Genomic DNA, 114,978 nt, shown 5'->3' on the forward strand with positions numbered 1-114,978 from the left:
GTCTGGAAACCCAGCAAATCATAATCACAAAGCTGTTCAAGCAAGGTGTCATATGTCGGCAGCGCGTTGAAGATTTCCGGTGTCGGGAAAGGAATATGCAGAAAGAAACCAATGCGATTATTCACTCCCCGTTTGCGTAATTCATGCGCAAATGGCAACAGGTGATAATCGTGGATCCAGATAATGTCATCGTCTTGCAACAGCGGCAGTAATTTATCTGCCAGCAACGCATTTACGCGTAGATAGCCGTCCCAGGCAGGACGCTGAAATTGCACCAGATCGAGCCGATAATGAAAAGCGGGCCAGAGAACGGCATTGGAGAATTGGTTGTAGTATTCGTCAAGGTCCTGTTCGCTGAGGTTAAAAGAGGCCCACGTAATGTTACCTTTTTTCACCTTTTTTAGCGGCTGATCCTCATTCCCTGTTTCACCACTCCAGCCAAACCACAGTCCGCCTGCGGCTTTCAGTGCCCCCAGTATGCCAACGGCAAGGCCACCGGCACTGGCGGCGTGCTCGTCTGGTGGTGCAATCCGGTTAGATACTACGACTAAACGACTCATAGTCATCACTCCTGTTATTTTCTCTTTTTTGTTGTAATGCGGTGGTTATCATTTCAAGCCAGCTCCAGACATCCGGCACACCCGCCAGTCGCCATGATGCCTGAGTTGCACCTGTGCCAATTTTTACTGACATTCCGCCCAGTCGGTTAACGACTGCGAAGCCAGATTCATCGGTTAAATCATCGCCCAGAAATACGGGCGTTCGCCCGATAAAGGGAGCTTCCTGCATAAAAGCTGCAATTGCCTCACCTTTACTGGTACCTCTCGGTTTGATCTCGACAACACACTTTCCCTGCTGTAACGCCATTTGTGGCCAGATCTGAGTAATACGTTGCGCTAATGTCATTAATGCGTCTTCATGCTGCGGAGCCTGACGATAATGCAGCGCAAAAGCCATCCCTTTCGCCTCCAGCTCCGCGCCGGGATACTGAGCGATGACTGTATGCAGTTGCACGCTAATATCACGCGCAATCGCATCCGGCAGATGAACGATATGTGTTTTACCATTGATGTCACGGCGCTCCGCCCCATGCACGCCCGCTAACGGGAAGCGATAAGGTTTTGCCAGTGCGTCAAGCTCCACCATTGAGCGCCCTGATATCAATGCCAATGCACCATCACTTGCGGTTGCCAGTAGCTGTAGTCCTTGCAGAATATTGTCAGGCACGACGACCTGATCGGGATGCGGTTTGATTTCCGCCAGCGTTCCATCAAGATCAAAAAACCAGGCATATTTCGCGGATAGTTCAGGGGTTTCGGTTAACGGTTCTGTCACCCGGCTCTCCTCCTTCTCTTTTCTTATTGTTTTGCGCAGAACGCGCTTTACAGACATGTAAGTATAGACAGTGTGACGGGGGTCGCCATTTGCAATGAAGAACAGCCAACCGTTGTGGCGGCTGGCTGTGGTGGGAAAAAACGTTAAATTGTTGTGGAAAAAAGCATCAGACAGTGCGTTTCGCTTTTTGCTTGTAACGGTCGAAGATCACCGCTGCCAGCAGGATTAAGCCGCGAACCACGTACTGCGCGAAAGGAGAAATATTAAGCAGGTTCATGGCGTTTTCCACGGTGCCTAAAATTAAGATACCCGCCACCACATATGAGATTTTTCCGATGCCACCTTTCAGAGAAACGCCACCTAAAACGCAGGCGGAGATAACAATAAGCTCATAACCAATCGACGTCATTGGCTGCCCACTAGTCATACGTGAAGCCAGAATAATTCCGGCTATCGCAGATACCAGGCCAGAGAGAACAAAGATAATAATTTTGGTGCGAACAACCGGTACACCCGCCAGACGCGCAGCCTCTTCGTTCCCGCCAATCGCCAGGGTGTTACGACCAAAGGTGGTTTTATTCAGCAACAAACCAAAGATAATCAGACACGCGACGGTGAGCCAGATTGGCGCAGGCAGACCGAACCAGTTAGCGTAACCAAGGGCAAAGAAGCTTTCATCTTCGATACCGACCGCTTTACCGTCTGAAATGATGTACGCCAGACCTCGAACAATCTGCATCGTTGCCAGTGTTGTGATCAGAGCATTTATTTTCAGTTTGGCGATAACAAAGCCATTGACCAGGCCACAGAGAATGCCAAGCAGCAACCCCGCTGCCACGCCAATCCACAGGCTTTCAGTCAGGTTGATAACCACCGCCGTGGTGACACCCGCACAGGCAATTACGGAGGCGACAGAAAGGTCAAAGTCACCGGAAGCAAGGCAGAACAACATGCCACACGCCACCATCCCCGACATGGAAATTGCCAGGCCCAACCCTTTCATATTAATGAAGGTGGCAAAATTTGGGACAAAAATGGCACAGGCGATAAAGAGCACCGCAAACACCACCAGCATGCCGTACTGATCCCAAATACGCCCGAAGCTGAATGACGACTTAGGTGCGCCAGAACCCGATGTAGAAACAGAAGACATCATACTCTCCTTACTCAGGCAACTGCCTGGCTGACTTTAGGCATCGCAAGGCTCAGTGCCTGACGCTCATCTGCCTGCTCGTGTAACAATTCACCGGCGATTTCACCTTCCCGCATCACCACAATCCGGTCGGCAACGCCGAGGACTTCAGGTAAGTCGCTGGAGGCAAACAGCACCGCCACACCCTGCGCCGCCAGCGCATAAATTACGTTATATATTTCGTGCTTAGCACCAACATCAATGCTGCGCGTAGGTTCATCCAGCAAAATGACCTTCATCTCTTCCGATAACCAGCGGCCCAGAATGGCTTTTTGCTGATTTCCGCCTGAGAGATTCATGATCAGTTGCTCAGCGCCCGGCGTTTTGATGTTGAGCGAACGAATGTGCTGATCGGCATTGTTTTCTTCCCAACCGTTGTTGATTACACAACCGCCGAGCACATGTTTGCGTCTGGCACTGATGTTGATATTGTCGCGAACGGAGTGCACGGGAATAATGCCTTCCGCTTTGCGATCTTCCGGGCAGAGCATCATGCCTGCGGCAATGGCGTGGCTCGGTTTACGAATATCGATCGGCTGTTGGTCGATATAAACCTGACCGGCGGTGATTTGCGTCCCGCCAAACAAGCCTTTCATTAATTCGCTACGCCCCGCCCCTACCAGACCAAACAGCCCAACAATTTCACCACTGCGAACCGCCAGACTTATTGGCGTACGCACGCCTGGTGCTTTCACAGCATCAAGACGCAGGCGCTCCTCGCCATAACTACGAGGTTGCCAGCCGTAGATATCGCCAATGTCGCGCCCGACCATCGCCTGCACCAGCGCGTCGTGGTCAACCTGCTGCATATCGGTAAAGGTTTTGACATAACGTCCATCTTTAAAGACAGTGATGGCATCGCTGAGGGCAAATATTTCTTCCATACGGTGAGAAACGTATAAGATCACCCGCCCCTCTTTTCGCAGTTCACGAATAACGCGGAAAAGATTGTCGATTTCGCGGGCAGAAAGGGAGCTGGTTGGCTCATCAAAGGCGATAATTTTAGCGTTACGCGCCAGCGCCTTGGCGATTTCAACCATCTGCCACTGACCAATGGAGAGATATTTCAGCGGCGTGTCCGGGTCAATATCCATACCAAGATGTTTAAGTTGTAAACCCGCCTCATAATTCAGCAATGAGCGATTCACAATGCCGCCTTTATGCGGCAGCTGGCCGAGATAGATGTTTTCCGCGACGGTCATTTCCGGCACGAGATGCAGTTCCTGGTAAATAATCGCCACACCCGCGTTAAGTGCTGCGGTCGTGTCGGAAAAGGACATTTCCTGCCCATTAATCACTACAGAACCCGTGGTTGGCGCATAGTTGCCGCTGAGGATTTTTAAGAGAGTTGATTTTCCTGCGCCATTTTCACCCATCAACGCATGAACCTGACCGGCATAGCAGTCAAAACTAATATCCGTCAGCGCCTTAACGCCGGGAAACGTTTTACCGATGCCGCGAAATGAGAGATACGGGGTAGACTGTTGCATAACGTCTCCGTGAATCACTGGTCGTTCACACCCCCTCTGCATCATGCAGAGGGGAATTTTTCCGGCAAATTACTTACCGCCTAAACCTTTTTTCTCCAGTTCTTCTTTAAAGTTGTCACGCGTGATCAGCACCACGTCGGTAACTTCGGTAAATTTTGGCGGTTCAACGTCTTTTGCTACCCAGTTGTAAAGCATTTCGCTGGATTTATAGCCATGTACGTCCGGGCTTGGCAGCAGGGAACCGTAGAAGCCGGTTGCCTGTGCTTTAGACAGTTCGCTCAACGCATCCACACCGTTAATGCCAATGCCGATGATATCGGCAGCTTTAAAGCCCTGACCTTCCGTCGCGCGTACGCCGCCCAGCACGGTGCTGTCGTTCATACCGACGATCAGCCAATGTTTAACTTCCGGATGTTGAACCAGCATTGAGTTGGCAGCGTCAAATGCCCCCGGGATGTCGTTAGATTTGGTAGGTACCTGATAAATTTGTTTTTCCGGGAATCCGGCCGCTTTCAGCGCATCCATAGAACCCGTTGTACGGCGACGTGCCGTATCCAGTTCGTTGGCGGTAATCGCCATCACCGCGCTTTCTTTGACATCCCAGCCACGTTTCTGCATCTCTTTATACAGTTCCTGACCCTGACGTTCGCCAATTTTAGTCGCCGCCATCATCACCAGCGGAACGGTATCCATTGGCTTACCTTTGGCGTTAACAAACTGGTCATCCACGGCAATGACTTTCATATCGTAGCCACGCGCTTTCGCGACGATGGCAGAGCCGAGTTTGGGGTCCGGAGTACAAATAACGAAACCTTTTGCGCCACTGGCAGCCAGGCTGTCGATCGCGTTCAATGTTTTTTCGCCATCCGGCACGGCAATCTTAATAACCTCAAACCCTAAATCCTTCCCGGCTTTATCGGCAAACTTCCATTCGGTCTGGAACCACGGCTCTTCCGGTTGCTTCACCAGAAAACCGAGCTTCAGGTTCTCCGCCATAGCGGATTGTGACATAACGGCTGCCAGACCAATGGCTGCCAGGGCTTTAGTAAATTTGTGCATGGTTCTCTCCAGCTTTAGTGTCGTTTTGTGTAGGGCAAAAACGAATGACTTTCGTTAAATTAATCGGAAAACAAAGCATTACCTTTTATCTAAAAGATAAGTGACCGTGTTGACATAGTTTTAGCGAGAAATTAATTCTCCATAGGAGAGCAATATCACATCGCAGAATTACAGTGAGAACGTGCATAAATTTAGCGGGAAAAGACATAAGGGAAAGCCAATTTGTCAGACAAATTGTCGAATGCACAGCAGATTAATCCATAAGATTAGCCTGGAAATCCTTGTTGTCTTTGGTACCCATGCGGGATGTCTTCTTTTTAACCAGTCAATAGGCCGCATTACCTGGCGTTGAGTTTTTGAAATGGTGTAATAACCGCAACTCAAAGATGTGGAAAATGCACGTCATTCATTTCGCCATTAATTATCACTGTGCTCATTAATTAACAGAACACGTATAATGAGAGCCATCTCGCAAAAATGAAAAAACGTTTTATAAAATCATCACTTCATCATGAATTCAAATTCATTGATTAATATCAACAAGATACAAAAAGCACTATCATTAAAATTCATTGCAGTTACATTGATTTCATCAATGAAATGTAAAAATATATAAACTTGATGATTTAAGCATTTTCTTATACCCGTTCAGACGTTATTCTTATTTCAGATCATCGTCAGAATTGACTCCACGATCACATTTCGGACCGGCAGAAAGGAATTATTCTGCAAACAGTAATTATGGTGTTTTGATTTATCTTGCACCTCTCCACTTCTGGATATAAGGATATTAGGTATGGCAACCGCTGGAATGCTTCTCAAACTCAACTCTCAAATGAACCGCGAGTTTTACGCATCCAATCTCTACCTTCACCTGAGTAACTGGTGTTCTGAACAGAGTCTGAACGGCACCGCCACTTTCCTTCGCGCCCAGGCACAGAGTAATGTGACCCAAATGATGCGCATGTTTAACTTTATGAAGAGTGTCGGCGCTACCCCCATCGTTAAAGCCATTGATGTTCCCGGTGAAAAACTGAACTCTCTGGAAGAACTGTTCCAAAAAACGATGGAAGAATACGAGCAACGTTCTAGTACGTTGGCACAGTTAGCCGATGAAGCGAAAGAACTGAATGATGATTCAACCGTCAATTTCCTGCGCGATCTGGAAAAAGAACAGCAGCATGATGGTCTGTTGCTGCAAACCATTCTTGATGAAGTGCGCAGTGCGAAACTTGCGGGTATGTGCCCTGTGCAGACCGACCAACATGTTCTGAATGTCGTGTCACACCAGCTGCATTGATCATCATCGGCGCTAATGCATTGCGCCGATGAAGGTTTTGAGAAACCGCTGCCTCATCTGTTTGAAGCAGCGGTTTTTTTAATGGGATTCACCCTGTGGGGTAAACTTGAGTTCAATAAGCGCGATGGCTTTTTGGATTGCCCGCATGGTGACCGGGTCTGCGGCGGCGGGATGGTTAGTAAAGTCGATATTCTTCAGCTGACTGGACATTTTTTCACGAACTTCAACGGGCGCGATTACATCGAGAACATCCAGAATTTGTTTGATAACCAACTGGCAAGCAACCACATCAGAAACCAGTTCCTGATCGGCATTCAGCGGCTGGGACATCGTAAACTCCTGATAGCATTTTGAAAGCCGTTATAGTAGCGGCTTCACATCTTCAGCGATAGTCACATCCACCGTCATCAGGACACAAAAAAACCTGCCGGAGCAGGTTTTTTGTTATCGGAACATATTGCCTGGCGGTACGTCTTTGAACGTCTTGCAATAGTTATTGAACATACTTTTCAGGATTTTGCGCAGTTTCATCGCGGCACTCCGACCATTTGTTATACAGGTGTTATTGTCTTTGCGCTTATAATATGACAACCATCACAAAAATCAATCTTTATGTGATACAAATCACATAAATACCCCTTTAATGTTATAAAAATGATAATCAAAAAACAGCCCCCCTATTTCTGACACCTACAGATGGCAAGAAATAGCGCCTGCCAGGCGTCTTTTCCGGCCATTGTCGCAGCGCTGTAACGCGTAAAATAGTGCTTTCTCTTACTCTTCTGGCTGGACCATGAGACTTCTGATTCTGACTCTTTCATTAATAACGCTGGCGGGGTGTACGGTTACTCGCCAAGCCCATGTGAGCGAAGTTGACGCGGCAACAGGTATTGTACGGTTGGTTTATGACCAGGCTTTTTTGCAGCATGCCCATACCGATCGTTATGTCAGTCGCGGGATCGCCGATCGCGCATGCCAGCAGGAAGGCTATACCCACGCGGTCCCCTTTGGTCAGCCAGTAGGCAACTGTAGCCTTTTTGCGGGTTCCTTATGTTTGAATACGGAATTCACTTTGTCATATCAGTGCCATCATTCCGCCTTCCCTGTCTTTCTCTAAATATTTTAATCAGCGAGGGGATCTTCGCTGATTAAAGAAATAGCGGTAATGCGTTTTATTCCCATTTGCGTATTCCGCTCTATTCGATCACGGATTGGCATCGAAGTTCGATCAGCGATTCGCATCCATTCGATCAACCGGGAACTTAACTTTTTCTACCGCTTTTTAACTCGTTTTTTCGCTGCTTTCCACTGTAGGGGGATTTTTCCTCAGGGACTCTCCCTGAAGGACCACTCTGTGTGAGTTATGTACCAGTCTGTCCAGGATGGCATCTGCTGTTGTTGGGTTCTCCATCAGACCATGCCATTTATCTACCGGGAACTGGCTTACCACTATCGTGCTGCTTTGTCCGTAACGATCCTCTGTGATCTCCAGAAGGTCATTACACTGGGCGTTACTTAACTGTTCCAGCCCCAGATCGTCCAGGATTAGAACCTGTATTTTTTGCAACTGTTTCAGATATTTCAGCCAACTGCCATCAACACGTCCCTGAGCCAACTGTTCCAGTAATCGCCCGGTTCTACAGTACCGGACGCTGTATTTCTGTCGACATGCCTGTTCGCCCAGCGCATTGGCTATCCAGCTCTTACCGCATCCTGTCGGACCGGTTATCAGTAGGTTTTTCCTGTGGATTATGTAGTGGCCGTTCAGCAGTTCCCTCATCTGTTCAGCCCGCAGACCTCTTGAGGCCGGATAACGCAGCCCTTCCGGTGTTGCCTGATATTTCAGGCAGGCATTTTTTCTCAACCGTGCCACACGACTGTTTTCTCTGCTCAGAAGCTCGTCATCAACCAGCAGTGTCAGCCTTTCCTCGAACGACAGTTCGTCGTAAGTCTGAGGCGTTTCCCGTTGCCGTATCAGGCTCCCGGCCATCGCCGGGAGTTTCAGTTGGGTCAGTTTGTTTAACAGATTATCACTCATACGGTTGTTCCTTCTGTCAGTGGTAGTAGCCAGGACCACGCAGGTTTTCATGCTCTGAAGCATATGCCGGATGTTGTTCGCCCTGGCGGGATAACGGAAGCTCAACGTTATCCCGATGATGACGCAGCAGATTGTCGATAAAGCGTCTGTCCGGGGCGTTATAGTGCAGGGCAACGTAACAGGCCTTTTCCAGCCGTTCCGGGCCGTATTTTTTCTGAAGTGCCAGCAGACCCAGGACTGCACGGTAAGCCAGCTCCGGATGGGGTTTGGCTTTCAGCATGGATTCAACCACCCGGCCTGTGGACGGACCTGTACGGTTTCCCTGCTCGATAAGGCGTTCCGGTGTCCATGTCCCATGCCGCCGGTGGCGTTCTGGCATGTGAAGCGGATTGGTTGTGTGTTTATATTCATGTGTGCTGCGCGGATGTTGCGCCACACACTGCCCCTTGTGCCAGAGCTGTACCACCGACTGCCCCACCTTCAGTGACAGACGCTGACCGACCAGTTCGTGTGGAACGGAGTACCAGTGACGGGCATATTCAACGTGGTAGTCAGGGCCAACCTTCACGGCTTTGTATTCCGTGTATTCATAAGGCTCCAGAGGCAGCGGAGAGAGTGCTGGTGCATCCAGCATGCGGAAGCGTTCTGCGCGGGTTTGATTACCGTATCCCTTCATTGGTCGGTTATTCATGTCCGTCAGCAACTCCCGAAGGCGTGCATTCAGCGCCCTGAGCGTGTGGAAGGTTTCATTACGGATGCGGGCAAGAAGCCATCGCTCGACGATGAGGACGCCGTTTTCTGCTTTTGGTTTATCTTTAGGTTTGCGCGGGCGGGCCGGGATAATAACCGTGCCATAGTGCTCAGCCAGCGCCTGATAACTGTCGTTGATGACAGGCTCATAGCGATCGGCTTTTTTCACTGCGCTTCTGAGGTTATCGGGGATGAGCAGCTTCGGTACGCCGCCCAGGAAGGTCAGGCAACGGCTGTGGGCATTTAACCATGACATCATGTCCTGACCTTCGCACGCTTCAACATAGGTATAGTTGGACGCCCCCATTACAGCCACGAAGATTGCCACGCGGCGTATCTCTCCGGTGTCCGGATTAATAACAGGGACCGTAGGACCACAGAAGTCGATAAAGAGCTTTTCGCCAGCACGATGCTCCTGTCGCATGGAGAGGCGTCGCGTTTTTTTCCACTTCCGGTAGCAACGGCAGAAGTGTGAGTATCCCATCGCTTTGTCACCCGCCTGTGCCTTGTATTCCATCCACAACAGTTGGCGCGTCACGCCAGGTTTTCTCATTTCCGTATCGAAGTACAGCATGTCAGGCATAACAAGCTCTGACGCAGAGGTGTCTTTGGGCGGGAAAATGAGTTTCTCCAGCGTGTCATGGGATATATCCGCAGGTAATGGCCATGACAGAGAAGAGGCTTTGAAGCGGGCAAGAACCTCAAAAACGGTTGAGGCGCTGATGTGTAACGTCAGTCCGATACAACGGTTAGTCAGCTTCTTATCGAACTTGAGCTGAAGGATCTTAAAACAAGTTTCCATAGTGCTCCTGGATTTTCTCTTTTTGGACATTGACGTCTCCACTGGTTTAAACACGGCAATGGAGACTGTGGTGAAAAGAGTTAATTCCCGGAGTGACTGGCGAATTCCAATCAATGATCGGAAGTATGCCAAATCGTGATCGATTGTGATGCCAAACTGTGATCGGAGATGGATGCCAAATCATGATCGATTCGAATGCCAAACTGCGATCGATTCAGATGCCATTTTGCACCCATTCGTATTTTTAATAATTGAAGTTTATATTTTACCTTTTGCAAATAATAAAATAACAAATTATAGTGACGCCACAGCAACAAATATAACCTTTGTGGAGCACTATCATGCTGAAACCAGAAATGATTGAAAAACTTAATGAGCAGATGAACCTGGAACTGTACTCTTCACTGCTTTATCAGCAAATGAGCGCCTGGTGCAGCTATCATACCTTCGAAGGTGCTGCCGCGTTCCTGCGCCGTCACGCCCAGGAAGAGATGACGCATATGCAGCGTCTGTTTGATTACCTGACTGATACCGGCAATTTACCGCGTATTAATACCGTTGAATCTCCGTTTGCTGAATATTCCTCACTTGATGAATTATTCCAGGAAACCTATAAACACGAACAATTAATCACCCAGAAAATTAACGAACTGGCTCATGCTGCAATGACCAATCAGGACTACCCAACATTTAATTTCCTGCAGTGGTATGTTTCTGAGCAGCATGAAGAAGAGAAACTGTTCAAATCGATTATTGATAAATTAAGCCTGGCAGGCAAAAGCGGCGAAGGTCTGTATTTTATCGACAAAGAACTCTCTACCCTCGACACACAAAACTAATGCTCTCCGGCGGCAGGTTTACTGCCGCCGTTTCAAATCAGTGACGGCAAATCTTACTCTGATCGGTCGAAAAACCGTCTTTCGAAGGTATAAATTTGCCTTTTGCTGCCAGAAACGCTACCAGCTCTCCCGCTGTCATCCCTTCTGCCGAGCAGGTGTGAAAACGTGCCTGTTCACCAAAACGCGCTTTAATCGCAGCTTCCAGACTGGCATGCGTATATTGCTCGCCTGATTCAATCATCATATTTAACACTTCATGACCGTGAATAGAGTCCATCGTTCCTCCTCAAAAAAAGCCTAGCGTAGCGATTGCCGCTTATGAAGACTTTGCGCCAGCGCAGGACTGAATGCTTTTTATTGTACATTTATATTTACACTATATGTAACGTCGGTTTGACGAAGCAGCCGTTATGCCTTAACCTGCGCCGCAGATATCACTCATAAAGATCGTCAGGACAGAAGAAAGCGTGAAAAACAGAACCCTGGGAAGTGTTTTTATCGTGGCGGGAACCACAATTGGCGCAGGCATGCTGGCAATGCCGCTGGCTGCGGCCGGTGTTGGTTTTAGCGTTACGTTAATCTTGTTGATTGGGCTTTGGGCGTTGATGTGCTACACGGCGCTATTACTGCTGGAGGTGTACCAGCATGTTCCGGCAGATACCGGTCTGGGCACGCTGGCAAAACGCTATCTGGGACGCTACGGTCAATGGCTGACGGGCTTCAGTATGATGTTCTTAATGTATGCTCTGACTGCGGCATACATCAGCGGTGTCGGTGAATTGTTGGCCTCCAGCATCAGCGACTGGACAGGTATTTCAATGTCGGCAACCGCTGGCGTGCTGTTGTTCACTTTTGTTGCCGGTGGCGTGGTTTGTGTTGGAACATCGCTGGTCGATTTATTTAACCGTTTTCTGTTCAGCGCCAAAATTATTTTTCTGGTGGTGATGCTGGTATTGCTGCTACCGCATATTCACAAAGTGAATCTTTTAACCCTGCCGTTGCAACAGGGGCTGGCTCTGTCAGCAATCCCGGTGATTTTTACCTCATTTGGTTTTCACGGTAGCGTGCCGAGTATTGTCAGCTATATGGATGGCAACGTTCGTAAGCTACGCTGGGTGTTTATAACCGGTAGTGCGATCCCCCTGGTGGCATATATTTTCTGGCAGGTGGCAACGCTTGGCAGCATTGATTCAACAACCTTTATGGGATTGCTGGCTAATCATGCTGGATTAAACGGGCTGTTACAGGCGTTACGCGAAATGGTGGCCTCTCCGCATGTTGAGCTGGCAGTGCATTTATTTGCTGATTTAGCCCTCGCCACGTCATTTCTCGGCGTTGCGTTAGGCTTATTTGATTATCTGGCTGATTTATTTCAGCGTTCAAATACCGTTGGTGGACGGTTGCAAACTGGTGCAATTACCTTTCTGCCGCCGTTGGCGTTTGCACTGTTTTATCCACGAGGATTTGTGATGGCGCTGGGTTACGCCGGTGTGGCGCTGGCGGTACTGGCATTGATTATCCCTTCGCTGTTGACCTGGCAAAGCAGAAAGCACAATCCTCAGGCGGGTTACCGGGTCAAAGGTGGTCGTCCGGCGCTGGTGGTGGTGTTTCTCTGTGGTATTGCTGTGATTGGCGTGCAATTTTTGATTGCGGCAGGGTTGTTACCAGAAGTGGGGTGATCAGATAGCCTCAAATTCCTTATTGGGTGCCAGAATTAACGCTGACACCCAATTTGGCCTCTTAATGCAGGCAGCACTGCTTAAATTTCTTACCACTACCGCACGGGCAAGGATCGTTACGCCCCGGTTTCTCTTCTGCTTTGATCGGTTGCTGAACAGCTTTTTCCTGCGGATGCGCCATCCAGTACGCATGTAGATCAAGCGCCGCCAGTCGAATGGCATCTACGCTCTCTTCAAACGCTTCTGGCGACATCTTTTCTACCCGCTCGAAGTTTTCCTCAGTACCGTGCAGCGCAATCGCCTCCAGCGCTGGTTTTAACGAATCGGGCAACGTTGACCAGTCAGAAAGTGCCACGCCCCGCATATAGCCAAAGCACCACTCCTCAACAATCGTCAGCTCGCTGCCATCAACTTCTCGCAAGCCGAATAACGGCTCAAACTGCTCCGGGAATTCGTTCAGACGCTCTGCGGTATCGGCCATATGTTGAAAAGCCAGGTTCATAAAGCGCGTCATCTCTTTCTCTGACGCCCAGCGCGGCACATAGTCAGCCCCACCCCACACGGCAACCAGCCACTGTTCCGGTTCAATCTCTTGCGGAGAACTCAACACCGCCGTCAATAAACCGTCCAGCTCCGCCACATCAAGGATGGCGTGGTTAGTGTTGTATTTGGTCAGAATATCGTCCAGCCATTCCAACTCACTTTCGTTTAACGGTCCCGTTTTCATACGCTTTTCCTTGTGGATCTCAACTCGCCAGCACCTATCTTACATGCCGGTCCGTATCAGAGATACTTTTTGAGTGGCTTTGCCGGTGATTAAAAATTAAGGAGGGTGTAACGACAAGTTGCAGGCACAAAAAAACCACCCGAAGGTGGTTTCACGACACTGCTTATTGCTTTGATTTTATTCTTATCTTTCCCATGGTACCCGGAGCGGGACTTGAACCCGCACAGCGCGAACGCCGAGGGATTTTAAATCCCTTGTGTCTACCGATTCCACCATCCGGGCTCGGGAAGAAAGTGGAGGCGCGTTCCGGAGTCGAACCGGACTAGACGGATTTGCAATCCGCTACATAACCGCTTTGTTAACGCGCCAAATTCTTCAGGCCTTTCAGCCAGACATCCGCTTGACGCCGATGTCTTTTAAACTGGAGCGGGAAACGAGACTCGAACTCGCGACCCCGACCTTGGCAAGGTCGTGCTCTACCAACTGAGCTATTCCCGCATTCATCAAGCAATCAGTTAATCACTTGATTTTATTATCGTCTGGCAATCAGTGCCGCCGTTCGATGCGTTGCATTCTACTTACCTGGCGCGATGAGTCAACGATATTTTTCACCACTTTTGATCGTTTGCTGAAAATTACGCCGAAACGATCACTGATCAAGCAAATCTGCACGCGCAGCGCTCAAATATTGCAACATTGACCACAGAGTCAGTACCGCAGCCACAAAGAAAAGTGCAATACCGGCGTACTCAACCCAAATGTTCGGACGCCACAGCAGCCATGCCAACGCCACCATCTGGGCAGTGGTTTTCACTTTCCCAATCCAGGAGACAGCCACGCTACTGCGTTTACCCAACTCCGCCATCCATTCGCGTAGCGCAGAAATAATAATTTCACGGGCGATCATCGTTGCTGCCGGTAAGGTCACCCACCAGCTGTGGTAATGCTCGGTTACCAGCACCATGGCGATAGCCACGAGAACTTTATCTGCTACAGGGTCAAGGAAAGCACCAAACCGGGTACTCTGGTTCCAGCGGCGTGCCAGAAAACCATCGAACCAGTCAGTCACCGCCGCGACGCAGAAAATGAGCGCGGCGGCAAACGGCGACCAGGTGACAGGCAGATAAAAGACCAATACAAAGAATGGGATAAGGATGACACGGAACAGTGTAAGCAACGTAGGGATATTAAATTGCATAATGACGGGTAACTATCTGTTGTCAGTAAGATTACCCCTATGTTGCTACAGAGACATCAATGTTTCAACGACCAGAAGATCTTTTCTGCCAGACCTTGCGAAATACCCGGCACTTTTGCAATTTCCTCGACGCTGGCGTTACGTAAACCTTGCAAACCGCCCATATATTTCAACAACATTTGCCGACGTTTTGGCCCGACGCCTTCAATGGTTTCCAGGGAACTGGTATTTTTGACCTTCGCCCGTTTTTTACGGTGCCCGCCAATCGCGTGATCATGTGATTCATCGCGAATATGCTGGATAACATGCAGCGCGGGAGAATCTGGCGGCAAACTGAATCCCTCACCTTCCGGCTCAAAGAACAGCGTTTCCAGCCCAGCCTTACGATCTGCTCCTTTGGCAACGCCAAGTAGCAGCGGATGATTTTTATCCCATGAGACATCCAGTTCGGCGAAGACATTTTTCGCCTGCGCAAGCTGGCCTTTGCCGCCGTCGATAAGGATCACATCCGGGATCTTACTGTCGTCAATGGCTTTACCATAACGCCGACGCAGCACCTGATTCATCGCCGCATAATCATCGCCCGGCGTGATGCCTGTAATGTTATAGCGCCGATACTCCGCACGCAGCGGGCCGTTAGCATCAAACACCACACAGGAAGCGACGGTTTGTTCGCCCATGGTATGGCTGATGTCAAAGCACTCCATCCGCTTCACTTCCGGCAATTTCAACACGCTGGCAAGCGCGGTCAGTCGCTGGTGAACGGTAGATTGCTGCGAAAGTTTGCTGGTTAAGGCCGTCGCCGCATTGGTGCGCGCGAGTTTCAGATAACGCGCCCTATCGCCGCGAGGTTTGGTTTGAACATTAATCTTGCGTCCCGCCAGTTCTGAAAGGGAATCGGCGAGCAGCGTTTTATCGCTAAGATTAAAATCGAGCAGGATCTCACCCGGTAAGGTGCGCATCTGGCTGCCTTGTAAATAGAACTGGCCTACGAAGGTTTCTACCACCTCGCTCAGTTCCGTACCGCCAGGCACTTTCGGGAAATAGCTGCGGCTGCCGAGCACTTTGCCCTGACGAATGAACAATACGTGGACACAAGCCATGCCCGCATCGAACGCCACACCAATAACGTCGAGGTCGTCGCCGGTATTGGAAACGAATTGTTTTTCGGTGACGCGTCGCACCGCCTGAATTTGGTCGCGAATACGTGCAGCTTCTTCAAACTCCAGATTCTGGCTGGCAGTTTCCATACGACTAATGAGTTGCGTAAGCACCTGATCATCTTTGCCAGACAAAAACAGGCGCACATACTCAACCTGCTGAGCGTATTCTTCTTCACTCACCAGTCCTTCAACGCACGGTCCCAGACAGCGCCCTATCTGATATTGCAGACACGGACGCGAGCGATTGCGATAAACACTATTTTCGCACTGGCGAATGGGGAAAATCTTTTGCAGTAGCGCCAGTGTTTCACGTACGGCATAGCCATTCGGGAACGGGCCGAAATATTCACCTTTGGCATGCTTCGCACCACGATGCATCGCCAGACGCGGGTGGGTATCGCCACTCAGGAAGATAAAAGGATAAGATTTATCATCGCGTAGCAAAACGTTGTAACGCGGCTGATAGAGTTTGATGTAGTTGTGTTCCAGCAACAGCGCTTCGGTTTCTGTATGCGTAACCGTTACATCAATTTGCTGGATCTGGGCGACCAGCGCTTCGGTTTTGCGCGAAGCGAGGTTGCTGCGGAAATAGCTGGAAAGCCGTTTTTTCAGGTCTTTCGCTTTGCCGACATAGATAACCGTACCACCAGCATCGTACATGCGATAAACGCCTGGCTGGCTGGTTACGGTTTTTAAAAACGCTTTTGCGTCAAACTGATCACTCACTGACTTGATAATGTCTCCGCATTACACAGACCATGGCGAATTGCCAGGTGAGTCAGCTCAACATCGCCATGAATGTTTAGTTTACTGAACATACGATAGCGGTAGCTGTTCACCGTTTTCGGACTGAGATTGAGCTGTTCTGAGATCTCATTGACCTTCTGGCCCTTGGTGATCATCAGCATAATCTGCAATTCACGTTCAGACAAACTGGCAAATGGGCTTTCTGTTTTTTCTGGTTCGATCTGGCTTAACGCCATTTGTTGAGCGATATCAGAAGCAATGTAACGCTGCCCTGAATAGACAGAACGAATCGCACTCACGACTTCCTGCGGAGCCGCGCCTTTGCTGAGGTAGCCCGCAGCACCGGCCTGCATGACTTTCGCTGGTAAAGGGTTTTCTGTATGGACGGTAAGCATGATGATTTTGACATCAGCTGTGGAACGCGCGATTTTACGCGTCGCCTCAAGACCGCCAATGCCCGGCATACTCATGTCCATTAGCACCACGTCAACGGCATTTGTCCGGCACCACTTAACGGCGTCTTCACCGCACGATGCCTCACCGACGACTTTTATACCCTTTATATCTTCCAGAATGCGTCGTATCCCTGCGCGCACCAGTTCGTGGTCATCAACAAGTAGAACGTTGATCAAAGGAATATCTCCAGAAATAGGGATAACGCTACTGATAGTTAGTCATTCGTATATTAGCGGTTTTTATTGCAACTTTGAAACGTTAAAAATGGTGGGTATTCGATTTTTCTCTCGTTTTTGTAAATTCGATTGTCCACAGTTATGGTCACGCCCGTCACCAACGGCTTCCGGGATCGTTTCACAGTAAGCCCGGCGATGAAATGTGACAAAAATTGACTTTATTCAGCAAAAATGAAAATCAGCCCGCTGAATATGTAACATTAATTAACCCGAACAATACGGGCAAAAAACATTCATGATAAAAATATTTATTGGTCATTATATTAACGCATTTAATAGCATTGTTGACGTCACGCTCAAAAAACAACCACTGCTATTTTTAGCAAAGCTTATGGTATACTCCGCCGCCTTAACATTTTTCACCGCAAATTTTCATTGCAACATGACGAGGAAAATAAATGAGTACGCCTGATTTTTCTACTGCCGAGAATAATCAAGAACTGGCAAATGAAGTCTCCTGCCTGAAAGCGATGCTGACGCTGATGCTACAGGCGATGGGACAAGCTGACGCGGGCCGCGTGATGTTAAAGATGGAAAAACAGCTTGCGCTGATCGAAGACGAAACCCAGGCTGCAGTATTTTCCAAAACGGTTAAGCAAATTAAACAAGCCTACCGTCAGTAATATAAAACCGGCTGAGAGCGTGCCTTTCAGCCGATTTTTGCATCTGGCACGCAGAAAGAAAAGCGATCAAATTAAGCCAGTAGCGGCCGCGTAACAGGCCACCTGGGTCTTATTTGGTGCATTGATTTTTTTCTGCATGTTTTTCTGATGGAAATTGACCGTATTCTCAGAGATTGACAAAATCATCGCTATCTCTGCTGATGTCTTCCCTTCCGCCGTCCATTTCAGAATTTCTTTTTCGCGCTTGCTGAAATTCATCTCTGGCGTCATCACTATTTCATCATTTAAACGCATCAGAGCCATCAGACTTTCGCGCACCAGTAACTGCATTTTTAATTGCAGTTCATCACTAAGAATGGGTATTTCGCGCGTGCTGCAACGGGAAAAGGACAAAAAGCCCAGCGCCCGATTTGGCAGCATTAAATACTGAGTGACACCGCGGCGTAAACCATGTGCGTGCGCGGCTTCCCATAATGGCTGTGCTTCGCTGAATAAGTCATCATTCCACATTAAATGGCCCTGACTAAAGTTTTCAGGGTTCAGCACAGGATCAATTGCGAGAAAATTTTTTGCCTGATAATAACTAACCCACGACTCAGGGTAATTGGTGTAGAAAGCCACTTTAGGTCGCGTGAATGGTACCGGGTGGCGAACACATAACGAATAGTAATCGTACTCCAGCTGCTGAGCCTGAAGCTCTATTTCATGGTAGACCTCTTCTGCGGCCTCCATCCTCTGAAAACGCAACAGCATCGTGCGACGCCAGCTGAAAAAATCCGTATCCTGCATAGTAAACCGCAACGCCCCTGAGAGTGAGTATCATTTATAATGATAATTCAAACTATCACATAAATAAGATTTATATATAATTTATATTATTCAGGCAATGAATTACTTTTGCAAGCCATCGCATTCTCTTATGTTATTAATGAGTTATGCTGATTTGTTAAGCAGTTTTATCACGCTTGAAATGGCGTCCCGCCCCGACAGGTGAATCGTCGGGGCTGATTTTTTCTTATTATTGCAGCAGAAACTTCTCGAGGAACTGGCGGGTGCGAGGCTGCTGGGGATCAGCAAATAACGCTTTTGCTGCCCCCTGCTCGACTATCCGCCCCTGGTCCATAAAAATCGCCCGGTCCGCAACATCCCGGGCAAAGCTCATTTCGTGCGTCACAATCACCATCGTGCGCTTTTCCTGCGCCAGCTGGCGGATTGTGTTCAGGACTTCGCCCACCAGCTCTGGATCCAGCGCTGACGTTGGCTCGTCAAACAAAATCACCTCAGGACGCATTGCCAGCGCACGCGCAATCGCTACACGCTGCTGTTGACCGCCAGACAAACGACGTGGATAGCTGGTTTCTTTACCGGCCAGCCCAACTTTCGCCAGCAGCTCGCGAGCGCGCGCCGTGGCCTCTTCTTTCGGTTCGCCTTTGACGATCACCGGCCCTTCAATAATGTTTTCCAGCACCGTACGATGCGGAAACAAATTAAAGTTCTGGAAGACAAACCCGACGTGCTGACGCAACTGGCGGATCAGCGATTTTTGCTGACTTAATGAACGTGCAGTATCAATAGTGATATCGCCAACGGTGATCGTTCCCGCTTCCGGTTGTTCCAGCAGATTTATGCTGCGTAGCAACGTGGTTTTGCCGGAACCACTCGGACCGATAATTGCCACCACTTCGCCAGGCTTTACCTCGAGGTCGATACCGTGCAGCACCGTCTGACCGTGAAATTTTTTCACCAGGTTCTTAACTTCAATGGCACTCATTTTGGTTCTCTCTCCTGGCGATTAAGTTGATTCTCAAAATGGTTCTGCAACGTCGATAATACTGTCGCCATGATCCAGTAGATGAGCGAAGCCGCCAGGTACATGGTGAACACCTCCAGCGTGCGCGAGGTAATCAACTGCGCCTGACGGAACAGCTCCGGCACCTGGATTGTCGCGGCCAGCGACGTATCCTTTACCAGGCTGATAAAGCTGTTCGACAGCGGCGGCAACGCCACCCGCGCCGCCTGTGGCAAAATCGCGCGACGCATAGTCTGCCATGGCGTCATACCAATACTGGCAGCTGCTTCCCACTGACCTTTATCAATAGAAGAAATGGCGGCGCGCAGTGTTTCGGCGGCATAGGCGGCAGTGTTCAGCGACAGACCAATCATTGCTGACGGAATGGGATCTAATTCGATACCAAACTGCGGCAGGCCGTAATAGATCATAAACAGTTGTGCGATGAGCGGTGTACCACGAAAAATAGAGATATAAAAACGCGCCAGCCAGCGCACGGGCCAGATTGGCGACAGGCGCATCAGCGCGAGAATAAACCCGAGCAGTAAGCCAAAAAACATGCCGCCGATACTGAGTTGCAGCGTATACCCAGCCCCTTTCAGCAGGAACGGCAAGGAATCAATAACCAGTTGTATACTTTCTTGCATGAGCGTTCCCGGAGCTAAACGTGGGGATGATAGGCGAACAGCGCAGGCGCACCGCCGGTATGAATAAACAGAATCGGCCCTTCATCTTTGAAGCGTTTCTGACTGATACAGCCAATCAGCCCCGCCATCGCTTTTCCGGTATACACAGGATCAAGCAGAATGCCTTCCAGCCGCGCCAGCAATTTCACTGCTTCCATGCCTTCGTCGTTCGGCACGCCGTAGCCAGGTGCAAAATAGTCATCCCAGAGTATAATTTCCGCTGATGCGGTCAGCTCCAGTTCTTTCGCAATCGCCTGTTGTAGGTTAACCACTTTCGGCAACTGATCGGCAACGGAACGCGACACGGTCACGCCAATCAGTTCGCTTTCAGGCATCAGGTGTTCCAGCCCAACAGCCAGTCCGGCGTGAGTTCCGGCACTGCCCGATGCGACTACCACCGACGAAATATTAACCGCCCCTTCACACTGTTGCGCGATTTCCAGCGCACTCTCCACATAACCTAGCGCGCCAAGAGCATTAGAACCGCCAACCGGAATGACATACGGGCGAAAGCCTTGTGCTTCGACTCGCGTCGCCAGCTCTTCCAGTTGGGCATTGGGATCGGTCAGTGCTTCGCACATTTCAATCTGGGTATTGAACAGATCCAGCAACAAGCGATTGCCGTTGGTTAAATAGTTTTCTGCGGTTGTGCCAATAGGATTTTCCAGCAGCGCCACACAGTGCAGACCGAGTTTCGCCGCAACTGCGGCAGTCTGCCGCACATGGTTAGACTGGATCACCCCGGCAGTAATCAGCGTATCGGCACCTTCGCGCAGAGCATCTGCCGCGAGAAATTCTAGCTTACGTAATTTATTGCCGCCCATTGCCATGGGGGTGACGTCATCCCGTTTGATGAAAATTTCCCGTCCTAGATAATCAGAAAAGCGCGGCAGATATTCGAGCGGCGTTGGCGCGCCGATAAACTCCAACCGTGGAAAACGGGTTAAATTATGCAGTGGCATAACAGCCTCCGATGTATGTTGTTGTGATTTTCTTATTATGCACGCTGAAAACGCGTAAATAAAAAAGGCGCTAAATAGCTGCGCGGAATAGTAGATCACTTTGAGGGAACTTAGCCCGGATTGTGCGATCTGATCAATCGCCAAATCAAAACAAATCACCAACCGGACTGAGCAATGCCGATCATAGCACCAATTTCCCGTGACGAACGACGCCTGATGCAGAAAGCCATCCATAAAACACACGATAAAAATTATGCCCGCAGACTGACTGCCATGCTGATGCTGCACCGGGGCGACCGTGTCAGCGACGTTGCCAGAACGCTCTGCTGCGCCCGTTCCTCTGTTGGACGCTGGATTAACTGGTTCACGCAGTCGGGTGTTGAGGGACTGAAATCATTACCTGCCGGGCGTGCCCGTCGCTGGCCGTTTGAGCATATCTGCACACTGTTACGTGAGCTGGTAAAACATTCTCCCGGCGACTTTGGCTACCAGCGTTCACGCTGGAGTACAGAACTGCTGGCAATAAAAATCAATGAGATAACCGGTTGCCAGTTAAATGCCGGAACCGTTCGCCGCTGGTTGCCGTCTGCGGGGATTGTGTGGCGAAGGGCTGCGCCAACTCTGCGTATCCGTGACCCGCATAAAGATGAAAAGATGGCAGCAATCCATAAAGCACTGGACGAATGCAGCGCAGAGCATCCGGTCTTTTATGAAGATGAAGTGGATATCCATCTTAATCCCAAAATCGGTGCGGACTGGCAACTGCGCGGACAGCAAAAACGGGTGGTCACGCCGGGACAGAATGAAAAATATTATCTGGCCGGAGCGCTGCACAGCGGGACAGGTAAAGTCAGCTGTGTGGGCGGCAACAGCAAAAGTTCGGCGCTGTTCATCAGCCTGCTGAAGCGGCTTAAAGCGACATACCGTCGGGCGAAAACCATCACGCTGATCGTGGACAACTACATTATCCACAAAAGCCGGGAAACACAGAGCTGGCTGAAGGAGAACCCGAAGTTCAGGGTCATTTATCAGCCGGTTTACTCGCCATGGGTGAATCATGTTGAACGGCTATGGCAGGCACTTCACGACACAATAACGCGTAATCATCAGTGCAGCTCAATGTGGCAACTGTTGAAAAAAGTTCGCCATTTTATGGAAACCGTCAGCCCATTCCCCGGAGGCAAACATGGGCTGGCAAAAGTGTAGCGGTATTAAGCGCAGCTATTTAGTGAAAGCGCCCTTTTTTGTCATTATGCTGATTATTTGGTCACATCAGCACCAAACCATTTTTCGGAAAGGGCTTGCAGAGTGCCATCTTTTTGCATTTCCGCAATTGCATCATTCACTGCTTTCAGCAGATCTTCATTTCCTTTACGCAGCGCCACGCCAGACTCCTGACGGGAAAATGCTTCACCGGTTACTGCCAGCGTATCGTTGGTTTTCTTCACCAGATCCAGCGCCGCCAGACGGTCAACGAGGATCGCATCGATACGGCCTACGCGCAGATCCTGATATTTGGTCGGGTCATCATCATAGGTACGCACATCGACACCCTGAACATTCTGCCGCAGCCACTCTTCATAGTTGGTGCCCAGACCGACACCCACTTTTTTGCCTTTCAGATCATCGGCTGTTTTAATGGTGCCTTCGTTACCTTTTTTCACCAGCGCCTGAATACCGGAAATGGTGTAAGGGGTAGAAAAATCGTATTTTTTCTTGCGCTCGTCAGAAATGGTGACCTGGTTAATCACCACATCAATGCGTTTAGAGTCCAGCGACGCCAGCATACCGTCCCATTTGGTCGGTTTTAGTGACGCCTCAACGCCAAGATGTTTTGCCAGCTGTTGGGCAAATTCCACTTCAAAACCGGTTAATTTGCCGTCATCCCCCTGAAAACTGAACGGCGGATAAGTTCCTTCCAGCCCTACCAGCAGCGTGCCGCGCTCTTTGACTTTATTAAGCAGACCTTCATCTGCAAAACTTTTAACGCTCATACCCGCAACCAGCGCCACGGCCATCACACCCATCAATGCCTGACGTCCCAGATGTGCTAATTTCATATTCACCCCGAATGTTGTTATGTCTGTTTGCAGTGTAGAGCCATTGTTTGTAAACACAAAAACAACTCCGCTACATCTTATTCTTATTTAATATATATCAGAAGCAGGCAGACTGGAGGATTTCTGCACAAGTCAGGTACACGTTTGACGCTGATAGTGTTGATACTTCCGTAACGCAATGCGGTAATTGTTGGTGCTGGTGGTGGGCAGCCACGGGGCGAGGATTTCATCAAGGAAACCGTCCTGCAGCTGATCGAGGGAAATATTTTGCTCGTGTAGATGATTACCCAAACGGCGCAGACGAACGACATATTCACGCACCGGGTAATGACTCCAACTTATTGATAGTGTTTTATGTTCAGATAATGCCCGATGACTTTGTCATGCAGCTCCACCGATTTTGAGAACGACAGCGACTTCCGTCCCAGCCGTGCCAGGTGCTGCCTCAGATTCAGGTTATGCCGCTCAATTCGCTGCGTATATCGCTTGCTGATTACGTGCAGCTTTCCCTTCAGGCGGGATTCATACAGCGGCCAGCCATCCGTCATCCATATCACCACGTCAAAGGGTGACAGCAGGCTCATAAGACGCCCCAGCGTCGCCATAGTGCGTTCACCGAATACGTGCGCAACAACCGTCTTCCGGAGACTGTCATACGCGTAAAACAGCCAGCGCTGGCGCGATTTAGCCCCGACATAGCCCCACTGTTCGTCCATTTCCGCGCAGACGATGACGTCACTGCCCGGCTGTATGCGCGAGGTTACCGACTGCGGCCTGAGTTTTTTAAGTGACGTAAAATCGTGTTGAGGCCAACGCCCATAATGCGTGCAGTTGCCCGGCATCCAACGCCATTCATGGCCATATCAATGATTTTCTGGTGCGTACCGGGTTGAGAAGCGGTGTAAGTGAACTGCAGTTGCCATGTTTTACGGCAGTGAGAGCAGAGATAGCGCTGATGTCCGGCAGTGCTTTTGCCGTTACGCACCACCCCGTCAGTAGCTGAACAGGAGGGACAGCTGATAGAAACAGAAGCCACTGGAGCACCTCAAAAACACCATCATACACTAAATCAGTAAGTTGGCAGCATCACCCACGCACCGTACCTGGGCTCATTTCAGTTTGCTCAAAAAGAAATTGCTTAAAGCCGATAATATCGAAAAAATCACTCTGCGTTTTGCAGTGTAAATCACCACAAAATCGGCACAATGCCGCCCATGATTTTTGTTCCACTTGCCAGCCATTTTCATCAAGCAGCATGTCCAGGCGGGAAATCTCGATTTTATTCACTATTTTGCCGTCGCGAACGAGGGTAATGCGGTCGAGTAATTTACGGCAATGCGCGCAATGAGTCTGGCTGTGTTTAAAGTCTTTAAGATAGCGGCTTAATGGCCGTCTTTTCAGGTGCTGCACCATCATTAAGAACTCCTGGTAGTCAAAATTAAAGTGCGGCATTTACTGACGTTATAACTTACCCAGTTTAGTGCGTAACCGTTTAATGGCCTGGCTGTGTAACTGACTGACCCGCGATTCCCCGACCTCCAGCACCGCGCCAATCTCTTTGAGATTCAGCTCTTCCTGGTAATAGAGGGTTAATACCAGTTTTTCGCGCTCCGGCAACGTTTCGATGGCTTCCATCACCCGCTGGCGCAGATTACTGTCCAGCAGTTGTTGTAGCGGGTTTTCTCGCTGATGATCATCAGTAACCAGTTCGATGCTATCGCCGTGCTCTTCGCGCCACTCATCGTAGGAGAAGAGCTGGCTGTTATTGGTGTCGAGCAACATTTGGCGATAATCGGCAATATCGATCCCTAAACGTTCCGCTACCTCAGTTTCCGTGGCGTTGCGGCCAAGTTCCTGCTCCAGTTGCCCTATTGCCTGTGCCACTTCACGCGCGTTGCGTCGCACGCTGCGCGGCACCCAGTCACGGCTGCGAAGTTCATCCAGCATAGCGCCACGGATACGCTGCACTGCGTAAGTTGTAAATGCCGTTCCTTGTAGGGCGTCATAGCGTTCGACGGCATTAAGTAACCCAATGCCGCCCGCCTGTAGCAGATCGTCAAGTTCCACGCTCGCGGGCAGTCGAACCTGCAGGCGCAATGCTTCGTGACGCACCAGCGGGACATAACGCTGCCACAGCGAGTGTTTATCCATTACACCTTCAGCGGTATAGAGTGAATTCACGATAAACAGCCCTGCGTTATATGAGTTATCGGCATGATTATCCGTTTCTGCAGGTTTTTTAATCGGACGATTAGTGGGTGAAATGAGGGGTTATTTAGGGGTTACCGGTAAATTGCGGACAGAAAAAACCCCGCCGGTGGCGGGGTTTGAGCGATAAGTGTAAATTAACGCAGCAGAGACAGTACGTTCTGCGTGGTCTGGTTAGCCTGTGCCAGAACAGAGGTACCCGCTTGTTGCAGGATCTGCGCACGAGACATGTTAGACACTTCGGTTGCGTAGTCAGCATCTTCTATACGGCTACGGGCAGAAGACAGGTCGTTTACGGTGTTGCCAAGGTTGGTGATGGCAGAGTCGAAACGGTTTTGTACTGCACCCAAAGAACTGCGCAACTTATCAACTTTTGCCAAAGCTTCGTCTAATTTGGATAATGGATTTGTGGTTGCTAAGGCTTTCAAATCTGAGGCACTGAGTTCAGCACCTTTGGTTGCCGTCTTATTCGTGATATTGGCTGTATAAACCTTATCATCTTCACGCATAATTGCCTGTGCAGAACCATCATTTTTTACTGCCCATTCAACTGCCTTACCATTAGGATCAGTAATAACAGACGTGTTACCTGTAGCGGCATCTACATTTACTGCAATGTAGGTGCCGTCTGATGTTTTAGCAGCAAATGAATTAGGTACAGGATTCCCTTGGGTATCTTGTACTTGGTGGACATCTAGGTTTTTTCCCCCAAAATAAACAGACATTGGTGCATCATTATAAGCTAATGCTTTACCCATTTTACCCGCAGCTAAATCAACTGATGTGGCAGAACCATTATCTTCAACAAATGCAGTTACACGACCACCAAAGTTTGCTAACTGAACATCCTTACCACCCACCTGAACTTTTTCATAACCTGTAGAGTTTTGTTTCAATAATGTAAAACCGTTCGTGTTGGTATTATTATCTTGACCAACAAAATAAGTCTGCCCTTCCACCTGTACTTGATAAACTTTTGTTCCTGCAGTACCGGTCGCATCAGTTGTATCCTTTGTATCTTGTACATTACCGGTACCAAAATAAGTTTCAACATCAGCATTTTTATAATTGCTACCGAATGCTTTAGCACCTCCCACACTACCATCAGTTGCATTTACCTTAGTTAAGTCAGGAGCGGCTTCGCTCTTAAGTGCAACCGCAGAGGACATTGGAACTTTTCCTAGTGCTACGCTAAAGTTATCAAGCCCCAAGGTTTTAGCATCAATTTTATCAAGGGCAATCTCAATGGTTTCACCATCGTTCGCACCTACTTGAATTTTCATAGTCTGATCAGAAGCCAGAACTTTTACACCATTAAATTGTGTCTGGTTAGAAACACGATCAATTTCACTAAGGCGTTGTGTAATTTCATCCTGAATTGAATTCAGGTCGGAGTCAGAGTTTGTACCATTAGTGGCCTGTACTGACAATTCACGAATACGCTGTAAGTTATTGTTGATTTCAGAAAGCGCACCTTCAGTGGTCTGCGCAACAGAAATACCATCATTCGCGTTACGGGAAGCCTGAGTCAGACCTTTAATATTTGCTGTAAAACGGTTAGCAATCGCCTGACCTGCTGCGTCATCTTTAGCACTGTTAATACGCAGGCCAGAAGAGAGACGTTCAATGGCGGAGCTCAGAGAAGACTGAGATTTGTTCAGGTTATTCTGGGTCAACAGCGACAGGCTGTTTGTATTAATGACTTGTGCCATGATCTTTTCCTTATCAATTACAACTTGATGTTATTGGGCTGTTGCCCACGGTTTCTCACCGTACCCCTTGTATCGGCACCTGAATTTCGAACTTTAGAAAATTTTAGTTTCTCTCCTGTTTTTTCTTAACGGCTGAAATATCCGTAATATACAACTCTACTCTGCGCATCATCTTCGTGAATCAACTATTAAACTTTGCGCACAAATTGCCGATAACCCGCTTATCTACTGTTTTCAATCAAAAGGAATTAGGTATGGCTTCATTTACATCTCTTGGCGTTGGTTCGAATCTGCCGCTGGATACATTGCTAAACAACCTGACCATCGCTGAAAAAAAACGCTTAAACCCAATTACTCAGCAACAGAGTGACAATACCGCACGTCTGACAGCCTATGGCACATTAAAAATGTGCATTAGAAAAATTCCAGACTGCAAATACTGCGTTAAATAAAGCCGATCTGTTCAAAAGCACTACCGTTACCAGTAGCAATGAAGACCTTTGAGGTAGCCTGAGTTTAACGGACACTCCTTCCTGAAATAGAATGGCATCAGAAGGAGCTAATAATGAGCAGAAAAACCCAACGTTACTCTAAAGAGTTCAAAGCCGAAGCTGTCAGAACGGTTCTTGAAAATCAACTTTCGATCAGTGAAGGCGCTTCCCGATTATCTCTTCCTGAAGGCACTTTAGGACAATGGGTTACCGCCGCCAGAAAAGGGCTCGGTACTCCTGGTTCCCGCACGGTGGCTGAACTGGAATCTGAAATTCTGCAACTGCGTAAGGCGTTAAATGAAGCTCGCCTTGAGCGAGATATATTAAAAAAAGCAACAGCGTATTTTGCACAGGAGTCGCTGAAAAATACGCGTTAATCGAACAATGGCGACAACAATTTCCCATTGAAGCGATGTGTCAGGTATTTGGTGTATCCAGGAGCGGTTATTACAACTGGGTACAGCATGAACCCTCAGACAGAAAACAAAGTGATGAGCGGCTAAAACTGGAGATTAAGGTGGCACATATCCGCACTCGCGAAACATATGGAACCCGGCGGCTCCAGACGGAGCTGGCAGAGAATGGCATCATCGTTGGTCGTGACCGACTGGCACGTCTTCGTAAGGAGCTAAGGCTACGCTGTAAGCAGAAACGCAAGTTCAGAGCGACTACGAACTCGAACCACAATCTGCCAGTTGCGCCAAATCTGCTGAACCAGACGTTCGCTCCTACAGCACCAAATCAGGTCTGGGTGGCGGACCTGACGTATGTTGCCACACAGGAGGGATGGTTGTACCTCGCTGGCATCAAAGATGTTTATACGTGCGAAATTGTCGGCTACGCCATGGGAGAGCGCATGACAAAAGAGCTGACAGGTAAAGCCCTGTTTATGGCGCTCAGGAGCCAGCGCCCACCTGCCGGGCTAATCCACCACTCTGATCGAGGTTCACAGTACTGCGCATACGATTACCGGGTCATACAGGAGCAGTCTGGTCTGAAAACATCAATGTCGCGTAAAGGTAACTGTTACGACAACGCTCCGATGGAAAGCTTCTGGGGAACGCTGAAAAATGAGAGCCTGAGCCACTATCGTTTTAATAACCGGGATGAAGCCATCTCAGTAATACGGGAATACATTGAGATTTTCTACAATCGTCAGCGTCGTCACTCTCGTCTGGGGAATATCTCCCCGGCAGCCTTCAGGGAAAAATATCATCAGATGGCTGCTTAAAAAAAGAACAAATGGTAGTGTCCGCTATTGCCAGTACACCTCATTTTGTCAGGGTGTTAAAGGTGTCAATGAGGGAGTTATATGAATCCACCCAGCCTTTAATTGCTTCGGTTGCTTTATCGTTGCTTTTTGTCACCGTGACCCGGACGTCAGTGACTTTTTTGGTCAAATCGAGAGTCACTCCCTGAGGAGCATCGGTAATTTTGTTACTTGAACGTTCAATATCGATACCGTTAACGTTTAGCTGTGCATTTTGCGCGTTAACCAGTTCCTTCATATTCCCGGTGTTGGTCTTGCTGTCATAAGCCAGCAGATCATTTAATTTACTGTCACCCTCAACAGATATGGTCATTTTATTGGCCAGACCTTCACTGGCGGTCAATACCAATTGATAGTTACCATCTTTGACTTTAACGATACTAGCGGAAATTCCACTATCGGCATCGTTAATGGCTTTGCTGATCTCATCCAATGACGTCTGATCTTTATTGAGCTTGATTTCCAGCGGCTCTTTACGACCGTCTTGGGTAATTTTTATTGTGCGTGTATCTGATGACTCATCACCCAGTGCATCTTTTGTTGATGCAATGATTGTCGGGGAATCAGTTCGTAAAGATTGCGCCTGCGCCAGTTGGGTTACGCTGATGGTATAGATACCGGGGGCAGCACCTGCTTCGGTGGAAACTTTAAGTGAGGTGTACTGGCAATAGCGGACACTACCATTTGTTCTTTTTTTAAGCAGCCATCTGATGATATTTTTCCCTGAAGGCTGCCGGGGAGATATTCCCCAGACGAGAGTGACGACGCTGACGATTGTAGAAAATCTCAATGTATTCCCGTATTACTGAGATGGCTTCATCCCGGTTATTAAAACGATAGTGGCTCAGGCTCTCATTTTTCAGCGTTCCCCAGAAGCTTTCCATCGGAGCGTTGTCGTAACAGTTACCTTTACGCGACATTGATGTTTTCAGACCAGACTGCTCCTGTATGACCCGGTAATCGTATGCGCAGTACTGTGAACCTCGATCAGAGTGGTGGATTAGCCCGGCAGGTGGGCGCTGGCTCCTGAGCGCCATAAACAGGGCTTTACCTGTCAGCTCTTTTGTCATGCGCTCTCCCATGGCGTAGCCGACAATTTCGCACGTATAAACATCTTTGATGCCAGCGAGGTACAACCATCCCTCCTGTGTGGCAACATACGTCAGGTCCGCCACCCAGACCTGATTTGGTGCTGTAGGAGCGAACGTCTGGTTCAGCAGATTTGGCGCAACTGGCAGATTGTGGTTCGAGTTCGTAGTCGCTCTGAACTTGCGTTTCTGCTTACAGCGTAGCCTTAGCTCCTTACGAAGACGTGCCAGTCGGTCACGACCAACGATGATGCCATTCTCTGCCAGCTCCGTCTGGAGCCGCCGGGTTCCATATGTTTCGCGAGTGCGGATATGTGCCACCTTAATCTCCAGTTTTAGCCGCTCATCACTTTGTTTTCTGTCTGAGGGTTCATGCTGTACCCAGTTGTAATAACCGCTCCTGGATACACCAAATACCTGACACATCGCTTCAATGGGAAATTGTTGTCGCCATTGTTCGATTAACGCGTATTTTTCAGCGACTCCTGTGCAAAATACGCTGTTGCTTTTTTTAATATATCTCGCTCAAGGCGAGCTTCATTTAACGCCTTACGCAGTTGCAGAATTTCAGATTCCAGTTCAGCCACCGTGCGGGAACCAGGAGTACCGAGCCCTTTTCTGGCGGCGGTAACCCATTGTCCTAAAGTGCCTTCAGGAAGAGATAATCGGGAAGCGCCTTCACTGATCGAAAGTTGATTTTCAAGAACCGTTCTGACAGCTTCGGCTTTGAACTCTTTAGAGTAACGTTGGGTTTTTCTGCTCATTATTAGCTCCTTCTGATGCCATTCTATTTCAGGAAGGAGTGTCCGTTAAACTCAGGCTACCTCACCCACCACCGCCACCAGGAAGCTGTGCAAATTAAAACCGCTGATGGAGCCGCCAATGCCAAACATGGTCGCCAGCCAGCCGCCGACCACCGCACCGACTATCCCGAGAATACAGGTCAGGAAAAATCCACCACCATCACGCCCCGGCATGATTAGCTTGGCGATAATGCCGGCTATCAGGCCAAAAATAATCCAAGCAATAATTCCCATGTTCAGGCCCTCGTTTCGATGAATCGGACGCAAGAAATGCTTACGTCAACGCTCTAAGTATAGGCAAGGGCGGGATCGATGCTGGGCGTATGTCGGCTGATTTAAGAACAACATGTAAAAAATATTCACGCATTTGTATTAAGTTTTGTTAACTGTGACCGATAAACCAAAGACAGTTTGTCAGTCAGGAGTTTTTCCGCGTGAGTCATTACCATGAGCAGTTCCTGAAACAAAATCCGTTAGCCGTCCTGGGCGTGTTACGCGATTTGCACAAAGCCGCAATTCCTTTGCGTCTCAGTTGGAATGGCGGGCAGCTGATCAGCAAAATACTGGCAATAACCCCGGATAAACTGGTGCTGGATTTCGGCAGTCAAGCCGAAGACAACATCGCTGTGCTAAAGGCACAGCACATTACCATTACCGCCGAAACTCAGGGTGCGAAAGTCGAGTTTACTGTTGAACAACTACAGCAGAGTGAATACTTGCAGCTTCCGGCATTTATCACCGTACCGCCTCCCACCTTATGGTTTGTACAACGACGCCGATATTTCCGCATCTCCGCCCCACTCCATCCGCCTTATTTTTGCCAGACCAAACTGGCGGATAACAGTACGTTACGTTTCCGCCTGTATGATTTGTCGTTAGGCGGCATGGGCGCATTACTGGAAACAGCAAAGCCTGCCGAATTACAAGAAGGCATGCGCTTCGCTCAGATTGAAGTCAACATGGGGCAATGGGGTGTTTTTCACTTTGACGCCCAGTTAATCTCTATCAGCGAGCGCAAAGTGATTGATGGCAAGAATGAAACCATCACCACTCCCCGTCTGAGCTTCCGTTTTCTTAACGTCAGCCCGACGGTGGAGCGGCAATTACAGCGGATTATTTTCTCTCTCGAGCGAGAAGCCCGGGAAAAAGCGGACAAAGTGCGCGACTGATTTACATCGCGTCCAGTGCCTGCTCAAGTTTGTAGATATAGCGCGGAGCCTGCGGCGCAGGGTGATTTCGCGCTACGTGTTCGAGGAACTCGTCAGCATCCAAATCGTTGATTTTGCTGATCGCCTTTTTCCGATCTGACGAGAAAGTCCGTAGCAGCGCACCTGCCCCGTTAGCGTATGACACCACCAGCGCATATTGCAGTACCTTCGGATCTTCAATGCCTGCCAGCGGGCCGGTTTCCAGAATATTCAGGTAAGCCGCCCCCATTGAAATATTACGCTCCGGATTTTTCAGCTCGCTGGTCGTCGGCTCACCACTCCAGCCCATACGGCGATAAACATCACGTCCGGAGGTTGAAGCTTTTAACTGCATCAAACCAATGGCATTCGATTTACTCACCGCATTCGGATTACCACCCGATTCGATAGCGATAATCGCCGTGATCAATTGTGGATCGACGCCCCAGGCTGCACCGGCTTTCTGGCTTATTGGCATCCACTGCATCGCACGTTGCACCGGAACTTTCGCGTTCCACGGCGGGTTCGTATAGTCATGCTTTGATGAACAACCCGCTAATAACACAATCAAAAAGGCAAACCATCTCAATTTCACTTCTTCTATCCTTATAGCCTGGAATCGCCGTTGAGGTGACAACGGCACACCTAAGCGGCATGATATACATTTCGTTTCTGTTGTCAGCAAGGAATTGCCATGTCTCTGTTTCACTTAATTGCCCCATCGGGTTACTGCATTAAACAGCACGCCGCGCTGCGTGGTATCCAGCGCCTTACCGACGAGGGGCATCAGGTCAATAACGTCGAGGTTATTGCCCGTCGTTGTGAGCGTTTTGCGGGTACGGAAACGGAGCGCCTGGAAGATCTCAATTCCCTTGCCAGACTGACCACCCCCAACACCATCGTGCTGGCTGTACGCGGCGGTTACGGTGCCAGTCGTTTACTGGCAGATATTGACTGGCAGGCACTGGTGGCTCGCCAACAACATGACCCGTTGCTCATTTGCGGGCATAGCGATTTTACCGCCATTCAGTGCGGTCTTCTGGCGCATGGCAATGTCATCACCTTTAGCGGCCCCATGCTGGTAGCAAACTTTGGCGCGGATGAACTGAACGCCTTTACCGAGCACCATTTCTGGCTGGCGTTACGCAATGAAACCTTCACCATTGAATGGCAAGGGGAAGGCCCGACATGTCGGGCCGAAGGCACGTTGTGGGGAGGCAATCTTGCGATGCTGATTTCACTGATCGGTACACCGTGGATGCCAAAAATTGAGAACGGTATTCTGGTGCTGGAAGATATTAACGAGCACCCTTTCCGGGACGAACGTATGCTGTTGCAGCTCTATCATGCGGGAATTTTGCCACGTCAGAAGGCGATCATTCTCGGTAGCTTTAGCGGCAGCACGCCCAATGATTATGACGCAGGTTACAACCTGGAGTCAGTGTACGCGTTTTTGCGTTCCCGCCTGTCGATTCCACTCATTACCGGCCTCGATTTTGGTCATGAACAACGCACGGTTACGCTGCCGTTGGGCGCACATGCCATTCTGAATAACACCCGGGAAGGCACTCAGTTGACGATTAGCGGTCATCCTGTTCTTAAAATGTAAAAAAATCACGCTTCAGGGCTAAGTAAAACGCTGTCTCTGCCGCTAATATGGTAGGGTTTATATAAGAGACAGCGTAATCAGGAGTAACCGACCGTTGGATGCCACAACAATAATTAGCCTTTTCATCTTAGGATCCATCCTTGTCACCAGCAGTATATTACTTAGTTCATTTTCTTCCCGTCTTGGCATTCCTATTCTGGTTATTTTTCTGGCGATCGGCATGCTGGCAGGAGTCGATGGCGTCGGCGGTATCCCGTTTGATAATTACCCCTTCGCCTACATGGTAAGTAACCTGGCACTGGCGATTATTTTGCTCGACGGCGGGATGCGCACTCAGGCCAGTTCCTTTCGTGTGGCGTTAGGACCGGCACTGTCGCTGGCGACGCTGGGCGTGCTTATCACCTCTGGTTTAACCGGCATGATGGCGGCGTGGCTGTTTAATCTTGATTTGATTGAAGGCTTATTAATCGGCGCTATCGTCGGCTCTACCGATGCTGCAGCGGTCTTTTCTCTGCTGGGTGGTAAGGGGCTTAACGAACGTGTTGGCTCGACGCTGGAAATTGAATCCGGCAGTAATGATCCAATGGCGGTCTTTCTGACGATTACCCTGATTGCGATGATCCAGCAACATGAAAGCAGTGTCAGTTGGATGTTCGTGGTCGATATTCTGCAGCAATTTGGCCTCGGGATTGTCATCGGACTTGGCGGTGGTTATTTACTGCTGCAAATGATTAATCGCATCGCCCTGCCTGCCGGATTATATCCATTGCTGGCATTAAGCGGCGGTATTTTAATTTTTGCTTTAACCACGGCGCTGGAAGGCAGCGGTATTCTGGCTGTTTATCTGTGCGGTTTTCTGCTGGGTAATCGGCCGATTCGCAACCGCTACGGCATCCTGCAAAATTTCGACGGCCTCGCCTGGCTGGCGCAAATCGCCATGTTCCTGGTGCTGGGGCTATTGGTTAACCCAAGCGATCTGCTGCCTATTGCCATTCCGGCGCTCATTTTGTCGGCATGGATGATATTCTTCGCCCGTCCCCTTTCGGTATTTGCTGGATTGCTCCCCTTCCGCGGTTTCAATCTGCGTGAGCGCGTGTTTATCAGCTGGGTAGGATTACGCGGCGCGGTGCCAATCATCCTGGCCGTGTTCCCGATGATGGCGGGGCTGGAGAATGCACGTCTGTTCTTTAATGTCGCCTTCTTTGTGGTTCTGGTTTCACTGCTCTTGCAGGGAACATCACTCTCGTGGGCGGCGAAAAAAGCCAAAGTGGTGGTTCCGCCCGTCGGACGTCCAGTGTCACGCGTTGGTCTGGATATTCATCCGGAAAATCCGTGGGAGCAGTTTGTTTATCAATTGAGTGCCGATAAATGGTGTGTAGGTGCGGCACTGCGCGATCTGCATATGCCAAAAGAGACGCGTATTGCGGCACTATTTCGTGATAACCAGTTGCTTCATCCTACCGGCAGCACCCGACTGCGCGAAGGCGATGTGTTGTGTGTAATTGGTCGGGAACGCGATCTCCCGGCGCTCGGTAAACTGTTCAGCCAGTCGCCACCGGTCGCGCTGGATCAACGCTTCTTTGGTGACTTCATTCTCGAAGCCAGCGCCAAATATGCTGATGTTGCGCTGATATATGGCCTGGAAGACGGGCGAGAATATCGTGATAAGCAGCAAACGCTGGGTGAAATTGTCCAGCAGTTGTTAGGCGCGGCACCGGTTGTCGGTGACCAGGTAGAGTTTGCCGGGATGATCTGGACGGTGGCCGAGAAAGAAGATAATGAAGTGTTGAAGATTGGCGTACGGGTGGCTGAAGAGGAAGCTGAATCTTAAATTTAATGAAGCATCTATCGCCGGTTGCGATGCTTTGCTGAACGCAGCCTGAGCCTGCAATTGTTTGTCGTCCATAATTTAACCTTCATTTGATGTTGAATTGAACATATCAAAATCAGGCAATTACACAAATCTATGTACAGGCTCCATCAAGGGTAAAGCGTGATTTATCTGAAGTCGAGTTCGAGTCAACAATGAAGCGTAAGCGTTTTATGTAGAACGCCTGTGCGGTGAGTTCAGGTTCCGGGGAAATAGTGTCCATCCTTTTAATGGACACTATCATGGGCAATGGCTCTGTCACATTAACAACTACAGTTGCTGACCAGCCGGATGGATGATTTTTTTTGCACCCAGAAGACGTTGCCTCCGATCCGGCTTACAACAAGTTACACCGTCACAACCGGGACGCGTAGCACCAGCGCGCACATCAACTCATAGCCCACCGTTCCGGCAGCGGCGGCGACATCATCAATTTTGATCTCCTTGCCCCACAGCTCAACCGGCGTACCAATACCCGCCTGCGGGCAAGGCGTTAAATCGACCGCTAGCATATCCATCGAGACGGTCCCCACCGTCATGGTGCGCACGCCGTCCACTAAAACAGGGGTACCGGTAGGCGCGTGGCGCGGATAACCGTCGGCGTACCCTGCGGCGACAATGCCGATTCGCTGTTCATCGCGCGCAGTATAGCGACCGCCGTAGCCCACACGCTCACCCGCTTTTAGCGTCTGGACACCAATAATCTCACTGCTTAGCGTCATCACCGGACGTAATCCGGTATTGGCGATATCACGCCACTGACCGGACGGCGAAGCGCCATACAAAATAATGCCAGGCCGAACCCAGTCAAAATGCGCTTCCGGGTGCCACAGAGTCGCCGCCGAATTGGACAACGAACGCCGACACTCCAGCCCTTCCGCCGCCTGCTCAATACGCGCCATCGCGCTGGAAATTCCATCAGGATGTTCCGCTTCGGCAAAATGCGACATCAGGGTCATCTCGCCAACATTCGCCATTGCCCGCAACTGCTGCCAGACGGTAAGCACGCGATCGGGCTGGAAGCCCAACCGATTCATCCCACTGTTCACTTTAAGATAAATATCCAACGGTGCTTTTAGCCGCGCATTTTGCAGTGCTTTGAGCTGCCAGTTGCTGTGTACGCAGGTGGTCAGGCGGTGCTGGTCATAAATCTCCAGATCCTGAGCATGGAAAAATCCTTCCAGCATCAGGATCGGCCCCTTCCAGCCGCGCTCACGTAACGTTATTGCCTCTTCCAGGTTAAGTAATGCAAAGCCATCGGTGGCCCGAGCGCGCTCCAGATACGCTCAATACCATGCCCGTAAGCGTTCGCTTTTACCACCGACCAGACGCGCGCGTGCGGCGCGGCCTGGCGGACAATGGACAGATTCTGTTTTAATGCCTGCAGATCGAGGCTGGCCTGTATCGGACGGGTCATCTCGTTTCCTTAGCTGTGTGCGCCATGTAAATGGCCCGGACGTGATGGCGTAAATCCACGGCTGTAGCGCGCTACGCTTAGATCCTCATATGGGATCGCTGGCGTGCGACCAGAGAGCAGATCGCTTAACAACTGACCGGAACCGCAAGCCATCGTCCAGCCGAGCGTGCCGTGACCGGTATTCAGCCACAGATTTTTAAAGCGTGTACGCCCGACAACCGGCGTACCGTCTGGCGTCATCGGGCGCAACCCCGTCCAGAAAGTCGCCTGCTCGACATGACCGCCGCGTGGATAGAGATCGCGAACCACCATTTCCAGCGTTTCACGACGCGGTTGCAACAGCTCGGTGTTAAAACCAACAATTTCCGCCATTCCGCCAACACGAATGCGGTTATCGAAACGGGTAATGGCGATTTTGTAGGTTTCATCAAGAATGGTGGATACTGGCGCACCATCTTCCTGCGCAATTGGAATAGTCAGCGAGTAGCCTTTCAGCGGATACACCGGAATATCAACAATGCCTTTGAGCATCGCCGTCGAGTAAGAACCAAACGCCATCACATACGCATCGGCCTTAATCACTTCATCGCCACACTTCACGCCGTAGATTTGCTCGCCGTCGCAAAGCAGTTGGTCAACGGGCGTATTAAAGCGGAATTTAACCCCCGCCTGCTCTGCCATCCGCGCCAGATTCTGGGTAAACAGCTGGCAGTCTCCGGTTTCATCATTGGGCAGTTGCAGACCACCCGTCAGTTTGTGCGCTACTTCTGCCAGCGCGGGCTCCACTTCCGCCAGGCGGCTGGATTCCAGCAGCTGATACGGTACGCCGGCATCTTCCAGCACGGCGATATCGCGGGTCGCATTTTCATACTGTTGTTCGGTACGGAACAGTTGCAGCGTCCCACCCTGACGCCCTTCATACTGAATATTGGTTTCGGCGCGCAATGCTTTCAGGCAATCACGGCTGTATTCCGCCAGACGCACCATCCGCCCTTTGTTTTCCATGTAGTGGCTGGTGTCGCAGTTACGTAACATTTGCCACATCCATTTCAACTGAAACTGCGTACCGTCGAGACGAACCGCCAGCGGCGCATGGCGCTGGAACATCCATTTGATCGCTTTTAAAGGCACACCTGGTGCCGCCCACGGTGCAGCATATCCGGGGGAGATTTGCCCGGCATTCGCGGCGCTGGTTTCCAGGGCGGCCCCCGGCTCCCGATCAATGACGGTGACCTCATGTCCTGCCTGATTTAAGTACCAGGCGCTGGCAACGCCTACCACACCACTTCCCAGTATGACAACTCGCATAGCCACTCCGATAACGGTAGATACAGTAAAAGAATAATAATCTAATTACATCTTGATAACTCAGTTGAAAACATTATTCAACATACGGCTTTTTTATGGTGAGCTGGCTCACATCTCCCTGACTCTGCGGCAATATGGCGTCTTTAGTATCTCCTGCTGAACGCCCTTTTTATCCAGCATAAAATTCCGTTCAGAAGCGGATTAGTGGCACTCTGATAATAAGAAATCGCAAAGAAAAAAATTCTCCGGCGACGCGGTTTTTAACAGGTGTTCTATGCTTGAAATGAGGTGCTCCACACAGAGAGCGCCGACAACAATGAGGTGCGCGTATGGCGACGATCGATTCTATGAATAAGGACACCACACGTTTGAGCGATGGACCCGACTGGACGTTCGACCTGCTGGATGTTTATCTGGCAGAGATAGACCGGGTGGCGAAACTCTACCGGCTGGATACCTACCCGCACCAGATTGAAGTGATAACCTCAGAACAGATGATGGATGCCTACTCCAGCGTCGGCATGCCAATTAACTATCCGCACTGGTCATTCGGTAAAAAATTTATCGAGACTGAACGGCTGTATAAGCACGGTCAGCAAGGGCTGGCCTATGAAATCGTCATTAACTCTAACCCGTGTATCGCTTACCTGATGGAAGAGAACACCATTACCATGCAAGCGCTGGTGATGGCACACGCCTGCTATGGGCATAACTCTTTCTTTAAAAACAATTACTTATTCCGCAGTTGGACCGACGCCAGTTCGATTGTCGATTATCTGATTTTTGCCCGTAAATATATTACCGAGTGCGAAGAACGTTATGGCGTGGATGAAGTAGAACGGCTTCTGGACTCGTGCCACGCGCTGATGAACTACGGCGTGGACCGGTACAAACGCCCGCAAAAAATCTCGCTGCAAGAAGAGAAAGCCCGGCAGAAAAGTCGCGAAGAGTATCTGCAAAGTCAGGTCAATATGCTCTGGCGTACTCTGCCGAAGCGCGAGGAAGAGAAAACGGTTGCTGAAGCGCGCCGCTATCCGTCCGAACCACAAGAAAACCTGCTCTATTTTATGGAGAAAAATGCGCCACTGCTGGAATCATGGCAGCGTGAAATCCTGCGTATTGTGCGTAAGGTGAGCCAGTATTTTTATCCGCAAAAACAGACTCAGGTGATGAACGAAGGCTGGGCGACCTTCTGGCACTACACCATCCTTAACCATCTGTATGATGAAGGGAAAGTAACGGAACGTTTTATGCTGGAGTTTTTGCACAGCCACACCAATGTGGTCTTCCAGCCCCCCTATAACAGCCCGTGGTACAGCGGCATCAACCCGTATGCCCTCGGGTTCGCCATGTTCCAGGATATTAAACGGATTTGTCAGTCGCCAACGGAAGAAGACAAATACTGGTTCCCGGATATCGCCGGTTCCGACTGGCTGGAAACGCTGCATTTCGCGATGCGTGATTTCAAAGATGAAAGTTTTATCAGCCAGTTTCTGTCACCGAAAGTGATGCGTGATTTCCGCTTCTTCACCGTGCTGGATGATGATCGGCATAATTATCTGGAGATTTCCGCTATTCATAATGAAGAAGGTTATCGGGAGATGCGTAACCGGTTATCGTCGCAATATAACTTAAGTAATCTGGAGCCGAATATTCAGATCTGGAACGTGGATTTGCGCGGCGACCGTTCGCTGACGCTGCGTTATATTCCACATAATCGCGCACCGCTGGATCGGGGGCGCAAAGAAGTCCTGAAGCATGTGCATCGCCTGTGGGGATTTGATGTGATGCTCGAACAGCAAAACGAAGACGGCAGCATCGAGTTGCTGGAACGTTGCCCGCCAAGAATGGGAAATCTGTAAAAACAACAAAAAACCCCTCGTTTGAGGGGTTTGCTCTTTAAACGGAAGGGATTATCGCCCCTGAATGGCTAAATCACCCGGCAGATTTTTCTGCATCCGGTGCCAAATCTCGCCACTCTCATGCCCATAGCGACGCACTGTTTCGTACACCTGATCGTGCGCGCCTTCACTGCACAACGCCGACAGTTTGTGGTAGAAGCCCAGCGCCAGACTGCGCGCTTCCGGATTGGCGAAATAGTGACGACCAATGCGCGTATACAGCCCTTTCATCCCGTTAAGGATCAGACCGTAAATCGGGTTGCCGGAAGCAAACGCCAGGCCGCGGAATATGTTGTAATCCAGCTCGGCAAAGGCATCGGCGTGATCGGCCACTTCATTAGCGGTAGCCAGCACTTCCTGCGCTTTATCGGGATGCTGACGAAACGCGGTGCGAATAAAAATAGTGGAAATATTGGTACGCACCGACAGCAAATTATCAATAAGCTGCGGCACACTTTCGTGATCCAGTCGCGCCAGTGTTTCAAGGATATTTAAACCGGAAGTTTCCCAGAAATTATTCACCTTCGTCGGCTTGCCATGTTGAATGGTCAACCAGCCATCTCGTGCCAGACGCTGTAACACTTCACGTAACGTAGTACGCGTTACGCCAATTAATTCTGAAAGTTCACGTTCTGCGGGCAAAATAGTCCCGGGAGGGAAGCGGTTATTCCAGATACTTTCAATAATGTACTCTTCCGCGAAACCCGCCGGGCTTTGCGCCTTAATGACCATAGTGAGATTTCCATAACACAGCAAAACAAAGTTGGACTCATCATACCAGAGGGCTAACTACGCTGATAGCAGACAAAAAGAAGAAAAAGGGATCAAGGCTTCATTTTCCGCATCTCTTTCCCCTTGACTATCAAGACTTGCCTCACTCCTGCCTGACCGTTAAGCTTTGCGTTTAAACATAAAAACATCATTGATTATTTGTAAGGTAAGGGAAACCATCATGGAGATCTCCTGGGGCCGCGCGCTATGGCGCAATTTTTTGGGCCAGTCCCCCGACTGGTACAAACTCGCCCTCATCATTTTCTTAATCGTAAACCCGTTAATTTTCCTCATCAGCCCTTTCGTCGCGGGCTGGTTGCTGGTAGCGGAATTTATTTTCACTCTGGCGATGGCCCTGAAATGCTACCCGCTGCTCCCCGGTGGTCTGTTGGCTATCGAAGCGGTATTCATCGGCATGACCAGCGCGGAACACGTCCGTGAAGAGGTGGCGGCAAATCTTGAAGTCTTGCTGTTACTGATGTTTATGGTGGCGGGTATCTATTTTATGAAACAGCTATTGCTGTTCATATTTACCCGTTTGCTGTTAAGCATTCGCTCCAAAATGCTGCTGTCGCTCTCTTTTTGCGTGGCGGCGGCGTTCCTCTCCGCGTTCCTCGATGCCTTAACCGTCGTGGCGGTGGTGATCAGCGTTGCAGTCGGTTTTTATGGTATTTATCACCGCGTAGCCTCTTCCCGTACTGAAGATACCGACCTGCAAGACGATAGTCATATCGACAAGCATTACAAAGTGGTTCTGGAACAGTTCCGTGGCTTTCTGCGTAGCCTGATGATGCATGCCGGTGTCGGCACCGCATTAGGCGGCGTGATGACCATGGTGGGCGAACCACAGAACCTGATCATCGCTAAAGCGGCTGGCTGGCATTTTGGCGATTTCTTCCTGCGCATGTCGCCGGTGACCGTTCCGGTTCTGATTTGTGGCCTGTTAACCTGCCTGCTGGTGGAGAAGCTGCGTTGGTTTGGCTACGGTGAAACGCTGCCGGAGAAAGTCCGCGAAGTGCTGCAGCAGTTTGACGATCAAAGCCGCCACCAGCGTACCCGTCAGGATAAAATCCGTCTGATTGTCCAGGCGATTATTGGCGTCTGGTTGGTGACTGCGCTGGCGTTGCATCTGGCGGAAGTTGGTTTGATTGGTTTGTCAGTCATTATTCTGGCGACATCATTGATCGGTGTCACCGATGAGCATGCTATCGGTAAAGCCTTCACCGAATCTCTGCCATTCACCGCACTGTTGACGGTGTTTTTCTCGGTAGTCGCGGTGATTATCGACCAACAACTGTTTTCGCCGATTATTCAGTTTGTGTTGCAGGCATCGGAACATGCTCAGCTGTCGCTGTTCTATATATTCAACGGTCTGCTGTCATCCATTTCGGATAACGTCTTCGTGGGGACGATTTATATCAACGAAGCGAAAGCGGCAATGGAAAGTGGCGCTATCACGTTGAAGCAATACGAGCTGCTGGCGGTCGCCATTAATACCGGTACCAATCTGCCCTCTGTCGCTACGCCGAACGGTCAGGCTGCGTTCCTATTCCTGCTGACCTCTGCACTCGCGCCATTGATTCGCCTCTCTTATGGCCGCATGGTGTGGATGGCCCTGCCTTACACCCTCGTCCTGACACTCGTCGGACTGCTCTGCGTCGAGTTTACGCTTGCCCCTGTAACCGAATGGTTTATGCAAATGGGCTGGATAGCAACGCTTTGATAACAACTTACCGGGCATATAAATGCCCGGTTTGCCTTTTCGCCCGATAATTGTCCAATTGCGTCCTATTTTTGCTGCCTCCTGGTGGCGCAGCGAATGAATTGGTTTAAACTGCGCACTCTATGCATATTGCAGGGAAATGATTATGTTGCGATTTTTGAACCAATGTTCACAAGGCCGGGGCGCGTGGCTGTTGATGGCGTTTACTGCTCTGGCACTGGAACTGACGGCGCTGTGGTTCCAGCATGTGATGTTACTGAAACCTTGCGTGCTCTGTATTTATGAACGCTGCGCGTTATTCGGCGTTCTGGGTGCTGCGCTGATTGGCGCGATCGCCCCGAAAACTCCGCTGCGTTATGTAGCGATGGTTATCTGGTTGTATAGTGCGTTCCGCGGTGTGCAGTTAACTTACGAGCACACCATGCTTCAGCTCTATCCTTCGCCGTTTGCCACCTGTGATTTTATGGTTCGTTTCCCGGAATGGCTGCCGCTGGATAAATGGGTGCCGCAAGTGTTTGTCGCCTCTGGCGATTGCGCCGAGCGTCAGTGGGATTTTTTAGGTCTGGAAATGCCGCAGTGGCTGCTCGGTATTTTTATCGCTTACCTGATTGTCGCGGTGCTGGTGATGATTTCCCAGCCGTTTAAAGCGAAAAAACGTGATCTGTTCGGTCGCTAATCCATTCGGCGCTCCTGCGGGAGCGCTTTTTTCCTGCCGCTATATTTATTTGACCCGCAGTAAATCAGAACTTCGCGTTGTATAACGTGGTGAAAGCATGGCTCGCTTCATCTGCCATTGTTGTTGGATCCCCTGCCCGGCAAAATAGAGTGTTCCTCTGCCCTCTTTAGCATTCAGTGTATCCATTACCGTCATCAATTGCTCACTCCCGGGGCGCGGTGCGTTGTCATCGAATAAATTGAGCTGCGCGACTCCCTGACTGAAGAAATCCCCCTGCATCACGCCCGCTTTTTGGTAGCGATGGCCCGCTTGCCAGATGGCATCCAGAGATCGCGTAGCGGCGTTAATGATATCCCTGCTGTCCTGAGTGGGCGTCAGCAGTTTTACCGACGCGCTATTGCCGTAATAAGGTTCATTGAGCGCAAATGGTGACGTCTTAATAAATGTGGAGATAAACCGACAATATTGATGCTCACTGCGAAGTTTTTCCGCCGCCCGGGCAGCGTAACTACAAATGGCCTGCCGCATCGACGTATAATCCGTGATACGTTCACCAAACGAGCGGGAACAGATAATTTCCTGCTTTGTCGGTGCAAATTCTTCCAGTTGCAAACAGGGTTCACCGCGCAGTTCACGCACCGTTCTTTCGAGCACGACATTAAAATGTTTACGGATAAACCGGATATCTGTATCCGCCAAATCAAGAACGGTTTTGATCCCCATCGCGTCCAGTTTTTTGCTGATCCGCCGTCCAATCCCCCAGACGTCATCCACGGGGAGAGCAGACATTAATTTACGCTGGCGTTCCAGATTTGATAAATCCACCACCCGTTACTTTATTCGTACCCCTTATAATGGGGTGTTAGCCAGCCAGACCCGGCATGATTACTGCCCCCAGTCGTCCATGATCCGGGGGGTGATGTCACCGGGTCTGGTGGGGCGCTGGTAACCGCTAATAGGGGTCAGGTCAGGCACTTTTGCCGGGACCGTCTGTAACGTGGATGCCGGTACCTGCTCCCCGTGGTTATCTGGTTAACCCATATACAAGGGAGACAGAATGACCGAATCCAGCGATTACGAATCCGTCCAGGTCTTTATCGGCGTTGATGTCGGTAAAGATACGCATCACGCTGTTGCCATTAATCGTTCAGGTAAACGCCTGTTCGATAAAGCATTACCCAACGACGAAAACAAACTCAGGTCGCTAATATCTGACCTGAAACAACATGGTCAGATACTGCTGGTTGTTGATCAGCCAGCTACCATCGGTGCGTTACCTGTCGCCGTTGCCCGCTCAGAAGGAGTCCTTGTCGGATACCTCCCTGGACTGGCCATGCGCCGCATAGCCGACTTACACGCCGGTGAAGCTAAAACTGATGCTCGTGACGCTGCCATCATTGCCGAAGCTGCCCGTACCCTGCCTCACGCGCTACGCACGCTGAAACTGGCTGACGAGCAAATCGCCGAACTCTCCATGCTCTGCGGCTTCGATGATGATCTTGCCGCACAGACAACGCAGGCCAGCAACCGTATCCGCGGCCTTCTGACCCAGATACATCCGGCACTGGAGCGCGTTCTCGGTCCGAGACTTGAGCACCCGGCGGTACTCGATCTTCTCCAGCGATATCCCTCACCAGAAAAACTCGCTTCGCTGGGCTTCGCTGGGTGAGAAGAAGCTGGCAGCCCAGCTCTGCAAACTTGCGCCTCGTCTGGGTAAACGCCTTGCAGCAGACATAGCTCAGGCACTGGCCGAACAAACCGTCGTCGTTCCCGGCACGAATGCCGCTGCCGTAGTACTGCCACGTCTGGCACTCCAGCTCATCACGCTGCGTAAGCAAAGAGACGAGGTGGCGCTTGAGGTAGAACAGCGAGTTCTTGCTCACCCTCTTTACCCGGTCCTGACCAGTATGCCCGGAGTCGGTGTCAGGACCGCAGCCAGACTCCTCACCGAGGTCGCCTGCCGCGCCTTCGCCTCTGCCGCACATCTCGCTGCTTATGCTGGCCTTGCGCCGGTAACTCGGCGATCCGGCTCGTCAATACGCGGTGAGCATCCCTCGCGACGGGGTAATAAAGCTCTCAAACGGGCGTTGTTCCTGTCGGCCTTCGCCGCGCTCAGGGATCCGCTCTCCAGGGCTTACTACACCCGCAAAATGAGTCAGGGAAAACGACACAATCAGGCGCTTATCGCCCTGGCGAGACGACGCTGCGACGTTCTGTTCGCCATGATGCGCGACGGGACTTTTTATACCCCGCAGGGGTCATAACATGCTTGACAACTTAATAGGGGCACCCCCCGTCTGCCGCTGCCATTTTTTTGCCGCATGATTGGCAAGCTTAGCCAGCGTTTTGGTCTGGGCGATCCCCATACCAACAGTAAGATGGGTACGTTGTAGCACCGTTGCGCGAATTTCTCTGCCAAAATCAGTCAGATCGCGACAATTACGCACACCTGTCAGATCGCAGAATGCCTCATCAATACTGTAAATCTCGACGCGGGGCGATAGTTCTTCCAGCGTCGACATCACCCGATTGCTCATGTCTGCGTAAAGCTCATAATTGCTGCTAAAGCAAACCACACCACAGCGACGAAACAGATCTTTTTGTTTGAACCAGGGATCGCCCATTTTAACACCCAGCGCCTTTGCCTCAGCGTTTCGGGCGATAACGCAACCGTCATTATTCGATAGCACAACCACCGGTTTACCCCATAAATCAGGGCGAAACACCGTCTCACAGCTGGCATAAAACGCGTTTACATCACAGAGAGCAAACATCAGCGCATCGCCTTAACGACGTGGATCACCACACCAAAGACATCCAGCGTATCTTCGCTACTGATGGTAATGGGCGAGTACGCACTGTTCATGGGAATAAGCTGTACCGTCGGGCGTAGTTGCAATTTTTTCACCGTAAACTCGCCGTCAACAGCAGCGATGACAATATCACCATGGCTGGCGGTAATAGCGCTATCGACAATCAGTAAATCACCGTCACTAATTCCACCATCAATCATAGAATCACCACTTGCTTTGACGAAGTAAGTCGCGCTGGGATGCTGGATCAACAGTTGATTCAGATCGATGCGCTGTTCGACGTAATCTGCTGCCGGTGAAGGAAAGCCACACTGAACAAGATCGCTAAATAGCGGAAAAGTCACAATTTCGCGGAGATCCGCAGGCTTGATAAACAACATAATAATCTGCCTGAAGTTATACTGTTTTTATATACAGTAATCTGTTCTTGCCAGCAGATCAATACTGATTCAGGCTATCAATATTTGTCGCTGCATAGACTGCTGATTTTTCGTTCTCTTATCCTGTGCTCACGTGGCCTTCTGGCGACGACGCTCATCCAGCAGAAATGAAAAATATCACCCGGCAAAAAAATAGAATAGAAGCATTCGCCATAATGACATTAAACATTGTTTGATATTTATCATATTAATAGAAATAAAGACATTGACGCATCCCGCCCGGCTAACTATGAATTAGATGAAGTAAAATTTATTAATAGTTGTAAAACAGGAGTTTCATTACAATTTATATATTTAAAGAGGCGAATGATTATGACTGAAATCGTTGCAGATAAAACGGTAGAAGTAGTTAAAAACGCAATCGAAACCGCAGATGGAGCATTAGATCTTTATAATAAATATCTCGATCAGGTCATCCCCTGGCAGACCTTTGATGAAACCATAAAAGAGTTAAGTCGCTTTAAACAGGAGTATTCACAGGCAGCCTCCGTTTTAGTCGGCGATATTAAAACCTTACTTATGGATAGCCAGGATAAGTATTTTGAAGCAACCCAAACAGTGTATGAATGGTGTGGTGTTGCGACGCAATTGCTCGCTGCGTATATTTTGCTATTTGATGAGTACAATGAGAAGAAAGCATCCGCCCAGAAAGACATTCTCATTAAGGTACTGGATGACGGCATCACGAAGCTGAATGAAGCGCAAAAATCCCTGCTGGTAAGCTCACAAAGTTTCAACAACGCTTCCGGGAAACTGCTGGCGTTAGATAGCCAGTTAACCAATGATTTTTCAGAAAAAAGCAGCTATTTCCAGTCACAGGTAGATAAAATCAGGAAGGAAGCGTATGCCGGTGCCGCAGCCGGTGTCGTCGCCGGTCCATTTGGTTTAATCATTTCCTATTCTATTGCTGCGGGCGTAGTTGAAGGGAAACTGATCCCAGAATTGAAGAACAAGTTAAAATCTGTGCAGAGTTTCTTTACCACCCTGTCTAACACGGTTAAACAAGCGAATAAAGATATCGATGCCGCCAAATTGAAATTAACCACCGAAATAGCCGCCATCGGAGAGATAAAAACGGAAACTGAAACCACCAGATTCTACGTTGATTATGATGATTTAATGCTTTCTTTGCTAAAAGAAGCGGCCAAAAAAATGATTAACACCTGTAATGAGTATCAGAAAAAACACGGTAAAAAGACACTCTTTGAGGTACCTGAAGTCTGATCAGCGATTATTCTCTCCATGTACTCAAGGTATAAGGTTTATCACATTTAAAAACACAGACGTTTTTTAAAGATTGAGAGTTACCTGTTGATAATAAGGTATCGGGTAACTCTCATTATGACAGAGCGCTTTCAAAAACAGGGCTACGAAATGGCGAGCATCCAGACGTATATTAAGAAAGCCCCCATCAACATCTATTAAATTTATCACTGCGCCCAGTCAGGTTTATTTAAGATATGATCCTGCCAGTCAATCACTTCTGATTCTTTCACTGCGATATGACGCACAGAGATACGTTCACCATGCATTGCCGCTTTCGAACCAGTAAGTAGCGGATGCCACGCAGGTAAATCTTTACCTTCCGCCAGCAAACGATAAGCGCAGATCATTGGCAGCCATTCGAATGTTGGCAGATTTTCACGGGTTAATTTAATGCAGTCGGGTTCAAACTCGAAACGACGTTCGTAGTTCCGACATTGACAAGTTTTAATATTGAGCTGGCGACAGGCGACGTTAGTGAAGTAGATTTCGTCGGTGTCTTCATCCATCAGTTTATGCAGGCAACACTGACCGCAACCATCACACAACGACTCCCATTCCGCATCGCTCATTTCGTCCAGGGTTTTACTTTGCCAGAAAGGTACATCGCTCATCAGGTGTTCCGCCATTACGTTAAAACGCACCTTATAACCAGTCTGGCACAGCGATGCAAGTTTTGCCGCCGCTTTCAGGCGGCAAAAAGTATTACAAAACGCGAGTTGTCAAAGAATGCCCATCGAAAGTGACTGTCAGCTCATCACCGCTTTGCAACGGGCCGACGCCATCAGGCGTGCCTGTCAACACAACGTCACCGGCCTTGAGGGTAAAAAACTTGCTCATATAAGCGATCAACGGAACGATTTTATGGATCATGTCCGCAGTCGTACCTTGCTGGCGTTGTTCGCCGTTTACGCTCAGGCCCAGCGTTGTATTTTGTGGATCGCCGGTAAATTCCGCCGCGGGGATAAACCCGGAAAGCGGACAAGAGTTATCAAACGCTTTAGCCTTTTCCCACGGCTGCCCGGCTTTCTTCATTTTTCCCTGAACATCACGCAATGTCAGATCAAGCGCCACGCCGTAACCGGCAATGGCTTTGCGGACATGCTCTTCCGTTGCCTGACGCAGCGTCGCGCCAATCAACACCGCCAGTTCGACTTCATGATGAACTGAACCGAAATCGGATGGGATCGCCAATGGCTGCCGCAGATCGCACAGTGCCGTTTCTGGTTTAATAAACAGCACTGGCTCTTCGGGCACTGCGCTGCCCATCTCTTTAATATGTTTGGCATAGTTACTGCCAACACAGACTACTTTACTCACCGGATAATCCAGCAGCGCACCTTGCCAGTTGTGATGTTGATACATAACGTTCCCCTCACCTTATCGTGGATATGAAAACCCGCGCCGACAAAGATAATGCCACCGCCGGATATCGGTTATTTGTTAGTGTCGTCTGTTTTCTGCCCCATGACGGAAAGATGTTGCTTCAGCAAATCTTCAGGTGGTGGCGGTAACTGCAAATAGTAACCTTGCTCGGTTAATGCCAGTTTAACCTTTTCAATATCAGCATTGACCAGTTTCTTCCGCCCATCCAACGGCAGAATCATCGCTAACTGAGGCTGACCAAAACCTTTCATCAGTTCCTCAGGAACACGCGAAAAATCGTCTTTTTTTTCGACATATAAATAGGTCTGGTCACGCTTGCTGCTTCGATAAATCACACAAAACATACTTTTACTCTTTAAGATGCCAGGTTTTGGCATAAGCTAACATCAATGAAACCCGCGCCACAAGCCAACCAGCTGTAGATTTCTGCGGTTTGTTGAGTCCATGCCCCTTTATAAGTAATCCCCCCGGCAAAAAATGCCGCGCCGGGATTTTACCGAACGCAGAAAAGCCACTGGAATTCTCCCGTAAGGGATTGTTATATTATAACAGTTCATCGTACTCATTCTGAACAGGAGACTACCAATGAAAATCAAGAGCATCAGTAAGGCTGTATTGCTGCTTGCACTGCTAACCTCCACGAGCTTTGCTGCGGGTAAAAATGTCAATGTTGAGTTCAGCAAAGGCCATAGCAGCGCTCAGTACTCCGGCGAAATAAAGGGATACGATTACGATACATATACCTTCTATGCCAAAAAAGGTCAGAAAGTGCATGTGAGTATCTCTAATGAAGGCGCTGATACTTATCTCTTCGGGCCAGGAATCGATGATTCTGTTGATTTATCCAGATATTCCCCAGAACTCGATAGTCACGGACAATACTCACTCCCTGCTTCTGGCAAATATGAGCTGCGAGTGCTGCAAACTCGAAACGACGCCCGTAAAAACAAAACTAAAAAATATAACGTCGATATTCAAATTAAGTAAATGTCAACCGACGGGGACTATCCCCATCATAGACGTTAACGCCCCACTCCTCTCTGTCGCTCAAGAGGTTAATGACGAATAGCAGAGAACATAATGTAAACAAGGCATCACTCACGACACATAAATAACATCTTTGTGGTGGTTTGATTGATTTTTCCACTCCGCTTACCATCTACACCAAAATAACGATCATCACGACATAATTTTTCTTTAACATCGCAAAATACACCGTTAGCGAATGTAAATTCGCTGGGATCGTAGCCTTGTAATGATTGTAAGTTTTCAGCGGCTTTTTCGCCGAGATATTTCCTTGTTAACTCTGGGGAAATGCCATCTGAGTTCACACAAATATACGGGTCGCAAACAACGCCGCACGCCGGAGATTGAAGTCCGCCAGCGTCATGTCCAGACGCCATTGATGAGAACATCATCCCCACACCTGACAATCCGATATAAATAATACGCATCATATTCATAGCACATCCTGATAATCCAACCGTACAACACTTATGCTCATTTCGTCATCAATCCGTAATCAAAACCGCTGACCTGGACGAGTTACGATGACCTGACAGAAGTATCAGACGTCTTCTGCGGTTTCTATGATAGAGCAATTCTGTGGCGGATATTAAGATAACGGGTATCTGTTCTTTAATGATGCTGCAAAAAATGGAAAGTTAAGAAAGCCTGGCGTGGTGAAAAAATACACTTGCCTCAATGCTGGATATTTAAACAGGTCTGGAGATGCTGTCACGATTAGGGTGCGGAAAAAGGAAGCGTAAATAAGAAGAATCAAAAGTACGGCGGCAATGGGTTGATTGACAAGGGTATTTTTTAAGCTATGAATCAGCGCCATTTATCACAGAATAGACTTTTACTCTGAATAAATGGGAGGGTGACTTGCCTCAATATAATCCAGACTATAACATGCCTTATAGTCTTCGGAACATCATCGCGCGCTGGCGATGATTAATAGCTAATTGAGTAAGGCCAGGATGTCAAACACGCCAATCGAGCTTAAAGGCAGTAGCTTCACTTTATCTGTGGTTCATCTGCATGAGGCAGAACCTAAGGTTATCCATCAGGCGCTGGAAGACAAAATCGCTCAGGCCCCCGCATTTTTAAAACATGCCCCCGTTGTACTCAACGTCAGTGCACTGGAAGACCCGGTAAACTGGTCAGCGATGCATAAGGCGGTTTCGGCAACCGGTTTGCGGGTTATTGGCGTAAGTGGCTGCAAAGACGCGCAACTTAAAGCCGAAATTGAAAAAATGGGGCTGCCTATCCTGACGGAAGGAAAGGAAAAAGCGCCACGTCCAGCTCCCGCACCACAGGCTCCAGCGCAAAATACCACGCCGGTCACAAAAACGCGTTTAATAGATACCCCGGTGCGTTCCGGTCAGCGTATTTATGCTCCACAATGTGATCTGATTGTTACAAGCCACGTTAGCGCTGGGGCCGAATTGATTGCCGATGGGAACATTCATGTCTATGGCATGATGCGCGGTCGTGCGCTGGCAGGGGCAAGTGGTGACCGGGAAACGCAAATATTTTGTACGAACCTGATGGCGGAATTGGTGTCCATCGCAGGTGAATACTGGCTGAGTGATCAAATCCCAGCAGAATTTTATGGCAAAGCGGCGCGACTGCAGTTAGTCGAAAACGCTTTGACCGTTCAACCGTTAAATTGATCCCTTTTTAACAAGGAATTTCTATGGCACGCATTATTGTTGTTACTTCGGGCAAAGGGGGGGTTGGTAAGACAACCTCCAGCGCGGCCATCGCCACTGGTTTGGCCCAGAAGGGAAAGAAAACTGTCGTGATAGATTTTGATATCGGCCTGCGTAATCTCGACCTGATTATGGGTTGCGAACGCCGGGTCGTTTACGATTTCGTCAACGTCATTCAGGGCGATGCAACGCTAAATCAGGCGTTAATTAAAGATAAGCGTACTGAAAATCTCTATATTCTTCCGGCATCGCAAACACGCGATAAAGATGCCCTCACCCGTGAAGGGGTCGCCAAAGTTCTTGATGATCTGAAAGCGATGGATTTTGAATTTATCGTTTGTGACTCCCCGGCAGGGATTGAAACCGGTGCGTTAATGGCACTCTATTTTGCAGACGAAGCCATTATTACCACCAACCCGGAAGTCTCCTCAGTACGCGACTCTGACCGTATTTTAGGCATTCTGGCGTCGAAATCACGCCGCGCAGAAAATGGCGAAGAGCCTATTAAAGAGCACCTGCTGTTAACGCGCTATAACCCAGGCCGCGTAAGCAGAGGTGACATGCTGAGCATGGAAGATGTGCTGGAGATCCTGCGCATCAAACTCGTCGGCGTGATCCCAGAGGATCAATCAGTATTGCGCGCCTCTAACCAAGGTGAACCGGTCATTCTCGACATTAACGCCGATGCGGGTAAAGCCTACGCAGATACCGTAGAACGTCTGTTGGGAGAAGAACGTCCTTTCCGCTTCATTGAAGAAGAGAAGAAAGGCTTCCTCAAACGCTTGTTCGGAGGATAAGTTATGGCATTACTCGATTTCTTTCTCTCGCGGAAGAAAAACACAGCCAACATTGCAAAAGAACGGCTGCAGATTATTGTTGCTGAACGCCGTCGCAGCGATGCAGAACCGCATTATCTGCCGCAGTTGCGTAAAGATATTCTTGAGGTCATTTGTAAATACGTACAAATTGATCCTGAGATGGTAACCGTACAGCTTGAGCAAAAAGATGGCGATATTTCTATTCTTGAGCTGAACGTGACCTTACCGGAAGCAGAAGAGCTGAAATAAGCCCGCTGTAAAAACGCATTTATCTTCAAGGCAGAGTCATTTCTGCCTTGAGTTTTTCATCCCTCTCATCCACGTTGTGGTAAAGCGGCGAGTATTCTTGCTGATACTCCTCATTGCTATTTCCACCTCCCCCTTTACACCTTAAGGCTGTTCCCACGCACAGAACATAATGTTTATGCCTGGCTGAGTAAATAACCTTATTGTTAGTGTGGATACACTGGGGGATGATAACCCCGCAATTTCATTATTCATTGTTCTCCCATAGGATGAGGTTTCCCGCCGTAACTGGCGGGCTTTTTTTGCCCCAGAATTTTCCCTTTTAGCCCCCTGTAAACGAAAACTGCGCCGAAGCGCAGTTTAATCGTTGATGGTCAGAACGACCAGTTCACGATATATACTGCGGGTATCGACTGATTTCGATTCCATGCCATTGGATAAATGATAGTAGCGTCTAAGTGACCTAAGCTCTGCTGCAACATCAGCCCGCAGGCACCAGACCAGGGGATTCATCCTGAAGAGACAGCGCAGGTGTATTGTGTTCACCGCTCACCAAAGACATCATGATGAAATGATGATATCCCGCATAAGAAAGAGGCATTTTTTAAACGCAGTGCGCTGAAGTGTAGTTGGATAAAAAATCACTCTTTTCAGATAATACTGTCGTACGCTTATCTTTCGACAATGAGGCCGTCGGCAAAATAAAATGACTAATGTAATCGTTGCTGATGAATATCTTCTGCTCACATAAAAATCACACAATAATATTGATAAATCAGATTATCTTACCTTTACAACATTGCGTTAACAGTCAATGATACTTCTTGAATAAAAATATTGCCAATCAATGAGTTATTCCTCATTTAAGATTATTCTCATTCACGTAAAAAACATAATTCCTATCATCACAGCCACGCTCATTTTGAATTATCTGAATAATAGCGAGCGTTCTTTAGTTAAGCAGATCTTAATTGAAGACGAAATTATTGTGTGTGCAACTTACTTAATACCGGACATCTAAGTTGAAGAAAAAAATACTTGCCTTCGGGCTTATCTCAGCATTGTTCTGCTCCACGCCAGCGATGGCGGATATGAACCGCACCACGAAAGGTGCATTGCTAGGCGCAGGCGTTGGATTACTTACTGGCAATGGTGTTAATGGCGTACTGAAAGGTGCAGCTGTTGGCGCTGGTGTTGGTGCAGTAACAGAAAAAGGCCGCGACGGTAAAAATGCACGTAAAGGTGCAAAAGTGGGTGCCGCCGTTGGTGCTGTCACTGGCGTTCTGACCGGCAATGGCCTCGAAGGGGCGATTAAAGGTGCCGTGATTGGCGGTACGGGTGGTGCAATTCTGGGTAAAATGAAATAAGGAATGATGATGAAAAAATTTGCTTTACTGGCGGGCCTGTTTGTTTTCGCACCAATGACCTGGGCGCAGGACTACAATATTAAAAACGGTTTGCCGTCAGAAACCTATATTACTTGCGCAGAAGCCAACGAAATGGCAAAAACTGACAGCGCACAGGTTGCAGAAATTGTTGCGGTGATGGGTAATGCCAGCGTTGCCAGCCGTGATTTAAAAATTGAGCAATCTCCGGAACTGAGCGCCAAAGTGGTAGAAAAACTGAATCAGGTTTGCGCTAAAGACCCGCAAATGCTGTTGATCACGGCAATTGATGACACCATGCGTGCTATCGGCAAAAAATAATATTTAATATGTTACCGCGTCGATGAATTCGACGCGGTATTTTAGCTAACGGGGATCAGAACTTATATTTCAGGCCCACCATCACTGCGGTGTCATTGTAGCCATTATCACCCAGCTGCACGCCCACATTACCCCAGACACTGGCCGCCGGATGGATTTGCCCCTATATTTCCAGACACCTGTTATCACTTAACCCATTACTGGCTTGCTGCCGTAGATATTCCCGTGGCGAGCGATAACCCAGTGCACTATGCGGATGCCATTCGTTATAATGCTCGAACGCCTCTGCAAGGTTCTTTGCTGCCGTTAACCCGTCTGGTTTGGGCATGACACTGATGTAGTCACGCTTTATCGTTTTCACGAAGCTCTCTGCTATGCCGTTACTCTCCGGACTCCGCACCGCCGTGCTCTTCGGTTCAAGCCCCAACATCCGGGCAAACTGCCGTGTTTCATTAGCCCGGTAGCATGAACCATTATCCGTCAGCCACTCTACTGGAGACGCCGGAAGCTCGTTGCCGAAGCGGCGTTCCACCGCTCCCAGCATGACGTCCTGTACTGTTTCACTGTTGAAGCCGCCCGTAGTGACCGCCCAGTGCAGTGCCTCACGGTCACAGCAGTCCAGCGCGAACGTGACTCGCAGTTTTTCTCCGTTATCACAGCGGAACTCGAACCCGTCAGAGCACCATCGCTGATTACTTTCTTTCACAGCCACTCTGCCTGTATGTGCCCGTTTCGATGGCGGTACAGCAGGTTTTCGCTCAAGCAACAGCGCATTCTGGCGCATGATCCGGTAAACACGTTTGGCATTGATCGCAGGCATACCATCAAGTTCTGCCTGTCTGCGAAGCAGCGCCCATACCCGACGATAACCATACGTGGGCAGCTCTCCGATAACATGGTGTATACGGAGAAGCACATCCGTATCATCAGTGTGACGACTGTGGCGGCCATCCATCCAGTCATCGGTTCGTCTGAGAATGACGTGCAACTGCGCACGCGACACCCGGAGACAACGGCTGACTAAGCTTACTCCCCATCCCCGGGCAATAAGGGCGCGTGCGCTATCCACTTTTTTGCCCGTCCATATTCAACGGCTTCTTTGAGGAGTTCATTTTCCATCGTTTTCTTGCCGAGCAGGCGCTGGAGTTCTTTAATCTGCTTCATGGCGGCAGCAAGTTCAGAGGCAGGAACAACCTGTTCTCCGGCGGCCACAGCAGTAAGACTTCCTTCCTGGTATTGCTTACGCCAGAGAAATAACTGGCTGGCTGCTACACCATGTTGCCGGGCAACGAGGGAGACCGTCATCCCCGGTTCAAAGCTCTGCTGAACAATTGCGATCTTTTCCTGTGTGGTACGCCGTCTGCGTTTCTCCGGTCCTAAGACATCAATCATCTGCTCTCCAATGACTAGTCTAAAAACTAGTATTAAGACTATCACTTATTTAAGTGATACTGGTTATCTGGAGATTCAGGGGGCCAGTCTAAGTTCTAAGAGAGCACGGATTCCCTGTCATTAATAATGATATCCGTTAGTGTAGTCTTATGCATTTCAATGTACTGCAATATTTGCAGATAGAGATCAGAAAGAATCACACTGGTTTCATCTTTTAAACGCAAGCGTAAAGCCTGATCAATAATATGACTATCAACATACCCATGCGTCATGAACACCTCCCTCTCGAGATTTTTAAACAAAGCACATTGAAAAAATAAATCTCTCTGGGATTGAATTATTCATGTCAGCCTCGTAGAAATATTAACCTAATAAAATTATGCTGTGTATAGTCTAAAGCGACGGTAATGACTCCAACTTATTGATAGTGTTTTATGTTCAGATAATGCCCGATGACTTTGTCATGCAGCTCCACCGATTTTGAGAACGACAGCGACTTCCGTCCCAGCCGTGCCAGGTGCTGCCTCAGATTCAGGTTATGCCGCTCAATTCGCTGCGTATATCGCTTGCTGATTACGTGCAGCTTTCCCTTCAGGCGGGATTCATACAGCGGCCAGCCATCCGTCATCCATATCACCACGTCAAAGGGTGACAGCAGGCTCATAAGACGCCCCAGCGTCGCCATAGTGCGTTCACCGAATACGTGCGCAACAACCGTCTTCCGGAGACTGTCATACGCGTAAAACAGCCAGCGCTGGCGCGATTTAGCCCCGACATAGCCCCACTGTTCGTCCATTTCCGCGCAGACGATGACGTCACTGCCCGGCTGTATGCGCGAGGTTACCGACTGCGGCCTGAGTTTTTTAAGTGACGTAAAATCGTGTTGAGGCCAACGCCCATAATGCGTGCAGTTGCCCGGCATCCAACGCCATTCATGGCCATATCAATGATTTTCTGGTGCGTACCGGGTTGAGAAGCGGTGTAAGTGAACTGCAGTTGCCATGTTTTACGGCAGTGAGAGCAGAGATAGCGCTGATGTCCGGCAGTGCTTTTGCCGTTACGCACCACCCCGTCAGTAGCTGAACAGGAGGGACAGCTGATAGAAACAGAAGCCACTGGAGCACCTCAAAAACACCATCATACACTAAATCAGTAAGTTGGCAGCATCACCTGTTAATGCTTACCACCCTTATTTATCGTAGCCATATACGTGACGACGAACCTGTCAAAAAAATCGAAGAAATGGTTTCGATAGCAAATCGCAGGAACATGCAGTCTGACGTAACAGGGATCTTACTGTTTAATGGTTCTCATTTTTTCCAGCTTCTGGAAGGTCCGGAAGAACAGGTTAAAATGATATATCGGGCTATATGCCAGGATCCACGGCACTATAATATTGTTGAGCTGCTGTGCGATTACGCGCCTGCTCGCCGTTTTGGCAAAGCGGGAATGGAATTATTTGATTTGCGCCTGCACGAGCGAGATGACGTTTTACAGGCCGTATTCGACAAAGGCACATCAAAATTTCAGCTAACTTATGATGACAGAGCGCTACAATTTTTTCGTACTTTTGTCCTTGCAACCGAACAATCAACCTATTTCGAGATCCCTGCCGAAGACTCCTGGCTTTTTATCGCTGACGGATCTGATAAAGAACTTGATTCCTGTACCCTTTCACCAACTATAAACGACCACTTTGCCTTTCATCCCTTATCGCGGCGGATAATCGCTTTTGAAGCCATTGTGCAAAAAAATGAAGCCCATCAGCCATAGCGGTTGGGCAGCGTAAAGACGGGGAAATCTACACAGCGGATCTCAAAAGTAAGGCGCTTGCATTCGCGATGGCACACGCACTTGAGCTCGGTGATAAAATGATTTCAATCAATCTATTACCTATGACCCTGGTTAACGAACCTGACGCAGTCTCTTTTTTACTTGATGAAATAAAGGCCAATGCTCTGGTGCCTGAACAAATCATCGTTGAATTTACTGAAAGTGAAGTTATATCTCGGTTTGATGAGTTTGCAGAAGCGATTAAATCGCTTAAGGCTGCCGGTATCAGTGTAGCAATTGATCATTTTGGCGCAGGTTTTGCCGGTTTGTTACTCCTGTCACGCTTCCAGCCTGACAGAATTAAAATCAGTCAGGAATTGATTACCAATGTTCATAAAAGCGGGCCACGGCAGGCAATTATTCAAGCGATCATAAAATGCTGTACATCACTTGAAATTCAAGTCAGTGCTATGGGCGTGGCAACACCAGAAGAGTGGATGTGGCTTGAATCCGCAGGAATTGAGATGTTTCAGGGAGATCTGTTTGCTAAAGCTAAATTGAATGGTATCCCTTCCATAGCGTGGCCAGAGAAAAAATAATTTTCAGCACATTCTTTCACATGATTTCAGTAAATCATCGTGAAAATGAATACGTTATGTTTAAATTTAATCCACATTAAATATAATGTTTCATCCAATTTAGCTGAAATCTTATTTATACTTTGTACAATTTTAGCGTATATTGTACAAAGTATTATTGGGTCGTGTACAGGCGGCGGAGATTTATGACCGCAAGGAGGAATTGTGGCTTATTACAGCATTGGTGATGTTGCTGAACGTTGCGGGATTAATCCTGTCACTCTCCGGGCCTGGCAACGCCGCTACGGTTTGTTAAAACCACAGCGCAGTGAAGGCGGACACCGACTCTTTGATGAAGAAGACATACAACGCATCGAAGAGATCAAGCGTTGGATAAGTAATGGCGTCCCTGTAGGCAAAGTTAAAGCATTACTGGAAACCACCAGCCAGGATACGGAAGATGACTGGAACCGCCTGCAAGAAGAGATGATGTCAATTCTTCGTATGGCTAATCCTGCCAAACTACGCGCGAGAATTATTTCACTGGGTCGAGAGTACCCAGTAGATCAATTGATTAATCATGTTTACCTTCCTGTTCGCCAGCGTCTCGTGCTTGATCACAACACCTCCCGCATTATGAGCAGTATGTTTGACGGCGCATTAATTGAATATGCAGCAGCCTCACTTTTCGAAATGCGCCGTAAGCCCGGTAAAGAAGCCATTCTGATGGCGTGGAATGTTGAAGAGAGAGCACGATTGTGGCTGGAAGCATGGCGTTTATCATTGTCAGGATGGCACATTTCTGTTCTTGCTGATCCCATTGAATCGCCGCGCCCGGAACTGTTCCCGACGCAAACATTGATTGTCTGGACAGGCATGGCACCAACGAGAAGGCAAAACGAACTTTTACAACATTGGGGTGAGCAAGGTTATAAAGTCATCTTTCATGCCCCCTAATTTCACCTTTATCCCGCCCCTTAGACAGAATGTTATAATCTGAACCCACAACAGCATTTGTACCGGAGCTGGTCCGTTGCAAAATGCTCACCGGAAGAATTCAGGTAATCCCTCTATCACACTCTGTACATATCACAGCCAAAGGACAGACCAGATTGAAGTGGTAAAACCGATCGTGCACACTACGCAGTCTCACAACTAACAAGAGGTTATTATCCTGATGGATCAGGTCGTTGTTTTTCAAAAGATGTTTGAGCAAGTGAGAAAAGAGCAAAACTTCTCCTGGTTTTATTCAGAATTAAAACATCACCGTATTGCACATTACATTTATTATCTGGCTACGGATAACATCAGAATTATTACTCACGATGACACGGTTTTGTTATTAAGAGGAACCAGGAACCTGTTAAAAGTTAGTACGACCAAGAACCCTGCTAAAATAAAAGAGGCCGCATTGCTTCATATTTACGGAAAATCTACATTTCGGGAATACTGTTCAACACTGGCAGGCGCGGGCGTTTTCCGTTGGGTTACTGATGTTAATCATAACAAACGCAGTTACTACGCCATTGATAATACGCTTTTATATATTGAAGATGTAGAAAATAATAAACCATTAATCTAGCTAAAGTTGGATGCTTAAGAAATGCTTCATAATTCAGTAAGGCATTAGCATAATGGGAATAAAAGTACAGAGACTATCCCTATGGATGATAAATACTGTCCTTTTATTGCTACCCATAAATAATCACCAGGCCAATACTATCAAATTGATATTTGAAATGTGATCACTTGACTTTCTATACGTTATTTTATAACGGTTAATATATTTATAAAAACAACGGGTGTGCCATACGCCCGTTTCAATACTTAACGCACATGTGTTTTGGTTTAGTCATCATCCAGTTATATGTATTTTAGCCAGGAACAGGTTAAACCTTTCCTATATAACTCAAAAATTGAAACCTTATTCTCATGTCATGTTTATATTCATTATTATCGTTATATAAAAAGGCAACCATAATGTTTAGCAAATTGGCACCAAGTAGCATAAAGGCTATGTTTTAATTACAGGATGTTCAGTCATTTGAATGTATAACATTATAGCTAAACAAATCTAAAACGAAGTGAATAATTTATTGTTTTCACTAAATCTCATTTTGTTTAACATCCATTGAGATTCCTTGCTTTAAATTTTGTTTTATATAAGCAATCGTTTTAATTAATTTATTTTTTGAAGGGGTAATATACTCATATGCAAAATAAAGAAATGAACATCCAAATGAACTATATTAAATACCGTGGGATAAGACATAACAAATGAAGTGGGTAGTAATTGACACGGTAATTCAACCTACATGCGGCATATCTTTTTCAGCCATATGGGGTGATATGAAAATGATCATCTGGTATCAATCTACTATATTTCTTCCTCCTGGAAGTATATTTACACCGGTTAAGCTTGGTATTATCCTTAAGGAAAAAGAATATCCTATTACTATTTATAACATTGCACCATTCAACAAGAATTTATGGAGTTTACTCAAAAGCAGTCAAGAGTGTCCTCCAGGAGAAAGCAAAATAACAAATAAATGTTTACATAATAGTTGCATTATAAAAATATGCCCATATGGGCTCAAGTAATGGGCTTCATATAAATATGCTCGATATGCTATTAATAATATCCACATAAATAAAACAACGGGCGTGTTATACGCCCGTTTCAATATTTAACTCATGGAGAGATTACATGTTTTCGATGATCGCTTCACCAAACTCTGAACATTTCAGCAGCTTAGCGCCTTCCATCAGACGTTCAAAGTCATAAGTTACGGTTTTCGCGTTGATAGCACCTTCCATACCTTTAACAATTAAATCAGCCGCTTCAGTCCACCCCATATGGCGCAGCATCATCTCAGCGGAGAGGATGATAGAGCCTGGATTTACTTTGTCCTGACCGGCATATTTCGGCGCAGTACCGTGGGTGGCTTCAAACAGGGCGCATTCGTCACCGATGTTTGCGCCAGGGGCGATACCGATACCGCCAACCTGCGCTGCCAGGGCGTCAGAAATGTAGTCACCGTTCAGGTTCATACAGGCGATAACATCATATTCAGCCGGACGCAGCAGGATCTGTTGCAGGAATGCATCAGCAATCACGTCTTTAATGACGATCTCTTTGCCGGTGTTCGGGTTTTTAACTTTCAGCCACGGGCCGCCGTCGATCAGTTCACCGCCAAACTCTTCACGCGCCAGCTGGTAGCCCCAGTCTTTAAACGCGCCTTCGGTGAACTTCATGATGTTGCCTTTGTGCACCAGAGTCACAGAGTCACGATCGTTAGCAATTGCGTATTCGATCGCTGCACGAACCAGACGTTTGGTGCCTTCTTCCGAACACGGCTTAATACCGATACCACAATGTTCCGGGAAGCGAATTTTCTTCACCCCCATCTCTTCACGCAGGAATTTAATCACTTTCTCGGCGTCGGCAGAGTCTGCTTTCCATTCGATACCCGCATAAATGTCTTCCGAGTTTTCACGGAAGATAACCATATCGGTCAGTTCAGGGTGTTTAACCGGGCTTGGAGTGCCCTGATAGTAACGTACCGGACGCAGGCAGATGTAGAGATCCAGTTCCTGGCGCAGGGCAACGTTCAGAGAGCGAATACCGCCACCAACAGGAGTGGTCAGCGGACCTTTAATGGCAACGCGATATTCACGAATCAGATCAAGGGTTTCAGCAGGCAGCCAGACATCCTGACCATAAACCTGTGTGGATTTTTCACCGGTGTAAATTTCCATCCAGGAGATTTTACGCTCGCCTTTATAGGCTTTCTCGACTGCAGCGTCGACCACTTTCAGCATGGCTGGGGTTACATCTACACCGATTCCATCACCTTCAATGTAAGGGATAATCGGATTTTCAGGAACGTTGAGTTTGCCGTTTTGCAGGGTGATCTTCTTGCCTTGTGCCGGAACAACTACTTTACTTTCCATTCACCTCTCCTTCGAGCGCTACTGGTTTGCTCGTCTGCCACCACGTTGCATATGCGTTTGCGTCCTGCGATACGGATGCTTTAGAGCAATTTTTTGTTAATGATTTGTAATTGGCTTGTCAATGCTACCCTATTGTTTGCCGTCATGAAAGATGCGCGTTATTAGGCTATAATGCGGCAATTCATAATCTCTGAAAATACCATGCAAAAAACTTCTTTTAGAAATCACCAGGTTAAGCGATTCAGCTCGCAACGTTCTACTAGGCGTAAACCTGAAAACCAGCCCACGCGTGTGATCCTGTTCAATAAACCCTACGATGTTCTTCCGCAGTTCACCGATGAAGCCGGACGCAAAACATTAAAAGAATTCATCCCGGTTCAGGGCGTTTATGCAGCAGGTCGTCTTGACCGCGATAGCGAAGGGTTACTGGTGCTGACCAATAACGGCGCGTTGCAGGCGCGTTTAACCCAGCCGGGCAAACGCACCGGGAAAATCTATTATGTGCAGGTGGAAGGTATTCCCACACAAGACGCACTTGAAGCCTTGCGCAATGGCGTAACCTTAAATGATGGCCCTACCCTGCCCGCCGGCGCGGAGCTGGTTGACGAACCAGCGTGGTTATGGCCGCGGAATCCACCAATTCGTGAACGCAAAAGTATTCCCACCAGCTGGCTGAAGATCACCTTATATGAAGGACGTAATCGCCAGGTGCGCCGCATGACCGCCCATGTTGGTTTCCCCACGCTGCGACTGATTCGTTATGCGATGGGTGATTACACTTTGGATAACCTTGCCAATGGCGAATGGCGAGAAGCAACAGAATAAGGATGCACAATGTTTAAACCGCACGTTACCGTTGCTTGCGTAGTGCACGCAGAGGGTAAATTTTTAGTCGTTGAAGAGACGATTAATGGTAAAGCGTTATGGAACCAACCTGCCGGGCATCTGGAAGCCGATGAAACCTTAGTGGAAGCTGCCGCCCGTGAGCTATGGGAAGAAACCGGCATCAGCGCGCAACCGCAACACTTTATTCGTATGCATCAGTGGATTGCGCCAGATAAAACGCCGTTTTTGCGTTTCCTCTTTGCCATTGAGCTTGAGCAAATATGCCCGACCCAGCCTCATGACAGCGATATCGACTGCTGTCGTTGGGTCAGCGCCGAAGAAATTTTAAAGGCGTCAAATCTTCGTTCGCCGCTGGTGGCGGAAAGTATCCGTTGTTATCAAAGTGGGCAACGCTATCCGCTGGAGATGATTGGCGATTTTAACTGGCCTTTTACAAAGGGTGTCATCTAAAAGGCTGCGTGATAGAATACGCCGCCTTGAAGTTCAATGTCGTGAGTGATCCAATGTCTGAAACCGCAAAAAAAGTAATCGTCGGCATGTCCGGCGGTGTCGATTCCTCCGTTTCTGCCTGGCTGTTGCAACAACAGGGATATCAGGTTGAAGGCCTGTTTATGAAGAACTGGGAAGAAGACGACGGTGAGGAATATTGCACAGCGGCAGCGGATCTGGCTGATGCCCAGGCTGTCTGCGACAAGCTCGGCATTGAACTGCACACCGTTAACTTTGCTGCCGAGTACTGGGACAATGTCTTCGAACTGTTCCTTGCCGAATATAAAGCCGGTCGCACGCCGAATCCGGATATTCTGTGCAACAAAGAGATCAAATTTAAAGCTTTCCTCGAATTTGCCGCCGAAGATTTAGGTGCCGATTATATCGCTACCGGTCATTACGTACGTCGGGCCGATGTCGATGGCAAGAGCCGCCTGCTGCGTGGTCTGGACAGCAATAAAGACCAGAGCTACTTCCTTTATACGCTCAGCCATGAGCAGATTGCGCAAAGCCTGTTCCCGGTCGGCGAACTGGAAAAACCGCAGGTGCGTAAGATTGCTGAAGATCTTGGTCTGGTCACCGCGAAGAAAAAAGACTCTACCGGCATTTGCTTCATTGGCGAACGTAAATTCCGCGAGTTCCTGGGCCGTTATCTCCCGGGGCAACCGGGCAAAATCATTACCGTCGATGGCGATGAAATTGGTGAGCACCAGGGGCTGATGTATCACACTCTCGGTCAGCGTAAAGGTCTGGGTATCGGTGGCACCAAAGAAGGCACCGAAGAACCTTGGTATGTGGTGGACAAAGACGTCGAAAACAACATTCTGGTTGTCGCTCAGGGCCATGAACACCCGCGGCTGATGTCTGTCGGGTTGATTGCCCAGCAGTTGCACTGGGTCGATCGCGAACCATTCACCGGCACTATGCGTTGCACGGTAAAAACCCGCTATCGCCAGACCGATATCCCTTGCACCGTCAAGGCGCTGGACGATGATCGCATTGAAGTGATTTTCGATGAACCGGTTGCCGCCGTGACGCCGGGCCAGTCTGCCGTCTTCTATAACGGTGAAGTGTGCCTCGGTGGCGGTATTATTGAGCAGCGTCTGCCGCTGCCGGTCTGATTATTATCTTTACTTAAAACAAGGAAGCAGTGAACGTGGCAAAGAATTACTATGACATCACCCTCGCCCTGGCCGGTATTTGTCAGTCGGCACGCCTGGTGCAACAACTCGCTCACCAGGGGCATTGTGATGCCGATGCGCTACACGTCTCACTCAACAGTATTATTGATATGAACCCCAGCTCGACGCTGGCGGTTTTTGGCGGTAGCGAAGCCAACCTGCGCGTCGGGCTGGAAACCCTGCTCGGCGTGCTCAATGCCAGCAGTCGCCAGGGCTTAAACGCCGAATTAACCCGCTACACACTCAGCTTGATGGTGCTTGAGCGCAAACTCTCCTCAGCGAAAGGCGCGCTCGACACTCTGGGCAACCGGATCAACGGCCTGCAACGCCAGCTCGAACACTTCGATTTACAGTCCGAAACGCTGATGAGCGCGATGGCTGCTATCTATGTTGATGTGATCAGCCCGCTTGGCCCACGCATTCAGGTCACCGGTTCCCCTGCTGTACTGCAAAGCCCACAAGTGCAGGCGAAAGTTCGCGCAACCCTGCTGGCAGGCATTCGCGCCGCCGTGCTCTGGCACCAGGTCGGCGGCGGACGTCTGCAACTGATGTTTTCTCGTAATCGCCTGACCACTCAGGCAAAACAAATTCTTGCTCATTTAACCCCGGAGTTGTGATCTATGGAATTATCCTCACTGACCGCCGTTTCCCCTGTCGATGGACGCTACGGCGATAAAGTCAGCGCGCTGCGCGGGATTTTCAGCGAATATGGTTTGCTGAAATTCCGTGTACAAGTTGAAGTACGTTGGCTGCAAAAACTGGCCGCGCACGCAGCGATCAAGGAAGTTCCTGCTTTTGCTGCCGACGCAATCGGTTACCTTGATGCAATTGTCGCCAATTTCAGCGAAGAAGATGCCGCACGCATCAAAACCATCGAGCGTACCACTAACCACGACGTTAAAGCGGTTGAGTATTTCCTGAAAGAAAAAGTGGCGGAGATCCCGGAACTGCACGCGGTTTCTGAATTCATCCACTTTGCCTGTACTTCGGAAGATATCAATAACCTCTCCCACGCATTAATGCTGAAAACCGCGCGTGATGAAGTGATCCTGCCGTACTGGCGTCAACTGATTGATGGCATTAAAGATCTCGCCGTTCAGTACCGCGATATCCCGCTGCTGTCTCGTACCCACGGTCAGCCAGCCACGCCGTCAACCATCGGTAAAGAGATGGCAAACGTCGCCTACCGTATGGAGCGCCAGTACCGCCAGCTTAACCAGGTGGAGATCCTCGGCAAAATCAACGGCGCGGTCGGTAACTATAACGCCCACATCGCCGCTTACCCGGAAGTTGACTGGCATCAGTTCAGCGAAGAGTTCGTCACCTCGCTGGGTATTCAATGGAACCCGTACACTACCCAGATTGAACCGCACGACTACATCGCCGAGCTGTTTGATTGCGTTGCACGCTTCAACACCATTCTGATCGACTTTGATCGTGACGTCTGGGGTTATATCGCCCTTAACCACTTCAAACAGAAAACCATTGCTGGTGAGATTGGTTCTTCCACCATGCCGCATAAAGTTAACCCGATCGACTTCGAGAACTCCGAAGGGAATCTGGGCCTTTCCAACGCGGTATTACAGCATCTGGCAAGCAAACTGCCGGTTTCCCGCTGGCAGCGTGACCTGACCGACTCCACCGTGCTGCGTAACCTCGGCGTGGGTATCGGTTATGCGCTGATTGCGTATCAATCCACCCTGAAAGGCGTGAGCAAACTGGAAGTGAACCGTGACCATCTGCTGGATGAGCTGGATCACAACTGGGAAGTGCTGGCTGAGCCAATCCAGACAGTTATGCGTCGCTATGGCATCGAAAAACCGTACGAGAAGCTGAAAGAGCTGACTCGTGGTAAGCGCGTTGACGCCGAAGGCATGAAGCAGTTTATCGACGGTCTGGCGTTGCCAGAAGAAGAGAAAGCCCGCCTGAAAGCGATGACGCCGGCAAACTACATTGGTCGCGCCATCACCATGGTTGATGAGCTGAAATAAACTCGTATCAGTGCCGGATGGCGATGCTGTCCGGCCTGCTTATTAAGATTATCCGCTTTTTATTTTTTCACTTTACCTCCCCTCCCCGCTGGTTTATTTAATGTTTACCCCCATAACCACATAATCGCGTTACACTATTTTAATAATTAAGACAGGGAGAAATAAAAATGCGCGTACTGGTTGTTGAAGACAATGCGTTGTTACGTCACCACCTTAAAGTTCAGATTCAGGATGCTGGTCATCAGGTCGATGATGCAGAAGATGCCAAAGAAGCCGATTATTATCTCAATGAACATTTACCGGATATTGCGATTGTCGATCTCGGATTGCCAGACGAGGACGGTCTGTCACTGATTCGCCGCTGGCGTAGCAATGATGTTTCACTGCCGATTCTGGTATTAACCGCCCGTGAAAGCTGGCAGGACAAAGTCGAAGTATTAAGTGCTGGTGCTGATGATTACGTGACTAAACCATTTCATATTGAAGAGGTGATGGCGCGAATGCAGGCATTAATGCGGCGTAATAGCGGTCTGGCTTCACAGGTCATTTCGCTACCACCGTTTCAGGTTGATCTCTCTCGCCGTGAATTATCTATTAATGACGAAGTGATCAAACTGACCGCGTTCGAATACACCATTATGGAAACGTTGATACGCAATAATGGCAAAGTGGTGAGCAAAGATTCGTTAATGCTCCAACTCTATCCGGATGCGGAGCTGCGGGAAAGCCATACCATTGATGTACTGATGGGACGTCTGCGCAAAAAAATTCAGGCACAATATCCGCAAGAAGTGATTACTACCGTTCGCGGCCAGGGCTATTTGTTCGAATTGCGCTGATGAAAAAATTACTGCGTCTTTTTTTCCCGCTCTCGCTGCGGGTACGTTTTCTGTTGGCAACGGCTGCGGTAGTACTGGTGCTTTCGCTTGCCTACGGAATGGTCGCGCTGATCGGTTATAGCGTCAGTTTCGATAAAACTACGTTTCGGCTGTTACGTGGCGAGAGCAATCTGTTCTATACCCTTGCGAAGTGGGAAAACAATAAGTTGCATGTCGAGTTACCCGAAAATATCGACAAGCAAAGCCCCACCATGACGCTAATTTATGATGAGAACGGGCAGCTTTTATGGGCGCAACGTGACGTGCCCTGGCTGATGAAGATGATCCAGCCTGACTGGCTGAAATCGAATGGTTTTCATGAAATTGAAGCGGATGTTAACGATACCAGCCTCTTGCTGAGTGGAGATCATTCGATACAGCAACAGTTGCAGGAAGTGCGGGAAGATGATGACGACGCGGAGATGACCCACTCGGTGGCAGTAAACGTCTACCCGGCAACATCGCGGATGCCAAAATTAACCATTGTGGTGGTGGATACCATTCCGGTGGAGCTAAAAAGTTCCTATATGGTCTGGAGCTGGTTTATCTATGTGCTCTCAGCCAATCTGCTGTTAGTGATCCCGCTGCTGTGGGTCGCCGCCTGGTGGAGTTTACGCCCCATCGAAGCCCTGGCAAAAGAAGTCCGCGAACTGGAAGAACATAACCGCGAATTGCTCAATCCAGCCACAACGCGAGAACTGACCAGTCTGGTACGAAACCTGAACCGATTGTTAAAAAGTGAACGCGAACGTTACGACAAATACCGTACGACGCTCACCGACCTGACCCATAGTCTGAAAACGCCACTGGCGGTGCTGCAAAGTACGCTGCGTTCTCTGCGTAGTGAAAAGATGAGCGTCAGTGATGCTGAGCCGGTAATGCTGGAGCAAATCAGCCGCATTTCACAGCAAATTGGCTACTACCTGCATCGTGCCAGTATGCGCGGCGGGACATTGCTCAGCCGCGAGCTGCATCCGGTCGCCCCACTGCTGGACAATCTCACCTCAGCGCTGAACAAAGTGTATCAACGCAAAGGGGTCAATATCTCTCTCGATATTTCGCCAGAGATCAGCTTTGTCGGTGAGCAGAACGATTTTGTCGAGGTGATGGGCAACGTGCTGGATAATGCCTGTAAATATTGCCTCGAGTTTGTCGAAATTTCTGCAAGGCAAACCGACGAGCATCTCTATATTGTGGTCGAGGATGATGGCCCCGGTATTCCATTAAGCAAGCGAGAGGTCATTTTCGACCGTGGTCAACGGGTTGATACTTTACGCCCTGGGCAAGGTGTAGGGCTGGCGGTAGCCCGCGAAATCACCGAGCAATATGAGGGTAAAATCGTCGCCGGAGAGAGCATGCTGGGCGGTGCGCGGATGGAGGTGATTTTTGGTCGCCAGCATTCTGCGCCGAAAGATGAATAAATATGTCCATACTTCACGCATTACGTTAAGCATCCGTTATAATCGGTTGCAGATACCAGCCTGTGGATGCTTAACATGGAATACCAACTCACTCTTAACTGGCCCGATTTTCTTGAACGTCACTGGCAGAAACGCCCGGTGGTGTTAAAACGCGGCTTTAATAATTTTATTGACCCGATCTCTCCAGACGAGTTGGCGGGTCTGGCGATGGAAAGCGAAGTTGACAGTCGACTGGTCAGTCACCAGGATGGCAAATGGCAGGTCAGCCACGGCCCGTTCGAAAGCTACGATCATCTCGGTGAAACCAACTGGTCATTACTGGTACAGGCAGTGAACCACTGGCATGAGCCGACCGCCGCGCTGATGCGACCGTTCCGTGAACTACCGGACTGGCGTATTGATGATCTGATGATTTCTTTTTCTGTACCTGGCGGCGGCGTCGGCCCGCATCTCGATCAGTACGACGTGTTTATCATTCAGGGTACCGGACGTCGTCGCTGGCGAGTGGGCGAAAAGCTGCAAATGAAACAGCACTGCCCACATCCGGATCTGTTACAGGTCGATCCGTTCGAAGCCATCATCGATGAAGAGCTGGAGCCTGGTGATATTCTTTATATTCCGCCAGGATTCCCGCATGAAGGCTACGCGCTGGAAAATGCGATGAACTATTCCGTGGGCTTTCGCGCGCCAAATACGCGGGAACTGATTAGTGGATTTGCCGATTATGTGCTGCAACGTGAACTGGGCGGCAACTACTACAGCGATCCTGATGTTCCACCTCGCGCTCATCCTGCGGATGTTCTGCCTCAAGAGATGGATAAACTGCGTGAGATGATGCTCGAATTGATCAACCAGCCGGAACACTTTAAGCAATGGTTTGGCGAGTTTATATCCCAGTCACGTCATGAACTGGATATCGCGCCGCCAGAACCGCCTTATCAGCCAGATGAAATCTACGATGCGCTGAAACAAGGTGATGTGCTGGTGCGCCTGGGTGGTCTGCGCGTATTGCGCATTGGCGACGACGTGTATGCCAATGGTGAGAAGATCGATTCCCCGCACCGTCCGGCACTGGATGCACTCGCCAGCAACATTGCGCTGACTGCGGAGAATTTTGGCGATGCGCTGGAAGATCCGTCATTCCTCGCGATGCTCGCGGCGCTGGTCAATAGCGGGTATTGGTTCTTCGAAGGGTAAGTTTGGATTTAAGCCGGATGCGGCATCACATGCCGCATCCCTTTTCGCTTACTTCCGTTGCGCCGTTAACTCGGCAATACGGACGATCACCTGCACCGCTTTTTCCATACCTTCCAGAGTCACAAACTCATGCTTACCATGATAGTTGTAACCGCCAGTGAACAAGTTCGGGCACGGTAATCCCATAAACGACAACTGCGCGCCGTCGGTACCACCGCGGATCGGTTTCAGTTCCGGTTCAATATCGCAGTCACGCATCGCCTGCTGGGCGATATCGAGAATATGCGGATGCTCAACCACTTTCTCTCGCATATTGTAGTAACTGTCTTCAATCACCAGTTCAATGTAGCAATCAGGATGTAACCCTTTGCCCACTTTTTTGGCGATCTCCATCATTTTACGTTTACGCGCTTCAAACTGTTTACGGTCGAAATCACGGATGATGTAGTGCATATCGGCCCGTTCAACGGTGCCTTTCATGCTCGCCAGGTGATAGAAACCTTCATAGCCTTCTGTCATTTCCGGGCTTTCATCCGCCGGAACTTCCGCATGAATACGTGCCGCCAGCGACAGCGCATTTACCATCACTCCTTTCGCCGTGCCCGGATGAACATTGTTACCGACAATTTTGATATTGACCGATGCGGCGTTGAAGTTTTCAAACTCCAGTTCGCCTACGCCACCACCGTCAACAGTGTAAGCCCAGCGGGCATCGAAGGCATCAACATCAAAATGTTTCGCCCCTTTGCCCACTTCTTCATCCGGGGTAAAGGCGACGCGAATATCACCATGCGGAATGTTTTTCTGTTGCAATACCGCCAGCGCGGTCATGATTTCTGCAATACCTGCTTTGTCATCGGCACCTAACAAGGTTTTACCATCGGTGGTAATCAACGTCTGACCCAGTAGCTGATGCAGCACCGGGAACATAACCGGTGATAAAACTTCATCGCCGATACCCAGCGCAATATCGCCACCGCGATAGTTTTCAACAATTTGCGGATTAACATTTTTGCCGCTGCAATCCGGTGAGGTATCCACATGAGAAATAAAGCCAATCGCCGGGATATCGCCAGGGACGTTAGCCGGTAACGTCGCCATCAAAGTGCCCTTCTCACTTAAGGTCACATTGATAAGCCCCATTTCTTCGAGCTGCTCTTTCAGCAGATGCAATAACTTCCATTGGCCTTCCGTGCTGGGAACCTGTCTCACCCCTGCTTTTGATTGGGTATCCAGAGATACGTAGTTCAAAAATCGCTCAAGTAGTTTATCCATGTAGTCACCCTCACTTTTTGTGACAACATTATTAAGAAGCAAGAAAAGACAAATATTGCGTCAGGTCACTTTTACCCCTGCAAGCGGGAATATTTATCAGCATTACCTTAATGAATATAAAGCTAAGCCAGTAATTCACAACAAAGATTGGCGATTCAAGCGGTTTGCCGTAGAATTACCGCCCTCATTAAGAGTCACCAAGGTGGTTAACCACAAACCCCGCATCGGTAAGCCATCCGTTGCGTTTACATGGGACAGAGTAAAAAATTGAATAAACAACCGAGTTCGCTTTCACCGCTGGTGCAATTGGCGGGAATTCGCAAATGCTTTGATGGTAAAGAGGTCATTCCCCAGCTGGATCTGACTATCAACAATGGCGAGTTCCTCACGCTGCTTGGCCCTTCTGGCTGCGGTAAAACAACCGTTCTTCGCCTGATTGCAGGTCTGGAAACTGTTGATTCCGGACGCATCATGCTGGATAACGAGGACATCACCCACGTTCCGGCGGAAAACCGCTATGTGAACACTGTTTTCCAAAGCTACGCACTTTTCCCCCACATGACCGTGTTCGAAAATGTGGCCTTTGGGTTGCGCATGCAAAAAACCCCCGCTGCTGAAATTACGCCCCGCGTGATGGAAGCCCTGCGGATGGTGCAACTGGAAACCTTCGCTCAACGTAAACCGCATCAGCTCTCTGGTGGTCAACAGCAACGCGTCGCCATTGCTCGCGCGGTGGTTAACAAGCCTCGTCTGTTGTTGCTGGATGAGTCGCTCTCAGCGCTGGATTACAAACTGCGTAAGCAAATGCAGAACGAGCTGAAAGCGTTACAGCGTAAGCTTGGTATTACCTTCGTCTTTGTCACTCACGATCAGGAAGAAGCGCTCACCATGTCAGACAGGATTGTGGTGATGCGCGAGGGTCGTATTGAGCAAGATGGTACACCGCGCGAAATTTACGAAGAGCCGAAAAACCTGTTTGTTGCCGGCTTCATTGGCGAAATCAATATGTTTAACGCCACTGTCATCGAACGTCTCGACGAGCAGCGCGTACGCGCCAACGTTGAAGGCCGCGAATGTAATATCTACGTTAACTTCGCCGTTGAACCGGGGCAAAAACTGCATGTTCTGCTGCGCCCGGAAGACTTACGTGTTGAAGAGATTAACGACGACAACCACGCTGAAGGGCTGATTGGTTACGTTCGTGAGCGTAACTACAAAGGCATGACGCTGGAGTCGGTTGTTGAACTGGAAAATGGCAAGATGGTGATGGTCAGCGAATTCTTCAATGAAGACGACCCTGACTTTGACCACTCTCTCGACCAAAAAATGGCCATTAATTGGGTAGAAAGCTGGGAGGTCGTACTGGCTGATGAAGAACACAAGTAAGTTCCAGAATGTAGTGATTGTCACTATTGTCGGTTGGCTTGTGTTGTTTGTCTTTCTGCCCAACCTGATGATCATTGGCACCAGCTTTTTGACCCGCGACGACGCCAGTTTCGTCAAAATGGTCTTTACGCTGGATAACTACACGCGTCTGCTCGATCCGCTCTATTTTGAAGTGCTATTGCACTCGCTGAATATGGCGCTGATCGCCACCCTCGCCTGCCTGGTGCTGGGCTACCCGTTTGCCTGGTTTCTGGCGAAGCTGCCACACAAGGTGCGTCCGCTGCTGCTGTTTCTGCTGATTGTTCCCTTCTGGACCAACTCACTGATTCGCATCTACGGGCTGAAAATTTTCCTCAGCACCAAAGGCTATCTCAACGAGTTTTTGCTCTGGCTGGGCGTTATCGACACACCAATTCGTATCATGTTCACGCCCAGTGCGGTGATTATCGGTCTGGTTTACATTCTGCTACCGTTTATGGTGATGCCGCTGTACTCCAGTATCGAAAAACTGGATAAGCCGTTGCTTGAGGCGGCGCGCGATCTCGGTGCCAGCAAGTTACAGACTTTTATCCGTATCATTATTCCACTGACGATGCCGGGAATTATTGCCGGATGTCTGCTGGTGATGCTGCCAGCGATGGGCCTGTTCTATGTATCCGACCTGATGGGCGGTGCGAAAAACCTGCTGATCGGTAACGTCATCAAGGTCCAGTTCCTCAATATTCGTGACTGGCCGTTTGGTGCAGCCACCAGCATTACGCTGACTATCGTAATGGGCCTGATGTTGCTGGTTTACTGGCGCGCTTCTCGTCTGCTGAATAAAAAGGTGGAACTCGAATGATCGGTCGACTGCTTCGCGGCGGTTTTATGACCGCTATCTACGCGTACCTGTATATCCCAATCATTATTTTGATTGTGAACTCCTTTAACAGCTCGCGCTTTGGCATCAACTGGCAGGGTTTTACCACCAAATGGTATAGCCTGCTGATGAACAACGACAGCCTGTTACAGGCAGCGCAGCATTCACTAACAATGGCGGTGTTTTCGGCGACATTTGCTACGCTTATCGGTTCACTGACGGCAGTTGCGCTGTACCGTTATCGCTTTCGTGGTAAGCCGTTCGTTAGCGGAATGCTGTTTGTGGTGATGATGTCACCAGATATCGTGATGGCGATTTCTCTGCTGGTGCTGTTTATGCTGCTGGGTATTCAGCTTGGCTTCTGGTCGCTGCTGTTCTCGCATATCACCTTCTGCCTGCCGTTTGTGGTGGTGACGGTGTATTCGCGCCTGAAAGGTTTTGACGTGCGGATGCTGGAAGCGGCGAAAGATCTCGGTGCCAGTGAATTTACCATTCTGCGAAAAATCATTCTGCCACTGGCAATGCCAGCGGTGGCGGCGGGCTGGGTGTTAAGCTTTACCCTGTCGATGGACGATGTGGTAGTTTCTTCGTTCGTCACCGGACCAAGTTATGAAATTCTGCCGTTAAAAATTTATTCGATGGTCAAAGTCGGCGTATCGCCGGAAGTTAACGCGCTGGCAACCATATTACTGGTGCTGTCGCTGGTGATGGTTATTGCCAGCCAGCTTATTGCTCGTGATAAAACGAAAGGTAACACAGGGGACGTTAAATGAAAAAATGGTCACGCCACCTGCTCGCGGCGGGTGCTCTGGCACTGGGCATGAGCGCCGCTCACGCCGATGACAACAACACGCTGTATTTCTACAACTGGACCGAGTACGTGCCGCCAGGACTGCTTGAACAGTTCACCAAAGAAACCGGTATTAAGGCTATCTATTCGACTTACGAGTCGAACGAAACCATGTACGCCAAGCTGAAAACGTACAAAGACGGTGCCTATGACCTGGTGGTTCCTTCAACCTATTACGTCGATAAAATGCGTAAAGAAGGGATGATCCAGAAGATCGACAAGTCGAAGTTAACGAACTTCAGCAATCTCGATCCAGACATGCTCAACAAGCCGTTTGACCCGAATAACGACTACTCCATTCCGTATATCTGGGGTGCGACGGCGATTGGCGTTAACGGTGATGCGGTGGATCCTAAATCTGTCACCAGTTGGGCAGATCTGTGGAAGCCAGAGTACAAAGGTAGCCTGCTGCTGACCGACGATGCCCGTGAAGTGTTCCAGATGGCGCTGCGCAAACTGGGCTACTCCGGTAACACCACCGATCCGAAAGAGATTGAAGCTGCATATAACGAGCTGAAAAAACTGATGCCAAACGTCGCAGCGTTTAACTCCGATAACCCGGCTAACCCGTACATGGAAGGCGAAGTTAACCTCGGCATGATCTGGAACGGCTCTGCTTTCGTTGCACGCCAGGCGGGTACGCCAATTGACGTGGTGTGGCCGAAAGAAGGCGGCATTTTCTGGATGGACAGCCTGGCGATCCCGGCAAATGCCAAAAACAAAGAAGGCGCGCTGAAATTGATCAACTTCCTGCTGCGCCCGGATGTGGCAAAACAGGTTGCCGAAACTATCGGTTATCCAACGCCAAACCTTGCGGCGCGTAAGCTGTTAAGCCCGGAAGTGGCGAACGATAAAACGCTCTACCCGGATGCTGAAACCATTAAAAATGGTGAATGGCAGAATGACGTTGGCGCAGCCAGCAGCATTTATGAAGAGTATTATCAGAAGCTGAAAGCAGGACGTTAATTCAGCAAACGGGCGGTGGTATTACCGCCCGTTTTTTAGTTAGCAAGGATGTGGCTAATGAGTCAGGACAGTAAAGTTTTATCCCGCTCTTTCGTCGGTATTGTGGTCCCCTTGTAGGCCTGATAAGCGTAGCGCATCAGGCAATGCTTCCTGCTTTATAATCCCTTCAGCAACTTTTCAACAAACTCAGGCACCACCTGGCTTGCCGGGCCGTAATATTTCTCGGCAAATTCATTACCGACCTGACTTGGTTCGAGATTCAGTTCCACGGTGTGCGCGCCATGCAGTTTCGCTTCGTGAACAAACCCAGCCGCCGGATAAACATGCCCGGAAGTACCAATGGCAATGAAAATATCAGCCATCGACAACGCCATATAAATTTCATCCATGCCGAGTGGCATTTCGCCAAACCAAACGACGTGCGGGCGCAAGGGTGCCGGGAACTGGCAACAATGGCATTTATCTTCTGGCGTAACGTCTCCGGTCCAGTCGAGAACCTGACCACTTTGCGAACAACGAACTTTCAGCAATTCCCCATGCATATGAATGACATTGGTATTACCTGCGCGTTCATGCAGGTTGTCTATATTCTGCGTTACCAGCAAAAAGCGATCGCCGAGGGCGTCTTGCAGTTTAGCCAGCGCAAGATGCGCGGCGTTAGGCTGAATTTCTGGCTGCTGCAGCTGTCGACGACGGGCGTTATAAAACGCTTGCACCAGTTCAGGATCGCGATCGAAACCTTCCGGCGTTGCCACATCTTCAACCCGATGTTCTTCCCACAGGCCATCTGCGGCGCGAAAGGTACGAATACCTGATTCCGCAGAAATTCCTGCCCCTGTCAGTACGAGTACTCTTGGTTTTTCCATTGCTTCCGGCACCACTTTATCTCTGAAAAAAATACGCTGACGCAAACGCTCGCGCAGGCGGCGTTTATTTTTACGAAAACGACTTAACCGATGACCCCGACGCGACAGCATAGCAACCTCTGTTGTTTAATCGGTTAGATGTAGGAAGGCCGCACCACGCATTCCTCCCGCATCACCGTGGCGCGCGCGTTCAATGCGCGGAACACGAGCTACAGGTAAGAGATGACGAGGCAGCCTGTCCGCCAGTTGCGTTGTGATTGCCGGGAAATTCGATAAGCCACCACCAATGACGACCAGGTCAGAGTCAACGATGGTCAGGATATTTCCCAGACAAACCGCTAATAAATCCAGATAACGCTCAACGTGCGCCCTTGCCTGCTCATCGCCTTGATCATAAAGCGCAATAATTTCGGGAGCCTGCAACGGTTGATGATAATAGTGTTGCCAGAGCCACGCAAAGCCCCGACCTGATAGATAATTTTCGATACAACCAATTTGACCACAGCCGCAGCGGCGTAACGGGAAATCCAGCCCCATCATGGTTAACGCATCAACCGGCAGACGCATATGGCCAAACTCGCCGGTAATGTAGCTTTTACCGGTAATCGGTTTACCGTTGAAAATCAGCCCGCCGCCAACGCCGGTGCCGAGAATTAACCCCATCACCAGTGGATATTGCGTAAATTCATCATCCCAGGCTTCTGAAAGGGCAAAACAGTTGGCATCGTTATCAAGGCGTACATCGCGATCAAGACGTGCGCTCAGGTCGGCACGCAGCGGTTTACCGCTGGCAGCGGGGACATTGGCGGCATACAGCGTACCATCTTCTGTTTCCGGCATTCCCGGAATACCGATGCCAACAGAACCTTTACAGCCAAAACGTTGGTCAGCTTCGGCTACCAGCTCGCATACTGCATCTAAAAATGCGTCATAGCTGTCACGCGGTGTCGGCACCCGCTTTTCCCACTGCAACTGCCGACCGCTATCAAACACGCCAAGCGCAATTTTTGTTCCACCAATATCAAACCCGTAATACATTGCCGCTCCTTGTTTTAATGTACTGCCTTTACTGGCCGCTAAGGACTCGCGCAGGGTCAATATTACTGGCGCGCCGCGCCGGATACCAACTTGCCAAAAGACTCAGCAACAATGCTGTGACCAGTACGTAGAAGACGTCCAGCCAGTGCAATTCCGATGGCAGGAAGTCAATAAAATAGATATCGCTGGAGAGGAACTGATGACCGATCAGCTTTTCAATCCGCTCAATAATCGGGGTAAGTTGCAGTGAAACAACTACGCCGATAATCACACCACACAGGCTACCGAACAGCCCTGCCAGCAATCCATACCAGACAAAGATGGCGCGAATTAAACCATCTTTCGCCCCCAGCGTTCTTAATACTGCGATATCGCCACTCTTGTCTTTCACCGCCATCACTAAGGTGGAGACGATGTTGAAACAGGCCACGCCAATCACCAGTACCATCGCCAGATACATAATGGCGCGGATCATCTGGATATCGCGATACATATAGCCGTAAGTACCAATCCAACTTTTAATATAAACATAGCTGTTGGTCACTTCACCCGCATCGCGTACCAGCTTATTGGCGTTGAAAACATCCGTCATTTTAAGGGCAATACCTGACACGCTGGAACCCATATCAAGATATTGTTGGGCATCCGCCAGCGGGATCATGGCAAAACTGTGATCGAGTTGACCACTCAACTGCAAAATACCGGCAATGTGCAAACGCACACGTTTTGGCTGCATCAGTTTATGCTCGGGATTCGAGTTGGGGATCATGATCGACACCCAATCGCCCTGCTTCACTTTCAGCGCATCCGCCACGCCTTTGCCGATGATAATTTGCTGTTCGCCCGCTTTAAAATTGCGCCAGGCATCCCCCTGAACAAACGAGGGTAATGCGCTCAGACGCTGTTCCTGTTGCGGGTTAACGCCCTTCACCTGAATTGCGCGCAGATTGGTACCACTTTCTACCAGTCCGGTGAAATTGATATACGGCGCAGCGGCGGCAATACCCGGCACTTTTTGCACGTTATCCAGTGCTTCCTGCCAGTTAGTCCATGGCTGATTTACCGCCTCAATTTCACCGTGCGGTACCACAGCAAGAATGCGGTTATTCAGTTCGCGTTCAAAGCCGTTCATCGCGCTTAAGCCGACGATCAATACCGCCACGCCGAGGGCAATGCCAATGGTAGAAATGACAGAGATTAGCGACACCATGCCGCCGCGTCGCCGTCCGCGACTAAAACGCAGGCCAATCAATAACGATAAAGGCATCGCCATTACTCCGCCCCCATCAGGCTCAGTTCCGCCGTCAGACGTCCATCACGCATTTCCAGTTGGCGGCTCATACGTTTCGCCAGTTGCAGGTCGTGAGTAACCACCAGGAAGGCGGTGCCCTGCAAGCGATTCAATTCCCCAAGCAACTGGAAGATGCTGTCGGCGTTACGCGCATCGAGGTTACCGGTAGGCTCATCCGCAAGTACCAGACGCGGATTATTGACCAGCGCACGGGCAATCGCCACACGCTGGCGTTCGCCGCCAGAAAGTTCAGATGGGCGGTGATTCGCACGATGCTCCAGCCCCACCGCTTTTAACATCTCCAGCGCACGGCTGTTGATTTCAGCGGGCTTTTTCTTGCCAATCAGCAGTGGCATAGCCACGTTTTCCAGGGCAGTAAAATCCGGCAGCAGGTGGTGAAACTGATAAATAAAGCCCAGCTTCTGGTTGCGCAGTTCTGCTTTCGCCGCCGAAGACAGTTTGCTCATCGGTTGACCGTTAAAGATCACATCGCCGGAGGTTGGTGTATCCAGCCCGCCCAGCAGGTGCAGCAAGGTACTTTTACCGGAACCAGAGCTACCGACGATCGCCATCATTTCACCTTCGCCGACGCTGAAACTGACATTGTGCAGTACATCGGTTTGCACACTGCCTTCCTGATAGCGTTTGCACAGGTTGTCGCATTGCAACAGGATCTTATTCATAACGTAAAGCCTCAGCGGGTTGAGTGGCGGCAGCGCGCCATGAAGGGTAAAGCGTAGACAGCAGCGCGATAGCCATCGCCACCAGCGCAATAACAATGACCTGTAAAGGTTCGATAGCGACCGGCAGCGCCGCGCCATCAAGCAGGACGCCGATTATCGGCATCAGATTATTTAACTGGCTGGCAAGCAGTGCGCCAAGCGCCGCTCCGAGGATCGCACCGATAATCCCGGCGCTGGCCCCTTGCACCATAAAGACCATCATGATTTGTCGCGGAGTTAAGCCTTGCGTTTGCAGGATCGCGACTTCGCCCTGCTTCTCCATTACCATCAGCCCTAGTGAGGTAATAATGTTAAACGCCGCAACGGCGACAATCAGGCTCAGCAGCAAGCCCATCATATTTTTTTCCATGCGTACGGCCTGGAACAGCTCGCCTTTACGGTCACGCCAGTCCTGCCATTTGCTGCCTTCAGGCAGTTTTTGCTGACTTAAAGAGTCAACTTTCAGCGGCTCATCCAGCCACAAACGCCAGCCGGTAATATTGCCTGCCGGATAACGCATCAGACGCGAGGCATCCTCAATATTCACCAGCATTTCATAGCCATCGACTTCACTGTTGGCGGCGAAAGTGCCAATCACATTGAACAGGCGCTGGCTTGGAATACGCCCCATCGGCGTGAACTGGCTGGCAGATGGTACCATCACGCGGATTTGATCACCGCGATTAACGCCTAGCTGTGAGGCAAGTTGTTCGCCGAGGATGACATTATATTTCCCCGGCTCGAGGTCAGTTTGTTTCACATTGACCAGATACGGCGTAAGTGGATCTTTTTGCGCCGGGTCGATACCGAGCATCACCCCGACCGCCACGCTGCGCGCGCTTTGCAGTACCACATCACCGGTAGTAATAGGTGCGACGCGATTAACGCCGTCCAGTTTGACTGCCGTTTCCGGGAGTTGCTGCGGGTTAAGAGAGCCATGCTCAGAAGAGAGAATTGCCTGTGGCATCAGGCCAAGGATGTTGTTTTGCAGCTCGCGCTCAAAGCCGTTCATCACTGACAATACTGTGACCAGCGCCATCACCCCGAGGGTAATGCCGATGGTAGAAAGCCAGGAGACGAAACGACCGAAGCGATCCGCTGCACGCCCACGCATGTAACGCAGGCCAATAAATAGAGCGACAGGTTGGTACATGAAATCCGTCTGGTTGCTGTAGCAAAGACACGAGTATATAAGCGAAAGCAAGATGGGTAAACGTCTGAACTGTAAGTGATCGTCAGGGCTAATCTGAAAAGCCCCCGTAAATCAATCGGCTAAATTGCCATGTTTTATCATCAATCTTGCCGCCTGATCTTAATCTGAAAAATCATCCAATACAGACAGATACCCATTACACCTCGGGTCATAACCCGCAGGATCAACCGCATGTAAATTAAAAAAGAGCGTGTTGTCCTGATGAAACAAAAAGAGCTATGGATTAACCAGATCAAAGGGTTATGTATTTGTCTGGTGGTGATTTATCACTCGGTCATTACCTTTTATCCGCATATGACCACTTTTCAGCATCCGTTATCGGAAGTCCTGAGCAAATGCTGGATCTATTTCAATCTTTACCTTGCACCCTTTCGTATGCCGGTTTTTTTCTTTATATCCGGCTATTTGATTCGCCGCTATATCGACAGCGTACCGTGGGGAAATTGTCTCGATAAACGGATCTGGAACATCTTCTGGGTGCTGGCGCTTTGGGGCGTGGTGCAGTGGCTGGCGTTAAGTGCGCTGAACCAGTGGCTGGCACCTGAGCGCGATTTAAGCAATGCCTCCAATGCCGCTTATGCCGATTCCACCGGTGAGTTCCTGCACGGGATGATCACCGCCAGCACCAGCTTGTGGTATCTGTATGCGTTAATTGTCTATTTCGTGGTATGTAAAATTTTTAGCCGTCTGGCGCTGCCACTATTCGCCTTGTTTGTACTGCTGAGTGTGGCGGTTAATTTCGTTCCCACGCCGTGGTGGGGAATGAACAGTGTGATCCGCAATTTGCCTTATTACAGCCTTGGCGCATGGTTTGGCGCAACAATAATGACCTGTGTTAAAGAGGTGCCGTTGCGCCGCCATCTGCTGATGGCTTCTTTGCTTACCGTTCTGGCGGTCGGTGCCTGGTTGTTTACTATCTCGCTGCTGTTGTCGCTGGTATCGATTGTGGTGATCATGAAGCTGTTTTATCAGTACGAGCAACGATTCGGTATGCGCTCCACCAGCCTGCTGAATGTGATTGGCTCCAACACCATTGCTATCTACACCACCCATCGCATTCTGGTTGAAATATTCAGCTTAACTCTGCTTGCGCAAATGAACGCAGCACGCTGGTCGCCGCAAGTCGAACTGACACTCCTGCTGGTTTATCCCTTTGTCAGTTTGTTCATCTGTACTGTTGCGGGCTTGCTGGTAAGAAAACTTTCACAGCGTGCATTCAGCGATCTGTTGTTCTCCCCGCCTTCACTGCCCGCTGCCGTCAGTTACTCTCGTTAAACCATCGCCCCAGCCGGGGCGATTCAATTTGCTAAACCATGTCGATTACGGATAATGAACAGCATTGCTTATCAGAGATATGCCCCCATATGTTGAGGCATATCCTAACGAGAATCTGACAACCGTTATGCCTGAACAATATCGTTATACACTGCCCGTCAAAGCGGGTGAGCAGCGTCTGCTGGGCGAGTTAACCGGCGCAGCCTGTGCAACGCTGGTAGCGGAAATTGCCGAACGTCACGCCGGTCCGGTGGTACTCATTGCACCAGATATGCAAAATGCTCTGCGTTTGCATGATGAAATCAGCCAGTTCACCGATCAGATGGTGATGAATCTGGCGGACTGGGAAACTCTTCCCTACGACAGTTTTTCGCCTCATCAGGACATTATCTCCTCGCGCCTTTCCACCCTTTACCAGCTACCGACGATGCAGCGTGGCGTACTGATTGTTCCGGTGAATACGCTTATGCAGCGCGTTTGCCCACACAGTTTTCTCCACGGTCATGCGCTGGTGATGAAAAAAGGTCAGCGCCTGTCACGAGATGCATTACGAACCCAACTGGACAGCGCCGGTTATCGCCATGTTGACCAGGTGATGGAGCACGGCGAATACGCCACGCGCGGCGCGTTGCTGGATCTCTTCCCGATGGGGAGTGAGCTGCCTTATCGTCTTGATTTCTTTGATGATGAAATCGACAGCCTGCGGGTGTTTGACGTCGACAGCCAGCGCACGCTGGAGGAAGTAGAAGCGATCAATCTGCTGCCCGCGCACGAATTTCCGACCGATAAAGCGGCAATTGAACTGTTCCGCAGCCAGTGGCGCGATACCTTCGAAGTGAAGCGCGATCCGGAACATATTTACCAGCAAGTGAGTAAAGGCACATTACCTGCCGGGATCGAGTACTGGCAGCCATTGTTCTTCAGCGAACCACTGCCGCCGCTGTTCAGTTATTTCCCTGCCAATACCTTGCTCGTGAATACTGGCGATCTGGAAACCAGTGCCGAACGTTTCCAGGCTGACACGCTGGCGCGTTTTGAGAATCGCGGCGTCGATCCGATGCGCCCGCTGTTGCCACCACAATCGCTCTGGCTGCGGGTGGACGAGCTCTTCTCAGAGCTGAAAAACTGGCCCCGGGTGCAGCTAAAAACTGAACATTTACCGACAAAAGCCGCGAATGCCAATTTAGGTTTCCAGAAACTGCCAGACCTGGCCGTTCAGGCACAACAAAAAGCGCCGCTGGATGCGCTGCGTAAGTTCCTCGAGACTTTCGACGGTCCGGTGGTGTTCTCGGTAGAAAGTGAAGGTCGCCGTGAAGCGCTGGGTGAACTGCTCGCACGAATTAAAATTGCTCCGCAACGCATTATGCGTCTTGATGAAGCCAGCGACCGTGGGCGTTATCTGATGATTGGCGCTGCCGAACATGGTTTTGTCGATAAGGTGCGTAATCTGGCGCTGATCTGCGAAAGCGATCTGCTCGGTGAACGTGTTGCCCGCCGTCGTCAGGATTCTCGCCGCACCATCAACCCCGATACACTGATCCGTAACCTTGCGGAGCTGCATATTGGTCAGCCGGTGGTCCATCTGGAGCACGGTGTCGGGCGCTATGCCGGAATGACCACGCTCGAAGCGGGCGGCATTACTGGCGAGTATTTGATGCTCACCTATGCCAACGACGCCAAACTGTATGTTCCGGTGTCGTCACTGCATCTGATTAGCCGTTACGCAGGTGGCGCGGAAGAAAACGCCCCGCTGCATAAACTTGGCGGCGATGCGTGGTCACGCGCGCGGCAGAAAGCGGCGGAAAAAGTGCGTGATGTGGCGGCGGAATTGCTGGATATCTACGCGCAACGCGCCGCCAAAGAGGGCTTCGCGTTTAAACACGATCGTGAGCAGTATCAGTTGTTCTGCGACAGCTTCCCGTTTGAAACCACGCCGGATCAGGCGCAGGCCATTAATGCGGTACTTAGCGACATGTGTCAGCCGCTGGCAATGGATCGTCTGGTGTGCGGCGATGTTGGCTTTGGTAAAACAGAAGTGGCGATGCGCGCCGCTTTCCTGGCAGTAGATAACCACAAGCAGGTGGCGGTGTTGGTGCCTACCACCCTTCTCGCGCAGCAGCATTACGACAACTTCCGCGACCGTTTCGCCAACTGGCCGGTACGTATCGAAATGATCTCCCGTTTCCGCAGCGCCAAAGAGCAGACGCAAATCCTTGCGGAAGTGGCGGAAGGGAAAATCGATATTCTGATCGGTACGCACAAACTGCTGCAAAGTGACGTCAAGTTTAAAGATTTAGGCCTGCTGATTGTCGATGAAGAACACCGCTTCGGGGTGCGTCATAAAGAGCGCATTAAAGCGATGCGCGCGAACGTGGATATTCTGACGCTTACTGCAACGCCGATCCCACGCACGCTGAATATGGCAATGAGCGGAATGCGTGACCTGTCGATTATCGCCACGCCGCCCGCCCGTCGTCTGGCAGTTAAAACCTTTGTCCGTGAGTATGACAGCCTGGTGGTCCGGGAGGCGATCCTGCGTGAAATTTTGCGCGGGGGGCAGGTTTATTATCTCTACAATGATGTGGAAAACATCCAGAAAGCTGCCGAACGGCTGGCAGAACTGGTGCCAGAAGCGCGGATCGCCATCGGTCACGGGCAGATGCGCGAGCGCGAACTGGAACGGGTGATGAATGATTTCCATCATCAACGTTTCAACGTGCTGGTTTGTACAACCATTATCGAAACCGGGATCGACATCCCGACAGCCAACACCATTATCATTGAACGCGCGGATCACTTCGGTCTGGCGCAGCTGCACCAGTTACGCGGTCGCGTCGGACGTTCGCATCATCAGGCATATGCATGGTTGCTGACACCGCATCCAAAAGCGATGACTACCGATGCACAAAAACGTCTTGAAGCGATTGCCTCGCTGGAAGATCTCGGGGCAGGTTTTGCGCTGGCAACGCACGATCTGGAGATTCGCGGCGCGGGTGAACTGCTTGGCGAAGAACAAAGCGGCTCAATGGAAACCATCGGTTTCTCGCTGTATATGGAGTTGCTGGAAAACGCCGTCGATGCACTGAAAGCCGGACGCGAGCCGTCGCTGGAAGATCTCACCAGCCAGCAAACAGAAGTCGAGCTGCGGATGCCGTCGCTATTGCCAGATGATTTCATTCCTGACGTGAATACGCGTTTGTCGTTCTATAAACGTATTGCCAGCGCCAAAACGGAAAACGAACTGGAAGAGATCAAAGTCGAGCTTATCGATCGCTTCGGCCTGCTGCCAGATCCGGCGCGTACCCTGCTGGATATTGCCCGTCTGCGCCAGCAAGCGCAGAAACTGGGGATCAGGAAGCTGGAAGGTAATGAGAAAGGCGGGGTGATCGAATTTGCCGAGAAGAATCACGTTAATCCGGCCTGGTTGATTGGTTTGCTGCAAAAACAGCCGCAGCATTACCGCCTTGATGGTCCGACGCGCCTGAAATTTATTCAGGATTTGAGTGAGCGGAAAACGCGTATCGAATGGGTACGCCAGTTTATGCGTGAACTGGAAGAGAACGCGATCGCTTAATGGTAAATCGGGGGCGTTTCTGCGCCCCCATCTGCAACATTTACAAATTCTTTGCACTTCCCTGCACTATCCGACACTGTCACCATCCATAATTCAGGCTTATCTGTTTATTACAATAACCTTATATTTATTATTGATTTTTGGTGATGATCAAAACGCGTTTTTCTCGCTGGCTAACGTTTTTTACGTTCGCCGCTGCCGTGGCGCTACCGGCAAAAGCCAACACCTAGCCGCTGCCGCCAGCGAGCAGTCGTCTGGTTGGCGAAAACAAATTTCATGTGGTGGAAAATGACGGTGGTTCTCTGGAAGCCATCGCCAAAAAATATAACGTCGGCTTTCTCGCTCTGTTACAGGCTAACCCCGGCGTTGATCCTTACGTACCGCGCGCGGGCAGCGTGTTAACGATCCCGTTGCAAACCCTACTTCCAGACGCGCCGCGCGAAGGCATTGTGATCAACATTGCGGAGCTGCGTCTCTATTACTACCCGCCGGGTAAAAATTCGGTAACCGTGTATCCAATAGGTATTGGTCAGTTAGGTGGTGACACGCTGACACCGACAATGGTGACCACCGTTTCAGACAAACGTGCAAACCCAACCTGGACGCCAACGGCAAACATCCGCGCCCGTTATAAAGCACAGGGAATTGAGTTGCCTACGGTAGTGCCGGCTGGACCGGATAACCCAATGGGCCATCATGCGATTCGTCTGGCGGCCTATGGCGGCGTTTATTTGCTTCACGGTACGAACGCCGATTTCGGCATTGGCATGCGGGTAAGTTCTGGCTGTATTCGTCTGCGGGATGACGATATCAAAACACTCTTTAGCCAGGTCACCCCAGGCACCAAAGTGAATATCATCAACACTCCGATAAAAGTCTCTGCCGAACCAAACGGTGCGCGTCTGGTTGAAGTACATCAGCCGCTGTCAGAGAAGATTGATGACGATCCGCAGCTGCTGCCAATTACGCTGAATAGCGCAATGCAATCATTTAAAGATGCAGCACAAACTGACGCTGAAGTGATGCAACATGTGATGGATGTCCGTTCCGGGATGCCGGTGGATGTCCGCCGTCATCAAGTGAGCCCACAAACTCTGTAAATCCTGGATAAAAAAAATCCCCGCGACACGGCATGTCGCGGGGAAAAAATCAGCAGTAGCAGGCATTAATGAGGGTTAATGCTTATTTATAAATTACTGCTGTTCCATGGAGGGTATTCGGACCGGTTACAGAAGTAATACGGAAAGATTTTGCGCCCATCTCATCCGCTTTTTGCGCCAGCTGCTCTTCCAGCGATCCCAGATTTGTCCCCGCGTTAGCACTGATAGTACCGACTTTTTGTTGGCCTTCTGGCGTTGACTGAACTTCGACAGCCGCAAAGTTGGCAAATGACATGGAGCTTAAAATCGCCGCAGCGATGAGGGTTTTTACGTTTTTCATAATAGTGGCCTTATGCAGATGAATGACGTCGCAAGAAATTACTTAACGATCGATAACTAAATGATAGATGTGATCTGGATCACATACAAGATATTTTTTATAACAATCATTAATTAATTTAAAAATCTTTAAATTTCAGTTAAATAGAAAGCAATTATTTTTATGGGATCTGGACTGGTGAACGGAGGTGATTATTTTTATAATAACCTTTCATTCACAGTCACCAGGTTCAACGGCATCATGGCAACTGACTCAACACAATGTGTAAAAAAAAGCCGTGGCCGCCCAAAAGTGTTCGACAGGGATGCCGCGCTTGATAAGGCCATGAAATTGTTCTGGCAACACGGTTATGAAGCGACTTCTCTTGCGGACCTCGTCGAAGCGACCGGAGCCAAAGCGCCCACGCTATACGCGGAATTTACCAACAAAGAGGGGTTATTTCGTGCCGTTCTCGACCGCTATATCGATCGTTTTGCCGCTAAGCATGAAGCACAGCTGTTTTGTGAAGAGAAAAGCGTGGAGTCTGCGCTGGCTGACTATTTTGCTGCCATCGCCAACTGCTTTACCAGCAAAGACACCCCGGCAGGCTGCTTCATGATCAACAACTGCACCACCCTCTCCCCAGATTCAGGAGATATCGCCAATACGTTGAAATCACGCCATGCGATGCAAGAGCGCACTTTGCAGCAGTTTTTATGTCAACGACAAGCGCGCGGGGAAATCCCGACCCACTGTGACGTGACACATCTGGCAGAATTCCTTAATTGTATTATTCAGGGGATGTCGATCAGCGCACGCGAAGGTGCATCGCTGGAAAAACTGATGCAGATTGCCGGAACGACTTTGCGTTTATGGCCCGAACTGGTGAAATAAGTCGCAAAAAAAGCCCCTCAGCCTGAGCGAATGAGGGGCCAAATTGCAGAGTACAGCCTTGTTATACTTTGTTATTCAAAATCAGTTGCCCGTTACTATCTAGCGGGATCTGCGTACCCGGATCGCGGTCCATGCGGATTTTGCCCTGCTGATCGCCAATCTTATAGGTCACATCATAACCGAGCATTTTTTCTGACTTGTCATACACCGTTTTACAACGCTGTTGCGTAGTCGTGTAAGTATCGCTTTCCTGGAGAGAGCCCTGGATCTGGTTACCGGCATATCCACCACCCAGCGCCCCCACAACAGTGGCGACATCTTTACCACGACCACCACCAAACTGATGCCCTATCACGCCGCCAGCAACAGCGCCGAGCACCGACCCGGTAATGCGATTTTCATCCTGCACCGGTCGACGATGGGTCACTGTGACGTTGCGACACTCCTGACGCGGTGTTTTAACCGTTTCCTTGATTGGGGTTGCAGAAACAACCTGAGCGTATTGCGGGCCCCGTTCAAACACGTTCAGACTGGCCACTGCCGCTACGCCCAGCGCAGCTGCGACACCAATCCCGATACCCGCCAACATTGATTTATTCACGGGAACACCTCCTTCTTTGCAGTTATGCCAATCATGCAAGCGAAGGAGAAAAGCAGCTATCAGACAGAAGATGAAAAGCGCGGGAATGGCTGGAAATACTTAAGGATTCGGAGAAGTCTGAAGGAATGCCTGATGCGACGCTTAACGCGTCTTATCAGGCCTACCGCTCGTACCATTTGTCCAGGGCGGATGAGGCGTTTATGCCACATCCGCCAGTGTACGTCGATTAATGCAACTTCAAACGCGGACGGATAACGCGGTTAATACTCCCCACCAGCATCATTAATCCGGTTTTAAAGTAACCATGCAGCGCAATCTGATGCATTCGGTATAGCGAGATATATACAAAGCGCGCAATTCGTCCTTCAATCATCATTGAGCCGCGCGTCAGGTTACCCATCAGGCTACCGACAGTGGAGAAGTTCGACAGCGATACCAGCGAACCATGATCTTTATACTGATAATTTTTCAGCGGTTTACCGTTCATCTGCGCCAGAATATTGTTCATTGCGCAGGTCGCCATCTGGTGTGCAGCCTGAGCACGCGGCGGAACAAAGCCCCCTTCCGGACGCGGGCATGACGCGCAGTCGCCAATAGCGTAAATGTCTGGATCGCGGGTGGTTTGCAGCGTCGGTTCCACCACCAGCTGGTTGATACGGTTGGTTTCAAGACCACCGATATCTTTCAGGAAGTCTGGCGCTTTGATCCCGGCTGCCCACACCATCAGATCAGCCTCAATATATTCACCATCTTTAGTGTGCAGGCCGCCTTCATCAGCACTGGTGACCATGGTTTGCGTCAGCACGCGAACGCCAAGTTTCGTTAGCTCGTTGTGGGCCGCAGCAGAGATACGTGGCGGTAATGCAGGCAAAATACGTTCTCCCGCTTCTACCAGCGTTACGTTCAGGGCTTCGTTGGTCAGGCCTTTGTAACCGTAGCTGTGCAGTTGCTTGACCGCATTGTGCAATTCAGCGGAGAGTTCTACACCCGTCGCGCCGCCGCCGACAATCGCAATGTTCACTTTACCATTCGCGCCCAGGTTGGCGGAGTATTTCAGGAACAGATTCAGCATCTCCTGGTGGAAGCGACGCGCCTGGTGCGGGTTATCGAGGAAAATGCAGTTCTCTTTGACACCTGGCGTATTGAAATCGTTAGAGGTGCTACCCAGCGCCATTACCAGGGTGTCATAGGCGATTTTACGTTCCGGAACCAGCAGTTCACCTTTCTCATCGCGCAGTTCTGCAATAGTGATTGTTTTCGCTTCACGATCAATATCAATGACGGAACCCAGCTGGAACTGGAAACCATGATTGCGCGCATGGGCCAGATAGCTCAACGCATCGACGCCTTCATCAAGCGAGCCAGTCGCCACTTCGTGCAGCAGCGGTTTCCACAGATGGCTGTGGTTACGATCGACCAGCGTAATTTTGGCTTTTTTCTTGCGTCCCAGCTTATGCCCCAGCTGTGTTGCCATTTCCAGCCCACCAGCACCGCCGCCGACAATCACAATTTTTTTCAATGGCGTAGTCAACGTGACCCCCTTAAATTTATTAACCAATTGTTAATTAATGGTTATAAACATAGCTCTTAATTAACAACAGGTTACAGCAATGAAAATGTTCTTCGCTATTGAGAATAACATGAATGGTGCATTGGTCATACCAAAATTGATGTTAATCAAGTTTTGTTGCTGAAAAGATAGGCGACTTTACCGGGTGAGATCAAAAAACAGAGTTTATTGTTTATTATTTGAGCAAGTCCGGAAGGGTGATATAGGGTGACGCGTATATCGAGGGCGTTTGGTCGTCCTGATAAGATGCGCAGCATCGCATCAGGCATTGATGCTCGACTGTCGGATGCGGCGTAAACGCCTTATCCGACTTACAGAATTCGGAGCGCATCAGGTACCGGCAAGGTTACCTGATGCGACGAGGGCATTTACCCGAGGGTTTTGAACGCCTTAATGCGCTGCAAATGCGGGGAGATATTCTTGAATTTGTGCGTCTGCTCTTCGTCCCAGACAATCTCGTAATAATGATGCAACTCTTCAGATGTCCGCTGGCTGTTAAGCGCTTCATCATTACGCGACAAAATCACCAGGCAACGATCGCGATTCTTCTCGCGGAAGTTGGTCACACACTTAGTGGCAATATCGGCATACTCTTCCGGGCGATCAATCTTGCCTTCCATGTTCTCATAAGGGAACAAATTAGGGTTGAAGATCACCTGGCGGATATCGCAAAGAAAACCAATCCGTTCCGCCCAGTATCCGCCCAGACCAACGCCGCAAATCAGCGGACGCTCGTCGACGTTCAGTTGCAACATTTTGTCCACTTCTTTGAGCAGATGCTGCATATCATGTTTCGGATGCCGCGTACTGTAGCTTATCAAGCGTACATCCGGGTCAATAAACTGCAATTGTAAGACTTTCTCGTGGTTACCCGGACTGTTAGAGTCAAAACCGTGTAAATAGATAATCATCGCTTCCTCACATAAGCCAGGGTTAGTGACCTGCTTTCTCTTCCTGCCAGCGTTCATGTAACTGATTCAGACGGGTGCTGATCGCCTTCCAGCGAGCCGAGTCCATCAGTTCCTGTCGCGAAAATGAACCTTTATGATACAAACGTGTAACACGTTCTGCCTTGATCGGTGACAGATTATCTAACACGCTGACGGCCCCTTTACGATTATTGCAGACCAGGATCATATCGCAACCTGCGTCCAGTGATGCCTGCCCGCGTTCGGCATAACTGCCCATAATCGCGGCACCTTCCATCGATAAATCGTCAGAGAAAATTACACCGTCAAAACACAGTTCCTGACGCAAAACGGTTTTCAGCCAGTAGGAAGAACCGCTCGCCGGACGCGGATCAACATCACTGTAGATCACATGCGCAGGCATAATGGCGTCGAGTTTATTTTCGCGGATTAAGGAACTGAAGACCGACATATCTTTAGCGCGAATCTCCGCTTGTGGACGTGGATCGCACGGTGTTTCTTTGTGTGAGTCTGCCGTTACTGCACCGTGTCCTGGGAAGTGTTTCCCGGTCGTTTTCATTCCGGCTTCATGCATACCATCAATAAACCGGCTGGCAATTGCCAGGGCTTTTTGTGGATCGGCATGATAAGAACGCTCGCCAATCGCCGCGCTGATATGCCCGACATCCAGCACTGGCGCAAAGCTGATATCAATATCCATAGCGATCATTTCGCTGGCCATCAGCCAACCCGCCTCTTGCGCCAGTTTGCCGCCCTCTTCCATTCCCAACAGCGCAGCAAAGGATTGTGCTGCCGGTAAGCGGGTAAAACCTTCGCGAAAACGCTGCACGCGTCCACCTTCCTGATCTACCGCCACCACCAGATGATTGCGCGATGCTGCGCGGATCTGGCGCACCAGTTCACGTAACTGGGCAGGATCATGATAGTTACGCGTAAAGAGAATCAGCCCTCCCACCAGCGGATGCGCCAGTATTTCACGCTCTTCCGCGTCCAGTTCGTAACCTTCGACATCCAACATTACTGGACCCACACTGCTCTCCTTATTGTTTTATTAATAGCTGCCGCCAGGTGTCATCGGCCAGCCTGATAAATTGTTGATCGCCGATTTGTCGCCAGCGGTACTCAAACCACCCTGCTTTGAGCATCAGCAGCCAGGGAAACCATCGCCTGACCTGACGCCATAATTGCGCCGGATAAATCTTCGCGCGAGTGGCATAGTCATTGACCAATTGCCGGTGCTGTTCAGTATTTTCCACCCACACCGCCGCCAGTTCCAGCGCGATATCACCATCTCCGGCATACTCCCAGTCGATGAGTTTTAACCCTGACGCGCTATGCACTAAATTTCCGGCGTGGACATCCATATGCAATGGACTTAAGCGTAAAGGCCGTGGTTCCCGCGCTTTGCGCAGACGTTTTAACATTCGCAGCCAACCCACAGTCCGCCGCGCCGGATCGCTTTGCTGCCAGTACAGTTCCAGTAAGGGCAACAGCGTTATTCGCCAGCCAAAACGTGGTTGTTGATGAAGATAATACAGCAAGCCTGCCAGTTCGTTGGTATCCGGCAAATACGTTTTTACCGCGCCGGGCAGATAGTCGACTACCATCCAGTCACGGAGATATAAATGCGGCTTCGGTGCAATGCTTGCGGGTAGTTGTGATAAAGCCCGATACTGGCGCAAGAACGCGGACTGCGGCGCATCAGGATCGTGCGGCTGACGCACAACAAAACGCTGGCCCTGATGTTCAATGAGAAAACTACCGCCACTAAGCCCACTATTAAACGTCGTGACGGGATGAAACTGCGGGAAAAAGCGCGACAGCAATTCGTCGCGCGTGATGGGATTATTGCTGCGAAACGGCACCTTTACCTGACCAGATAATTTCGCCCGTCTGCACCAGCATCAGCTGCATTTGTAGGGTCGGAGCGTTAACGTTGCCAGAGGCGCTGGAGTACAGCACGTAATGAGCGCCGACATTGCGGGCAATGCCTATGGCTTTACTACGGGTACCTAAACTGTCCTGCGGCGACAAACCTAACTGTTGCTTAGCCATCGACAGCTGCTGGGCGGAAACCAGGGTAAATTTCCCGTTATTAGCCAGCGCATTTCGCAGCGTTTCGGTCGCTTCTGCGGCATTCAGCGAACCGTTAGTACGGTTGTTAACGCTATCAACCAGCAGGACGCTACCCGCAGTCACCCCGTCAGCCCCAAGCATCTTACTGACCATCGGCTGCATTGCGCCATTCCAGTCATAATGGCGAATATGCGGCGCAGGCGGTGCCGTTTGATCTTCGTGCTCAATTGGGCCTGGCTGCTGCGGGATCGTCGGCACCGAGGGCACTGTGGGGACAGGCTGTTGTGGCTCGGCTGGTTGTTCCGGCGCTGGTTTCACTTCTTCTACCGGTGCAGGTTCACGTTGCCCCACACACCCGGCGAGAAACATCGCCAGCGCGGTAATCAAGGCGTAGCGACTCATTTTTGTCATCAAGATTCACCCCTTACAAATATAGATAAAGTCTGACTTTGTGCGCCCCCAGAAAATTGGCGCTGCCGTACAGCGTTACCGCCGAATGTGCGGGAATGCTAACGCTGCGTGGCCTTTCCAGAGGATGCATCTCCAGCCCTCTGGCGTCATACCAGTAAAAACGATAATGAACGGTAACGGGTTCTTGCCTTTCGTTATAAAGCGTTGAGGATGCTGAAGGTTGAATATCAGACGTCGAAAGGACGGGCTTTTCTGCACTGATGCCCGCAGCCAATAAAGATGACTCCATCACCAGCGATTGCTCATCATTCACCGGAATTTCCGGATGTGAACGACAGCCCACCAGCAGTAACAACGCCAGAGACACCAGCCCAAAGCATCCTTTTCTCATCGTTACAGACCTTTATGCGCCAGCATTGGTCCCAGCGGACGGCCACCCAACAAGTGCATATGGATGTGGTAAACCTCTTGTCCGCCATGGCGGTTGGTATTCATGATCAGACGATAGCCATCTTCGGCAATACCTTCTTGCTCAGCAATTTTTGCCGCTACGGTGATCATGCGTCCCAGCGCCTGCTCATGCTCAGCTGACACGTCGTTCACAGTCGGAATGAGGATATTCGGAATGATCAGAATATGCGTTGGCGCTTGCGGCGAAATATCGCGAAACGCCGTTACCAGATCATCCTGGTAGACGATATCGGAGGGGATCTCACGACGAATAATTTTGCTGAATATAGTTTCTTCTGCCACGACATTTTCCTTTTTCAAATAGCCATGCGTTGCGCCATGCTACGCCGCGCCACACTGCGAGTATAGAGTATGGTCGAGTTAAACCTGCTCTTTCAACCTTAACTCACGATTTCTTAAGCAAAAAATCGTTTTGCTGCCGTATATATCGCCATTATTCCCATTTCTGCCTGCGAATGCGCTGAAAAGACATTCTCTGTTTGGTTTACACGACAAATATGAATGCGCATATTTCTCATTTGCATTTACAAACAAAATTATTCGCACACTAAATATAACCGCTCATCACCCTCCTCCGGCATGAGCCTGACGACAACATAAACCAAGAGATTTCAAATGCTTTCAACACAATTTAACAGGGATAATCAATATCAAGCCATCACCAAACCGTCACTACTTGCCGGTTGCATAGCACTGGCACTATTACCTTCTGCCGCTTTTGCTGCACCAGCCACTGAAGAAACGGTGATTGTTGAGGGTTCAGCCACAGCTCCAGATGATGGCGAAAATGATTACAGCGTAACGTCTACCTCTGCGGGTACCAAAATGCAGATGACTCAACTTGATATTCCTCAGTCGGTCACTATTGTTAGCCAGCAGCGGATGGAAGATCAGCAGTTACAAACGCTGGGCGAAGTGATGGAAAACACGCTGGGGATCAGCAAAAGTCAGGCGGATTCCGATCGTGCTCTTTATTATTCCCGTGGATTCCAGATCGATAACTATATGGTTGATGGTATCCCCACCTATTTTGAATCGCGCTGGAATCTGGGCGACGCACTTTCTGATATGGCACTCTTTGAACGCGTAGAAGTAGTGCGTGGCGCGACAGGACTCATGACCGGGACGGGTAATCCATCTGCGGCAATTAATATGGTTCGAAAACACGCGACCAGTCGTGAATTTAAAGGCGATGTCTCGGCGGAATACGGTAGCTGGAACAAAGAACGGTATGTGGCGGATTTACAAAGCCCACTCACCGAAGACGGTAAAATCCGCGCGCGAATTGTCGGCGGCTACCAGAATAACGACTCATGGCTGGACCGCTACAACAGTGAAAAGACCTTCTTCTCGGGCATTGTCGATGCTGATTTAGGCGATCTTACGACGCTTTCAGCCGGTTACGAATATCAGCGCATTGATGTTAATAGCCCAACCTGGGGCGGTTTACCGCGCTGGAATACTGATGGCAGCAGCAACAGTTACGATCGTGCACGCAGTACCGCACCTGACTGGGCGTACAACGATAAAGAGATCAACAAGGTCTTTATGACCCTGAAGCAGCGGTTTGCTGATACCTGGCAAGCGACACTGAATGCCACCCACTCTGAAGTCGAATTTGACAGCAAAATGATGTATGTCGATGCCTATGTAAACAAAGCGGATGGTATGCTGGTTGGGCCATACAGTAATTATGGACCTGGCTTTGATTATGTCGGCGGCACCGGTTGGAACAGTGGCAAACGTAAAGTTGATGCGCTGGATTTGTTCGCTGACGGTAGTTATGAATTGTTTGGTCGTCAGCACAATCTAGTGTTTGGTGGCAGTTACAGCAAACAAAACAATCGTTACTTCAGTTCATGGGCCAACATCTTCCCGGATGAAATTGGCAGTTTCTACAACTTTAATGGCAATTTCCCACAAACCGACTGGTCACCACAGAGCCTGGCACAGGACGATACCACACATATGAAATCGTTATATGCTGCTACTCGAGTCACCCTTGCCGATCCGCTGCATCTGATCCTCGGCGCACGTTATACCAACTGGCGGGTTGATACGCTGACTTACAGCATGGAGAAAAACCACACCACGCCTTACGCTGGTCTGGTGTTTGACATCAATGACAACTGGTCGACCTACGCCAGCTATACCTCTATTTTCCAGCCGCAAAATGATCGTGACAGTTCAGGCAAATATCTGGCTCCAATCACCGGTAACAACTACGAGCTGGGTCTGAAATCGGACTGGATGAATAGCCGTCTGACCACCACGTTAGCCATCTTCCGTATTGAGCAGGATAATGTCGCTCAGTCCACCGGTACACCTATCCCCGGCAGCAACGGCGAAACCGCCTATAAAGCGGTGGATGGGACAGTCAGTAAAGGGGTGGAATTTGAACTCAACGGCGCAATTACCGACAACTGGCAGCTGACATTTGGCGCAACGCGCTATATTGCAGAGGATAACGAAGGAAACGCCGTTAATCCTAATCTGCCACGCACCACGGTTAAAATGTTCACCAGCTATCGGTTGCCTGTCATGCCAGAGTTGACAGTCGGCGGTGGTGTTAACTGGCAAAATCGCGTGTATACCGACACCGTGACACCGTATGGCACCTTCCGCGCCGAGCAAGGTAGCTACGCGCTGGTGGATCTCTTCACCCGCTACCAGGTGACGAAAAACTTCTCGTTACAGGGGAACGTCAATAACCTGTTCGACAAAACCTACGATACCAACATGGAAGGTTCTATCGTCTACGGCGCACCGCGTAATTTCAGCATTACCGGCACGTATCAATTCTGAATAACACCTGTAAAAAAGGCAGCCATCTGGCGGCCTTAGTCTCCCCAACGTCTTACGGATTAGTGGTTACGGATGTACTCATCCATCTCGGTTTTCAGGTTATCGGATTTAGTACCGAAAATCGCCTGAACACCAGAACCAGCAACCACTACGCCCGCTGCGCCCAGTTTCTTCAGGCCAGCCTGATCCACTTTAGACACATCAGCAACGCTGACGCGCAGACGGGTAATACATGCGTCGAGGTTAGTAATGTTTTCTTTACCACCAAATGCAGCAACCAGAGCCGGTGCCATTTCGCTGGTACCTGTTGCTTTTGCATCTTCAGTCGCGTCTTCACGACCCGGCGTTTTCAGATCCAGTGCTTTAATCAGCACGCGGAAGATGGTGTAGTAAACAATCGCATAACCGATACCGACGATCGGGAACAGCCACAGTTTGCTGCTGTTACCAGACAGAACGATAAAGTCGATCAGACCGTGCGAGAACGACGTACCGTCACGCATCCCCAGAAGAATACAGATTGGGAATGCCAGGCCTGCCAGAATCGCGTGGATGATGTACAGGATCGGCGCAACGAACATGAAGGAGAACTCGATCGGCTCGGTGATACCGGTCAGGAACGAGGTCAGCGCCGCGGAGATCATAATACCGCCCACTTTCGCGCGGTTTTCTGGTTTAGCAGAGTGCCAGATAGCAATTGCGGCAGCTGGCAGACCGTACATTTTGAACAGGAAGCCACCAGACAGTTTACCCGCAGTCGGGTCACCCGCCATATAACGCGGAATGTCGCCGTGGAAAACCTGACCTGCTGCGTTGGTGTATTCACCAATCTGCATCTGGAAAGGTACGTTCCAGATGTGGTGCAGACCAAACGGCACCAGGCAACGTTCGATGAAACCGTAAATGCCAAACGCAACTACCGGGTTCTGGTAAGCAGCCCACTGAGAGAAGGTCTGGATTGCAGAACCAATCGGCGGCCAAATGAAGGACAGCACAACGCCAGTAAAGATGGCAGCCAGGCCAGAAATGATCGGCACAAAGCGTTTACCGGCAAAGAAGCCAAGATACTCAGGCAGCTTAATACGGTAGAAACGGTTAAACATGTACGCTGCGATCGCACCGGAGATAATCCCTCCGAGTACGCCAGTATCCGCCAGGTGTTTAGAGGCGATTTCTTCAGCAGGTAAATGCAGTACCAGTGGCGCAACCACGGCCATGGTTTTAACCATGATGCCATAGGCAACAACTGCGGCCAGCGCGGATACGCCATCGTTATTGGTAAAGCCGAGGGCGACACCGATCGCAAAAATCAGTGGCATGTTTGCAAAGACGGAACCGCCTGCTTCTGCCATAACATGCGATACAACGGCGGGCAGCCAGCTGAAATTCGCGGAACCGACGCCCAGCAGAATACCTGCGATAGGCAGTACGGATACCGGCAGCATCAGCGATTTACCGACCTTTTGCAGGTTAGCAAATGCATTCTTAAACATAATTGAGAGTGCTCCTGAGTATGGGTGCTTTTTTTACGTTCTCACGCGTGGCAAGGGGGGAGAGCCTCGCCGTGTACAGGGCATCTAAGCGCCCTTTATTTATTACACAGAGTAAAATAATTCAGTGCCGATTTGTTTGACGGCTATCACGTTTCAACTTCAGATCATTGGAGAAGTTGCACATTTTGACAAAACATATGTCACAATATTTCAAACGTGGTTATTCACCGCCCAATTTTCGGCGGTGAACTTTACTCGTTTTAGCCATTAATTACGAGCTTTAAAAAAACTCATTCAACGGATGGATTGAAGGCGGGAAGCGTCGATGTGAAACAGACGGGCGAAGTTATCGGTGGTTACCTGCGCCAGTTCTTCAACGGCAACACCTTTCAACACAGCCATGTATTCTGCAACGTCACGAACCATCGCAGGTTGATTCTCTTTTCCTCGATGCGGTACCGGCGCAAGGTAAGGTGAGTCAGTTTCCACCAGTAACCGATCCAGGGGGACATAACGCGCAGCATCTCGAAGTTGCTCCGCATTACGGAAGGTCACAATGCCGGAAAAGGAGATGTAAAATCCGAGATCCAGTAATTTACCCGCCGTTTCTCTGTCCTCTGTAAAACAGTGTAGTACGCCACCGCAATCCGTCACTTTTTCTTCGCGCAGAATTGCCAGCGTATCGGCGCGGGCGTCACGGGTATGGACGATAACCGGCTTGTTCAGTTCACGACCAATCTGGATATGATGGATGAAGGACTCTTGCTGACGAACTTTAGTTTCCGGTGTGTAATAATAATCCAGCCCGGTTTCACCCAGCGCTACAACACCCTCTTCTGCCGCCAGACGGCGTAAATCTTCTACATCGTAGGGATCATTCTGGTTGAGTGGATGCACGCCACAAGAAAATACGACGTTGTCACGTTCGCCTACCAGATCCCGCATATGTAAATAACCCGGTAATGTTGTGGCGACTGCCAGACAAAATTTCACATCGCGTGCGGCGGCTTTCGCCAGAACGTCATCCACGTCCTTATGCAAAGATTCATAATCCAGACCATCGAGATGGCAGTGTGAGTCGACTAAAAACATGATGTCTCTCTTAAAGATGAGGAACCGGTAGCACAACGCCCGGTTGCAGGTAATGCTCAATACGCAGTAAAAGATCGGTGATGAGAAGCTCGCGGTTGATGCCTGTGACAGACATTAACTGTTCACGAATGTGGCAAACATCCCCCAGTATAGCCTGCAGGCGCGAGGGAGAAAGATGGTTTGCCAGTTCGACGACAAGGCCCGGCACATCAACATTGGTCACCTGCGCAGCACCATGATGGCGTTTTAGCGCATCCATCAGCAACGTTGCCAGCCAGTGTAAACGCGCCGGAGCTTGTTCATGATTAAGGGCCGCCAGCAGCGAATACCAGTCGCCCGATGGCACGCTATATGCCAATGCCTGACACAATGTTTCACGAGCCTGCCAGTTATCTCCCTGAAACAACGCCAGTGCCGCGCCAGGCGAACCGGCGCTTAAGCGCAATGCGGCAAGTAATGCATCCTGTGACATTGTCACTTCGCGTGAAAGCCAGGTCACGGCGTACTGTTCCGGCGGCGGCGCAAGGTAATGTAACCGACAACGACTACGTAATGTTGCCAGTAAACGTTCAGGCTCGCGGGTAGCCAGGAAAAACCAGGTTTCTGCTGGTGGCTCTTCAAGCGTTTTCAGCAATGCGTTAGCCGCGGCGTCGGTCAGTAAGGCAGCATCGGTTACCCAGACAACTTTCGCACCACCTAGGCGTGCGTGCTCATTCAGCTTTTCGGTGACCTCACGTACTGCATCAATGCCCAGCGTATTTTTCCCTTTTTCGGGAGCCAGGGTGTAGTAATCGGGATGCGTGCCAGCCTGCATCAACTGACATCCACGACAGTGACCGCAACTTTTGTGGCCCTGCGGTTGTTGGCAGAGTAAATAACGGCTCAGGGCGTAGATTAAAGCATCATCGCCCATGCCCGGTAACGCCTGAATGAGTAGCGCATGGTGACCTCTTCCGGCCTGATAGCTGGCTACCAGTTTTTCGAAATCAGGTCGTAACCATGGATACCATCTCATGCGTCCAACTCCTTCACCCAGTGGGTCACGGTAGTGCGGATTGCATCCATCACGGCCTCCAGCGGCTGGGTGGCATCAATGGTATGAATACTTTTATCTTGTGCAGCCAGTTCCAGATAGCGGGCGCGGGTGCGATTAAAGAAATCGAAAGACTCTTGCTCAATACGATCCAGCTCGCCGCGCGCACGCGCGCGTTTTAAGCCAACTTCCGGGGTAACATCGAGATAGAGCGTTAAGTCGGGGCGAAAATCCCCGAGAACAGCATCACGCAGTGTTGCCAGCATATGTTGGTCAATACCACGTCCTCCGCCCTGATACGCCTGAGTGGAGAGATCGTGGCGATCGCCAATCACCCAGGTGCCGTTAGCCAGAGCTGGTTTGATGACCGTTTCTACCAGTTGAACGCGCGCGGCATAAAACATCAGAACTTCGGCTTTATCGGTAATGACTTCATCGCCTACCGATTTGATATCCAGCACCAGGCTTCTTAACTTTTCGGCAAGTTGCGTACCGCCAGGTTCCCGAGTGAAAACCATGTCGCGGATACCCAGTTGCTCAAGCGTCTCAACCACCACATTACGCGCGGTAGTTTTGCCTGCGCCTTCCAGCCCCTCAATGACGATATACTTACTGCGCATTTTTTTCCTTAAGCACTTTCAGATAATCCTGCACAGACTTGTTATGGCTGGCAAGATTGGTATTAAACGTGTGACCACCTTTACCATCGGCCACAAAATAGAGATACGGCGTTTTTGCCGGATGCGCAGCAGCCTTCAGCGAATCCGCCCCCGGCGTAGCTATCGCACCCGGCGGCAAACCGGTAATGGTATAGGTGTTATACGCTGTCGGCGTTTCCAGGTCTGCACGAGAAAGTTTGCCATTATAACGCTCTCCCATCCCGTAAATCACGGTTGGGTCGGTCTGCAGGCGCATACCAATGCGTAAACGGTTGATAAATACCGAGGCAACCTGATCGCGTTCACTGGCAACGGCGGTTTCTTTTTCGATAATTGATGCCATCGTCACCAGCTGATTTTTATCTTTATAAGGCAGACCGTCCGCACGCCCTTCCCAGGCGCTATCGACCGCTTTCACCATTTTCTTGTGCGCTCGCTTGAGTAACGCGACATCGGTGGTATTGGCGGTATACATCCAGGTGTCTGGCCAGAACCAACCTTCAATCCACTCCGGGTTTTCCAGTTCAAGTGCCTGCGCTACGGTGGCGTACTTATCGTCACTCAGCGTGTGCTTGATATACGGAGCCTCACGCAATTGCTTGAGGTAGTCGCTCAGACGCATCCCTTCTACCAGTCGCAGCGGGAACTGTGCTTCTTTACCGCTTTCCAGCAATTTCAGCATCTCGCGCACGGTCATCTGCGGTGTAAAGCGGTAAGTCCCGGCTTTAAAGTGAGAAAGATCCGGTTCGATACGCAGCAACCATTGAAAAACCCGTGGGCGATTGATGATCTTATCGGCATAAAGCTGTTCACCAAGCGCCAGACGTCCGGTCCCTGGCTTCAGGGTAAATATCGTCTCTTCTTTGATAAGCAATTTGCTGTCGGCAAGATGGCGAACCTTCCAGACGCCCACACCAGCGGCGATACCCAGTACCACCAGCAATAACAAGATAATCAATAACACTTTTTTCATGACTAATTCGGGCGCTCACAAAGTGGGGCTAAATATTCATATAACGTTGCTGACGAAAAGGAGACATCGCCACAGGCACGTACGGGCATCACTGGCATTAACGCATTACAAATAACCATCTCATCTGCCTGCAACGCCTCTTCCAGAGAGGCTTGCACTTCGACAAGCTGATAAGAGGATTGTGCCAGCAAACGGATACAGAATTGTCGCATAATGCCGTTAACACCTGCCTGATCCAGACGCGGCGTATAAACTACATTGCCCTTCCGCCAGAACAAATTAGCCGCACAGCATTCCGTAACCCACCCTTCGCTGTCAAGGACCAGCGCCTCATCAGCGTTTGTCTGCTCAAGATGAGAGCGGATCAATACTTGCTCAAGCCGATTAAGATGTTTAATACCTGCAAGATGAGGATTGCGCCCCAGCCGCACCGGGCTTAGCGCCAACGTCATCCCTTCGTTACGCAAACGGTCGTAATGTGCAGGATAAACCGTAACGGAGAGAATCCGCGTTGCCGGTCCACTGTTCAATGTGCTGTACCCTCGCCCGCCACTACCGCGACTGATCACGACTTTCAGCACACCATTTTGCTGTTCTGCTGCCAGCGTTTTCATCTCTTGTTCAAGCTGAGGCCAGAAGTCACAGAAAATCATCAACCGCTGACAAGCATCCTGTAGTCGCTGGATATGCGCCGATAACAAACTGACTTTACCGTCGATAACTCTGGCGGTGGTAAAACAACCATCACCAAACTGCGTTGCCCGATCGCTTACTGCCAGCGATTCCTGCTTATGACCGTTAATTAAGAACATACCGGCTCCTTATCAGAGAATTGTTAGTGTGGCAGCATGTTCACTACGGAACAAGTCGGAATAAAAGCTAAGAAAAAAGGCCCGCAAGCGGACCTTTTATATGGGTGGGAAATGACAACTTAGATCTTTTTAAAGATCAAAGAACCATTAGTGCCACCGAAGCCGAAGGAGTTACACAGCGTGTATTCCATTCCGCTGACCTGACGTGCTTCATGCGGTACGAAATCCAGATCGCAACCTTCATCCGGGTTATCCAGGTTGATGGTTGGCGGAACAGCCTGATCGCGCAGCGCCAGGATGGAGTAGATAGATTCTACTGCACCCGCCGCACCTAACAGGTGACCGGTCATAGATTTCGTGGAGCTTACCAACACACGGCTTGCAGCTTCACCGAAGATGGTTTTCACCGCCTGCGCTTCAGCTTTATCGCCAGCCGGCGTAGAAGTACCGTGCGCGTTAACGTAGCCAATCTGACTCGCTTCAATGCCTGCATCACGCAGAGCATTTGCCATCGCCAGAGCTGCGCCTGCGCCATTTTCTGGCGGTGACGTCATATGATAAGCATCGCTGCTCATACCAAAGCCGACGAGTTCAGCGTAAATTTTCGCACCGCGTTTTTTCGCGTGTTCGTACTCTTCAAGTACCAGCATACCGGCACCATCGCCCAGTACGAAGCCATCACGCTCTTTATCCCACGGGCGGCTCGCCGCTTGCGGGTTATCATTGCGGGTAGATAATGCACGTGCCGCGCCAAAACCACCAACACCCAGCGGCGTACTGGCTTTCTCTGCGCCACCTGCAACCATCACGTCAGCATCGCCATACGCGATAATACGCGCAGCATGGCCAATGTTGTGCACGCCGGAAGTACAGGCGGTCGCGATAGAGATGCTTGGGCCACGCAGGCCATACATGATAGTCAGATGACCTGCCACCATGTTCACAATCGTTGACGGAACGAAGAATGGGCTGATCTTACGTGGACCACCGTTCATCAGAGATGTGTGGTTTTCTTCGATCAGTCCGAGGCCGCCAATCCCGGAGCCAATTGCGGCACCAATGCGGGTTGCGTTCTCTTCCGTTATATCAAGGCCAGAATCCTGCATGGCCTGAACGCCAGCGACAATTCCATATTGAATGAAGGCATCCATCTTGCGCTGTTCTTTGCGCGAGATAATGTCCTCACAGTTAAAATCCTTTACTAAGCCAGCAAATTTCGTTGCATAGGCGCTAGTATCGAAATGGTCGATTAGGCTGATGCCACTCTGACCGGCAAGCAGAGCTTTCCAGGTAGACTCTACGGTATTGCCGACAGGAGACAACATGCCCAGTCCGGTCACAACTACACGACGCTTAGACACGTTTGTCCTCCAGGGAGGGAAAAAATGATTCTAGTGGGACAAAAAGATAAAACTCAGGCGGTCGAACGACCGCCTGGAGATGTTCACTTACGCCTGGTGGCCGTTGATGTAATCAATGGCAGCCTGAACGGTGGTGATTTTCTCAGCTTCTTCGTCCGGAATCTCAGTATCAAACTCTTCTTCCAGAGCCATTACCAGCTCAACGGTGTCAAGAGAATCCGCGCCCAGGTCTTCAACGAAAGAAGCATTGTTGGTAACTTCTTCCTGCTTAACGCCCAGCTGTTCGCCGATAATTTTCTTAACGCGTTCTTCGATAGTGCTCATACTCTTAAATTTCCTATCAAAACTCGCTTTCGCGATGGTTTTCGTAGTGTATAAAATGTTGAAAAATTTGCAACTAAATCCCGGCAGGTCTTACCACGATTTTACGTTATTTTGAGGCCTTACCCCCCAATAACGCAAATCATTTTGCACTAATTATTACTCATAACCACGCAGACTGCGCGCAACATGAGCATTTTGTGCAAATCGCGGTCAGACCATGTACATCCCGCCGTTCACATGCAAAGTTTCACCCGTGATGTAAGCTGCTTCGTCGGATGCCAGGAATGCAACCGCGTTGGCGATTTCCTGTGCGCCGCCGAGGCGACCCGCAGGAACCTGCGCCAGGATACCCGCACGCTGGTCATCGCTCAGCGCACGTGTCATGTCCGTTTCAATAAAGCCCGGAGCAACAACGTTTACAGTAATACCGCGTGACGCAACTTCGCGCGCCAGTGATTTACTGAAGCCGATCAAGCCCGCTTTCGCCGCAGCGTAGTTGGCCTGACCGCCATTTCCCATGGTACCAACCACAGAACCGATAGTGATAATACGACCATGACGCTTTTTCATCATAGCGCGCATTACCGCTTTTGACAGACGGAAAACAGATGAAAGGTTGGTTTCGATAATATCGTTCCACTCTTCATCTTTCATTCGCATTAACAGGTTATCACGAGTGATACCGGCATTATTGACCAGGATATCCACTTCACCAAATTCTGCGCGAATTTTTTCCAGAACAGATTCGATAGATGCCGGGTCGGTCACATTCAACATCAGACCTTTGCCGTTGGCACCTAAATAATCGCTGATCGCCTGAGCGCCATTTTCACTGGTCGCAGTGCCAATAACTTTCGCGCCACGGGCTGCGAGCGTTTCAGCAATTGCGCGGCCAATTCCGCGGCTTGCACCGGTTACCAGTGCGATTTTTCCTTCAAAATTCATGATTTTCCTCTTTTAAAGCTCAAGCGCCGCTGCCATCGCTGAAGGTTCGTTCAGCGCCGAGGCGGTCAGGGTGTCGACAATGCGTTTCGTCAGGCCAGTAAGCACCTTGCCCGGGCCGACTTCATAGAGATGTTCTACGCCTTGCGCTGCCATGTACTCAACAGACTTCGTCCACTGAACCGGGTTATACAACTGACGTACCAGTGCGTCACGGATGGCATCACCATTGGTTTCGCATTTCACATCAACGTTATTCACAACAGAAACTGTTGGTGCGTTAAAGGTGATTTTCGCTAATTCTACTGCCAGTTTGTCGGCTGCTGGTTTCATCAGCGCACAGTGAGACGGTACGCTCACTGGTAACGGCAGAGCACGTTTTGCGCCCGCAGCTTTACAGGCAGCGCCAGCACGCTCAACCGCTTCTTTATGACCGGCAATAACCACCTGTCCCGGAGAGTTAAAGTTTACCGGAGAAACGACCTGACCTGCTGCAGCTTCTTCACACGCTTTCGCAATAGACGCATCATCCAGACCGATGATTGCCGCCATAGCGCCCGTACCTTCCGGTACGGCTTCTTGCATGAGCTTGCCGCGCATCTCAACCAGACGCACCGCATCAGCGAAATCAATCACACCAGCGCAAACCAGCGCGGAATATTCCCCCAGGCTGTGACCGGCCATCATTGCCGGTGCTTTACCGCCCTGCTGCTGCCATACGCGGTACAGCGCAACAGAGGCAGTCAACAGCGCTGGCTGGGTTTGCCAGGTTTTATTCAGTTCTTCAGCTGGCCCCTGCTGGGTCAGCGCCCACAGGTCGTAGCCCAGCGCCGCAGAAGCTTCAGCAAACGTTTCTTCGACAATTGGATAGCTCGCCGCCATATCAGCCAGCATTCCAACGGTTTGAGAACCCTGTCCAGGGAACACAAATGCAAATTGCGTCATGTTTTAATCCTTATCCTAGAAACGAACCAGCGCGGAGCCCCAGGTGAATCCACCGCCAAAGGCTTCAAGCAGAACCAACTGCCCCGGCTTAATGCGCCCGTCGCGTACAGCTTCATCCAGCGCGCACGGGACAGAGGCCGCAGAGGTATTACCGTGGCGATCCAGCGTCACCACGACATTGTCCATAGACATACCGAGTTTTTTCGCCGTTGCACTGATAATACGCAGGTTAGCCTGATGCGGAACCAGCCAGTCCAGTTGAGAACGGTCAAGATTATTTGCCGCCAGCGTCTCATCAACGATGTGCGCCAGTTCCGTTACCGCAACCTTGAAGACTTCGTTGCCCGCCATCGTCAGATGAATTGAATTCTCTGGATTCACACGGTCAGCATTAGGCAGCGTCAGCAACTCACCATAGCTACCGTCGGCATGCAGATGGGTGGAGATGATTCCCGGCTCTTCAGAGGCAGCCAGCACCGCAGCGCCCGCGCCATCGCCAAAAATAATAATAGTCCCACGATCGGTTGGATCGCAGGTGCGCGCCAGTACATCGGAACCGACGACCAGAGCATACTTCACCGCCCCAGATTTCACGTATTGATCGGCTACGCTTAATGCATAGGTGAAACCTGCGCAGGCTGCTGCAACGTCAAATGCCGGGCAACCTTTAATGCCCAGCATGCTTTGAATCTGACAAGCTGCGCTCGGGAAAGCGTGCGTAGCAGAAGTCGTTGCCACAACGATCAGGCCAATCTGGTCTTTCTCAATGCCCGCCATCTCAATTGCGCGTGTCGCCGCTTCAAAGCCCATGGTTGAAACGGTTTCGTTTGGCGCGGCAATGTGGCGTTCGCGGATACCGGTACGAGTGACAATCCACTCGTCAGAGGTGTCCACCATTTTTTCCAAATCGGCGTTTGTCCGCACTTGTTCGGGCAGATAGCTGCCAGTACCAATAATCTTCGTATACATGTACGCTCAGTCACTTTTCGGTTATATACCGTCACTTGCAAACTGCGAGTTCGCTGGCAGCGTCCTGCTACCGCAGAGTTCCGCTTTTGCCACCGTCCAGCAGCTCAAAACCAGCTGGGTATACAGATTCCAGGCGAGCGGCAATTCGCTGAGGAACTTGTCGCTGCACCGCCTGCACTGCCTGTTCAATCGCGACCGCAAAAGCTCGCTGATTGGCTGCACCATGACTTTTTATCACCGTGCCGCGCAATCCTAACAGACAGGCGCCGTTATACTGGTCGGGGTTGAGGTGACTGAATCGCCTCGTCAGGCTCTTTTGTAGCCAACGCTTTAATAACAGTAGCCACCACGACCGTTTTTTCCCTTCACCCTGAGATTTCAGCAGAGAAAGGAACATCCTGACAACACCTTCCATCGTCTTTAATGTGACATTTCCTGTAAAGCCGTCACAAACCAGCACATCTGTCTTGCCAGTTAACAACTCATTGGCTTCAAGATAGCCGATATAATTGATAGAAGGGATTGTTTTAAGCACCGCTGAGGCATCCCGAATACTGTCGAGACCCTTTACTTCTTCTTCACCAATATTGAGCAACGCCACGCGAGGATTGGGAATTTCCACCACCTCTTCAGCCAGAACTGAGCCCATAATGGCAAATTGCACCAACATTGTACTGTCACAATCGACGTTGGCCCCTAAGTCAAGGACCACCGTTTTGCCCTTTTGCTGATGTGGTAATACCGTCACCAGCGCCGGACGCTCAATCCCCTCCAGGGGCTTGAGTAATAATTTTGCCAGCCCCATCAGTGCCCCGGTATTACCGGCACTGACACAGGCTTGCGCTCGACCTTCTTTCACCAGCTCCAGGGCCACGCGCATTGAACTCCCACGACTGGCGCGGATAGCTTGCGAAGGCCGGGCATCACTGGCGATAACTGACTGCGCAGGAATAATCTGCAGACGCGAACGTTGTTCAAAGTCAGCTTTAGCAAGTAATGGCGTGATGGCGTCGGGATTGCCGACTAAAAGAAGAGTGAGTTGCGAATTAGAATTCAGTGCCTGCAATGCTGCAGGCACTGTCACGGAAGGGCCAAAATCCCCTCCCATGACATCTAACGCCAGGGTTAGACGTGTCAAGGTATCGTCGCCGCCCGGTTTGGTCTTTCCCCAGTTGCCTGGGGAAAATCCTCACTAAGCTTCATCACGCAGACGCGTGATTACTTAGCGATGACCTTGCGGCCGCGGTAGTAACCGTCGGCAGTGATGTGGTGACGCAGGTGTTTTTCACCAGAAGTTTTGTCTACAGACAGGCTGGTGACTGCGGTCAGCGCGTCATGGGAACGACGCATGCCACGTTTGGAACGGGTTGGTTTATTCTGTTGTACGGCCATGGACCTTACTCCTCAATTACGGTTTATCCCCGATCCAACGGGGAGCACCAATTACTTACGCTTTAAGCTGGCTAATACGGCAAATGGGTTTGGCTTTTGCACTTCTTCAGGCAGTTCACCAAAGACCATGTCCGCTTCGGACACTTCACAGTGTTCAGAATCATGCACCGGAACTACCGGCAAGGCGAGGATGATTTCATCTTCAACCATTGCAAGCAGATCGATTTCACCGAATTCGTTAACCTCAATCGGTTCATACGCTTCCGGCAGTGCTTCAGCCTGTTCGTCTGAACGCACAGGACTAAAACAATACGTTGTGTAGACCTGATGAGTAAACGGCTTCCCGCAACGCTGACACTCGAGCGTTACCGTCACCTTCGCATCGCCGTTTAACACTGCGAGACGTTGGTTATCGATAGCGAACGACATGGAGCATTCCACATCACTGTCCACACTGACTACGGATTCGGCGACGCGCTCAACCTGATCAGGGGTATAGATACCCTGGTAATCAAGGCGTTTTTGAGCCGTACGAACCGGATCGAGAGTCAGGGGTAATTTTACCTTTTGCATAGGGCGCGCATATTAACTTTGTAACGTCATAGAGTCAAAGAAAAAGGCAGCCTGTGGTTGCCTTTTGCCAATAATTCGCACACATTGCGGGTTACTGCTTTATTTTCGTTCAGTGCTGATAACGAACATCAACCTGCAAAACGAAGCGCATAGTTTAAAATGGCTATCATCAATACGCTATATCTGATGGAAAAAAATATGCCTAAACTTATTTTAGCCTCCACCTCGCCATGGCGTCGCGCTCTTCTGGAAAAACTGCAAATCTCTTTTGAATGTGCAGCACCAGAGGTCGACGAAACCCCACGCAGCGACGAATCACCGCGACAGTTGGTGCTTCGACTGGCACAAGAAAAAGCGCAATCTCTGGCGTCACGTTATCCGGATCATTTAATTATTGGTTCAGACCAGGTATGTGTTCTTGATGGCGAAATCACCGGTAAACCGTTAACGGAAGAAAATGCCTGTCTGCAATTACGCAAAGCCAGCGGCAATATCGTCACCTTCTATACTGGACTGGCGTTGTTTAATTCGGCGAATGGGCATCTACAAACAGAAGTGGAGCCTTTTGACGTCCATTTCCGTCACCTGAGCGAGGCGGAGATTGATAATTACGTGCGTAAGGAGCATCCCCTGCACTGCGCGGGTAGCTTTAAGAGTGAAGGATTTGGCATTACGCTGTTTGAGCGTTTAGAGGGACGTGACCCTAACACGCTGGTTGGTTTACCGCTAATCGCGCTGTGTCAGATGTTACGTCGGGAAGGGAAAAACCCGCTGATGGGATAGTTGTTTGCGCTGGATGCGGTTACGTCGCATCCGGCAATCGGTGCAGGCGGCCTGATGCGGCGTAAACGCCTTATCAGGCCAACCGCCCATTATCAGGCTTATATGCTTGTATTAGCGCGCGTTACGCAGCTTTTGCAAACAACGCTTCAAACCTTCATCCATCGGCGCTTCGATACGCATCACCTCACCGGTCCCCGGATGGGTAAACTTCAACGCTGCGGCGTGCAGGAACAGACGATTTAATCCCGTGCCTGCTTCAGTGAGCTGTCTGTCAAATTCACGGTCACCGTAGCGATCGTCAAAGGCAATCGGATGACCCGCATACTGTGTATGCACACGGATCTGATGAGTACGTCCGGTTACCGGGCTACAACGCACCAGGGTGGCAAATGCATAGCGTTCTTCCACTTTAAAGCGTGTTTCCGACGGTTTGCCTTCCTGACTGACACGCACGATACGTTCGCCGCTTTGCAGAATATTTTTCAATAACGGCGCTTGAACGCTCTTCACATGCGACTGCCACTGACCGCGCACCAGCGCCAGGTAATCTTTTTGCATTCCTTTTTCACGTAATTGCTCATGCAGAGAACGCAACGCCGAGCGTTTTTTCGCTATCAGCAACACACCTGAAGTGTCCCGGTCGAGACGATGAACCAGTTCAAGGAACCGCGCTTCCGGGCGCAACGCCCGCAAACCTTCGATAACGCCGAAGCTTAAACCACTGCCGCCATGTACCGCCGTACCGGAAGGTTTATTCAGCACCAGGATATGATCATCTTCATATAAGATGACGTCCGCCAGCGCCGCCACCTTTTGCAGATGTGGCGAAACCGCCTCTTCTTCCCGCTCAGCAACGCGAACCGGTGGGATACGCACCTCATCACCCGCTTCGAGTTTATATTCAGGCTTAATACGTTTTTTGTTCACCCGCACTTCGCCTTTACGCAAAATACGGTAAATCATACTTTTTGGTACGCCTTTCAATTGGGTACGCAAAAAGTTATCGATACGTTGCCCCGCTTCGTCAGCGGTGATAGCAACAATTTTTACGGATGGAGTCTCTGTTTTCATGGTGGGCGATTCTAATTAGCCAACAGGATTCGCGCCACTCATTTTTCTATGCTTATATTTAGTTTTGCACCTTATTACTTCACTACGTGATCACTTTATTGATGGTTATTAAACCAATCACCAGCAAGAAGTGAAAAAACTGTGAGTAAGCGGGTGATAAATGGTAAAAGTCATCTTGCTATAACAAGGCTTGCAGTGGAATAATGAGGCCGTTTCCGTGTCCATCCTTGTTAAAACAAGAAATTTTACGGAATAACCCATTTTGCCCGACCGATCATCCACGCAGCAATGGCGTAAGACGTATTGATCTTTCAGGCAGTTAGCGGGCTGCGGGTTGCAGTCCTTACCGGTAGATGGAAATATTTCTGGAGAGTAATACCCAGTCTGTTTCTTTGATAATTGCGCTGTTTTTCCGCATGAAAAACGGGCAACCGACACTCTGCGCCTCTTTGAGCTGACGATAACCGTGAGGTTGGCGACGCGACTAGACACGAGGCCATCGGTTCACACCCGGAAAGGCGTTACTTTGCCCGCAGCTTAGTCGTCAATGTAAGAATAATGAGTAAGTTACGATGAAAAGAATGTTAATCAACGCAACTCAGCAGGAAGAGTTGCGCGTTGCCCTTGTAGATGGGCAGCGTCTTTATGACCTGGATATCGAAAGTCCAGGGCACGAGCAGAAAAAGGCAAACATCTACAAAGGTAAAATCACCCGCATTGAACCGAGTCTGGAAGCTGCTTTTGTTGATTACGGCGCTGAACGTCACGGTTTCCTCCCACTAAAAGAAATTGCCCGCGAATATTTCCCTGCTAACTACAGTGCTCATGGTCGTCCCAACATTAAAGATGTGTTGCGTGAAGGTCAGGAAGTCATTGTTCAGATCGATAAAGAAGAGCGCGGCAACAAAGGCGCGGCATTAACCACCTTTATCAGTCTGGCGGGTAGCTATCTGGTTCTGATGCCAAATAACCCGCGCGCAGGTGGCATTTCTCGCCGTATCGAAGGCGATGACCGTACCGAATTAAAAGAAGCACTGGCAAGCCTTGAACTGCCGGAAGGCATGGGGCTTATCGTGCGCACCGCTGGCGTAGGCAAATCTGCTGAGGCGCTGCAATGGGATTTAAGCTTCCGCCTGAAACACTGGGAAGCCATCAAAAAAGCCGCTGAAAGCCGCCCGGCTCCGTTCCTGATTCATCAGGAGAGCAACGTAATCGTTCGCGCATTCCGCGATTACTTACGTCAGGACATCGGCGAAATCCTTATCGATAACCCGAAAGTGCTCGAACTGGCACGTCAGCATATCGCTGCATTAGGTCGCCCGGATTTCAGCAGCAAAATCAAACTGTATACCGGCGAGATCCCGCTGTTCAGCCACTACCAGATTGAGTCGCAGATCGAGTCCGCCTTCCAGCGTGAAGTCCGTCTGCCGTCCGGTGGTTCGATTGTTATCGACAGCACCGAAGCGTTAACGGCCATCGACATCAACTCCGCACGCGCGACCCGCGGCGGCGATATCGAAGAAACCGCGTTTAACACCAACCTCGAAGCTGCCGATGAGATTGCTCGTCAGCTGCGCCTGCGTGACCTCGGCGGCCTGATTGTTATCGACTTCATCGACATGACGCCTGTACGCCACCAGCGTGCGGTAGAAAACCGTCTGCGTGAAGCGGTGCGTCAGGACCGTGCGCGTATTCAAATCAGCCATATTTCTCGCTTTGGCCTGCTGGAAATGTCCCGCCAGCGCCTGAGCCCATCACTGGGTGAATCCAGCCATCACGTCTGCCCGCGCTGCTCCGGTACCGGTACCGTGCGTGACAACGAATCGCTGTCGCTCTCTATTCTGCGTTTGATCGAAGAAGAAGCGCTGAAAGAGAACACCCAGGAAGTTCACGCCATTGTTCCTGTGCCAATCGCTTCTTATCTGCTGAATGAAAAACGTTCTGCGGTGAATGCGATTGAAACGCGTCAGGACGGTGTTCGCTGCGTGATTGTGCCAAACGATCAGATGGAAACCCCGCACTACCACGTGTTGCGCGTGCGCAAAGGGGAAGAAACGCCGACCTTAAGCTACATGCTGCCGAAGCTGCATGAAGAAGCGATGGCGCTGCCGTCTGAAGAAGAGTTCGCTGAACGTAAGCGTCCTGAACAACCTGCACTGGCAACCTTTGCCATGCCGGATGTGCCGCCAGCGCCAACCCCAGCTGAACCTGCCGCGACTGTCGTAGCCCCAGCACCGAAAGCTGCAACGGCAACACCAGCAGCTCCTGCACAACCTGGGCTGTTAAGCCGCTTCTTCGGCGCACTGAAAGCGCTGTTCAGCGGTGGTGAAGAAGCCAAACCGACCGAGCAACCAACACCGAAAGCAGAAGCGAAACCGGAACGTCAACAGGATCGTCGCAAACCTCGTCAGAGCAACCGCCGTGACCGTAATGAGCGCCGCGACACCCGTAGTGAACGTACTGAAGGCAGCGATAATCGCGAAGAAAACCGTCGTAATCGTCGCCAGGCACAGCAGCAGACTGCCGAGACGCGTGAGAGCCGTCAGCAGGCTGAGGTAACGGAAAAAGCACGTACCACCGACGAGCAGCAAGCGCCGCGTCGTGAACGTAGCCGCCGCCGTAACGATGATAAACGTCAGGCGCAACAAGAAGCGAAGGCGCTGAATGTTGAAGAGCAATCTGTTCAGGAAACCGAACAGGAAGAACGTGTACGTCCGGTTCAGCCGCGTCGTAAACAGCGTCAGCTCAATCAGAAAGTGCGTTACGAGCAAAGCGTAGCCGAAGAAGCGGTAGTCGCACCGGTGGTTGAAGAAACTGCCGCTGCCGAACCAATTGTTCAGGAAGCTCCAGCTCCACGCACAGAACTGGTGAAAGTCCCGCTGCCAGTCGTAGCGCAAACTGCACCAGAACAGCAAGAAGAGAACAATGCTGATAACCGTGACAACGGTGGCATGCCGCGTCGTTCTCGCCGCTCGCCTCGTCACCTGCGCGTGAGTGGTCAGCGTCGTCGTCGCTATCGTGACGAGCGTTATCCAACCCAGTCGCCAATGCCGTTGACCGTAGCGTGCGCGTCTCCGGAACTGGCCTCTGGCAAAGTCTGGATCCGCTATCCAATTGTACGTCCGCAAGATGTACAAGTTGAAGAGCAGCGCGAACAGGAAGAAGTACAAGTGCAGCCGATGGTGACTGGGGTCCCTGTCGCCGCCGCTGTCGAACCTGTTGTTAGCGCACCGGTTGTTGAAGAAGTGGCTGAAGTTGTAGAAGCCCCCGTTCAGATTGCCGAACCGCAACCGGAAGTGGTTGAAACGACGCATCCTGAAGTGATTGCCGCCGCAGTAACTGAACAGCCGCAGGTGATTACCGAGTCTGATGTTGCCGTAGCCCAGGAAGTTGCAGAACACGCAGAACCGGTGGTTGAACCGCAGGAAGAGACGGCAGATATTGAAGAAGTTGCCGAAACTGCTGAGGTTGTGGTTGCTGAACCTGAAGTTGTTGCTCAACCTGCCGCGCCAGTCGTCGCTGAAGTCGCAGCAGAAGTTGAAACGGTAGCTGCGGTTGAACCTGAGGTCACCGTTGAGCATAACCACGCTACGGTGCCGATGACGCGCGCTCCGGCACCGGAATATGTTCCGGATGCACCGCGTCACAGTGACTGGCAGCGCCCTACTTTTGCCTTCGAAGGTAAAGGTGCCGCAGGTGGTCATACGGCAACACATCATGCCTCTGCCGCTCCTGCGCGTCCGCAACCTGTTGAGTAATAATTAGCTCAAGTAATCAAGCCCTGGTAACTGCCAGGGCTTTTTTATTTCAT

General features: G+C 50.0%; 112 protein-coding genes, 3 tRNA genes and 14 pseudogenes (1 of these 129 only partly in view). 49 read left to right on the forward strand and 80 right to left on the reverse strand.

Annotated elements, in window-relative coordinates; genetic code table 11:
- The 5 genes from otsA to araF form a co-directional block, all read right to left on the reverse strand.
- On the reverse strand, positions 1-560 hold the 5' end (the start) of the coding sequence (otsA, locus tag C1P89_RS09280) for an alpha,alpha-trehalose-phosphate synthase (RefSeq protein ID WP_001295646.1). 865 nt of this gene lie to the left of the window's left edge; 560 of the gene's 1,425 nt are visible here — the first part of the coding sequence; its start codon is at positions 558-560; its stop codon lies beyond the left edge, outside the window.
- On the reverse strand, positions 535-1,335 hold the full coding sequence (gene otsB, locus C1P89_RS09285) for a trehalose-phosphatase (protein ID WP_001295645.1): 801 nt from the start codon (positions 1,333-1,335) through the stop codon (positions 535-537). Before otsB ends, otsA begins: the two co-directional genes overlap by 26 nt.
- A 166-nt stretch (positions 1,336-1,501) precedes the next feature.
- Positions 1,502-2,488, reverse strand: coding sequence for an arabinose ABC transporter permease AraH (gene araH / locus C1P89_RS09290; protein WP_000100203.1), 987 nt, complete (start codon positions 2,486-2,488; stop codon positions 1,502-1,504).
- A gap of 14 nt (positions 2,489-2,502) precedes the next feature.
- Positions 2,503-4,017 carry an arabinose ABC transporter ATP-binding protein AraG gene (gene araG / locus C1P89_RS09295; protein WP_001187814.1) on the reverse strand — a complete coding sequence of 505 codons (1,515 nt, stop codon included), beginning with the start codon at positions 4,015-4,017 and terminating at the stop codon, positions 2,503-2,505.
- A gap of 69 nt (positions 4,018-4,086) precedes the next feature.
- Positions 4,087-5,076 carry an arabinose ABC transporter substrate-binding protein AraF gene (gene araF / locus C1P89_RS09300; RefSeq protein WP_000548673.1) on the reverse strand — a complete coding sequence of 330 codons (990 nt, stop codon included), beginning with the start codon at positions 5,074-5,076 and terminating at the stop codon, positions 4,087-4,089.
- 796 nt (positions 5,077-5,872) lie between these two features.
- Between araF and C1P89_RS09305 the strand changes: the two genes are divergently transcribed.
- Entirely contained in the window at positions 5,873-6,376 is a 504-nt protein-coding gene (locus C1P89_RS09305) for a non-heme ferritin-like protein (RefSeq protein ID WP_000179469.1), read from the forward strand.
- Positions 6,377-6,454: 78 nt separating this feature from the next.
- Here C1P89_RS09305 and yecJ read toward each other — a convergent pair whose 3' ends face one another.
- On the reverse strand, positions 6,455-6,706 hold the full coding sequence (gene yecJ / locus C1P89_RS09310) for a DUF2766 family protein YecJ (RefSeq protein ID WP_000082127.1): 252 nt from the start codon (positions 6,704-6,706) through the stop codon (positions 6,455-6,457).
- Between the two features lie 114 nt (positions 6,707-6,820).
- Positions 6,821-6,907, reverse strand: coding sequence for a stress response protein AzuC (gene azuC, locus C1P89_RS09315; protein WP_010723106.1), 87 nt, complete (start codon positions 6,905-6,907; stop codon positions 6,821-6,823).
- A 262-nt stretch (positions 6,908-7,169) separates the two neighbouring features.
- Here azuC and C1P89_RS09320 point away from each other — a divergent pair, with 262 nt between their 5' ends.
- Positions 7,170-7,493: a YecR-like family lipoprotein gene (locus C1P89_RS09320; RefSeq protein ID WP_001237869.1), complete on the forward strand. Its 324-nt coding sequence runs from the start codon at positions 7,170-7,172 to the stop codon at positions 7,491-7,493.
- Positions 7,494-7,658: 165 nt separating this feature from the next.
- Here the strand turns inward: C1P89_RS09320 and istB are convergent, their stop codons facing one another.
- Positions 7,659-8,414, reverse strand: a complete 756-nt coding sequence (gene istB, locus C1P89_RS09330; protein WP_001282649.1) for an IS21-like element ISSso4 family helper ATPase IstB — start codon at positions 8,412-8,414, stop codon at positions 7,659-7,661.
- 16 nt (positions 8,415-8,430) lie between these two features.
- Entirely contained in the window at positions 8,431-9,966 is a 1,536-nt protein-coding gene (gene istA / locus C1P89_RS09335; protein ID WP_000447022.1) for an IS21-like element ISSso4 family transposase, read from the reverse strand.
- 341 nt (positions 9,967-10,307) lie between these two features.
- On the opposite strand from istA, the gene ftnA reads away from it, so the two are divergent.
- Positions 10,308-10,805, forward strand: coding sequence for a non-heme ferritin (ftnA, locus tag C1P89_RS09345; protein ID WP_000917208.1), 498 nt, complete (start codon positions 10,308-10,310; stop codon positions 10,803-10,805).
- 37 nt (positions 10,806-10,842) lie between these two features.
- Here the strand turns inward: ftnA and C1P89_RS09350 are convergent, their stop codons facing one another.
- A complete protein-coding gene (locus C1P89_RS09350) occupies positions 10,843-11,082 on the reverse strand; it encodes a YecH family metal-binding protein (RefSeq protein ID WP_000377225.1) in 240 nt (79 codons plus the stop codon).
- A 190-nt stretch (positions 11,083-11,272) separates the two neighbouring features.
- Here C1P89_RS09350 and tyrP point away from each other — a divergent pair, with 190 nt between their 5' ends.
- On the forward strand, positions 11,273-12,484 hold the full coding sequence (gene tyrP / locus C1P89_RS09355) for a tyrosine transporter TyrP (protein WP_000797582.1): 1,212 nt from the start codon (positions 11,273-11,275) through the stop codon (positions 12,482-12,484).
- A gap of 61 nt (positions 12,485-12,545) precedes the next feature.
- Here the strand turns inward: tyrP and yecA are convergent, their stop codons facing one another.
- From yecA to uvrY, 7 genes are all read right to left on the reverse strand, one after another.
- Complete coding sequence (yecA, locus tag C1P89_RS09360; protein ID WP_000847911.1) at positions 12,546-13,211, reverse strand: UPF0149 family protein YecA; 666 nt, start codon at positions 13,209-13,211, stop codon at positions 12,546-12,548.
- A 195-nt stretch (positions 13,212-13,406) separates the two neighbouring features.
- Positions 13,407-13,493, reverse strand: a tRNA-Leu gene (locus tag C1P89_RS09365).
- A gap of 12 nt (positions 13,494-13,505) precedes the next feature.
- Positions 13,506-13,579: transfer RNA gene (locus tag C1P89_RS09370), tRNA-Cys, on the reverse strand.
- A 54-nt stretch (positions 13,580-13,633) separates the two neighbouring features.
- A tRNA-Gly gene (locus tag C1P89_RS09375) sits at positions 13,634-13,709 on the reverse strand.
- A 151-nt stretch (positions 13,710-13,860) separates the two neighbouring features.
- Positions 13,861-14,409, reverse strand: coding sequence for a CDP-diacylglycerol--glycerol-3-phosphate 3-phosphatidyltransferase (pgsA, locus tag C1P89_RS09380; protein ID WP_001160187.1), 549 nt, complete (start codon positions 14,407-14,409; stop codon positions 13,861-13,863).
- 56 nt (positions 14,410-14,465) lie between these two features.
- Positions 14,466-16,298 (reverse strand): excinuclease ABC subunit UvrC, encoded by a 1,833-nt coding sequence (gene uvrC / locus C1P89_RS09385; RefSeq protein ID WP_001283421.1) that lies wholly within the window; start codon positions 16,296-16,298, stop codon positions 14,466-14,468.
- Positions 16,295-16,951, reverse strand: coding sequence for a UvrY/SirA/GacA family response regulator transcription factor (uvrY, locus tag C1P89_RS09390; RefSeq protein ID WP_000611335.1), 657 nt, complete (start codon positions 16,949-16,951; stop codon positions 16,295-16,297). The genes uvrC and uvrY overlap by 4 nt, the downstream gene beginning before the upstream one ends.
- 295 nt (positions 16,952-17,246) lie before the next feature.
- Between uvrY and yecU the strand changes: the two genes are divergently transcribed.
- Together yecU and yecF are read left to right on the forward strand one after the other, a co-directional pair.
- On the forward strand, positions 17,247-17,423 hold the full coding sequence (yecU, locus tag C1P89_RS09395; RefSeq protein WP_000590343.1) for a protein YecU: 177 nt from the start codon (positions 17,247-17,249) through the stop codon (positions 17,421-17,423).
- Positions 17,410-17,634 carry a DUF2594 family protein YecF gene (gene yecF / locus C1P89_RS09400; protein WP_000106474.1) on the forward strand — a complete coding sequence of 75 codons (225 nt, stop codon included), beginning with the start codon at positions 17,410-17,412 and terminating at the stop codon, positions 17,632-17,634. The genes yecU and yecF overlap by 14 nt, the downstream gene beginning before the upstream one ends.
- Before the next feature lie 66 nt (positions 17,635-17,700).
- On the opposite strand, the gene sdiA is transcribed toward yecF, so the two are convergent.
- The 4 genes from sdiA to dcyD form a co-directional block, all read right to left on the reverse strand.
- On the reverse strand, positions 17,701-18,423 hold the full coding sequence (gene sdiA, locus C1P89_RS09405; protein ID WP_001154276.1) for a quorum-sensing transcriptional regulator SdiA: 723 nt from the start codon (positions 18,421-18,423) through the stop codon (positions 17,701-17,703).
- A gap of 229 nt (positions 18,424-18,652) precedes the next feature.
- A complete protein-coding gene (gene tcyN / locus C1P89_RS09410; protein ID WP_001272994.1) occupies positions 18,653-19,405 on the reverse strand; it encodes an L-cystine ABC transporter ATP-binding protein TcyN in 753 nt (250 codons plus the stop codon).
- Entirely contained in the window at positions 19,402-20,070 is a 669-nt protein-coding gene (gene tcyL, locus C1P89_RS09415) for a cystine ABC transporter permease (protein WP_001158220.1), read from the reverse strand. The genes tcyN and tcyL overlap by 4 nt, the downstream gene beginning before the upstream one ends.
- 14 nt (positions 20,071-20,084) lie before the next feature.
- Entirely contained in the window at positions 20,085-21,071 is a 987-nt protein-coding gene (dcyD, locus tag C1P89_RS09420) for a D-cysteine desulfhydrase (RefSeq protein WP_001128244.1), read from the reverse strand.
- Positions 21,072-21,245: 174 nt separating this feature from the next.
- Between dcyD and C1P89_RS09425 the strand changes: the two genes are divergently transcribed.
- Positions 21,246-22,277 (forward strand): IS630-like element IS630 family transposase, encoded by a 1,032-nt coding sequence (locus C1P89_RS09425; RefSeq protein WP_005136263.1) that lies wholly within the window; start codon positions 21,246-21,248, stop codon positions 22,275-22,277.
- Between the two features lie 53 nt (positions 22,278-22,330).
- On the opposite strand, the gene tcyJ is transcribed toward C1P89_RS09425, so the two are convergent.
- From tcyJ to C1P89_RS09455, 6 genes and pseudogenes are all read right to left on the reverse strand, one after another.
- A complete protein-coding gene (tcyJ, locus tag C1P89_RS09430; RefSeq protein ID WP_001296168.1) occupies positions 22,331-23,131 on the reverse strand; it encodes a cystine ABC transporter substrate-binding protein in 801 nt (266 codons plus the stop codon).
- A gap of 132 nt (positions 23,132-23,263) precedes the next feature.
- Positions 23,264-23,464, reverse strand: a pseudogene (locus C1P89_RS09435) (site-specific integrase); the annotation flags it as partial.
- 5 nt (positions 23,465-23,469) lie between these two features.
- A protein-coding gene (locus C1P89_RS09440) for an IS1-like element IS1A family transposase (RefSeq protein ID WP_094096600.1) occupies positions 23,470-24,167 on the reverse strand; the annotation gives its coding sequence in 2 pieces (ribosomal slippage) (positions 23,470-23,918 and positions 23,918-24,167; 699 coding nt in all).
- A gap of 56 nt (positions 24,168-24,223) precedes the next feature.
- Positions 24,224-24,547: pseudogene (fliZ, locus tag C1P89_RS09445) on the reverse strand (flagella biosynthesis regulatory protein FliZ); the annotation flags it as partial.
- A 45-nt stretch (positions 24,548-24,592) separates the two neighbouring features.
- A complete protein-coding gene (gene fliA, locus C1P89_RS09450; protein WP_001087467.1) occupies positions 24,593-25,312 on the reverse strand; it encodes an RNA polymerase sigma factor FliA in 720 nt (239 codons plus the stop codon).
- Between the two features lie 164 nt (positions 25,313-25,476).
- A complete protein-coding gene (locus C1P89_RS09455) occupies positions 25,477-27,051 on the reverse strand; it encodes a flagellin N-terminal helical domain-containing protein (RefSeq protein ID WP_000079828.1) in 1,575 nt (524 codons plus the stop codon).
- A gap of 254 nt (positions 27,052-27,305) precedes the next feature.
- Between C1P89_RS09455 and C1P89_RS09460 the strand changes: the two are divergent.
- Positions 27,306-27,552 (forward strand): annotated as a pseudogene (locus C1P89_RS09460) (flagellar cap protein FliD N-terminal domain-containing protein); the annotation flags it as partial.
- Positions 27,553-27,616: 64 nt separating this feature from the next.
- A protein-coding gene (locus C1P89_RS09465; RefSeq protein WP_087879964.1) for an IS3-like element IS600 family transposase occupies positions 27,617-28,773 on the forward strand; the annotation gives its coding sequence in 2 pieces (ribosomal slippage) (positions 27,617-27,866 and positions 27,866-28,773; 1,158 coding nt in all).
- Positions 28,774-28,816: 43 nt separating this feature from the next.
- Here the strand turns inward: C1P89_RS09465 and fliD are convergent.
- The 3 genes and pseudogenes from fliD to C1P89_RS09480 form a co-directional block, all read right to left on the reverse strand.
- Positions 28,817-29,464: pseudogene (gene fliD / locus C1P89_RS09470) on the reverse strand (flagellar filament capping protein FliD); the annotation flags it as partial.
- Positions 29,465-29,507: 43 nt separating this feature from the next.
- A protein-coding gene (locus C1P89_RS09475) for an IS3-like element IS600 family transposase (protein ID WP_087879964.1) occupies positions 29,508-30,664 on the reverse strand; the annotation gives its coding sequence in 2 pieces (ribosomal slippage) (positions 29,508-30,415 and positions 30,415-30,664; 1,158 coding nt in all).
- 51 nt (positions 30,665-30,715) lie between these two features.
- Positions 30,716-30,937, reverse strand: coding sequence for a GlsB/YeaQ/YmgE family stress response membrane protein (locus C1P89_RS09480; RefSeq protein ID WP_005140050.1), 222 nt, complete (start codon positions 30,935-30,937; stop codon positions 30,716-30,718).
- Positions 30,938-31,137: 200 nt separating this feature from the next.
- Between C1P89_RS09480 and ycgR the strand changes: the two genes are divergently transcribed.
- Positions 31,138-31,872, forward strand: coding sequence for a flagellar brake protein YcgR (ycgR, locus tag C1P89_RS09485; protein WP_000020161.1), 735 nt, complete (start codon positions 31,138-31,140; stop codon positions 31,870-31,872).
- A 1-nt stretch (position 31,873) separates the two neighbouring features.
- Here the strand turns inward: ycgR and emtA are convergent, their stop codons facing one another.
- Positions 31,874-32,485 (reverse strand): membrane-bound lytic murein transglycosylase EmtA, encoded by a 612-nt coding sequence (gene emtA, locus C1P89_RS09490; protein WP_001301104.1) that lies wholly within the window; start codon positions 32,483-32,485, stop codon positions 31,874-31,876.
- Positions 32,486-32,584: 99 nt separating this feature from the next.
- On the opposite strand from emtA, the gene ldcA reads away from it, so the two are divergent.
- Both ldcA and C1P89_RS09500 read left to right on the forward strand, forming a co-directional pair.
- Positions 32,585-33,499, forward strand: a complete 915-nt coding sequence (gene ldcA, locus C1P89_RS09495; RefSeq protein ID WP_000051577.1) for a muramoyltetrapeptide carboxypeptidase — start codon at positions 32,585-32,587, stop codon at positions 33,497-33,499.
- Positions 33,500-33,593: 94 nt separating this feature from the next.
- Positions 33,594-35,330 carry a potassium/proton antiporter gene (locus C1P89_RS09500; RefSeq protein ID WP_000340206.1) on the forward strand — a complete coding sequence of 579 codons (1,737 nt, stop codon included), beginning with the start codon at positions 33,594-33,596 and terminating at the stop codon, positions 35,328-35,330.
- Here the strand turns inward: C1P89_RS09500 and C1P89_RS26455 are convergent.
- The 3 genes and pseudogenes from C1P89_RS26455 to dadA form a co-directional block, all read right to left on the reverse strand.
- A pseudogene (locus tag C1P89_RS26455) lies at positions 35,265-35,405 on the reverse strand (hypothetical protein); the annotation flags it as partial. The gene C1P89_RS09500 and the pseudogene C1P89_RS26455 sit on opposite strands and share 66 nt — an antisense overlap.
- Positions 35,406-35,716: 311 nt before the next feature.
- Positions 35,717-36,786 (reverse strand): annotated as a pseudogene (gene dadX, locus C1P89_RS09505) (catabolic alanine racemase DadX).
- Positions 36,787-36,795: 9 nt separating this feature from the next.
- Complete coding sequence (gene dadA / locus C1P89_RS09510) at positions 36,796-38,094, reverse strand: D-amino acid dehydrogenase (protein WP_001266908.1); 1,299 nt, start codon at positions 38,092-38,094, stop codon at positions 36,796-36,798.
- Positions 38,095-38,423: 329 nt separating this feature from the next.
- On the opposite strand from dadA, the gene C1P89_RS09515 reads away from it, so the two are divergent.
- The gene (locus C1P89_RS09515) at positions 38,424-39,956 is read left to right on the forward strand and encodes a SpoVR family protein (RefSeq protein WP_000190858.1); all 1,533 of its coding nucleotides are present in this window, start codon (positions 38,424-38,426) and stop codon (positions 39,954-39,956) included.
- 51 nt (positions 39,957-40,007) lie between these two features.
- On the opposite strand, the gene fadR is transcribed toward C1P89_RS09515, so the two are convergent.
- The gene (gene fadR, locus C1P89_RS09520) at positions 40,008-40,727 is read right to left on the reverse strand and encodes a fatty acid metabolism transcriptional regulator FadR (protein ID WP_000234823.1); all 720 of its coding nucleotides are present in this window, start codon (positions 40,725-40,727) and stop codon (positions 40,008-40,010) included.
- Positions 40,728-40,947: 220 nt separating this feature from the next.
- Between fadR and nhaB the strand changes: the two genes are divergently transcribed.
- On the forward strand, positions 40,948-42,489 hold the full coding sequence (nhaB, locus tag C1P89_RS09525) for a Na(+)/H(+) antiporter NhaB (protein ID WP_000406387.1): 1,542 nt from the start codon (positions 40,948-40,950) through the stop codon (positions 42,487-42,489).
- Positions 42,490-42,634: 145 nt separating this feature from the next.
- Complete coding sequence (dsbB, locus tag C1P89_RS09530) at positions 42,635-43,165, forward strand: disulfide bond formation protein DsbB (RefSeq protein WP_000943457.1); 531 nt, start codon at positions 42,635-42,637, stop codon at positions 43,163-43,165.
- Between the two features lie 45 nt (positions 43,166-43,210).
- Here dsbB and umuC read toward each other — a convergent pair.
- A pseudogene (gene umuC, locus C1P89_RS09535) lies at positions 43,211-43,993 on the reverse strand (DNA polymerase V catalytic protein); the annotation flags it as partial.
- Positions 43,994-44,222: 229 nt separating this feature from the next.
- Between umuC and C1P89_RS09540 the strand changes: the two are divergent.
- Positions 44,223-45,429 (forward strand): annotated as a pseudogene (locus C1P89_RS09540) (IS110-like element ISEc20 family transposase).
- Here the strand turns inward: C1P89_RS09540 and C1P89_RS09545 are convergent.
- Together C1P89_RS09545 and C1P89_RS09550 are read right to left on the reverse strand one after the other, a co-directional pair.
- Positions 45,430-45,939, reverse strand: a pseudogene (locus C1P89_RS09545) (Y-family DNA polymerase); the annotation flags it as partial.
- Positions 45,939-46,358, reverse strand: a complete 420-nt coding sequence (locus tag C1P89_RS09550; protein WP_000897378.1) for a translesion error-prone DNA polymerase V autoproteolytic subunit — start codon at positions 46,356-46,358, stop codon at positions 45,939-45,941. The pseudogene C1P89_RS09545 and the gene C1P89_RS09550, both read right to left, overlap by 1 nt.
- Before the next feature lie 372 nt (positions 46,359-46,730).
- Here C1P89_RS09550 and hlyE point away from each other — a divergent pair, with 372 nt between their 5' ends.
- Entirely contained in the window at positions 46,731-47,642 is a 912-nt protein-coding gene (hlyE, locus tag C1P89_RS09555; protein WP_005140034.1) for a hemolysin HlyE, read from the forward strand.
- Between the two features lie 206 nt (positions 47,643-47,848).
- On the opposite strand, the gene ycgN is transcribed toward hlyE, so the two are convergent.
- The 3 genes from ycgN to C1P89_RS09570 form a co-directional block, all read right to left on the reverse strand.
- Positions 47,849-48,295, reverse strand: coding sequence for a cysteine cluster protein YcgN (gene ycgN, locus C1P89_RS09560; protein WP_001422012.1), 447 nt, complete (start codon positions 48,293-48,295; stop codon positions 47,849-47,851).
- Positions 48,296-48,386: 91 nt separating this feature from the next.
- Positions 48,387-49,046: a fumarylacetoacetate hydrolase family protein gene (locus C1P89_RS09565; RefSeq protein ID WP_000284277.1), complete on the reverse strand. Its 660-nt coding sequence runs from the start codon at positions 49,044-49,046 to the stop codon at positions 48,387-48,389.
- A gap of 71 nt (positions 49,047-49,117) precedes the next feature.
- Positions 49,118-49,411 (reverse strand): YcgL domain-containing protein, encoded by a 294-nt coding sequence (locus tag C1P89_RS09570; protein WP_001297679.1) that lies wholly within the window; start codon positions 49,409-49,411, stop codon positions 49,118-49,120.
- 241 nt (positions 49,412-49,652) lie between these two features.
- On the opposite strand from C1P89_RS09570, the gene pliG reads away from it, so the two are divergent.
- Positions 49,653-50,054 (forward strand): g-type lysoyme inhibitor PliG, encoded by a 402-nt coding sequence (gene pliG, locus C1P89_RS09575; protein ID WP_000695223.1) that lies wholly within the window; start codon positions 49,653-49,655, stop codon positions 50,052-50,054.
- 107 nt (positions 50,055-50,161) lie between these two features.
- Here the strand turns inward: pliG and C1P89_RS09580 are convergent, their stop codons facing one another.
- The gene (locus C1P89_RS09580) at positions 50,162-50,530 is read right to left on the reverse strand and encodes a YcgJ family protein (RefSeq protein ID WP_001056860.1); all 369 of its coding nucleotides are present in this window, start codon (positions 50,528-50,530) and stop codon (positions 50,162-50,164) included.
- 519 nt (positions 50,531-51,049) lie between these two features.
- On the opposite strand from C1P89_RS09580, the gene minC reads away from it, so the two are divergent.
- The 3 genes from minC to minE are packed head-to-tail and all read left to right on the forward strand — an operon-like array spanning position 51,050 to position 52,851.
- Entirely contained in the window at positions 51,050-51,745 is a 696-nt protein-coding gene (minC, locus tag C1P89_RS09585; RefSeq protein WP_000072536.1) for a septum site-determining protein MinC, read from the forward strand.
- A gap of 23 nt (positions 51,746-51,768) precedes the next feature.
- Positions 51,769-52,581: a septum site-determining protein MinD gene (gene minD, locus C1P89_RS09590; protein ID WP_000101055.1), complete on the forward strand. Its 813-nt coding sequence runs from the start codon at positions 51,769-51,771 to the stop codon at positions 52,579-52,581.
- Between the two features lie 3 nt (positions 52,582-52,584).
- Positions 52,585-52,851 carry a cell division topological specificity factor MinE gene (gene minE / locus C1P89_RS09595; RefSeq protein ID WP_001185665.1) on the forward strand — a complete coding sequence of 89 codons (267 nt, stop codon included), beginning with the start codon at positions 52,585-52,587 and terminating at the stop codon, positions 52,849-52,851.
- A 381-nt stretch (positions 52,852-53,232) separates the two neighbouring features.
- On the opposite strand, the pseudogene C1P89_RS26460 reads toward minE, so the two are convergent.
- From C1P89_RS26460 to ymgJ, 3 genes and pseudogenes are all read right to left on the reverse strand, one after another.
- Positions 53,233-53,295: pseudogene (locus C1P89_RS26460) on the reverse strand (hypothetical protein); the annotation flags it as partial.
- A gap of 34 nt (positions 53,296-53,329) precedes the next feature.
- Positions 53,330-53,449 carry a hypothetical protein gene (locus C1P89_RS09600; RefSeq protein WP_001131446.1) on the reverse strand — a complete coding sequence of 40 codons (120 nt, stop codon included), beginning with the start codon at positions 53,447-53,449 and terminating at the stop codon, positions 53,330-53,332.
- On the reverse strand, positions 53,410-53,595 hold the full coding sequence (ymgJ, locus tag C1P89_RS09605) for a protein YmgJ (RefSeq protein ID WP_001328621.1): 186 nt from the start codon (positions 53,593-53,595) through the stop codon (positions 53,410-53,412). The genes C1P89_RS09600 and ymgJ overlap by 40 nt, the downstream gene beginning before the upstream one ends.
- 100 nt (positions 53,596-53,695) lie before the next feature.
- On the opposite strand from ymgJ, the gene ymgI reads away from it, so the two are divergent.
- Genes ymgI through C1P89_RS09620 form a run of 3 tightly spaced genes read left to right on the forward strand, consistent with a single transcriptional unit; the run spans position 53,696 to position 54,554 of the window.
- Positions 53,696-53,869: a protein YmgI gene (gene ymgI / locus C1P89_RS09610; protein WP_000122462.1), complete on the forward strand. Its 174-nt coding sequence runs from the start codon at positions 53,696-53,698 to the stop codon at positions 53,867-53,869.
- 1 nt (position 53,870) lies between these two features.
- Positions 53,871-54,215, forward strand: coding sequence for a YMGG-like glycine zipper-containing protein (locus C1P89_RS09615; RefSeq protein WP_000726974.1), 345 nt, complete (start codon positions 53,871-53,873; stop codon positions 54,213-54,215).
- 3 nt (positions 54,216-54,218) lie between these two features.
- Positions 54,219-54,554, forward strand: a complete 336-nt coding sequence (locus C1P89_RS09620; protein ID WP_000979977.1) for a YmgD family protein — start codon at positions 54,219-54,221, stop codon at positions 54,552-54,554.
- 55 nt (positions 54,555-54,609) lie between these two features.
- Here the strand turns inward: C1P89_RS09620 and C1P89_RS26465 are convergent.
- The 4 genes and pseudogenes from C1P89_RS26465 to C1P89_RS09640 all read right to left on the reverse strand — a co-directional run.
- Positions 54,610-54,717 (reverse strand): annotated as a pseudogene (locus tag C1P89_RS26465) (autotransporter outer membrane beta-barrel domain-containing protein); the annotation flags it as partial.
- Positions 54,718-55,946 (reverse strand): IS3 family transposase gene (locus C1P89_RS09630; RefSeq protein WP_112384451.1). Its coding sequence is split into 2 segments (ribosomal slippage): positions 54,718-55,631 and positions 55,631-55,946, totalling 1,230 coding nucleotides; the frame shifts between segments, so codons are not numbered across the junction.
- A gap of 95 nt (positions 55,947-56,041) precedes the next feature.
- Positions 56,042-56,291, reverse strand: a pseudogene (ymgC, locus tag C1P89_RS09635) (protein YmgC).
- Positions 56,292-56,364: 73 nt separating this feature from the next.
- Positions 56,365-57,062, reverse strand: a protein-coding gene (locus C1P89_RS09640; RefSeq protein ID WP_094096600.1) for an IS1-like element IS1A family transposase whose coding sequence is annotated in 2 segments (ribosomal slippage) — positions 56,365-56,813 and positions 56,813-57,062 — 699 coding nt in all. Because the reading frame shifts where the segments join, the coding sequence is not laid out codon by codon here.
- A 60-nt stretch (positions 57,063-57,122) separates the two neighbouring features.
- Here C1P89_RS09640 and bluF point away from each other — a divergent pair.
- From bluF to C1P89_RS09665, 6 genes and pseudogenes are all read left to right on the forward strand, one after another.
- Positions 57,123-58,318 (forward strand): annotated as a pseudogene (gene bluF / locus C1P89_RS09645) (blue light-responsive regulator BluF).
- A 204-nt stretch (positions 58,319-58,522) separates the two neighbouring features.
- Positions 58,523-59,254, forward strand: coding sequence for a DNA-binding transcriptional repressor BluR (gene bluR, locus C1P89_RS09650; RefSeq protein ID WP_000332291.1), 732 nt, complete (start codon positions 58,523-58,525; stop codon positions 59,252-59,254).
- Between the two features lie 220 nt (positions 59,255-59,474).
- Positions 59,475-59,879 carry a DUF1398 domain-containing protein gene (locus C1P89_RS09655; RefSeq protein WP_000373106.1) on the forward strand — a complete coding sequence of 135 codons (405 nt, stop codon included), beginning with the start codon at positions 59,475-59,477 and terminating at the stop codon, positions 59,877-59,879.
- 52 nt (positions 59,880-59,931) lie between these two features.
- Positions 59,932-60,042, forward strand: a complete 111-nt coding sequence (gene ymgL / locus C1P89_RS09660; protein WP_032143442.1) for a protein YmgL — start codon at positions 59,932-59,934, stop codon at positions 60,040-60,042.
- Between the two features lie 235 nt (positions 60,043-60,277).
- The gene (locus tag C1P89_RS25920; RefSeq protein ID WP_175057952.1) at positions 60,278-60,322 is read left to right on the forward strand and encodes a hypothetical protein; all 45 of its coding nucleotides are present in this window, start codon (positions 60,278-60,280) and stop codon (positions 60,320-60,322) included.
- Positions 60,323-60,574: 252 nt separating this feature from the next.
- Positions 60,575-60,898 (forward strand): anti-adapter protein IraM, encoded by a 324-nt coding sequence (locus C1P89_RS09665; RefSeq protein ID WP_014333996.1) that lies wholly within the window; start codon positions 60,575-60,577, stop codon positions 60,896-60,898.
- A gap of 102 nt (positions 60,899-61,000) precedes the next feature.
- Here C1P89_RS09665 and icd read toward each other — a convergent pair whose 3' ends face one another.
- Positions 61,001-62,251 (reverse strand): NADP-dependent isocitrate dehydrogenase, encoded by a 1,251-nt coding sequence (icd, locus tag C1P89_RS09670; RefSeq protein ID WP_000444488.1) that lies wholly within the window; start codon positions 62,249-62,251, stop codon positions 61,001-61,003.
- Between the two features lie 171 nt (positions 62,252-62,422).
- Here icd and rluE point away from each other — a divergent pair, with 171 nt between their 5' ends.
- The 8 genes from rluE (at position 62,423) to roxA (ending at position 70,254) form a co-directional block, all read left to right on the forward strand.
- Positions 62,423-63,076: a 23S rRNA pseudouridine(2457) synthase RluE gene (gene rluE / locus C1P89_RS09675; RefSeq protein WP_001248692.1), complete on the forward strand. Its 654-nt coding sequence runs from the start codon at positions 62,423-62,425 to the stop codon at positions 63,074-63,076.
- A 9-nt stretch (positions 63,077-63,085) separates the two neighbouring features.
- Positions 63,086-63,547 carry a phosphatase NudJ gene (gene nudJ, locus C1P89_RS09680; RefSeq protein WP_000476089.1) on the forward strand — a complete coding sequence of 154 codons (462 nt, stop codon included), beginning with the start codon at positions 63,086-63,088 and terminating at the stop codon, positions 63,545-63,547.
- Between the two features lie 53 nt (positions 63,548-63,600).
- On the forward strand, positions 63,601-64,707 hold the full coding sequence (gene mnmA, locus C1P89_RS09685; protein ID WP_005142160.1) for a tRNA 2-thiouridine(34) synthase MnmA: 1,107 nt from the start codon (positions 63,601-63,603) through the stop codon (positions 64,705-64,707).
- Between the two features lie 35 nt (positions 64,708-64,742).
- Entirely contained in the window at positions 64,743-65,384 is a 642-nt protein-coding gene (gene hflD / locus C1P89_RS09690; RefSeq protein ID WP_001297479.1) for a high frequency lysogenization protein HflD, read from the forward strand.
- Positions 65,385-65,387: 3 nt separating this feature from the next.
- Positions 65,388-66,758, forward strand: a complete 1,371-nt coding sequence (purB, locus tag C1P89_RS09695) for an adenylosuccinate lyase (RefSeq protein ID WP_000423729.1) — start codon at positions 65,388-65,390, stop codon at positions 66,756-66,758.
- A 167-nt stretch (positions 66,759-66,925) separates the two neighbouring features.
- Positions 66,926-67,597 (forward strand): two-component system response regulator PhoP, encoded by a 672-nt coding sequence (gene phoP / locus C1P89_RS09700; RefSeq protein ID WP_001265481.1) that lies wholly within the window; start codon positions 66,926-66,928, stop codon positions 67,595-67,597.
- A complete protein-coding gene (gene phoQ, locus C1P89_RS09705) occupies positions 67,597-69,057 on the forward strand; it encodes a two-component system sensor histidine kinase PhoQ (RefSeq protein WP_000735412.1) in 1,461 nt (486 codons plus the stop codon). The genes phoP and phoQ overlap by 1 nt, the downstream gene beginning before the upstream one ends.
- A 75-nt stretch (positions 69,058-69,132) precedes the next feature.
- Complete coding sequence (roxA, locus tag C1P89_RS09710) at positions 69,133-70,254, forward strand: [50S ribosomal protein L16]-arginine 3-hydroxylase (protein ID WP_001295435.1); 1,122 nt, start codon at positions 69,133-69,135, stop codon at positions 70,252-70,254.
- A 48-nt stretch (positions 70,255-70,302) separates the two neighbouring features.
- Here the strand turns inward: roxA and pepT are convergent, their stop codons facing one another.
- A complete protein-coding gene (gene pepT / locus C1P89_RS09715; RefSeq protein ID WP_000359446.1) occupies positions 70,303-71,529 on the reverse strand; it encodes a peptidase T in 1,227 nt (408 codons plus the stop codon).
- A gap of 249 nt (positions 71,530-71,778) precedes the next feature.
- Between pepT and potA the strand changes: the two genes are divergently transcribed.
- The 4 genes from potA to potD are packed head-to-tail and all read left to right on the forward strand — an operon-like array spanning position 71,779 to position 75,590.
- A complete protein-coding gene (gene potA / locus C1P89_RS09720) occupies positions 71,779-72,915 on the forward strand; it encodes a spermidine/putrescine ABC transporter ATP-binding protein PotA (RefSeq protein ID WP_000531601.1) in 1,137 nt (378 codons plus the stop codon).
- Positions 72,899-73,756 carry a spermidine/putrescine ABC transporter permease PotB gene (gene potB, locus C1P89_RS09725; RefSeq protein ID WP_000799401.1) on the forward strand — a complete coding sequence of 286 codons (858 nt, stop codon included), beginning with the start codon at positions 72,899-72,901 and terminating at the stop codon, positions 73,754-73,756. The genes potA and potB overlap by 17 nt, the downstream gene beginning before the upstream one ends.
- Positions 73,753-74,547, forward strand: coding sequence for a spermidine/putrescine ABC transporter permease PotC (gene potC, locus C1P89_RS09730; RefSeq protein WP_000580316.1), 795 nt, complete (start codon positions 73,753-73,755; stop codon positions 74,545-74,547). Before potB ends, potC begins: the two co-directional genes overlap by 4 nt.
- On the forward strand, positions 74,544-75,590 hold the full coding sequence (gene potD / locus C1P89_RS09735) for a spermidine/putrescine ABC transporter substrate-binding protein PotD (RefSeq protein WP_000759301.1): 1,047 nt from the start codon (positions 74,544-74,546) through the stop codon (positions 75,588-75,590). Before potC ends, potD begins: the two co-directional genes overlap by 4 nt.
- A gap of 155 nt (positions 75,591-75,745) precedes the next feature.
- On the opposite strand, the gene cobB is transcribed toward potD, so the two are convergent.
- Genes cobB through lolC form a run of 5 tightly spaced genes read right to left on the reverse strand, consistent with a single transcriptional unit; the run spans position 75,746 to position 80,660 of the window.
- Positions 75,746-76,567, reverse strand: a complete 822-nt coding sequence (gene cobB, locus C1P89_RS09740; protein ID WP_000952736.1) for a Sir2 family NAD+-dependent deacetylase — start codon at positions 76,565-76,567, stop codon at positions 75,746-75,748.
- A 15-nt stretch (positions 76,568-76,582) separates the two neighbouring features.
- Positions 76,583-77,494, reverse strand: coding sequence for an N-acetylglucosamine kinase (gene nagK / locus C1P89_RS09745; protein WP_000291281.1), 912 nt, complete (start codon positions 77,492-77,494; stop codon positions 76,583-76,585).
- Between the two features lie 28 nt (positions 77,495-77,522).
- Entirely contained in the window at positions 77,523-78,767 is a 1,245-nt protein-coding gene (gene lolE, locus C1P89_RS09750; protein ID WP_001251395.1) for a lipoprotein-releasing ABC transporter permease subunit LolE, read from the reverse strand.
- A complete protein-coding gene (gene lolD, locus C1P89_RS09755) occupies positions 78,767-79,468 on the reverse strand; it encodes a lipoprotein-releasing ABC transporter ATP-binding protein LolD (RefSeq protein ID WP_001033695.1) in 702 nt (233 codons plus the stop codon). The genes lolE and lolD overlap by 1 nt, the downstream gene beginning before the upstream one ends.
- On the reverse strand, positions 79,461-80,660 hold the full coding sequence (lolC, locus tag C1P89_RS09760; protein WP_000284714.1) for a lipoprotein-releasing ABC transporter permease subunit LolC: 1,200 nt from the start codon (positions 80,658-80,660) through the stop codon (positions 79,461-79,463). Before lolC ends, lolD begins: the two co-directional genes overlap by 8 nt.
- A 261-nt stretch (positions 80,661-80,921) precedes the next feature.
- On the opposite strand from lolC, the gene C1P89_RS09765 reads away from it, so the two are divergent.
- The 3 genes and pseudogenes from C1P89_RS09765 to ldtC all read left to right on the forward strand — a co-directional run bounded on the left by C1P89_RS09765 (position 80,922) and on the right by ldtC (position 86,669).
- Positions 80,922-81,995, forward strand: coding sequence for an acyltransferase family protein (locus C1P89_RS09765; RefSeq protein WP_000810295.1), 1,074 nt, complete (start codon positions 80,922-80,924; stop codon positions 81,993-81,995).
- Between the two features lie 127 nt (positions 81,996-82,122).
- Positions 82,123-85,569 (forward strand): transcription-repair coupling factor, encoded by a 3,447-nt coding sequence (mfd, locus tag C1P89_RS09770; RefSeq protein ID WP_004999615.1) that lies wholly within the window; start codon positions 82,123-82,125, stop codon positions 85,567-85,569.
- A 143-nt stretch (positions 85,570-85,712) separates the two neighbouring features.
- Positions 85,713-86,669, forward strand: a pseudogene (gene ldtC, locus C1P89_RS09775) (L,D-transpeptidase LdtC).
- 82 nt (positions 86,670-86,751) lie between these two features.
- Here ldtC and bhsA read toward each other — a convergent pair.
- Complete coding sequence (bhsA, locus tag C1P89_RS09780; RefSeq protein ID WP_000800146.1) at positions 86,752-87,009, reverse strand: multiple stress resistance protein BhsA; 258 nt, start codon at positions 87,007-87,009, stop codon at positions 86,752-86,754.
- A 240-nt stretch (positions 87,010-87,249) separates the two neighbouring features.
- Here bhsA and comR point away from each other — a divergent pair, with 240 nt between their 5' ends.
- Positions 87,250-87,882 (forward strand): TetR family copper-responsive transcriptional repressor ComR, encoded by a 633-nt coding sequence (gene comR, locus C1P89_RS09785; protein WP_000179805.1) that lies wholly within the window; start codon positions 87,250-87,252, stop codon positions 87,880-87,882.
- 61 nt (positions 87,883-87,943) lie between these two features.
- On the opposite strand, the gene C1P89_RS09790 is transcribed toward comR, so the two are convergent.
- From C1P89_RS09790 to hinT, 8 genes are all read right to left on the reverse strand, one after another.
- Positions 87,944-88,483, reverse strand: a complete 540-nt coding sequence (locus C1P89_RS09790; RefSeq protein WP_001043459.1) for a glycine zipper 2TM domain-containing protein — start codon at positions 88,481-88,483, stop codon at positions 87,944-87,946.
- Positions 88,484-88,709: 226 nt separating this feature from the next.
- On the reverse strand, positions 88,710-90,014 hold the full coding sequence (ndh, locus tag C1P89_RS09795; RefSeq protein ID WP_000211045.1) for an NADH-quinone dehydrogenase: 1,305 nt from the start codon (positions 90,012-90,014) through the stop codon (positions 88,710-88,712).
- A gap of 407 nt (positions 90,015-90,421) precedes the next feature.
- Positions 90,422-90,964 carry an alpha/beta hydrolase YcfP gene (gene ycfP, locus C1P89_RS09800; RefSeq protein WP_000587933.1) on the reverse strand — a complete coding sequence of 181 codons (543 nt, stop codon included), beginning with the start codon at positions 90,962-90,964 and terminating at the stop codon, positions 90,422-90,424.
- A 22-nt stretch (positions 90,965-90,986) separates the two neighbouring features.
- Entirely contained in the window at positions 90,987-92,012 is a 1,026-nt protein-coding gene (gene nagZ / locus C1P89_RS09805; RefSeq protein ID WP_000529303.1) for a beta-N-acetylhexosaminidase, read from the reverse strand.
- Between the two features lie 10 nt (positions 92,013-92,022).
- On the reverse strand, positions 92,023-92,847 hold the full coding sequence (gene thiK / locus C1P89_RS09810) for a thiamine kinase (RefSeq protein ID WP_001116578.1): 825 nt from the start codon (positions 92,845-92,847) through the stop codon (positions 92,023-92,025).
- Positions 92,828-93,469, reverse strand: coding sequence for a penicillin-binding protein activator LpoB (gene lpoB / locus C1P89_RS09815; RefSeq protein ID WP_000164439.1), 642 nt, complete (start codon positions 93,467-93,469; stop codon positions 92,828-92,830). Before lpoB ends, thiK begins: the two co-directional genes overlap by 20 nt.
- A gap of 13 nt (positions 93,470-93,482) precedes the next feature.
- The gene (locus C1P89_RS09820) at positions 93,483-93,860 is read right to left on the reverse strand and encodes a YcfL family putative periplasmic lipoprotein (RefSeq protein WP_001225279.1); all 378 of its coding nucleotides are present in this window, start codon (positions 93,858-93,860) and stop codon (positions 93,483-93,485) included.
- A gap of 2 nt (positions 93,861-93,862) precedes the next feature.
- Positions 93,863-94,222, reverse strand: coding sequence for a purine nucleoside phosphoramidase (gene hinT / locus C1P89_RS09825; protein WP_000807125.1), 360 nt, complete (start codon positions 94,220-94,222; stop codon positions 93,863-93,865).
- A gap of 333 nt (positions 94,223-94,555) precedes the next feature.
- Between hinT and fhuE the strand changes: the two genes are divergently transcribed.
- Entirely contained in the window at positions 94,556-96,745 is a 2,190-nt protein-coding gene (gene fhuE, locus C1P89_RS09830; protein WP_000953430.1) for a ferric-rhodotorulic acid/ferric-coprogen receptor FhuE, read from the forward strand.
- Positions 96,746-96,804: 59 nt separating this feature from the next.
- Here the strand turns inward: fhuE and ptsG are convergent, their stop codons facing one another.
- The 14 genes from ptsG to yceD all read right to left on the reverse strand — a co-directional run bounded on the left by ptsG (position 96,805) and on the right by yceD (position 109,313).
- A complete protein-coding gene (gene ptsG / locus C1P89_RS09835) occupies positions 96,805-98,238 on the reverse strand; it encodes a PTS glucose transporter subunit IIBC (RefSeq protein ID WP_000475719.1) in 1,434 nt (477 codons plus the stop codon).
- Between the two features lie 294 nt (positions 98,239-98,532).
- Entirely contained in the window at positions 98,533-99,330 is a 798-nt protein-coding gene (locus C1P89_RS09840) for a metal-dependent hydrolase (RefSeq protein WP_000480245.1), read from the reverse strand.
- A gap of 10 nt (positions 99,331-99,340) precedes the next feature.
- Positions 99,341-100,345, reverse strand: a complete 1,005-nt coding sequence (gene holB, locus C1P89_RS09845; protein ID WP_001267945.1) for a DNA polymerase III subunit delta' — start codon at positions 100,343-100,345, stop codon at positions 99,341-99,343.
- Complete coding sequence (tmk, locus tag C1P89_RS09850) at positions 100,342-100,983, reverse strand: dTMP kinase (RefSeq protein ID WP_001257000.1); 642 nt, start codon at positions 100,981-100,983, stop codon at positions 100,342-100,344. The genes holB and tmk overlap by 4 nt, the downstream gene beginning before the upstream one ends.
- Positions 100,973-101,995 (reverse strand): cell division protein YceG, encoded by a 1,023-nt coding sequence (yceG, locus tag C1P89_RS09855; RefSeq protein WP_000756838.1) that lies wholly within the window; start codon positions 101,993-101,995, stop codon positions 100,973-100,975. Before yceG ends, tmk begins: the two co-directional genes overlap by 11 nt.
- Positions 101,996-101,997: 2 nt before the next feature.
- Positions 101,998-102,807, reverse strand: a complete 810-nt coding sequence (pabC, locus tag C1P89_RS09860) for an aminodeoxychorismate lyase (RefSeq protein WP_000478674.1) — start codon at positions 102,805-102,807, stop codon at positions 101,998-102,000.
- A 119-nt stretch (positions 102,808-102,926) separates the two neighbouring features.
- On the reverse strand, positions 102,927-104,168 hold the full coding sequence (gene fabF, locus C1P89_RS09865) for a beta-ketoacyl-ACP synthase II (protein ID WP_000044674.1): 1,242 nt from the start codon (positions 104,166-104,168) through the stop codon (positions 102,927-102,929).
- Positions 104,169-104,255: 87 nt separating this feature from the next.
- On the reverse strand, positions 104,256-104,492 hold the full coding sequence (gene acpP / locus C1P89_RS09870) for an acyl carrier protein (protein ID WP_000103754.1): 237 nt from the start codon (positions 104,490-104,492) through the stop codon (positions 104,256-104,258).
- 210 nt (positions 104,493-104,702) lie between these two features.
- On the reverse strand, positions 104,703-105,437 hold the full coding sequence (gene fabG, locus C1P89_RS09875) for a 3-oxoacyl-ACP reductase FabG (RefSeq protein ID WP_001008535.1): 735 nt from the start codon (positions 105,435-105,437) through the stop codon (positions 104,703-104,705).
- Positions 105,438-105,449: 12 nt separating this feature from the next.
- Positions 105,450-106,379: an ACP S-malonyltransferase gene (fabD, locus tag C1P89_RS09880; RefSeq protein ID WP_000191382.1), complete on the reverse strand. Its 930-nt coding sequence runs from the start codon at positions 106,377-106,379 to the stop codon at positions 105,450-105,452.
- 15 nt (positions 106,380-106,394) lie between these two features.
- The gene (gene fabH / locus C1P89_RS09885) at positions 106,395-107,348 is read right to left on the reverse strand and encodes a beta-ketoacyl-ACP synthase III (protein WP_000288132.1); all 954 of its coding nucleotides are present in this window, start codon (positions 107,346-107,348) and stop codon (positions 106,395-106,397) included.
- 67 nt (positions 107,349-107,415) lie between these two features.
- Positions 107,416-108,486, reverse strand: coding sequence for a phosphate acyltransferase PlsX (plsX, locus tag C1P89_RS09890; RefSeq protein ID WP_000197578.1), 1,071 nt, complete (start codon positions 108,484-108,486; stop codon positions 107,416-107,418).
- Between the two features lie 80 nt (positions 108,487-108,566).
- Entirely contained in the window at positions 108,567-108,740 is a 174-nt protein-coding gene (rpmF, locus tag C1P89_RS09895; protein ID WP_000290727.1) for a 50S ribosomal protein L32, read from the reverse strand.
- Positions 108,741-108,791: 51 nt separating this feature from the next.
- Complete coding sequence (gene yceD, locus C1P89_RS09900) at positions 108,792-109,313, reverse strand: 23S rRNA accumulation protein YceD (RefSeq protein ID WP_001174482.1); 522 nt, start codon at positions 109,311-109,313, stop codon at positions 108,792-108,794.
- Positions 109,314-109,511: 198 nt separating this feature from the next.
- On the opposite strand from yceD, the gene yceF reads away from it, so the two are divergent.
- Positions 109,512-110,096, forward strand: a complete 585-nt coding sequence (gene yceF, locus C1P89_RS09905; RefSeq protein ID WP_005139988.1) for a 7-methyl-GTP pyrophosphatase — start codon at positions 109,512-109,514, stop codon at positions 110,094-110,096.
- Positions 110,097-110,207: 111 nt separating this feature from the next.
- Here the strand turns inward: yceF and rluC are convergent, their stop codons facing one another.
- A complete protein-coding gene (gene rluC / locus C1P89_RS09910; protein ID WP_000846333.1) occupies positions 110,208-111,167 on the reverse strand; it encodes a 23S rRNA pseudouridine(955/2504/2580) synthase RluC in 960 nt (319 codons plus the stop codon).
- A gap of 572 nt (positions 111,168-111,739) precedes the next feature.
- On the opposite strand from rluC, the gene rne reads away from it, so the two are divergent.
- On the forward strand, positions 111,740-114,925 hold the full coding sequence (gene rne, locus C1P89_RS09915) for a ribonuclease E (RefSeq protein ID WP_000827423.1): 3,186 nt from the start codon (positions 111,740-111,742) through the stop codon (positions 114,923-114,925).
- Positions 114,926-114,978: the final 53 nt, after the last annotated feature.

This window comes from Shigella sonnei, assembly GCF_002950395.1.
Taxonomy (GTDB): Bacteria; Pseudomonadota; Gammaproteobacteria; order Enterobacterales; family Enterobacteriaceae; genus ECMA0423.

Coding starts and splice junctions, on each gene's coding strand:
- tcyJ (WP_001296168.1), bottom strand. CDS start 23,131: ATGAAATTAGCACATCTGGGACGTCAGGCATTGATGGGTGTGATGGCC.
- yecF (WP_000106474.1), top strand. CDS start 17,410: ATGAGTACGCCTGATTTTTCTACTGCCGAGAATAATCAAGAACTGGCA.
- phoP (WP_001265481.1), top strand. CDS start 66,926: ATGCGCGTACTGGTTGTTGAAGACAATGCGTTGTTACGTCACCACCTT.
- cobB (WP_000952736.1), bottom strand. CDS start 76,567: ATGCTGTCGCGTCGGGGTCATCGGTTAAGTCGTTTTCGTAAAAATAAA.
- lolE (WP_001251395.1), bottom strand. CDS start 78,767: ATGGCGATGCCTTTATCGTTATTGATTGGCCTGCGTTTTAGTCGCGGA.
- pabC (WP_000478674.1), bottom strand. CDS start 102,807: ATGTTCTTAATTAACGGTCATAAGCAGGAATCGCTGGCAGTAAGCGAT.
- rne (WP_000827423.1), top strand. CDS start 111,740: ATGAAAAGAATGTTAATCAACGCAACTCAGCAGGAAGAGTTGCGCGTT.
- phoQ (WP_000735412.1), top strand. CDS start 67,597: ATGAAAAAATTACTGCGTCTTTTTTTCCCGCTCTCGCTGCGGGTACGT.
- lpoB (WP_000164439.1), bottom strand. CDS start 93,469: ATGACAAAAATGAGTCGCTACGCCTTGATTACCGCGCTGGCGATGTTT.
- ymgL (WP_032143442.1), top strand. CDS start 59,932: ATGGGAATAAAAGTACAGAGACTATCCCTATGGATGATAAATACTGTC.
- rpmF (WP_000290727.1), bottom strand. CDS start 108,740: ATGGCCGTACAACAGAATAAACCAACCCGTTCCAAACGTGGCATGCGT.
- C1P89_RS09655 (WP_000373106.1), top strand. CDS start 59,475: ATGGATCAGGTCGTTGTTTTTCAAAAGATGTTTGAGCAAGTGAGAAAA.
- potB (WP_000799401.1), top strand. CDS start 72,899: ATGAAGAACACAAGTAAGTTCCAGAATGTAGTGATTGTCACTATTGTC.
- purB (WP_000423729.1), top strand. CDS start 65,388: ATGGAATTATCCTCACTGACCGCCGTTTCCCCTGTCGATGGACGCTAC.
- C1P89_RS09620 (WP_000979977.1), top strand. CDS start 54,219: ATGATGATGAAAAAATTTGCTTTACTGGCGGGCCTGTTTGTTTTCGCA.
- yecA (WP_000847911.1), bottom strand. CDS start 13,211: ATGAAAACGGGACCGTTAAACGAAAGTGAGTTGGAATGGCTGGACGAT.
- azuC (WP_010723106.1), bottom strand. CDS start 6,907: ATGAAACTGCGCAAAATCCTGAAAAGTATGTTCAATAACTATTGCAAG.
- tcyL (WP_001158220.1), bottom strand. CDS start 20,070: ATGCAAGAAAGTATACAACTGGTTATTGATTCCTTGCCGTTCCTGCTG.
- lolC (WP_000284714.1), bottom strand. CDS start 80,660: ATGTACCAACCTGTCGCTCTATTTATTGGCCTGCGTTACATGCGTGGG.
- C1P89_RS09550 (WP_000897378.1), bottom strand. CDS start 46,358: ATGTTGTTTATCAAGCCTGCGGATCTCCGCGAAATTGTGACTTTTCCG.
- nhaB (WP_000406387.1), top strand. CDS start 40,948: ATGGAGATCTCCTGGGGCCGCGCGCTATGGCGCAATTTTTTGGGCCAG.
- C1P89_RS09580 (WP_001056860.1), bottom strand. CDS start 50,530: ATGAATATGATGCGTATTATTTATATCGGATTGTCAGGTGTGGGGATG.
- nudJ (WP_000476089.1), top strand. CDS start 63,086: ATGTTTAAACCGCACGTTACCGTTGCTTGCGTAGTGCACGCAGAGGGT.
- yceD (WP_001174482.1), bottom strand. CDS start 109,313: ATGCAAAAGGTAAAATTACCCCTGACTCTCGATCCGGTTCGTACGGCT.
- pgsA (WP_001160187.1), bottom strand. CDS start 14,409: ATGCAATTTAATATCCCTACGTTGCTTACACTGTTCCGTGTCATCCTT.
- lolD (WP_001033695.1), bottom strand. CDS start 79,468: ATGAATAAGATCCTGTTGCAATGCGACAACCTGTGCAAACGCTATCAG.
- tmk (WP_001257000.1), bottom strand. CDS start 100,983: ATGCGCAGTAAGTATATCGTCATTGAGGGGCTGGAAGGCGCAGGCAAA.
- tcyN (WP_001272994.1), bottom strand. CDS start 19,405: ATGAGTGCCATTGAAGTTAAGAACCTGGTGAAAAAATTTCACGGTCAG.
- dcyD (WP_001128244.1), bottom strand. CDS start 21,071: ATGCCACTGCATAATTTAACCCGTTTTCCACGGTTGGAGTTTATCGGC.
- ftnA (WP_000917208.1), top strand. CDS start 10,308: ATGCTGAAACCAGAAATGATTGAAAAACTTAATGAGCAGATGAACCTG.
- araH (WP_000100203.1), bottom strand. CDS start 2,488: ATGTCTTCTGTTTCTACATCGGGTTCTGGCGCACCTAAGTCGTCATTC.
- potC (WP_000580316.1), top strand. CDS start 73,753: ATGATCGGTCGACTGCTTCGCGGCGGTTTTATGACCGCTATCTACGCG.
- dsbB (WP_000943457.1), top strand. CDS start 42,635: ATGTTGCGATTTTTGAACCAATGTTCACAAGGCCGGGGCGCGTGGCTG.
- comR (WP_000179805.1), top strand. CDS start 87,250: ATGGCAACTGACTCAACACAATGTGTAAAAAAAAGCCGTGGCCGCCCA.
- nagK (WP_000291281.1), bottom strand. CDS start 77,494: ATGTATTACGGGTTTGATATTGGTGGAACAAAAATTGCGCTTGGCGTG.
- yecU (WP_000590343.1), top strand. CDS start 17,247: ATGATAAAAATATTTATTGGTCATTATATTAACGCATTTAATAGCATT.
- icd (WP_000444488.1), bottom strand. CDS start 62,251: ATGGAAAGTAAAGTAGTTGTTCCGGCACAAGGCAAGAAGATCACCCTG.
- pepT (WP_000359446.1), bottom strand. CDS start 71,529: ATGGATAAACTACTTGAGCGATTTTTGAACTACGTATCTCTGGATACC.
- istB (WP_001282649.1), bottom strand. CDS start 8,414: ATGAGTGATAATCTGTTAAACAAACTGACCCAACTGAAACTCCCGGCG.
- minE (WP_001185665.1), top strand. CDS start 52,585: ATGGCATTACTCGATTTCTTTCTCTCGCGGAAGAAAAACACAGCCAAC.
- yceF (WP_005139988.1), top strand. CDS start 109,512: ATGCCTAAACTTATTTTAGCCTCCACCTCGCCATGGCGTCGCGCTCTT.
- potD (WP_000759301.1), top strand. CDS start 74,544: ATGAAAAAATGGTCACGCCACCTGCTCGCGGCGGGTGCTCTGGCACTG.
- C1P89_RS09350 (WP_000377225.1), bottom strand. CDS start 11,082: ATGGACTCTATTCACGGTCATGAAGTGTTAAATATGATGATTGAATCA.
- potA (WP_000531601.1), top strand. CDS start 71,779: ATGGGACAGAGTAAAAAATTGAATAAACAACCGAGTTCGCTTTCACCG.
- C1P89_RS09305 (WP_000179469.1), top strand. CDS start 5,873: ATGGCAACCGCTGGAATGCTTCTCAAACTCAACTCTCAAATGAACCGC.
- ldcA (WP_000051577.1), top strand. CDS start 32,585: ATGTCTCTGTTTCACTTAATTGCCCCATCGGGTTACTGCATTAAACAG.
- fadR (WP_000234823.1), bottom strand. CDS start 40,727: ATGGTCATTAAGGCGCAAAGCCCGGCGGGTTTCGCGGAAGAGTACATT.
- rluC (WP_000846333.1), bottom strand. CDS start 111,167: ATGAAAACAGAGACTCCATCCGTAAAAATTGTTGCTATCACCGCTGAC.
- ymgI (WP_000122462.1), top strand. CDS start 53,696: ATGAGTTATTCCTCATTTAAGATTATTCTCATTCACGTAAAAAACATA.
- C1P89_RS09480 (WP_005140050.1), bottom strand. CDS start 30,937: ATGGGAATTATTGCTTGGATTATTTTTGGCCTGATAGCCGGCATTATC.
- ycfP (WP_000587933.1), bottom strand. CDS start 90,964: ATGATTATCTATTTACACGGTTTTGACTCTAACAGTCCGGGTAACCAC.
- bhsA (WP_000800146.1), bottom strand. CDS start 87,009: ATGAAAAACGTAAAAACCCTCATCGCTGCGGCGATTTTAAGCTCCATG.
- C1P89_RS09840 (WP_000480245.1), bottom strand. CDS start 99,330: ATGTTTTTAGTCGACTCACACTGCCATCTCGATGGTCTGGATTATGAA.
- yceG (WP_000756838.1), bottom strand. CDS start 101,995: ATGAAAAAAGTGTTATTGATTATCTTGTTATTGCTGGTGGTACTGGGT.
- C1P89_RS09665 (WP_014333996.1), top strand. CDS start 60,575: ATGAAGTGGGTAGTAATTGACACGGTAATTCAACCTACATGCGGCATA.
- acpP (WP_000103754.1), bottom strand. CDS start 104,492: ATGAGCACTATCGAAGAACGCGTTAAGAAAATTATCGGCGAACAGCTG.
- fabH (WP_000288132.1), bottom strand. CDS start 107,348: ATGTATACGAAGATTATTGGTACTGGCAGCTATCTGCCCGAACAAGTG.
- C1P89_RS09320 (WP_001237869.1), top strand. CDS start 7,170: ATGAGACTTCTGATTCTGACTCTTTCATTAATAACGCTGGCGGGGTGT.
- C1P89_RS09565 (WP_000284277.1), bottom strand. CDS start 49,046: ATGTATCAACATCACAACTGGCAAGGTGCGCTGCTGGATTATCCGGTG.
- C1P89_RS09515 (WP_000190858.1), top strand. CDS start 38,424: ATGGCGACGATCGATTCTATGAATAAGGACACCACACGTTTGAGCGAT.
- sdiA (WP_001154276.1), bottom strand. CDS start 18,423: ATGCAGGATACGGATTTTTTCAGCTGGCGTCGCACGATGCTGTTGCGT.
- rluE (WP_001248692.1), top strand. CDS start 62,423: ATGCGGCAATTCATAATCTCTGAAAATACCATGCAAAAAACTTCTTTT.
- C1P89_RS09455 (WP_000079828.1), bottom strand. CDS start 27,051: ATGGCACAAGTCATTAATACAAACAGCCTGTCGCTGTTGACCCAGAAT.
- fabG (WP_001008535.1), bottom strand. CDS start 105,437: ATGAATTTTGAAGGAAAAATCGCACTGGTAACCGGTGCAAGCCGCGGA.
- fhuE (WP_000953430.1), top strand. CDS start 94,556: ATGCTTTCAACACAATTTAACAGGGATAATCAATATCAAGCCATCACC.
- araF (WP_000548673.1), bottom strand. CDS start 5,076: ATGCACAAATTTACTAAAGCCCTGGCAGCCATTGGTCTGGCAGCCGTT.
- hlyE (WP_005140034.1), top strand. CDS start 46,731: ATGACTGAAATCGTTGCAGATAAAACGGTAGAAGTAGTTAAAAACGCA.
- mfd (WP_004999615.1), top strand. CDS start 82,123: ATGCCTGAACAATATCGTTATACACTGCCCGTCAAAGCGGGTGAGCAG.
- pliG (WP_000695223.1), top strand. CDS start 49,653: ATGAAAATCAAGAGCATCAGTAAGGCTGTATTGCTGCTTGCACTGCTA.
- C1P89_RS09570 (WP_001297679.1), bottom strand. CDS start 49,411: ATGTTTTGTGTGATTTATCGAAGCAGCAAGCGTGACCAGACCTATTTA.
- fabD (WP_000191382.1), bottom strand. CDS start 106,379: ATGACGCAATTTGCATTTGTGTTCCCTGGACAGGGTTCTCAAACCGTT.
- C1P89_RS09425 (WP_005136263.1), top strand. CDS start 21,246: ATGCCGATCATAGCACCAATTTCCCGTGACGAACGACGCCTGATGCAG.
- C1P89_RS09765 (WP_000810295.1), top strand. CDS start 80,922: ATGAAACAAAAAGAGCTATGGATTAACCAGATCAAAGGGTTATGTATT.
- araG (WP_001187814.1), bottom strand. CDS start 4,017: ATGCAACAGTCTACCCCGTATCTCTCATTTCGCGGCATCGGTAAAACG.
- mnmA (WP_005142160.1), top strand. CDS start 63,601: ATGTCTGAAACCGCAAAAAAAGTAATCGTCGGCATGTCCGGCGGTGTC.
- istA (WP_000447022.1), bottom strand. CDS start 9,966: ATGGAAACTTGTTTTAAGATCCTTCAGCTCAAGTTCGATAAGAAGCTG.
- C1P89_RS09820 (WP_001225279.1), bottom strand. CDS start 93,860: ATGAGAAAAGGATGCTTTGGGCTGGTGTCTCTGGCGTTGTTACTGCTG.
- ycgN (WP_001422012.1), bottom strand. CDS start 48,295: ATGAGCGATGTACCTTTCTGGCAAAGTAAAACCCTGGACGAAATGAGC.
- minC (WP_000072536.1), top strand. CDS start 51,050: ATGTCAAACACGCCAATCGAGCTTAAAGGCAGTAGCTTCACTTTATCT.
- ptsG (WP_000475719.1), bottom strand. CDS start 98,238: ATGTTTAAGAATGCATTTGCTAACCTGCAAAAGGTCGGTAAATCGCTG.
- yecJ (WP_000082127.1), bottom strand. CDS start 6,706: ATGTCCCAGCCGCTGAATGCCGATCAGGAACTGGTTTCTGATGTGGTT.
- holB (WP_001267945.1), bottom strand. CDS start 100,345: ATGAGATGGTATCCATGGTTACGACCTGATTTCGAAAAACTGGTAGCC.
- C1P89_RS09600 (WP_001131446.1), bottom strand. CDS start 53,449: ATGCCTCTTTCTTATGCGGGATATCATCATTTCATCATGATGTCTTTG.
- minD (WP_000101055.1), top strand. CDS start 51,769: ATGGCACGCATTATTGTTGTTACTTCGGGCAAAGGGGGGGTTGGTAAG.
- dadA (WP_001266908.1), bottom strand. CDS start 38,094: ATGCGAGTTGTCATACTGGGAAGTGGTGTGGTAGGCGTTGCCAGCGCC.
- roxA (WP_001295435.1), top strand. CDS start 69,133: ATGGAATACCAACTCACTCTTAACTGGCCCGATTTTCTTGAACGTCAC.